The sequence below is a fragment of the Jiella soli genome, assembly GCF_020615385.1.
Taxonomy (GTDB): domain Bacteria; phylum Pseudomonadota; class Alphaproteobacteria; order Rhizobiales; family Rhizobiaceae; genus VKMB-3413.
In genome coordinates, this window is sequence record NZ_JAJAVB010000025.1 from 483405 (window position 1) to 595639 (window position 112235).

Annotated in this window: 107 protein-coding genes (2 of these 107 cut by a window edge); 63 read left to right on the plus strand and 44 right to left on the minus strand. The window is 67.0% G+C overall.

Features of this window, described 5'->3' with window-relative positions; translation table 11 throughout:
* The 3 genes from alaE to LH400_RS16695 all read left to right on the plus strand — a co-directional run.
* On the plus strand, window positions 1-452 hold the 3' portion of the coding sequence (alaE, locus tag LH400_RS16685) for an L-alanine exporter AlaE (RefSeq protein WP_229153985.1). 1 nt of this gene lie to the left of the window's left edge; only the last 452 of its 453 coding nucleotides appear in the window; its start codon straddles the left edge of the window (only 2 of its three bases are visible, at window positions 1-2); its stop codon occupies window positions 450-452.
* A gap of 109 nt (window positions 453-561) precedes the next feature.
* A complete protein-coding gene (serA, locus tag LH400_RS16690; RefSeq protein WP_229153987.1) occupies window positions 562-2169 on the plus strand; it encodes a phosphoglycerate dehydrogenase in 1608 nt (535 codons plus the stop codon).
* Window positions 2170-2356: 187 nt separating this feature from the next.
* On the plus strand, window positions 2357-3793 hold the full coding sequence (locus tag LH400_RS16695; protein WP_229153989.1) for a diguanylate cyclase domain-containing protein: 1437 nt from the start codon (window positions 2357-2359) through the stop codon (window positions 3791-3793).
* Between the two features lie 238 nt (window positions 3794-4031).
* Here LH400_RS16695 and ppsR read toward each other — a convergent pair whose 3' ends face one another.
* Window positions 4032-5456, minus strand: a complete 1425-nt coding sequence (gene ppsR, locus LH400_RS16700) for a transcriptional regulator PpsR (RefSeq protein WP_229153991.1) — start codon at window positions 5454-5456, stop codon at window positions 4032-4034.
* A gap of 42 nt (window positions 5457-5498) precedes the next feature.
* Window positions 5499-6395 carry a cobalamin B12-binding domain-containing protein gene (locus tag LH400_RS16705; protein ID WP_229153992.1) on the minus strand — a complete coding sequence of 299 codons (897 nt, stop codon included), beginning with the start codon at window positions 6393-6395 and terminating at the stop codon, window positions 5499-5501.
* Window positions 6396-6603: 208 nt separating this feature from the next.
* On the opposite strand from LH400_RS16705, the gene bchF reads away from it, so the two are divergent.
* From bchF to puhE, 13 genes are all read left to right on the plus strand, one after another.
* Complete coding sequence (gene bchF / locus LH400_RS16710; protein WP_229153993.1) at window positions 6604-7170, plus strand: 2-vinyl bacteriochlorophyllide hydratase; 567 nt, start codon at window positions 6604-6606, stop codon at window positions 7168-7170.
* A gap of 20 nt (window positions 7171-7190) precedes the next feature.
* Window positions 7191-8459, plus strand: a complete 1269-nt coding sequence (locus tag LH400_RS16715) for a ferredoxin:protochlorophyllide reductase (ATP-dependent) subunit N (protein WP_229154427.1) — start codon at window positions 7191-7193, stop codon at window positions 8457-8459.
* A 13-nt stretch (window positions 8460-8472) separates the two neighbouring features.
* Complete coding sequence (gene bchB / locus LH400_RS16720) at window positions 8473-10083, plus strand: ferredoxin:protochlorophyllide reductase (ATP-dependent) subunit B (protein WP_229153994.1); 1611 nt, start codon at window positions 8473-8475, stop codon at window positions 10081-10083.
* Window positions 10058-13816, plus strand: coding sequence for a magnesium chelatase subunit H (locus LH400_RS16725; protein WP_229153995.1), 3759 nt, complete (start codon window positions 10058-10060; stop codon window positions 13814-13816). The genes bchB and LH400_RS16725 overlap by 26 nt, the downstream gene beginning before the upstream one ends.
* Window positions 13813-14724, plus strand: coding sequence for a ferredoxin:protochlorophyllide reductase (ATP-dependent) iron-sulfur ATP-binding protein (gene bchL, locus LH400_RS16730; protein ID WP_229153996.1), 912 nt, complete (start codon window positions 13813-13815; stop codon window positions 14722-14724). Before LH400_RS16725 ends, bchL begins: the two co-directional genes overlap by 4 nt.
* A 7-nt stretch (window positions 14725-14731) precedes the next feature.
* Window positions 14732-15436, plus strand: coding sequence for a magnesium protoporphyrin IX methyltransferase (gene bchM, locus LH400_RS16735; RefSeq protein ID WP_229153997.1), 705 nt, complete (start codon window positions 14732-14734; stop codon window positions 15434-15436).
* Window positions 15433-16866, plus strand: coding sequence for a BCD family MFS transporter (locus LH400_RS16740; protein WP_229153999.1), 1434 nt, complete (start codon window positions 15433-15435; stop codon window positions 16864-16866). The genes bchM and LH400_RS16740 overlap by 4 nt, the downstream gene beginning before the upstream one ends.
* 24 nt (window positions 16867-16890) lie before the next feature.
* Window positions 16891-17676 (plus strand): photosynthetic reaction center subunit H, encoded by a 786-nt coding sequence (gene puhA / locus LH400_RS16745; RefSeq protein ID WP_229154001.1) that lies wholly within the window; start codon window positions 16891-16893, stop codon window positions 17674-17676.
* A complete protein-coding gene (gene puhB / locus LH400_RS16750; protein WP_229154003.1) occupies window positions 17673-18338 on the plus strand; it encodes a photosynthetic complex putative assembly protein PuhB in 666 nt (221 codons plus the stop codon). The genes puhA and puhB overlap by 4 nt, the downstream gene beginning before the upstream one ends.
* Before the next feature lie 28 nt (window positions 18339-18366).
* A complete protein-coding gene (gene puhC / locus LH400_RS16755) occupies window positions 18367-18867 on the plus strand; it encodes a photosynthetic complex assembly protein PuhC (protein ID WP_229154005.1) in 501 nt (166 codons plus the stop codon).
* A complete protein-coding gene (locus LH400_RS16760; RefSeq protein WP_229154007.1) occupies window positions 18864-19166 on the plus strand; it encodes a hypothetical protein in 303 nt (100 codons plus the stop codon). Before puhC ends, LH400_RS16760 begins: the two co-directional genes overlap by 4 nt.
* Window positions 19163-20254, plus strand: coding sequence for a magnesium-protoporphyrin IX monomethyl ester (oxidative) cyclase (acsF, locus tag LH400_RS16765; protein WP_229154009.1), 1092 nt, complete (start codon window positions 19163-19165; stop codon window positions 20252-20254). Before LH400_RS16760 ends, acsF begins: the two co-directional genes overlap by 4 nt.
* A 189-nt stretch (window positions 20255-20443) precedes the next feature.
* A complete protein-coding gene (gene puhE / locus LH400_RS16770) occupies window positions 20444-22357 on the plus strand; it encodes a putative photosynthetic complex assembly protein PuhE (protein ID WP_229154011.1) in 1914 nt (637 codons plus the stop codon).
* 27 nt (window positions 22358-22384) lie between these two features.
* Here puhE and LH400_RS16775 read toward each other — a convergent pair whose 3' ends face one another.
* The 12 genes from LH400_RS16775 to LH400_RS16830 form a co-directional block, all read right to left on the minus strand.
* A complete protein-coding gene (locus LH400_RS16775) occupies window positions 22385-23761 on the minus strand; it encodes a TrkH family potassium uptake protein (RefSeq protein ID WP_229154428.1) in 1377 nt (458 codons plus the stop codon).
* Window positions 23762-24083: 322 nt separating this feature from the next.
* Complete coding sequence (pufC, locus tag LH400_RS16780; protein WP_229154013.1) at window positions 24084-25781, minus strand: photosynthetic reaction center cytochrome PufC; 1698 nt, start codon at window positions 25779-25781, stop codon at window positions 24084-24086.
* Entirely contained in the window at window positions 25778-26758 is a 981-nt protein-coding gene (gene pufM / locus LH400_RS16785; protein WP_229154015.1) for a photosynthetic reaction center subunit M, read from the minus strand. Before pufM ends, pufC begins: the two co-directional genes overlap by 4 nt.
* A gap of 13 nt (window positions 26759-26771) precedes the next feature.
* Window positions 26772-27611 (minus strand): photosynthetic reaction center subunit L, encoded by an 840-nt coding sequence (pufL, locus tag LH400_RS16790; RefSeq protein WP_229154017.1) that lies wholly within the window; start codon window positions 27609-27611, stop codon window positions 26772-26774.
* Window positions 27612-27695: 84 nt separating this feature from the next.
* The gene (gene pufA / locus LH400_RS16795; protein WP_229154020.1) at window positions 27696-27884 is read right to left on the minus strand and encodes a light-harvesting antenna LH1, alpha subunit; all 189 of its coding nucleotides are present in this window, start codon (window positions 27882-27884) and stop codon (window positions 27696-27698) included.
* A 10-nt stretch (window positions 27885-27894) separates the two neighbouring features.
* A complete protein-coding gene (pufB, locus tag LH400_RS16800; RefSeq protein ID WP_229154021.1) occupies window positions 27895-28122 on the minus strand; it encodes a light-harvesting antenna LH1, beta subunit in 228 nt (75 codons plus the stop codon).
* A gap of 91 nt (window positions 28123-28213) precedes the next feature.
* A complete protein-coding gene (locus tag LH400_RS16805) occupies window positions 28214-28441 on the minus strand; it encodes a hypothetical protein (RefSeq protein WP_229154023.1) in 228 nt (75 codons plus the stop codon).
* Between the two features lie 79 nt (window positions 28442-28520).
* Window positions 28521-29972 (minus strand): chlorophyllide a reductase subunit Z, encoded by a 1452-nt coding sequence (gene bchZ, locus LH400_RS16810; protein ID WP_229154025.1) that lies wholly within the window; start codon window positions 29970-29972, stop codon window positions 28521-28523.
* Window positions 29972-31543 carry a chlorophyllide a reductase subunit Y gene (gene bchY, locus LH400_RS16815; RefSeq protein ID WP_229154027.1) on the minus strand — a complete coding sequence of 524 codons (1572 nt, stop codon included), beginning with the start codon at window positions 31541-31543 and terminating at the stop codon, window positions 29972-29974. The genes bchZ and bchY overlap by 1 nt, the downstream gene beginning before the upstream one ends.
* 10 nt (window positions 31544-31553) lie before the next feature.
* The gene (locus LH400_RS16820; protein WP_229154029.1) at window positions 31554-32573 is read right to left on the minus strand and encodes a chlorophyllide a reductase iron protein subunit X; all 1020 of its coding nucleotides are present in this window, start codon (window positions 32571-32573) and stop codon (window positions 31554-31556) included.
* A 2-nt stretch (window positions 32574-32575) separates the two neighbouring features.
* Entirely contained in the window at window positions 32576-33511 is a 936-nt protein-coding gene (gene bchC / locus LH400_RS16825; protein WP_229154030.1) for a chlorophyll synthesis pathway protein BchC, read from the minus strand.
* Between the two features lie 51 nt (window positions 33512-33562).
* Window positions 33563-34819: an acetylserotonin O-methyltransferase gene (locus tag LH400_RS16830; RefSeq protein WP_229154031.1), complete on the minus strand. Its 1257-nt coding sequence runs from the start codon at window positions 34817-34819 to the stop codon at window positions 33563-33565.
* Window positions 34820-34899: 80 nt separating this feature from the next.
* Between LH400_RS16830 and crtD the strand changes: the two genes are divergently transcribed.
* The 3 genes from crtD to LH400_RS16845 all read left to right on the plus strand — a co-directional run bounded on the left by crtD (window position 34900) and on the right by LH400_RS16845 (window position 38007).
* Window positions 34900-36492, plus strand: coding sequence for a 1-hydroxycarotenoid 3,4-desaturase CrtD (crtD, locus tag LH400_RS16835; RefSeq protein WP_229154032.1), 1593 nt, complete (start codon window positions 34900-34902; stop codon window positions 36490-36492).
* Window positions 36456-37325, plus strand: coding sequence for a carotenoid 1,2-hydratase (locus LH400_RS16840; protein WP_229154033.1), 870 nt, complete (start codon window positions 36456-36458; stop codon window positions 37323-37325). Before crtD ends, LH400_RS16840 begins: the two co-directional genes overlap by 37 nt.
* Window positions 37326-37503: 178 nt before the next feature.
* Window positions 37504-38007, plus strand: coding sequence for a DUF3429 domain-containing protein (locus LH400_RS16845; RefSeq protein ID WP_229154034.1), 504 nt, complete (start codon window positions 37504-37506; stop codon window positions 38005-38007).
* A 4-nt stretch (window positions 38008-38011) separates the two neighbouring features.
* Here LH400_RS16845 and LH400_RS16850 read toward each other — a convergent pair whose 3' ends face one another.
* Entirely contained in the window at window positions 38012-38509 is a 498-nt protein-coding gene (locus LH400_RS16850; protein ID WP_229154035.1) for a lysozyme inhibitor LprI family protein, read from the minus strand.
* Window positions 38510-38585: 76 nt separating this feature from the next.
* Here LH400_RS16850 and LH400_RS16855 point away from each other — a divergent pair, with 76 nt between their 5' ends.
* Complete coding sequence (locus LH400_RS16855) at window positions 38586-39077, plus strand: TspO/MBR family protein (RefSeq protein WP_229154037.1); 492 nt, start codon at window positions 38586-38588, stop codon at window positions 39075-39077.
* Here LH400_RS16855 and bchO read toward each other — a convergent pair.
* Genes bchO through bchI form a run of 3 tightly spaced genes read right to left on the minus strand, consistent with a single transcriptional unit; the run spans window position 39016 to window position 42799 of the window.
* The gene (gene bchO, locus LH400_RS16860; protein ID WP_229154039.1) at window positions 39016-39948 is read right to left on the minus strand and encodes an alpha/beta fold hydrolase BchO; all 933 of its coding nucleotides are present in this window, start codon (window positions 39946-39948) and stop codon (window positions 39016-39018) included. The genes LH400_RS16855 and bchO overlap by 62 nt on opposite strands.
* Window positions 39945-41777, minus strand: coding sequence for a magnesium chelatase subunit D (locus LH400_RS16865; RefSeq protein ID WP_229154042.1), 1833 nt, complete (start codon window positions 41775-41777; stop codon window positions 39945-39947). The genes bchO and LH400_RS16865 overlap by 4 nt, the downstream gene beginning before the upstream one ends.
* Entirely contained in the window at window positions 41774-42799 is a 1026-nt protein-coding gene (gene bchI, locus LH400_RS16870) for a magnesium chelatase ATPase subunit I (protein WP_229154044.1), read from the minus strand. The genes LH400_RS16865 and bchI overlap by 4 nt, the downstream gene beginning before the upstream one ends.
* A gap of 148 nt (window positions 42800-42947) precedes the next feature.
* On the opposite strand from bchI, the gene LH400_RS16875 reads away from it, so the two are divergent.
* Together LH400_RS16875 and cysQ are read left to right on the plus strand one after the other, a co-directional pair.
* The gene (locus LH400_RS16875; protein ID WP_229154046.1) at window positions 42948-43709 is read left to right on the plus strand and encodes an SDR family NAD(P)-dependent oxidoreductase; all 762 of its coding nucleotides are present in this window, start codon (window positions 42948-42950) and stop codon (window positions 43707-43709) included.
* 34 nt (window positions 43710-43743) lie between these two features.
* The gene (cysQ, locus tag LH400_RS16880; protein ID WP_255617680.1) at window positions 43744-44538 is read left to right on the plus strand and encodes a 3'(2'),5'-bisphosphate nucleotidase CysQ; all 795 of its coding nucleotides are present in this window, start codon (window positions 43744-43746) and stop codon (window positions 44536-44538) included.
* Between the two features lie 24 nt (window positions 44539-44562).
* On the opposite strand, the gene LH400_RS16885 is transcribed toward cysQ, so the two are convergent.
* Entirely contained in the window at window positions 44563-45030 is a 468-nt protein-coding gene (locus LH400_RS16885; protein WP_229154047.1) for a MarR family winged helix-turn-helix transcriptional regulator, read from the minus strand.
* Between the two features lie 74 nt (window positions 45031-45104).
* Here LH400_RS16885 and LH400_RS16890 point away from each other — a divergent pair, with 74 nt between their 5' ends.
* From LH400_RS16890 to LH400_RS16960, 15 genes are all read left to right on the plus strand, one after another.
* Window positions 45105-46214 carry an efflux RND transporter periplasmic adaptor subunit gene (locus LH400_RS16890; protein WP_229154049.1) on the plus strand — a complete coding sequence of 370 codons (1110 nt, stop codon included), beginning with the start codon at window positions 45105-45107 and terminating at the stop codon, window positions 46212-46214.
* A complete protein-coding gene (locus LH400_RS16895; protein ID WP_229154050.1) occupies window positions 46214-47308 on the plus strand; it encodes an efflux RND transporter periplasmic adaptor subunit in 1095 nt (364 codons plus the stop codon). The genes LH400_RS16890 and LH400_RS16895 overlap by 1 nt, the downstream gene beginning before the upstream one ends.
* Window positions 47305-50397, plus strand: coding sequence for an efflux RND transporter permease subunit (locus LH400_RS16900; protein ID WP_229154053.1), 3093 nt, complete (start codon window positions 47305-47307; stop codon window positions 50395-50397). Before LH400_RS16895 ends, LH400_RS16900 begins: the two co-directional genes overlap by 4 nt.
* 309 nt (window positions 50398-50706) lie before the next feature.
* On the plus strand, window positions 50707-51669 hold the full coding sequence (gene ytfQ / locus LH400_RS16905; protein ID WP_229154054.1) for a galactofuranose ABC transporter, galactofuranose-binding protein YtfQ: 963 nt from the start codon (window positions 50707-50709) through the stop codon (window positions 51667-51669).
* Between the two features lie 111 nt (window positions 51670-51780).
* The gene (ytfR, locus tag LH400_RS16910; protein ID WP_229154055.1) at window positions 51781-53301 is read left to right on the plus strand and encodes a galactofuranose ABC transporter, ATP-binding protein YtfR; all 1521 of its coding nucleotides are present in this window, start codon (window positions 51781-51783) and stop codon (window positions 53299-53301) included.
* Entirely contained in the window at window positions 53298-54329 is a 1032-nt protein-coding gene (locus LH400_RS16915) for an ABC transporter permease (RefSeq protein ID WP_229154056.1), read from the plus strand. Before ytfR ends, LH400_RS16915 begins: the two co-directional genes overlap by 4 nt.
* Window positions 54326-55312, plus strand: coding sequence for a galactofuranose ABC transporter, permease protein YjfF (gene yjfF, locus LH400_RS16920; RefSeq protein WP_255617688.1), 987 nt, complete (start codon window positions 54326-54328; stop codon window positions 55310-55312). The genes LH400_RS16915 and yjfF overlap by 4 nt, the downstream gene beginning before the upstream one ends.
* Window positions 55309-56055 (plus strand): FadR/GntR family transcriptional regulator, encoded by a 747-nt coding sequence (locus tag LH400_RS16925; RefSeq protein WP_229154057.1) that lies wholly within the window; start codon window positions 55309-55311, stop codon window positions 56053-56055. The genes yjfF and LH400_RS16925 overlap by 4 nt, the downstream gene beginning before the upstream one ends.
* A gap of 200 nt (window positions 56056-56255) precedes the next feature.
* Window positions 56256-57323 (plus strand): multiple monosaccharide ABC transporter substrate-binding protein, encoded by a 1068-nt coding sequence (gene chvE / locus LH400_RS16930; RefSeq protein WP_304502368.1) that lies wholly within the window; start codon window positions 56256-56258, stop codon window positions 57321-57323.
* 255 nt (window positions 57324-57578) lie between these two features.
* The gene (mmsA, locus tag LH400_RS16935) at window positions 57579-59111 is read left to right on the plus strand and encodes a multiple monosaccharide ABC transporter ATP-binding protein (RefSeq protein ID WP_229154058.1); all 1533 of its coding nucleotides are present in this window, start codon (window positions 57579-57581) and stop codon (window positions 59109-59111) included.
* A gap of 10 nt (window positions 59112-59121) precedes the next feature.
* Window positions 59122-60330 carry a multiple monosaccharide ABC transporter permease gene (gene mmsB, locus LH400_RS16940; protein WP_370638405.1) on the plus strand — a complete coding sequence of 403 codons (1209 nt, stop codon included), beginning with the start codon at window positions 59122-59124 and terminating at the stop codon, window positions 60328-60330.
* A 73-nt stretch (window positions 60331-60403) separates the two neighbouring features.
* On the plus strand, window positions 60404-61360 hold the full coding sequence (locus LH400_RS16945) for a Gfo/Idh/MocA family protein (protein ID WP_229154060.1): 957 nt from the start codon (window positions 60404-60406) through the stop codon (window positions 61358-61360).
* Window positions 61357-62277: a 2-dehydro-3-deoxygalactonokinase gene (locus LH400_RS16950; RefSeq protein ID WP_229154062.1), complete on the plus strand. Its 921-nt coding sequence runs from the start codon at window positions 61357-61359 to the stop codon at window positions 62275-62277. The genes LH400_RS16945 and LH400_RS16950 overlap by 4 nt, the downstream gene beginning before the upstream one ends.
* Entirely contained in the window at window positions 62274-62915 is a 642-nt protein-coding gene (locus tag LH400_RS16955) for a 2-dehydro-3-deoxy-6-phosphogalactonate aldolase (protein ID WP_229154064.1), read from the plus strand. Before LH400_RS16950 ends, LH400_RS16955 begins: the two co-directional genes overlap by 4 nt.
* 93 nt (window positions 62916-63008) lie before the next feature.
* The gene (locus tag LH400_RS16960) at window positions 63009-63893 is read left to right on the plus strand and encodes a dienelactone hydrolase family protein (RefSeq protein WP_229154066.1); all 885 of its coding nucleotides are present in this window, start codon (window positions 63009-63011) and stop codon (window positions 63891-63893) included.
* Window positions 63894-63962: 69 nt separating this feature from the next.
* Here LH400_RS16960 and LH400_RS16965 read toward each other — a convergent pair whose 3' ends face one another.
* Window positions 63963-64820, minus strand: a complete 858-nt coding sequence (locus LH400_RS16965; protein WP_229154068.1) for a D-amino-acid transaminase — start codon at window positions 64818-64820, stop codon at window positions 63963-63965.
* A gap of 215 nt (window positions 64821-65035) precedes the next feature.
* Here LH400_RS16965 and LH400_RS16970 point away from each other — a divergent pair, with 215 nt between their 5' ends.
* The 3 genes from LH400_RS16970 (at window position 65036) to LH400_RS16980 (ending at window position 66851) form a co-directional block, all read left to right on the plus strand.
* Window positions 65036-65491 (plus strand): hypothetical protein, encoded by a 456-nt coding sequence (locus tag LH400_RS16970; protein ID WP_229154070.1) that lies wholly within the window; start codon window positions 65036-65038, stop codon window positions 65489-65491.
* A 207-nt stretch (window positions 65492-65698) separates the two neighbouring features.
* A complete protein-coding gene (locus LH400_RS16975; RefSeq protein ID WP_370638406.1) occupies window positions 65699-66523 on the plus strand; it encodes an urease accessory protein UreD in 825 nt (274 codons plus the stop codon).
* A 25-nt stretch (window positions 66524-66548) separates the two neighbouring features.
* A complete protein-coding gene (locus LH400_RS16980) occupies window positions 66549-66851 on the plus strand; it encodes an urease subunit gamma (protein ID WP_229154072.1) in 303 nt (100 codons plus the stop codon).
* Window positions 66852-67013: 162 nt separating this feature from the next.
* On the opposite strand, the gene LH400_RS16985 is transcribed toward LH400_RS16980, so the two are convergent.
* The gene (locus tag LH400_RS16985) at window positions 67014-67388 is read right to left on the minus strand and encodes a hypothetical protein (RefSeq protein ID WP_229154074.1); all 375 of its coding nucleotides are present in this window, start codon (window positions 67386-67388) and stop codon (window positions 67014-67016) included.
* Between the two features lie 268 nt (window positions 67389-67656).
* Here LH400_RS16985 and LH400_RS16990 point away from each other — a divergent pair, with 268 nt between their 5' ends.
* From LH400_RS16990 to LH400_RS16995, 3 genes are read left to right on the plus strand one after another with little or no spacing between them, the layout of a single operon-like run.
* Window positions 67657-68244, plus strand: a complete 588-nt coding sequence (locus tag LH400_RS16990; protein WP_229154076.1) for a HupE/UreJ family protein — start codon at window positions 67657-67659, stop codon at window positions 68242-68244.
* Window positions 68245-68278: 34 nt separating this feature from the next.
* Entirely contained in the window at window positions 68279-68401 is a 123-nt protein-coding gene (locus tag LH400_RS26070; protein ID WP_255617698.1) for a hypothetical protein, read from the plus strand.
* Window positions 68398-68703 (plus strand): urease subunit beta, encoded by a 306-nt coding sequence (locus LH400_RS16995; RefSeq protein ID WP_229154079.1) that lies wholly within the window; start codon window positions 68398-68400, stop codon window positions 68701-68703. Before LH400_RS26070 ends, LH400_RS16995 begins: the two co-directional genes overlap by 4 nt.
* Window positions 68704-68882: 179 nt before the next feature.
* Here the strand turns inward: LH400_RS16995 and LH400_RS17000 are convergent, their stop codons facing one another.
* The 6 genes from LH400_RS17000 to LH400_RS17025 form a co-directional block, all read right to left on the minus strand.
* Window positions 68883-70943: an NAD(+) synthase gene (locus LH400_RS17000; RefSeq protein ID WP_229154081.1), complete on the minus strand. Its 2061-nt coding sequence runs from the start codon at window positions 70941-70943 to the stop codon at window positions 68883-68885.
* Between the two features lie 120 nt (window positions 70944-71063).
* Window positions 71064-72095, minus strand: coding sequence for a sensor domain-containing diguanylate cyclase (locus LH400_RS17005; protein WP_229154083.1), 1032 nt, complete (start codon window positions 72093-72095; stop codon window positions 71064-71066).
* 162 nt (window positions 72096-72257) lie between these two features.
* Complete coding sequence (locus LH400_RS17010; protein ID WP_229154085.1) at window positions 72258-73826, minus strand: SpoVR family protein; 1569 nt, start codon at window positions 73824-73826, stop codon at window positions 72258-72260.
* The gene (locus tag LH400_RS17015) at window positions 73826-75130 is read right to left on the minus strand and encodes a YeaH/YhbH family protein (protein ID WP_229154086.1); all 1305 of its coding nucleotides are present in this window, start codon (window positions 75128-75130) and stop codon (window positions 73826-73828) included. Before LH400_RS17015 ends, LH400_RS17010 begins: the two co-directional genes overlap by 1 nt.
* An 18-nt stretch (window positions 75131-75148) precedes the next feature.
* On the minus strand, window positions 75149-77089 hold the full coding sequence (locus tag LH400_RS17020) for a PrkA family serine protein kinase (protein WP_370638407.1): 1941 nt from the start codon (window positions 77087-77089) through the stop codon (window positions 75149-75151).
* 437 nt (window positions 77090-77526) lie between these two features.
* The gene (locus tag LH400_RS17025; protein WP_229154087.1) at window positions 77527-78243 is read right to left on the minus strand and encodes an NAD-dependent deacylase; all 717 of its coding nucleotides are present in this window, start codon (window positions 78241-78243) and stop codon (window positions 77527-77529) included.
* Between the two features lie 149 nt (window positions 78244-78392).
* Here LH400_RS17025 and LH400_RS17030 point away from each other — a divergent pair, with 149 nt between their 5' ends.
* Complete coding sequence (locus LH400_RS17030) at window positions 78393-79634, plus strand: COG3904 family protein (protein ID WP_229154088.1); 1242 nt, start codon at window positions 78393-78395, stop codon at window positions 79632-79634.
* Here the strand turns inward: LH400_RS17030 and tldD are convergent.
* Together tldD and LH400_RS17040 are read right to left on the minus strand one after the other, a co-directional pair.
* Window positions 79631-81049, minus strand: coding sequence for a metalloprotease TldD (tldD, locus tag LH400_RS17035; RefSeq protein ID WP_229154089.1), 1419 nt, complete (start codon window positions 81047-81049; stop codon window positions 79631-79633). The two genes, LH400_RS17030 and tldD, sit on opposite strands and share 4 nt — an antisense overlap.
* Before the next feature lie 95 nt (window positions 81050-81144).
* The gene (locus LH400_RS17040; protein WP_229154090.1) at window positions 81145-81669 is read right to left on the minus strand and encodes an invasion associated locus B family protein; all 525 of its coding nucleotides are present in this window, start codon (window positions 81667-81669) and stop codon (window positions 81145-81147) included.
* Between the two features lie 365 nt (window positions 81670-82034).
* On the opposite strand from LH400_RS17040, the gene coxB reads away from it, so the two are divergent.
* The 13 genes from coxB to LH400_RS17105 all read left to right on the plus strand — a co-directional run bounded on the left by coxB (window position 82035) and on the right by LH400_RS17105 (window position 93302).
* Window positions 82035-82967: a cytochrome c oxidase subunit II gene (coxB, locus tag LH400_RS17045; protein WP_229154091.1), complete on the plus strand. Its 933-nt coding sequence runs from the start codon at window positions 82035-82037 to the stop codon at window positions 82965-82967.
* Between the two features lie 24 nt (window positions 82968-82991).
* Window positions 82992-84593, plus strand: coding sequence for a cytochrome c oxidase subunit I (gene ctaD / locus LH400_RS17050; RefSeq protein WP_229154092.1), 1602 nt, complete (start codon window positions 82992-82994; stop codon window positions 84591-84593).
* 178 nt (window positions 84594-84771) lie between these two features.
* Window positions 84772-85692 carry a heme o synthase gene (locus tag LH400_RS17055; protein ID WP_229154093.1) on the plus strand — a complete coding sequence of 307 codons (921 nt, stop codon included), beginning with the start codon at window positions 84772-84774 and terminating at the stop codon, window positions 85690-85692.
* A gap of 1 nt (window position 85693) precedes the next feature.
* Window positions 85694-85828, plus strand: coding sequence for a cytochrome c oxidase system small membrane protein (locus tag LH400_RS17060; protein ID WP_229154094.1), 135 nt, complete (start codon window positions 85694-85696; stop codon window positions 85826-85828).
* Window positions 85825-86454: a cytochrome c oxidase assembly protein gene (locus LH400_RS17065; RefSeq protein ID WP_229154095.1), complete on the plus strand. Its 630-nt coding sequence runs from the start codon at window positions 85825-85827 to the stop codon at window positions 86452-86454. The genes LH400_RS17060 and LH400_RS17065 overlap by 4 nt, the downstream gene beginning before the upstream one ends.
* 116 nt (window positions 86455-86570) lie before the next feature.
* On the plus strand, window positions 86571-87449 hold the full coding sequence (locus tag LH400_RS17070; RefSeq protein WP_229154096.1) for a cytochrome c oxidase subunit 3: 879 nt from the start codon (window positions 86571-86573) through the stop codon (window positions 87447-87449).
* 94 nt (window positions 87450-87543) lie between these two features.
* Window positions 87544-87930, plus strand: a complete 387-nt coding sequence (locus LH400_RS17075; RefSeq protein ID WP_229154097.1) for a DUF983 domain-containing protein — start codon at window positions 87544-87546, stop codon at window positions 87928-87930.
* A gap of 103 nt (window positions 87931-88033) precedes the next feature.
* Entirely contained in the window at window positions 88034-88741 is a 708-nt protein-coding gene (locus tag LH400_RS17080) for an SURF1 family protein (protein WP_229154098.1), read from the plus strand.
* Window positions 88742-88816: 75 nt separating this feature from the next.
* Window positions 88817-89821, plus strand: coding sequence for a 4-hydroxy-3-methylbut-2-enyl diphosphate reductase (gene ispH / locus LH400_RS17085; RefSeq protein ID WP_229154099.1), 1005 nt, complete (start codon window positions 88817-88819; stop codon window positions 89819-89821).
* Between the two features lie 5 nt (window positions 89822-89826).
* A complete protein-coding gene (locus LH400_RS17090; protein WP_229154437.1) occupies window positions 89827-90819 on the plus strand; it encodes a homoserine kinase in 993 nt (330 codons plus the stop codon).
* Entirely contained in the window at window positions 90816-91271 is a 456-nt protein-coding gene (gene rnhA / locus LH400_RS17095; RefSeq protein WP_229154101.1) for a ribonuclease HI, read from the plus strand. The genes LH400_RS17090 and rnhA overlap by 4 nt, the downstream gene beginning before the upstream one ends.
* A gap of 240 nt (window positions 91272-91511) precedes the next feature.
* A complete protein-coding gene (locus LH400_RS17100) occupies window positions 91512-91958 on the plus strand; it encodes a hypothetical protein (RefSeq protein WP_229154103.1) in 447 nt (148 codons plus the stop codon).
* A 306-nt stretch (window positions 91959-92264) separates the two neighbouring features.
* The gene (locus LH400_RS17105; RefSeq protein WP_229154105.1) at window positions 92265-93302 is read left to right on the plus strand and encodes a M42 family metallopeptidase; all 1038 of its coding nucleotides are present in this window, start codon (window positions 92265-92267) and stop codon (window positions 93300-93302) included.
* Between the two features lie 182 nt (window positions 93303-93484).
* Here LH400_RS17105 and LH400_RS17110 read toward each other — a convergent pair whose 3' ends face one another.
* Window positions 93485-93970 carry a peroxiredoxin gene (locus LH400_RS17110; protein WP_229154107.1) on the minus strand — a complete coding sequence of 162 codons (486 nt, stop codon included), beginning with the start codon at window positions 93968-93970 and terminating at the stop codon, window positions 93485-93487.
* A 99-nt stretch (window positions 93971-94069) separates the two neighbouring features.
* Window positions 94070-94882 (minus strand): protein-disulfide reductase DsbD domain-containing protein, encoded by an 813-nt coding sequence (locus LH400_RS17115; RefSeq protein WP_229154108.1) that lies wholly within the window; start codon window positions 94880-94882, stop codon window positions 94070-94072.
* A gap of 234 nt (window positions 94883-95116) precedes the next feature.
* Here LH400_RS17115 and LH400_RS17120 point away from each other — a divergent pair, with 234 nt between their 5' ends.
* Window positions 95117-95725 carry a YqgE/AlgH family protein gene (locus LH400_RS17120; RefSeq protein WP_229154109.1) on the plus strand — a complete coding sequence of 203 codons (609 nt, stop codon included), beginning with the start codon at window positions 95117-95119 and terminating at the stop codon, window positions 95723-95725.
* Between the two features lie 115 nt (window positions 95726-95840).
* Here the strand turns inward: LH400_RS17120 and LH400_RS17125 are convergent, their stop codons facing one another.
* From LH400_RS17125 to thrC, 4 genes are read right to left on the minus strand one after another with little or no spacing between them, the layout of a single operon-like run.
* Complete coding sequence (locus tag LH400_RS17125) at window positions 95841-98735, minus strand: EAL domain-containing protein (protein ID WP_229154110.1); 2895 nt, start codon at window positions 98733-98735, stop codon at window positions 95841-95843.
* 49 nt (window positions 98736-98784) lie between these two features.
* A complete protein-coding gene (locus LH400_RS17130) occupies window positions 98785-99411 on the minus strand; it encodes a GNAT family N-acetyltransferase (RefSeq protein ID WP_229154111.1) in 627 nt (208 codons plus the stop codon).
* A gap of 9 nt (window positions 99412-99420) precedes the next feature.
* The gene (locus LH400_RS17135; RefSeq protein WP_229154112.1) at window positions 99421-100731 is read right to left on the minus strand and encodes a M16 family metallopeptidase; all 1311 of its coding nucleotides are present in this window, start codon (window positions 100729-100731) and stop codon (window positions 99421-99423) included.
* On the minus strand, window positions 100728-102137 hold the full coding sequence (thrC, locus tag LH400_RS17140) for a threonine synthase (RefSeq protein WP_229154113.1): 1410 nt from the start codon (window positions 102135-102137) through the stop codon (window positions 100728-100730). Before thrC ends, LH400_RS17135 begins: the two co-directional genes overlap by 4 nt.
* A 129-nt stretch (window positions 102138-102266) precedes the next feature.
* On the opposite strand from thrC, the gene LH400_RS17145 reads away from it, so the two are divergent.
* On the plus strand, window positions 102267-102821 hold the full coding sequence (locus LH400_RS17145) for a hypothetical protein (protein WP_229154115.1): 555 nt from the start codon (window positions 102267-102269) through the stop codon (window positions 102819-102821).
* A 68-nt stretch (window positions 102822-102889) separates the two neighbouring features.
* On the opposite strand, the gene LH400_RS17150 is transcribed toward LH400_RS17145, so the two are convergent.
* Complete coding sequence (locus LH400_RS17150; protein WP_229154439.1) at window positions 102890-103552, minus strand: glutathione S-transferase family protein; 663 nt, start codon at window positions 103550-103552, stop codon at window positions 102890-102892.
* Between the two features lie 282 nt (window positions 103553-103834).
* On the opposite strand from LH400_RS17150, the gene LH400_RS17155 reads away from it, so the two are divergent.
* Complete coding sequence (locus LH400_RS17155) at window positions 103835-104455, plus strand: OmpW/AlkL family protein (protein WP_370638424.1); 621 nt, start codon at window positions 103835-103837, stop codon at window positions 104453-104455.
* Between the two features lie 46 nt (window positions 104456-104501).
* Here LH400_RS17155 and LH400_RS17160 read toward each other — a convergent pair whose 3' ends face one another.
* The 3 genes from LH400_RS17160 to LH400_RS17170 form a co-directional block, all read right to left on the minus strand.
* The gene (locus LH400_RS17160) at window positions 104502-104723 is read right to left on the minus strand and encodes a BrnA antitoxin family protein (protein WP_229154119.1); all 222 of its coding nucleotides are present in this window, start codon (window positions 104721-104723) and stop codon (window positions 104502-104504) included.
* Between the two features lie 92 nt (window positions 104724-104815).
* Window positions 104816-105103 carry a DUF2218 domain-containing protein gene (locus LH400_RS17165; RefSeq protein WP_229154121.1) on the minus strand — a complete coding sequence of 96 codons (288 nt, stop codon included), beginning with the start codon at window positions 105101-105103 and terminating at the stop codon, window positions 104816-104818.
* 68 nt (window positions 105104-105171) lie between these two features.
* Window positions 105172-105639 (minus strand): hypothetical protein, encoded by a 468-nt coding sequence (locus LH400_RS17170; protein WP_229154124.1) that lies wholly within the window; start codon window positions 105637-105639, stop codon window positions 105172-105174.
* A gap of 121 nt (window positions 105640-105760) precedes the next feature.
* On the opposite strand from LH400_RS17170, the gene LH400_RS17175 reads away from it, so the two are divergent.
* Window positions 105761-106462 (plus strand): DUF1223 domain-containing protein, encoded by a 702-nt coding sequence (locus LH400_RS17175; protein ID WP_229154126.1) that lies wholly within the window; start codon window positions 105761-105763, stop codon window positions 106460-106462.
* A 38-nt stretch (window positions 106463-106500) separates the two neighbouring features.
* Here LH400_RS17175 and rlmN read toward each other — a convergent pair whose 3' ends face one another.
* From rlmN to thpR, 4 genes are all read right to left on the minus strand, one after another.
* On the minus strand, window positions 106501-107679 hold the full coding sequence (gene rlmN / locus LH400_RS17180) for a dual-specificity RNA methyltransferase RlmN (protein WP_491014614.1): 1179 nt from the start codon (window positions 107677-107679) through the stop codon (window positions 106501-106503).
* A 303-nt stretch (window positions 107680-107982) separates the two neighbouring features.
* Window positions 107983-108489, minus strand: coding sequence for an invasion associated locus B family protein (locus LH400_RS17185; RefSeq protein WP_229154130.1), 507 nt, complete (start codon window positions 108487-108489; stop codon window positions 107983-107985).
* A gap of 374 nt (window positions 108490-108863) precedes the next feature.
* The gene (locus LH400_RS17190; protein WP_229154132.1) at window positions 108864-109244 is read right to left on the minus strand and encodes a YkvA family protein; all 381 of its coding nucleotides are present in this window, start codon (window positions 109242-109244) and stop codon (window positions 108864-108866) included.
* A 154-nt stretch (window positions 109245-109398) separates the two neighbouring features.
* Window positions 109399-110010 carry an RNA 2',3'-cyclic phosphodiesterase gene (thpR, locus tag LH400_RS17195; protein WP_229154133.1) on the minus strand — a complete coding sequence of 204 codons (612 nt, stop codon included), beginning with the start codon at window positions 110008-110010 and terminating at the stop codon, window positions 109399-109401.
* A gap of 185 nt (window positions 110011-110195) precedes the next feature.
* Here thpR and LH400_RS17200 point away from each other — a divergent pair, with 185 nt between their 5' ends.
* On the plus strand, window positions 110196-110885 hold the full coding sequence (locus LH400_RS17200; RefSeq protein ID WP_229154134.1) for a GNAT family N-acetyltransferase: 690 nt from the start codon (window positions 110196-110198) through the stop codon (window positions 110883-110885).
* Here LH400_RS17200 and LH400_RS17205 read toward each other — a convergent pair.
* Window positions 110872-111528, minus strand: coding sequence for an arylesterase (locus LH400_RS17205; RefSeq protein ID WP_370638408.1), 657 nt, complete (start codon window positions 111526-111528; stop codon window positions 110872-110874). The two genes, LH400_RS17200 and LH400_RS17205, sit on opposite strands and share 14 nt — an antisense overlap.
* A 113-nt stretch (window positions 111529-111641) precedes the next feature.
* On the opposite strand from LH400_RS17205, the gene LH400_RS17210 reads away from it, so the two are divergent.
* A protein-coding gene (locus LH400_RS17210) for an ABC transporter ATP-binding protein (RefSeq protein ID WP_229154136.1) crosses the window boundary here: on the plus strand, window positions 111642-112235 show its 5' portion. It continues 162 nt past the right edge of the window; only the first 594 of its 756 coding nucleotides appear in the window; the start codon lies at window positions 111642-111644; its stop codon lies beyond the right edge, outside the window.

The window sequence follows — 112235 nt, forward strand, 5'->3', positions numbered from 1 at the left end:
TGCCGCTTTCGGATCGAACCAAGAGCTTCATCGCGGACACGCTCTCCCTGGTCGTGTTCTTCACGATCGCCAGCGGGCTCAACGAGCGCTTCATTGCGGGCATGACCTGGGACGAGGTCCTTGTGTCCCGCTCGATCGGCGCTCCGCTGATGGTCCTGACGGCGAGGCCCTACGGCTTGTGGCGGGACTGGTTCATGAAGCGGACCGACCCGTCCGGCAAGTGGAGCCGGCTGGCGATGGACAGCCTCGCGCTGCTCATCTTCCAGCTGCCGATCTACGTCGCGATCATCGTCGCCGGCGGGGCGGACGGCTTCGCCATCCTCAAGGGCGCGGCAGGCTTCGCGGCTCTGCTCTTCGTCCTCGGCCGGCCCTACGGCGTCTTTCTCGAACTCGTCCGTGGCTTCTTCGGCCTGAAGGGCCAGGGCCAGAAACCGATGTCCGTCGGCGGCTGAAGACGGACCTTTTCGCGGGGACGCCGATCGCGACCCCGCCCTCATTCCAGATCTCTTCACTTCGACGCCGGACGACCATCCTCCGGTGCAGTCACAAGGAACCGCATCCATGGCACCCCGCGTACTCGTATCCGACAAGCTTTCCCCGACCGCCGTGCAGATCTTCACCGACCGCGGCGTCGAGGTCGACTACATGCCCGATGTCGGCAAGGACAAGGACCAGCTCGCCGAGATCATCGGCCAATATGACGGCCTCGCCATCCGCTCCGCGACCAAGGCGACGGAAAAGCTGATCGAGGCGGCGACCAATCTGAAGGTCATCGGCCGCGCCGGTATCGGCGTCGACAATGTCGACATTCCGGCAGCTTCGAGGAAGGGCATCATCGTGATGAACACGCCCTTCGGCAATTCGATCACCACGGCCGAACACGCCATTGCGCTGATGTTCGCCGTCGCCCGCCAGTTGCCCGCTGCCGACGCCTCGACGCAGGCCGGCAAGTGGGAGAAGAATCGCTTCATGGGCGTCGAGATCACCGGCAAGACGCTCGGCGTCATCGGTTGCGGCAATATCGGCTCGATCGTCGCGTCGCGCGGTGTCGGCCTGAAGATGCGCGTCGTCGCTTTCGATCCGTTTCTGTCGGCCGAGCGCGCCGCACAGCTCGGCATCGAGAAGGTCGAGCTCGACGACCTCTTCAAGCGCGCCGATTTCATCACCCTGCACACGCCGATGACCGACAAGACCAAGGGCATCATCAACGCGGCGGCGATCGCCAAGATGAAGGACGGCGTGCGCATCATCAATTGCGCCCGCGGCGGCCTCGTCGTCGAGGCGGATCTTGCCGCCGCGATCAAGTCCGGCAAGGTCGCCGGGGCCGGCGTCGACGTCTTCGAGACGGAGCCGGCGACCGACTCGCCGCTGTTCGGCCTCGACAATGTCGTCTGCACCCCGCATCTCGGCGCCTCGACCTCGGAAGCCCAGGAGAACGTCGCCCTGCAGGTTGCCGAGCAGATGGCCGACTATCTCATCCGAGGCGCGGTGACCAACGCGATCAACATGCCGTCCATCACCGCCGAGGAAGCGCCGATCCTGACGCCTTTCGTCAAGCTCGCCGAGTGCCTCGGCGCCTTTGTCGGTCAGGTGACGGATGAGGCGATCAAGTCGGTCGAAATCGTCTATGACGGTACTGTCTCGACGATGAACACCAGGGCGCTGACGAGTGCCGCGCTCTCCGGCCTAATGAAGAGCCAGGTCTCGGACGTCAACATGGTGTCCGCCCCGGTGATGGCGAAGGAACGCGGCATCCAGGTCACCGAATCGCGCCGGGACCAGTCCGGCGTCTTCGAGACCTACATCAAGCTGACCATCACCACGGAGAAGCAGACCCGTTCGGTCGCAGGCACGGTCTTCTCCGACGGCAAGCCGCGCTTCATCCAGATCAAGGGCATCAATCTCGACGCCGAAGTCGGCCGCTACATGGTCTATACGACCAACAATGACGCGCCCGGCATCATCGGCCTGCTCGGCACGACCTTCGGACAGGCGGGCGTCAACATCGCCAACTTCCAGCTCGGCCGGAACCGTCCGGGCGGCGACGCTATCGCGCTCCTCTACGTCGATTCCCCGGTGCCGGAGGACGTGCTCGATAAGGTCCGCGCGCACAAGGAGATCGCCAGCGCCAAGCCGCTGGTGTTCGACGTGGCGGAAGTCTCGGCTTGAGATAAGGGCTGTAGCCGGCGGCTGCCGTCACCCAGGCGGCGCGTCGGCCGTCCGACCTTCGACAGAACCTCGCCGCCCCGGCATCCGTCGCGGCGGCGAGAGCGCTCTTAACCTATTGTTCATCCCGATTATGGTCTTGAAACAAGAGGTTGCGAACTTTTAAGCGTCGGCCTGCCACAAGACGGGCATGCCGAACCGCTCCTATCTTCCTGATCCTGGCCGCTGGATGGCCGTCGCCGTGCCCTCCGGCCTCGCGATCCTGTTGATCGGCGCCCTTGCCTGTCTGCTTCTGGGGATGTCGGTGCGGGAGGCGAATGATCTCGTCATCCAGCGGGATCGGCACCTGGCGGCATCGATCCTCCAGCAGGCCATCCGGCGCATCGCCCGTGACCAGGAGAGCGTGACCGACTGGGACGAGGCCGTCCTGCATCTTCATGAGGCCTTCGACCCAGATTGGATCGACGACAATATCGGCCTCTGGATGAACATGTATTTCGGGCACGAGCGGATCGTGGTTCTCGACCCGAAGGACCGGCCGATCTATGCCTCGATCGGAACAAGCCGCACCGATCCGGAAGTCTTCGCCGACATCGCGCCGATCGCGCGTCCGATGGTCGCCGATGTGCGCGAGGCGCTTGCCAGCGGAAACTGGCGCAGTGCGGATCCCGCCATTCGAAGTCCCGGTGCGAACGACATCGTGGTGGTCGACGGCCATCCGGCGATGCTCAGCGTCAAGCCGATCGTTCCATCCACGCAGAAGATCCGGCAGGCCCCTGAGAACGCCTACGTTCATCTGGCGGTCCACTATCTCGACGGCGCCTTCCTCAAGGAGCTGCAGCAGACCTATCAGTTCGAGGGCGCCCGGTTCTCGTGGCGCAACCAACCGCAGGACGACGAGCTGTCCTTTGCGCTGCGCAACACCGCCGGGCACGCGATCGGATATCTGATATGGCGGGTGCATCTGCCCGGGGAGGTTCTGGCCGGGCGCATGGTGCCGGCGCTGCTCGCCACCTTGTGCGCGATCCTCGTGATCGTCGCTGTTCTCGTCGCGAGCCTGCGCAAAGGCGCCCGCGCTCTGCGGGCGAGCGAGGCCCTGGCCCGCCACCGCGCGTTCCACGACGTTCTGACGGAACTGCCGAACCGCGCCTTGTTCAACGAGAGGCTGGCGGCCGCCTGCAGAGCGGGGGCCCGCGACACCAGCCTGCTTCTGCTCGACCTCGACCGGTTCAAGCAGGTGAACGACACGCTCGGCCATCCGGCGGGCGACGCGTTGATTCGCGTCGTCGGAGCAAGGCTGTGCCGTGTGGCGCCGGACGGGGCGACCGTGGCACGGCTCGGCGGCGACGAGTTCGCGATCCTTCTGCCTCGCGCGCGACAGGACGATGCCGTCCGACTGTGCCAGGCGATCATCGAAGCGATCGAAGCGCCGGTCTTGATCGACGGCACAGCGGCCGAGGTCGGCGTCAGCATCGGCGTCGCTTCGATGCAGGAAGCAGGCACCCCGGAAGCCGTGATACGGCGTGCCGACCGGGCGCTCTACCGGGCCAAGCGCTCGGGCGGCGGCGTCTCGGTTGCCGATGGCGAAGACGGCGTCCCGGACCTCGCGCATGCGATCGCGGCCTGACTGCACAGGCGCCTCGGCGTCCTCTCTCGCTGGCATGGCAGGGAGTCGCGTCGATCGCCACACGCCAGCGTCCGCCAGATCATTGAATGGAAGGTAACGAGCCACCGGTGGCGCCATGCGCGCCGACGGCATTGTCTTGCCGGGACGAGGGCGATCAGCGGCAGCTTTTGCGCGCAGCGGACGGGTTCCGCGCGATCCATGGGGCGCAGAGCGGCCCGCTGAACGGGCGCGGCGGACGCTATGCCGGGCTGTCGTCCTGGCCGGGGTCGCCGATATTGTAGCGGCGGAGCTTGGAATAGAGGCTCTGCCGGCTGAGACCGAGCATCTCGGCCGCCGACGCGCGATTGTTGCGGGTCAGTTCCAGCGCCGCCTCGATGCACAATTGCTCGATGATGTCGGCGGTTTCCCGGACGATCTCGCGCAGCGGGACGCGGCCGACGAGGCCGGTCATGTCGTTGGCCGAGCGGAAGGGCTCGCTGGGCCCTGGATGGACGGTCAGCCGCGCCGAGCGCCGGATCGAGAAGCCATAGAAGCGCTTCTCGTTCTGATCGAGCGCGGATCCGGAGACGTCGACCTCGGTCGTGCCGCCATATTGGGTATTGAGGACGGTGGAGAAGTTGCGCACGAAGCCGTCGGAATCGATGGCCGTCTTCAAGACGCCGAGCTCCACCCCGCGCCGGCCGATCATCTCGGCGAGCGAGCGGCCGACGGCCTGGTTGCGTGTCGCGATCTCGGTCAGGTCGAGGAAGCTCTCGTTCACCGCAGTTATGGTGAAGTCCGGATCGACCACCACCATCGCGTCCGGCGATTCGTGGCCGGCACGCCCGATGAGGTCCGCGGCGTTGGCGGCCAAGCCGTTGCCGGCGCCGGTGAGGAAGCGGACCGACATGCGGCCGGCTCCGTGCTGGCGGTAGAAGCGGACGGAGACCGGCACCGGTCCGTCGCCGTCGGAAAGCATCAGCTCTCCGCTTTCGGCCTCTCCCGACTTGCGTGCGGCCGTGAACAGGGCATCGATGTCGCGCAGATCCGACACGGCGACCAGCGCAGCGGCGCTCTGGCCGACGACGCGGCGCCCGTCGATCTCGAACAGGGCACGCGCCGCCGTGTTCGCCTCGACCACCTTGCGGCTGCCGGCATCGACGATGACGATCGGCTCCGACGCGGTGTCGAACAGGACCCGGTACTGAGCCTCGGCATTGCGAAGCCGGGCGTAGTCGGTCTCCAGCGCCAGCTGGGTCTCGACCAGTTTCTGCTGCAGGACGGCCATCGTCCTGAGGTCGCGGCCGAGGGCGAGGCGTGACCCGTCCTTGGACAGCGAGAGGACGGAATAGCTGATCGGCAGGTCAGGCCCGTCCGGCATTGGATGGTTGATCTCGCGGCGGGCAGGGGCATCTTCGCCGGACCGCTCCGTGAGCAGGCGCTGCACCTTCTGGCGACTCTCCACGGTGACGATATCGACGAATTTCTCGCCGATCCACCGCTTCTGGGCATCGTCGAAGAGATCCGGCTCGCGAATGGCGACGTCGATCACCGTGCCGGTCTTGTCGAGCAGCAGCGCGACATCCGTCGACGCTGTGACCATGGTGGCAACGAGTGCCGCCTCCAGGTTGGCGAAGGAACGGCCCGGATCGGAAAAGGATCGGCCGGCACTGGGATGGTTCATTCCGATGACACCCGCTCTCTCAGGCCTCGCTCCCTTCAGGCCTCACCGCTTCGCGCGAGAAATCCGCCTCCCGTGCGGGCAAAGGAGATCAGCGCTCGCCACTGCCGCACGAGCATTGGTCTCGATCAAATCGGCTCCGTAGCCATCTAATGGCATTTCGCCCTCTGCGAAAGCCCATCCGCCGAGAAAGATGCGCATTTCGGACGACATGGTTGCGGAACGCAGAGCCTCGACCTGATCGCCGAGAGCAGGCAGGAAGCGCTCGCTGCCGACGCTGAGGCCGACGGCGTCAAAGGGGCGGCGATCGACCTGTGCGCACAGATCGTCCAGGGTGGCGGTGATCTCGACGGCGACGCTCCAGCCGGCCTTGAGAAACAGTTCCGCCAGCACGAACAGGCCGAAGGTGTGCTGCTCGCCGGGAACCGCTGCCAGAAGCAGGCTCCGCTCGCCGTAGCCGGACGCGCTTTCGTGGTCGCGCAGCATGCCAAGTGCCCTCAGCATCTGCTGCAGCCGCGCCGACTTCGCCGTCACTTCGACGAAGCTCATCCGGTCGTCGGACCACAGCTCGCCGATGTGGCGGATCGCGGGTGCCATGATCTCGAGCAGGATCGTCTCGAGGTTCATGCCACTGTCACGCAACTGCAGGAGGTGGTCCCACTGCGAGTCCCGACTCTCCGACAGAACCAGCCCGAGAAAACGATCCGCCTCGTTGTTCCGCTGGAATTGGGGGAGGCGGTTCTTCAGGGCCGGCCCCGGGTCGACGTCGCCGCAATGAGCGGCGTAGAGCCGAGGAATGACCTGCGCGACGATGGTCTCCGAGAGGCATCGCTCCCAACGGCCGCCATCCGATTTGTCAATATTTCTGGACATGTCGACAGCCGGAGACGGTGATGGGTGCATCCTCCGCGTCGACCGTTCCGCTTGCATTGTTCCTGCCATCGGTCTGGTCCTCCGGCCCCCCGGCCTTGTCGGGATGAGGCGCGTTTCCGCCCTTCCGGGGAAACTGCGACGGCGTGCCGAGCGCTGTCCATAGACTGTCTCCCAATTTTAGATCGATTGCAATCCGGTTGGACGAGCATGCCTGTAAATATGGATGGACGTCAATTTGACTTGACACTTCCACACCCATGGCCGCAGACTTCCGTCCATGGCTTCCAGAGCATCGAAACCTTCGGGAAATGACGGCGCGGCCCCGGCCGCGCCCGGGATTGGCCGGCCTCGGCTCTATACCGCGGAGGAGCGCCGCCGCCGCGACGCCACGCCTTGGACGCTCGTGCAGGGTGTGCTCGCGCCGGTCCAGTTCGTCGTGTTCCTGGTCAGCGTCGGTCTCATCCTGCGCTATTTCGCAACCGGTGCGGGCTACGATGCCGCAGTCCTGTCGGTCGTCGCCAAGACCTTCGTCCTCTACGCGATCATGATCACCGGCTCGATTTGGGAGAAGGCGGTTTTCGGCCGCTGGCTCTTCGCGCCGGCCTTCTTCTGGGAAGACGTCGTCTCGATCGGCGTCCTCGCGCTGCATACCGTCTATCTCGTCATGTTGTTCCGGGGGATCGGCACGGTCGGCGAGCAGTTCGCCGTCGCGCTCGCCGGCTATGGCGCCTATGCGGTCAACGCGGCGCAGTTCCTGCTGAAGCTGCGCGCGGCGCGGCTGGAAGCGGCCGACCGGCCTCGAACGCTGTCGATGTCCGACGTCGCCGCGCAGGTCGCGTCATGAGCGCGCCCTCGGCCAACACCATGACTGTCGCGCCGGCTGCCGGCTGCACGGACCGGGCCGTCCTGCGCGAGCGCGGCCAGCGGGAAGTGTTCTGCGGGCTCACCGGCATCGTCTGGCTCCACAGGAAGATCCAGGACGCCTTCTTCCTCGTCGTCGGATCGAGAACCTGCGCGCATCTGATGCAGTCGGCCGCCGGGGTCATGATCTTCGCCGAGCCGCGCTTTGCGACCGCCGTGATGGAGGAGCGCGACCTTGCCGGCCTCGCCGACGCCAACGAGGAGCTGGACCGGGCCGTCGCGCGCCTCGTCGAGCGGCGTCCCGACATCAAGATGCTGTTCCTGGTCGGCTCCTGCCCGTCCGAAGTGATCAAGCTCGACCTCTCGCGCGCCGCCGCGCGGCTTTCCGAGCGCTACCGGCCCGATGTGCGGGTCCTCAACTATTCGGGTTCGGGAATCGAGACGACCTTCACCCAGGGCGAGGACCGCTGCCTCGCCTCCCTCGTTCCCGAACTGCCGGAGGCGCCGGCCGACGCGCCGGAGCTGCTCGTGGTCGGGACGCTGGCGGACGTGGTGGAAGACCAGTTCGCGCGGCTCTTCTCCGCAATGGGCCTCGAGGGTGTCCGCTTCCTGCCGCCGCGCAAGGCGCGCGACCTGCCGCCCGTCGGCCCCTCCGCCCGCTATCTTCTCGCCCAGCCATTCCTGGGGGAGACCGCGCGGGCGCTCGAAGAGCGCGGCGCGGGACGCATTGCTGCGCCGTTCCCGCTCGGCGCCGAGGGCACGACCCTGTGGCTGCAGGCCGCAGCGGACGCGTTCGGCATCGACCCGATGCGCTTCCGCGCCGCGACGGCCGCCGCGGAGGCTCGCGCGAAGCGCGCGCTGGAGACGCACCGGGCGGCGCTTTGCGGCAAGAGCCTCTTCTTCTTTCCCGACTCCCAGCTCGAGATCCCTCTGGCGCGGATGCTGTCGCGCGAGCTCGGCATGCAGCCGACCGAGGTCGGCACGCCCTATCTGCATCGCCAGCATCTCGCCGACGAGCTCGCGCTCCTGCCGGATGACGTCCGGCTCTCCGAAGGCCAGGACGTCGACCGGCAGCTCGACCGGGCGCGGGCGATCCGGCCGGACATCTCGGTCTGCGGGCTCGGTCTGGCCAATCCGCTGGAGGCCGAGGGGCTGGCGACCAAATGGTCGATCGAGCTCCTGTTCACCCCGATCCAGGGCTATGAGCAGGCCGGCGACCTCGCCGCCCTCTTCGCCCGTCCGCTCGCCCGCCAGACGCGGCTCAGGGTCTGAAGGGGAGGGCGCCATGCAGCTGACCGTCTGGACCTATGAGGGACCGCCGCATGTCGGGGCCATGCGCGTCGCGACTGCGATGGAAGGCGTCCACTACGTCCTCCACGCGCCGCAGGGCGACACCTATGCGGATCTCCTCTTCACCATGATCGAGCGGCGCGACAAGCGCCCGCCGGTGACCTACACGACCTTCGAGGCCCGCGATCTCGGCACGGACACGGCCGCGCTGTTCCAGCGGACGCTCAAGGACGCCCATGACCGCTTTCGTCCGCAGGCGATGCTGGTCGGGGCCTCCTGCACGGCCGAGCTGATCCAGGACGATCCTGCCGGCCTCGCCAAGGCCGCGAACCTGCCCGTGCCGGTGATCCCGCTGGAACTGCCCTCCTATCAGCGCAAGGAGAATTGGGGCGCGGCGGAGACGTTCTACCAGATCGTCCGAACGCTGGCGGGAGCGGTCAAGGAGCGCCCTGGCGACGAACCTGCGACGCGTCGGTCCGGCGCCCGCCCCACCTGCAACATCCTCGGCCCCACGGCCCTCGGCTTTCGCCATCGCGACGACGTCGCCGAGATCACCAGGCTGCTCGGCGAGATCGGTGTCGACGTAAATGTCGTGGCACCGCTCGGCGCCTCGCCTGCCGACATCGCCCGCCTCGGCGCGGCGGACTTCAACGTCGTCCTCTATCCCGAGATCGCCGGGGTCGCGGCGAAATGGCTGAAGCGGACCTTCGGCCAGGCGTTCACCACGGTCGTTCCGATCGGCCATGGCGCGACGCGGGACTTCGTGGCCGAGGTCCGCCGTCTCGCGGGCCTGCCGGAGGCCGAGGTGGCGGTCGCCGCGAAGCCCGCCTCGAACCTGCCCTGGTTCTCGCGCTCGGTCGATTCCAACTACCTCACCGGCAAGCGGGTCTTCGTCTTCGGCGACGCCACCCATGCGCTCGCAGCGGCACGCGTGGCGACCGAGGAGTTCGGCTTCACGCTCGTCGGGCTCGGCACATATTCGCGCGAATTTGCCCGCGACATTCGCGCCGCCGCCGAGGGCTATGGCGTCGAGCCGCTGATTTCCGACGATTATCTCGACATCGAACAGGCGATCGTCGCCGCCCAGCCCGAACTCGTGCTCGGCACGCAGATGGAGCGCCACATCGCCAAGCGGCTGGGCATCGCCTGCGCCGTCATCTCGGCTCCTGTCCACGTGCAGGACTATCCGGCACGATACTCGCCGCAAATGGGCTTCGAGGGCGCCAACGTCCTCTGGGACACATGGGTGCGTCCGCTGGTGATGGGCCTCGAGGAACATCTCCTCGGCATGTTCCGCGACGATTTCGAGTTTCACGACGAGGCCAAGCCCTCGCATCTGGGATCCGGCGCACGGATCGCGGCCGAGCCGCATGCAGACACCGCCATGGCGGCCGCGATGGCCGCCAAGGGCGCCCCGGCGGATGCCGGCGATGCCGAGCTGATCAGCCTCGGCTGGCTGAGCGAGGCCGAGGCCGAGCTGAAAAAGATTCCCTTCTTCGTGCGCGGCAAGGCCCGCCGCAACACCGAGAAATTCGCCGCCGAGCGGGGTCTTTCGGAGATCACCGTGGAGACGCTCTATGATGCAAAAGCCCATTACGGCCGGTGATCGCGCCGGGTCGGGCGCGCGGGGATCGGTTCCGGTCCGTGTCGTGCTGATCAGTCTCGACGGCCACATGGCCGGAGCGGTGGCATCCGCCCGCACGCGGCTGCGGCAGGAGATCCCGGGGCTCGAGGTCGTTCTCCACGCGGCAACCGACTGGGAGCGCGAGCCCGAAGCGCTCGCCGTCTGCCTCGACGACATCGCGCGCGGCGACATCGTCTTCGCCAACATGCTGTTCATGGAGAACCACATCCAGCCTGTGCTGCCGGCGCTGCAGGCCCGGCGCGACCATTGCGACGCCATGGTCGGGGCGATGTCGGCGGGCGAGGTGATCAAGCTCACCCGGCTCGGCGGCTTCGAGATGGCGGCCGAGGCGAAGGGGGTGATGGCGCTTCTGAAGCGCCTTCGCGGCGGTCCGAAGTCCTCTGGCCGCCCCGCGACGGGGTCCGGCGCCAGGCAGATGGCGATGCTAAGGCGCCTGCCGAAGATCCTGCGCTTCATCCCGGGAACCGCGCAGGACGTCAGGGCCTATTTCCTGACGCTGCAATACTGGCTGGCGGGCTCGGACGAGAACGTCGCCAACATGATCCGCTTCCTCGTCCAGCGCTATGCGGCCGGGCCCCGCGCCGAGGCGGTGGCGCGGCTGGTCAAGACGCAGGAGCCGGTCGTCTATCCCGATGTCGGCCTCTACCATCCGCGGCTGCCGGACCGGATCGCGACACGCGTCGAGACCCTCCCGAACCGCAAGGGCGGCGCTGCCGGGACGGTCGGCCTCCTTGTCATGCGCTCCTATGTGCTCTCCGGCGACACCGGCCATTATGACGGGGTGATCGCGGCGATGGAGGCGAAAGGGCTGAAGGTGATCCCGGCCTTCGCCTCGGGCCTCGACTCGCGCCCGGCCATCGACGCCTTCTTCCGCCGCGACGGAAAGCCGGTGGTCGACGCGCTCGTCTCGCTCACCGGCTTCTCGCTGGTCGGCGGCCCGGCCTACAACGATTCCCGCGCCGCCGAGACCGCCCTTGCCGAGCTCGACGTGCCCTTCCTCTCCGCCCATGCGGTGGAATTCCAGTCGCTCGGCGAATGGGCCGCCTCCTCCGCCGGGCTGACGCCGGTCGAGGCGACGATGATGGTCGCGATCCCCGAGATCGACGGTGCCACCGGACCGACGCTCTTCGGCGGGCGCACCGCGCTGCCGCGCGGCGACGGCCATCGCGAGATGACCGCCGATCTGGAGCGCGCCGGGATGCTGGCGCGCCGGGTGGAAAAGCTGATCGCACTACGCCGCCGGCCGAAGGCCGAGCGCGCCATCGCCCTGACGATCTTCAACTTCCCGCCGAACGCCGGTGCCGTCGGCACGGCGGCACATCTCTCCGTCTTCGCCTCGCTCTTCAACACGCTGAAGGCGCTGAAGGCGGACGGCTATGCGATCGATCTGCCGGCGAGCGTCGACGCGTTGCGGGCGGCCCTCCTCGAAGGCAATGCCGCGCGCCACGGCGCACAGGCCAATGTGCATGCCAGGATTTCGGCCGACGATCACGTGCGCCGCGAGCCGCATCTCGCCGAGATAGAGGCGCAATGGGGCCCGGCGCCGGGCCGGCAGCAATCCGACGGCTCGTCGATCTTCGTTCTTGGGGCCAAGTTCGGCAACGCCTTCGTCGGCATCCAGCCCGCCTTCGGCTACGAGGGCGACCCGATGCGGCTCCTGTTCGAGAAGGGCTTTGCGCCGACGCATGCCTTCTCGGCCTATTACCGCTGGCTGCGCGAGGATTTCGGCGCCGATGCGGTCCTCCATTTCGGCACCCATGGGGCGCTCGAATTCATGCCGGGCAAGCAGGTAGGCCTGTCCGGCGCCTGCTGGCCGGACCGGCTGATCCAGGACCTGCCGAACGTCTATCTCTACGCCGCCAACAATCCCTCCGAGGGCACCATCGCCAAGCGCCGAGCCGCGGCGGTCCTCGTGTCCTACCTGACCCCGCCGGTCGCCCATGCCGGGCTCTATCGCGGTCTCGCCGATCTCAAGGCCACGATCGAGCGCTGGCGGGCCAGTGCGCCGGAGGCCTTTGCCGAAAGGCGCGACCTGGAAGCCACCATCGCGGCCCAGGCGGCGGCACTCGACCTCTGCGAGATGCCGGAGGAGGGGACGAAGGCCGCAATCGACGTGCCGGCGCTTCACCATGCGGTGCTCGAGGTCGAGACGACGCTGATCCCGCACGGCCTCCATGTCGTCGGCCAGCCGGTGTCCGACGCCGAGCGCGCCGATCTCGTCGCCGCGGCGGCCGAGGTCTCGCTCGGCGCGGTGCCGGCGGAGGGCGCGATCGCGGCGCTGGTCGGCGGAGACCGCGGCGCCGCGCTTTCGGCAAAGGACACCGATCCGGCTGCCGACGATCCCGCTCAGCACGAAAAGATCGCGGCGCTGGTCAAGCTGGAAGAGGACCTCCGGCAGGACTTCGAACTGCCGGCCCTGCTGCGCGCTCTCGACGGCCGCTTCATCCGGCCGGTCGCCGGCGGCGACCTCCTGCGCAACCCCGAGATCGTGCCGACCGGGCGCAACGTCCACGGCTTCGATCCCTTCCGCATTCCGAGCGCCTTCGCGGTCAAGGATGGATGGTGTCAGGCCGAGCGCATGCTGGCGCGCCATGCGGCCGGCGGCCATGGCCTGCCGGAGAGCGTTGCGCTGGTCCTGTGGGGCACGGACAATCTCAAGAGCGAAGGCGGCCCGCTCGCCCAGGCGCTGGCCCTGATCGGCGCGGCGCCGCGTTTCGACGGCTTCGGCCGGCTCTGCGGCGCCGATCTCCTGACGCTCGACAGCCTCGGCCGGCCGCGCATCGACGTGCTCATCACCCTGTCCGGCATCTTCCGCGACCTGTTGCCGCTTCAGTCGAGGCTGCTCGCCGAAGCCGCCTTCCTCGCGGCCTCGGCCGAGGAGCCGGAGGAGCAGAATTTCGTCCGCAAGCACGCGCTCGCCTATGCGGCGGAGACCGGCTGCGACCTCGAAACGGCGGCGCTGCGCGTCTTCTCCAACGCCGACGGCGCCTATGGCTCCAACGTCAACATGCTGGTCGATTCCGGCGCATGGGAGGCCGAGGGCGAACTCGCCGCCGCCTATACCCGCCGGAAGTGCTTCGCTGTCGACCGCAAGGGCCGGACCGCCGAGCAGGCTGCGCTTCTGAAGGCGAGCTTCGCCAAGGTCGAGATGACCTATCAGAACCTCGAATCCGTCGAGCTCGGCGTCACCACGATCGACCATTATTTCGACACGCTCGGCGGGATCAGCCGGGCCGCCTCGGAGGCGCGGGGTGAGAAGGTGCCCGTCTATATCGGCGACCAGACGCGCGGCGAGGGAAAGGTGCGCACGCTGGAAGAGCAGGTCGCGCTCGAAACCCGCACCCGCATGCTCAATCCGAAATGGATCGAGGCGATGCTCGCCCATGGCTATGAGGGCGTGCGCCAGATCGAGAGCCACGTGACCAACACGCTCGGCTGGTCGGCGACCACCGGCCAGGTCAGCCCCTGGGTCTACAAGCGCCTCGCCGAGACCTTCGTGCTCGATCCCGAAATGCGCGAGCGCCTCGCCAGCCTCAATCCCACCGCTTCCGCCCGCATGGCCGACCGGCTGATCGAGGCCGAGGAACGCCACTACTGGAAGTCGGACGCGGCCGATCTCGAAGCGCTGCGCGAAGCCGGCGCCGATCTCGAAGACCGCCTCGAAGGCGTGAAGACCATGGAGGCCGCCGCATGAGCGCGCTCAAGACGACACTACCGCTGCCGGGAACCGTCTATCGCCGCGAGGATGGCGAGGGCTCGGTGCAGGTGAAGATGAATTCTGGACCGAAGATCGAGGGCGCCATGGTCTTCGCCGTCTACGGCAAGGGCGGCATCGGCAAGTCGACGACGTCGTCGAACCTGTCGGTCGCCTTCTCCAAGCTCGGCAAGCGCGTCCTGCAGATCGGCTGCGACCCCAAGCACGATTCCACCTTCACGCTCACCAAGCGGCTGCAGCCGACGGTGATCGACGTCCTGGAGACCGTCGACTTCCACGCCGAGGAGCTGCAGCCGGAGGACTTCGTCTTCGAGGGCTACAACGGCGTCATGTGCGTCGAGGCGGGCGGCCCGCCGGCCGGCACCGGCTGCGGCGGCTATGTCGTCGGCCAGACGGTGAAGCTCCTGAAGGAGCATCATCTCCTGGAGGATACCGACGTCGTCATCTTCGACGTCCTCGGCGACGTCGTCTGCGGCGGCTTTGCCGCGCCGCTCCAGCATGCCGACCGCGCCCTGGTCGTTACCGCCAACGACTTCGATTCGATTTTCGCGATGAACCGCATCGTCGCCGCGATCCAGGCCAAGGCGAAGAACTACGACGTGCGCCTCGGCGGCGTCATCGCCAACCGCTCGGCCGGCACCGACGAGATCGACCGGTTCAACGCCGCCACGGGCCTCACGCGGGTGGCGCATTTCCCCGATCTCGACGCCATCCGCAAGAGCCGGCTGAAGAAGGCGACCCTGTTCGAGATGGGCGACTCGCCGGAGGTCAAAGCCGTGCAGGACGAATATCTGCAGCTGGCGGCCAAGCTTTATGCCGGCGTCGCGCCAATGGACGGCAAGTCCATGAAGGACCGCGACATCTTCGATTTCCTCGGCTTCGAGTGATCAGGCCATGAGCGAGATCCTTCCCTACGAGATCCGGCGCGGCGAGATCGAGACCTATTTCGACCGCACGGCCTCCGACGCCTGGAAGCGGCTCACCTCCGACGCGCCGCTCGGCCGTATCCGGGCGAGTGTCCGGGCGGGCCGCGAGGCGATGCGGGACTTCCTGCTCTCGCTCCTGCCGCAGGACCTCACCGGGCTTTGCGTCCTCGATGCCGGTTGCGGCACCGGGGCGCTTTCGATCGCGATGGCGAAGCGTGGTGCCAGGGTCGTTGCCATCGACCTGTCGCAGACCCTCGTCGCGCATGGTCGCGAACTCGCCGCCGCCGCCGGTCTTTCGGACGCGATCCGCTTTGCGAGCGGCGACATGCTGGCGGGCGGCCACGGTCGCTTCGACCATGTGGTGCTGATGGATTCCCTCATCCATTACGAGCCCAACGACGCCATGGCCGCGCTGGCGAGCCTTTCCGCCCGCACGACCCGCTCGATCCTCTTCACCGTCGCGCCGAAGACGCCAATGCTCCAGATGATGCACAGGACCGGCCGGCTGTTTCCTCGCGGCGACCGGGCCCCGGCCATCGTGCCGGTGGCGACCGGCCGCTTGCGCGAGCGTCTGGAGGCGCATCCAGGCCTTGCCGGCTGGGAGGTCGGAGCGGAGCGCCGCATCGCCAGCGTCTTCTACAAGTCCCACGGCATGGAGTTCGTCCGCTCATGAGCGCGATCGGCCGCAAGATCGTCACCTTCGATCTCCTCGCCCGGACCTTCGTTCCCTTCGCCGATGCGGCGACCGCGGAACTGCCGCTCGGCCGGCTGTTCCGCCTCTCGCTGTTCCAGATCTCGGTCGGCATCACGCTGGTGCTGCTCGGCGGGACGCTGAACCGCGTGATGGCGGTGGAACTCGGAATCCCGGTCTCGGTCATCGCGGTCGCGATGGCGCTGCCGCTCGTCGCAGCGCCGGCGCGCGCGCTGATCGGCTTCAAGTCGGACACGCACCGGTCCTATCTCGGCTGGCGCCGCGTTCCCTTCATGTGGTTCGGCTCGCTGATCCAGTTCGGCGGCCTGGCGGTGATGCCGTTCTCGCTGCTTCTCCTGGCCGAGGCCCGGCCCGGGACCATGGTCTATGGCGAAGCCGGCATGACGCTCGCCTTCCTGATGGTGGGCTTCGGTCTGCACACGACGCAGACGGCGGGGCTCGCCCTGGCGACGGACCTCGCCCCGGAGGAAAAGCGTCCCCGCGTCGTCGCCATGCTCTACACCATGCTCCTCGTCGGCATGGTGGGCGGGGCGATCGTCATCGGACGGCTGCTCCAGGATTTCTCGACGCTGCGGCTGATCCAGGTGCTGCAGGGTTCGGCGCTGGTGACGATAGCGCTCACCGGCATCTCCATGTGGAAGCAGGAGCCGCGCCGCCGCGACATCGCCCCCTCGGGCGCAGCGCGTCAGACCTTCGGCGAGGCCTTCGCGATCTTCCGCAGGCAGCCCGGCCTCACCCGGCTGCTCGCGGTGCTCGCCGTGGGAACCGCCGCCTTCGGCATGCAGGACGTCCTTCTCGAGCCCTATGGCGGGGCCGTGCTGCATATGGGCGTCGGATCGACGACGCTGCTGACCGCGCTGTTCGCCGCCGGCAGCCTTCTCGGCTACGTCCTGTCGGCCCGGCTTCTGGGGCGTGGCGGCAATCCGCATGTCGTCGCCGCACTCGGTCTGATGCTGGGCGTTCCAGGCTTCCTGGCGGTGCTCCTGTCGTCGCCCTTCGCCTCCATCGCCGTGTTCTGCCTCGGCACGGCGATGATCGGGCTCGGCAGCGGCCTCTTCGCCGTCTCCATGCTGATCTCGGCGATGGGCCTCGTCACCGAAGGGCGCGGCGGCATGGCGCTCGGCGCCTGGAGCGCCGTCCAGGCGATGGCGCTCGGCATCGCCGTCGCCTGCGGCGGTTTCATCCGCGACGGCGTCGGCGTGCTGGTCGATGCCGCTTGGCTTGGCCCGGCCTTCGCCACGCCCGCGGCCGGCTATTGCGTCGTCTATGCGACGGAGATCGGCCTCGTCTTCGCGGCGCTCGCGGTCCTCGGGCCGCTCGTCAAACCGCAACGCATCCAGCCGCGGCCGGCGCCCGCCCGACGCTTCGGCATCGCTGACCTTCCCAACTGAGATCGAGAATAGGGAGCGACTTTCATGCCTGGATACAGCTTTACCGAGCAGCTCGACATTCCGCTGCTGCTCGTCATGTTGTTCTTCCTGTTCTTTCTCGGCCTGGTCTATCACCTGCGCCAGGAGGACAAGCGGGAAGGCTATCCGCTCGAGAGCGATCGCACCGACCGCTCGGGCGGCCGGGTTCCGGTGGTCGGCTTCCCGCCGCTGCCCTCGCCCAAGGTGTTCCGCCTGATGCATGGCGGGCAGACGGTGGTGCCGCGTCCCCATCGCGACCGCGAACTCAATGCCTTTCCGGCCTACGAATTCCCCGGCGCGCCTCTGATGCCGGCCGGCGACCCGCTGCTCGATGGCATCGGCCCCGCCTCCTACGCCCTGAAGGCGGACACGCCGGACCTCACCGTCGATGGTTCGCTGAAGCTGGTGCCGATGCGGAACCATCCGCACTACTACATCGAGGAGACCGACCCGAACCCGATCGGCATGACGGTGGTCTCCCGCGACGGCCTCGTCGTCGGCACGGTCGCCGACATCTGGATCAACTCGCACGAATACTTCGTCCGCTATCTCGAGGTCGAGACCAATGTCGAAGCCGGCGCCCGGCGCGTGATGGCGCCGGTGGCGTTCGCCAACATCAAGAGCGGGCGCCGCGAGGTCCATTTCTCGTCGCTGACGCGGCCTCAGTTCTCGCGCATTCCGGCACTCGCGAGCGACGACAAGATCACCATGCGCGAGGAAGATCGCATCAATGGCTATTTCGCCGGCGGCGCCTTCTATGACGGCTCGCCCATTCAGGATGCCCTGTCATGACCGAACAGCTCGACGAATTCGACCACATCAAACCCGTCGTCGAGGCGGGCGAACTCCCCGAGGGCGAGCGGATCCTCTGGCAGGCGCAGCCCGATTGGTGGCGACTGGCGCTCTCTGCCTTCCGGCTCAAATACGTGGTGGCGGTGTATCTGACGCTGGCGCTGTGGCGGGTGGGAGCGACCCATCACGACACGGGCTCCTGGGCGGAAGGCTTCGCGCACGCTTCGACCATGCTGCCGGCGCTGGCGGCCGGTACGCTTCTGGCGATGCTCCTGTCGTTCCTGATGGCCCGCTCGACGAGCTTCACCCTCACCGACCGTCGTCTCGTCCTGCGCTTCGGCGTGGCGCTGCCGACGCAGCTGAACATTCCGCTGAAGGACGTCGACCATGCCGCGGTCAGGGTCAATTCCGACGGCAGCGGCGACATCCCGCTGACGCTGCCGAAGAAGGGCCGCCCGTCCTACTTCCAGCTCTGGCCCTTCGCCCGGCCTCTGAAGCTCGTCTCCGCCCAGCCGATGCTGCGCGCCGTGCCGAACGCAGCCGAGGCGGCCAATCTCATCGCCGGGGCGCTCGCCGCCTCGCAAGGCGGACGGCGGGTCACCGTCGCCGAGCAGCGCGTCGCTCCCGCCGGCCTTCGTGCCGGCCGGACGGCGGCAGTCTGACACTGCGGAACAGCACAGGGAGGCGGCCATGAAGAACCTGACGGCAGCCATGAAGAGCGGCGCCTTCAAGATGTATCCGACGCCGGAGCGGCCGATCCCGCGGCCAATCCTCTTCGGCGCCGGCGCGCTGGCGCTGACTGCGCTCGTTGCGATCGGTGCGGGCCGGTTGACCGGGGTGGGCCTGGCGCAAACCCCCGAGGAGGCGACGCTCGCCCATCGCGACATCGCGCTCGTCGAACATGCAGACGGCAGCGTCGCGGTGGTCGATGCGGCGAGCCGCGAGCCGCTGATCTCGATTCCCGCCGGCGGCGGAGCCTTCTCGGTCGAGGTCCTGCGCAATCTCCAGCGCAACCGGCTGCGCAAGGGCGCGCCCGAAAGCGGCGCCTTCCGGGTGGCGCTGAAGGAGGACGGTCGGCTGGTGGTCGAGGATCCGGAGACGCCGCAACAGGTGGAACTGAGAGCCTTCGGGGAACGGCAGGCGAAGGCCTTCGCCGGACTGCTGACGATCGAACAGGAGGATGCGCGATGATCGATTCCCTCTTTGCCAAGCGGGCCGAAGACGTCTGCTGCACCGTCGAGGTGTCGAACACCTTCGAGAGCCTGCACGCCCATGTCCGCTTCGACGGCGGCGTGACGGTCGAGCCCGGCGACGAGGTTCTGGTGCATGGCGCGCCGGTCGCCGTCCCCTATGGCGAGACCGCCTATTTCCGCCGCAAGGCGACGATCCGCCGGGCCGGCTGGCTGGAGCGGACATGGACGCGCCTGACCGGCGATCTCGAATTCATGGAACTTTGCGAATTCTCCTTCTCGGAAAGGGCAACGCTATGAACGCGCACGCCAGGATTGCGCCGGACGCCTCGGACGCACGGGCCGAACCGAACGAAACTACCAAGCTCGCCCAGCAGGACACGCTGCTGACGCCGCGCTTCTACACCACCGACTTCGACAAGCTCGACAAGGTCGACGTCACCGGCGTGCGCCGGGAATGGGACGCGCTGATCGCCGAGATGAAGTCCGATCCCAACAGAGGCCATTTCAAGCGCGACGAGAACTGGGACAAGATCGCGCTCGACGATCTCCCGGAGGGCCTGCGCAAGGAGTTCGTCGACTTCCTCGTCTCGTCGCTGACGGCGGAATTTTCCGGCTGCGTCCTCTACAAGGAGATGAAGCGGCGCGGGACGAACCCCGATATCTGCGAGCTGTTCTCCTATATGAGCCGCGACGAGGCGCGCCATGCCGGCTTCATCAACGACGCGCTGAAGGAGTTCGGGATCGGCGTCAATCTCGGCTTCCTGACCAAGGCGAAGAAATACACCTTCTTCCAGCCGAAATTCATCTTCTACGCGACCTATCTGTCGGAGAAGATCGGCTATGCCCGCTACATCACCATCTTCCGGCATCTCGAACAGCACCCCGAGCGGCGCTTCCATCCGATCTTCAAATGGTTCGAGAAGTGGTGCAATGACGAGTTCCGCCACGGCGAGGCCTTCTCCCTCCTGATGCGGGCGGAGAAGAAGACCCTCGAAGGGCGCAACAAGCTCTGGATCCGCTTCTTCCTGCTCGCGGTCTTCGCCACGATGTATGTGCGCGACCATGCGCGGCCGGAATTCCACAAGGCGCTGGGCCTCGAACCGTCGGACTATGGATTCAAGGTCTTCCGGATCACCTCGAAGATCTCCAGACAGGTCTTCCCGGTGATGCTCGATCTCGACGATCCGCGCTTCAAGGCCGGGCTCGACCGTCTCCTGAAGATCAGCCGCGATATCGACGCTGGGGCCCGCCAGGGCGGTGTGTCCGGCAAGCTCAAGGTTTGGCGCGGCAAGGCGGCCGCGGCGCTGGCCTTCGCCAGGCTCTACACCCTGCCGGTGATCGAGAACGAGATCCCCGAGGAGAGCAGGCTGGTGCCGGTCTGGTGAGGACGAACCGTCATCGTTCCGCCGGCCAGTGGCCATCGCTCGCGTCGCAGGACCAGGGTCGGCGGAATCCTCGAATGTCGTCATCCCGGGTCATGCCCGGGATGACGAGCCTTTCGATGCCGCGATCAAGCGCGAAAGTCACAGGCTGACCCCGATGCCGCATGCCATGCCCACCATAGGAAAACGGCCATGACCGAATATCTCTATCCGGCGCTCTTCGCCCTCTTCGTGTGGTGGGTCTCGACCGTCGCCATCATCTATCTCGACGGCCTGAAGCGCTGGACGTTCAAATACTCGATGATCGGGGCGACGGTGATCTTCGCGATCGCGCTGATCGGCCTCTACACCTCGGCCCGCGACGCCTCGGTGACCGGGGCCTATCTCGCCTTCACCTTCGGCCTCCTCGCCTGGGGCTGGCAGGAGATGAGCTTCTACATGGGCTATGTCACCGGCCCGAGAAAGCAGCCCTGTCCGGAAGACTGCAAGGGGCTGAAGCATTTCGGCCATGCCGTCCAGACCAGCCTCTACCATGAGCTCGCCATCATCGCGGCGGCCGCCGTCGTCGTCTGGCTGACCTGGGGGGCGCCGAACCAGATCGGCATGTGGACCTTCATGGTGCTGTGGTGGATGCATCAGAGCGCCAAGCTCAACGTCTTCTTCGGCGTCCGGAATCTCAACGAGGAGTTCCTGCCCGAGCATCTGGAATTCCTGAAGGGCTTCCTGAACAAGAAGTCGATGAACCTCCTCTTCCCGTTCTCGGTGACGATCTCGACGGTGATCACCGCGCTCCTGGTCGTGGCCGCGATGTCGGCCGACGCCTCGATGTTCGAGCGCGCCGGCTACACCTTCCTCGCCGTCCTGATGGCGCTCGCCATACTCGAGCACTGGATGCTGGTCCTGCCGATGCCGGCCGGCGCGATCTGGTCGCCGGCGCTGAAGTCGAGGGAGGACCGCCAGCCCTTCGAGGCGGAGATCGTCGTCGGTTTCCTCGGGGCCGGCAAGACGACGACGCTGCGCCGGATGCTGGCCGAGGCCGATCCGGAGGTGAAGACCGTCGTCCTCGTCAACGATTTCGGCGAACTCGGCATCGACGGCTCGCTGCTCGAAGGGCAGGGCGCCGACGTGGTCGAGCTATCCAATGGCTGCATCTGCTGCTCGCTGCGCAAGGACCTGTCGGCGCAGCTGCGCGAGGTCGTCGCCAAGATGAAGCCGCAGCGCGTCCTGATCGAGCCCTCCGGCGTCGCCGACGTCGCCTCGCTGCTCCGCGTCCTGCACGAGCCGGAGATCCGGAGCCTTACCAAGGCGCTGAGGCTCTACACCGTCGTCGACGCCGGCGCGTTCCTCAAGGACTTCGCCCGCCTGCCGGACTATTTCCGGATGCAGGCCAGGCTCGCCCCGGTCTTCATCCTCAACAAGACCGACCTCGTCACGCGCGGAGAGATCGAGACGATCCGTGAGACGCTGACGTCGCTGAATCCCTCGGCCACGATCATGACCGCGCGCTACGGGGCCGTCGACGGCGTGATCGACCCCGCGACGGCGCTGGCAAGATGGAGCGAGGCGGAGGACGAGACGGACGATTTCGCCGCGCCGGCCAAGATCCGGCCCGCGCATCGCCACGAAGAGACGCATGCCCATGCGGGGCACGGGGATCATCACGAGGATCACGGCCATGACCACGGTCAAGATCATGACCACGGCCACGGCCACGGGCATGGTCATTCCCATCGTCACCCGGAACCCGGCCTCGGTCTCCAGTCCTGGAGCCGGCCTCTCGACCGGATCGTCTCCGGCGACGAGCTGCGGGCGATCCTCGATCGTGTCGTGGCGGGCGAGGCCGGCGACGTCGACCGGATGAAGGGAATCGCGAAGACGAAGGACGGCTGGCTGCGCTTCGACGTCGCCGGCGGCCGCGCCTCGGTCGCCGCCCATGTCCCGCAGGCTGCCGAGCGCCCGCGTGCGCTGGCGATCGGCGGCGATCTCGATCTTGCCTTCCTCGACCTGGCCTTTTCGGTGATCGAAAAGGGCGAGGGCATGCGCGAACCTGGCGTTCGCGGTGCCGATCTCATGGCGCCCGCCGCCAACATTCTTCCCGCCGAGTAGGGCCGGCGGCGGGGCGGGATCCCGCCCTCACAGCGCCAGCGCGTTGTCGTCGTCCTCGACGGCTTCCCTGCTGGGGAAGCTTGTCGCAAGCGCAAAGGTGAGGGCGCCGACGCGGCCCGCCGCCATCAGCACGATGACGATCAGCTTGCTGTGCGTCGTCAGCTCGGGGGTGAGACCGAGGCTCAGGCCGACCGTGCTCAGCGCAGACACCGCCTCGAACACCACAGGCTCGAAATCCGCTCCCGGCTGGACGAGGAAGAGAAGAACCAGCCCCGCCCCCAGGACCGCGAGATAGCTGGTCAGGGTCGCGGTCGCGATCTGCAACTGGGCGACCGGCATCTCCTGGCCGAAGAAGCGCACGCGCCCGCGTGCCCTCTGCACCGAGCGGACGAGGGCCACGAGCGCGGTGAACGAGGTCACCTTGATGCCGCCGCCGGTGCTGGCCGGTGCGGCGCCCACCACCATCAGGAAGATCAGCACCGTCATCGTGGCGCGCGACAGGCCGCTCGCGGGAAAGGTGTCGAACCCGCTCGTCGATGTCGCGGCCATGGTCTGGAAGAAGGCCGCCATCAGGCGTTCGGCCGGCTGCAGGGTGGCGAGACCTGGATCGGTGGCGAAAAGGAACAGCGTTCCGACGGCGAGAAGCGCAAGGCTGACGCGCACGATCACCTGGCTCGCGAAGCCCGCCTTGCTCTGGCTTCCGGTCAGCCGGCGCACCACGTCGACGACGACGATGAAGCCGAGGGCGCCGAGAATGCAGAGGATCGACAGGACCGAGTTGACGCCGAAATCGCCGCGGAAGGCCTCGAAACTATCAGCGTTGAGACTGAGGCCGGCCGTGCAGAAGGCCGAGATCGCGTGGAAGATCGCACTCCAGCCGGGCTCCTCGACGCCGGCGGCCGAAAACATCGGATACAGTGCCAACGCTCCGACCGTCTCGCAGCAGAGCGTGAACAGGACGACCGACTGGATGAAGAGCTTGGGCTCGATCGTGTCCGGCAGGGAGAACGCCGTGCGCGCGCCCTCGGAGCGGGTCTTGCCGAGGCCGTGATGCAGCGCGAGCACGGCGAAGGAACTGACGGTCATATAGCCGATCCCGCCGAGCTGCATCGACAGCGCGATCACGATCTGGCCGAACACCGTGTAGGAATCCGAGACGCCGATCGTCATCAGGCCGGTGGTCGACACGGCCGAGACCGCGGTGAAGAGATCGTCGACGGCGCCGACGGCGGTGCGATGCGCAAACGGCAGCGACAGCAGGATCCAGGCGACGGTCATGTAGAGGACGTAGCCCGCCAGGAGCAGGCGCGCCGACCTGCCGGAGCGGCGCGGCACCTGCGCCGTCTGCGTGCGCCAGGGCAGGAGAAAGCGAAGGCCTCGCAGCTTCTTCACCAGCCGGATCATGACGCGCAAGACCTGAGTTTCGGCCGCCCGCGCCTCAGCGGTGAGGTCCAATGGCACATGATGGTGGTCCCCGTCCGCCGTTCCTCGGCTCCCTCTGAGCCTTCGCCTCCGCCCTCCGCTTCAGACGGCAGCATAGCGTGCCATGCGCTGCAAGAGGAGCGGCAGACGCGGCAAGACGAAGGATCTGAGGGCCGTTGCCGGCCGTCGGCGCAGTGCCGAGTGGCGGTCGGGCGCTCGATCGCGAACCTCACGTCTTGCTGCGCAGGGAAACGGGCGGCCGTCATGCGACGCCCGCCCGTCTATCTTCCCGAGCGCAATGCCGTCAGTCGAAGCGCGTCGTCGTGCCCTGGGCCGGTCCCTTGTTCGGCGCGGCCACCCCGTTCGCCGACTCGGCGGGCGCCGTCTCACCGCTTTGGCCCGGTGTCTGCGACGGCGGAGGGGTCGGTGACGTCTCCTGCTCTTCGGGCGACTTCTTGCCGGGTGTCTCGTCGGCCGGCAGCGGGTTGCTCGGCGGCTGGCCGGTGCCGGGGGCGTTGTTGGTCCCCTCCTGGCCGGAGGGGAGCATTGGGCTTCCGGGCGCCATCTGGTCCGGCGTGGAGTTCATCGGCGCATCGGTCCCGGTCGGCTCGGTCGAGCCGGGGGCCGTGTTCTGGTCCTGCGGGACGGGTGTCACGGTACCGCCGAGCGTCTCGTCGCCGACCGGTTGGCCCGGCTGCGTCTGCGACTTGTAGTCGGCGCCGCCCTGACCGGCCTGGCCGCCGGCTTCCGGCGTGGTGACGGCGCCGGTGTCCGCGCCACCGCCGGTCTGGCCGCCTTCACTCGATCCGGCCGGAGCGACGGATTCGCCGATCGCTTCCTCCGACACGGCCGCCGGGGTGGGCGCCGGCTGGGCGGCGTCCTGGTCGGGTCCGGTGACCGCGACGGGGATGGCCTGGCCGAGCAGGATCGCCTGCTTGGGAGCCGGATCAGGCGCCTTGCCGTCCTCGGTGAGGCCGACGAGGTAGTGGTCGAGCAGACGGTAGCCTCCGAGCGGCTTGTTGTTGCCCTCGTGGCAGGTGCCGCAGGCGATCTTGGCGGGGTCGCCCTGCGGGCCCTTGCGGCTGGCCGGGAAGACGGAGGCCAGCGGCTCAATGTAGTTCGAGTTGAGATCGCGGGACATGCGGATGCCCCAATAGGCGATCCAGCGGTAGGGGGTGGACTGCGACCAGTCCCGGAAGGCCCGCGAATTGTGGCAGTAGGTGCAGTTGACGCCCATGGACTGCGCCATCTGCATCATGAACAGGTAGAGGTCTTCCGCGTCCTGCTCCTTGGCGACCTCGGCCTTGCCGAAGCGGCTCACCAGCGGGTCGGTCGACTGGATCTGCGCACTCTTGTGCTCTTCGAGAAGGAACTCGTTGTAGGGCACGTCCGGGAAGAACTGGCGGATGGTCTTCGCCTCGATATGCCACGGGCGCGGCTTGCCGAGGAACTGGTCGCCGGATGGCCTTTCCTGCCGGTACCAGGTCCAGGGCGGCACGTTCTGGCCACGGTGGCAGGTGTAGCAGGTGACGCCGGACGGGGCGACGTGCTCGGGCCATTTGCTGTTGATGTAGCGGACCATCTCCAGCATCCGCCGCGCCACCTTCTTGGTGTAGAGGCTGTCATCGGCAAAGCCCTGCTCGGATGTCAGATCGTGGCAGTATTCGCAGCCCTGCTTCGGCGACACCCACTCCGTCATCGCCAGCATCAGCCGGGTGAATTCGGCGTCGGTGAGGTCGGTCAGCACCTGGACGTTCTGATAGACCTCCGTCGCCTTCGGGCTGCCTTCGTTGTCGGCAGGATCGAGCGGTTTGGGCTTGGCCGAGTATGGCAGCACCCGATCCGGATCCTTGAACTGGACCATTTCGATCGCCGCCGGGCCGGTTTCGATCGACTCGATCGGCGGTAGCACCCAGGGCGGAACCGTGACGCCGACGCAAACCGCTGCGAAAGCCAGGATACCGACGACGATGGGGGCGGATCTCAGCCTGGCCGGTCTCATTGAACCACACTCCGCACGGCTTCATCGGGAATCGGGAAGGACGGATAGACGGAGGGGTAGCTCGGCGCGATGCCGTGCTTGACGCCCCAAAGGTACCAGTTGTCGACGACGGTGCCGGTCAGGAGCACGCCGATGGCGCCCGTGAACGTGGTCAGCACCGCGAACCACCAGGCCCAGCGATGGATCGATTCGAAGGTGGCGTTGAAGCCCATGGTCCAGCGCCAGAAGAGGGCGCCGCGCTCGGCGGCCGTGCCGCGGTCGACGATCTCTTCCGCTTCACGCTCGCCGCCGAAGCGGGAGACGGCGAGAATCGTCGCGCCATGCATGGCGAACAGCATGGTCGAGCCATAGAGGAAGACGATCGAGAGCATGTGGAACGGGTTGTAGTACCAGTTGCCGTAGAGCACCGAGACCGACGCCGTCCAGTTCAGATGGGTGATGATGCCGAAGGGCACGGCCTCGGACCACGATCCCATCAGGATCGGCCGGAACAGGCCGAGCGAGAGATAGAGGAAGATCGCCGAGGCGAAGGCCCAGGAGGTGTGCGTGCCCATGCCGAGCGCGCGGGCCCTGGTATAGCTTCTGACCCACCACAGGAGGATCGACGTCGTCAGGAAGAAGCCGGCGAGGATCCACCAGCCGCCGTCGCCGAGCGGGACGAGCGGATTCAGCCCGTATTTCGCCGGCGGCGGGTCGAGCGAGAGGAAGACGATGTTTCGCACGAAGGCATAGGGGTCCCAATCGACCGAGGCCCACATGTTGAGTCCGATGATCTCGATGGCGATGAAGCCGAAGGCGAGCGAGGCCGCGCCCGACCAGCCGAGATAGAGGGGGCCCAGCTGCGGGTCGCCGATCTTGCCCAGCCAGTAGGAGAAGCTCTTGGCCTGGATGCGCGGCTCGCTGTCGCGGAGCGGAACACCCGGATCGAACGGACCGCGGATCTGGATGCGGTTGTAGATGCTGGAATAGGAGCCCATCTCCCCGTCCCCCTCAGTACGAGATGTTGCCGATGGCCGCGGGCGTCTTCAGGTAGAAGTCGAAGAAGTAGGGCCAGCCGCCGTCCCAGAAGGGACCGGAAATGATGATGCAGACCGCGCTCCAGAAGCCGGCGTTCAGCGCGAAGAACAGGCCGAGCCGGTGGATGCCGTAGGGTCCGATGGAGTAGCAGATGAAGTCGCGGAAATAGGCGTTCTCGTGCTCGCCATACTTGACCACCTCGTCCTTGCCGGGATTGACCGCGCCGAGGATCACGCCGGCATGCAGGCCGAGAAACATCGTGGTGGTGAAGAAGAAGGTCACCGCCAGCATGTGCGCCGGATTATAGTGGAAGTGCAGGAACTGGTAGCCGACGTTCGACACCCAGTCGAGATGGCTCATAATGCCGTAGGGAAATCCGTGTCCCCAGGCACCGAGCAGAAGCGGGCGGATCACGACGAGCGAGACATAGGCCAGAATCGCGAAGGAATAGGCGATCGGCACGTGCCAGCCGATGCCGAGCTTGCGGCAGATCTCGATCTCGCGCAGCGCCCAGGAGATGAAGGCTCCGACCGCGCAGCAGGTGATGATCTGCCAGAGCCCGCCTTCGTTGAGCGGGGCGAGGCCGAGCCCGTATTTGATCGAGGGCGGGTTGACCGAGAAGGCGAAGATGTTGGTCTCGTTGCCCTGGCTGATGTCGTAGAAGACCAGCAGGGCTCCCAGCGCCGCGAAGAAGATCGCGGTGACGCCGAAGAAACCGACATAGAAGGGTCCGACCCAGAAGTCGAAGAGGTCGCCACCAACCAGCGTACCGCCGCGGACCCTGTATTTTCGCTCGAACGACAGCATCGCCATGGCGCGACCCTTCCACGTGGGTTGAAGAGAATGCGGGGCGGCGAAGACGTTGGCGCCGCCGCCCCGGTGCTTAAGGCGACGTCCTCAGGACAAGAGGACGCCAGTCTCGAGCTGGCCCGTCTGCACGGCGGCCGGCGGCACCGGATTGGCCAGCCAGTTGAAGCGCGCGGTCGACAGGAGGATGAAGTGGATCAGCAGCGCCAGCACCAGAAGGAAGGTGAACAGCCCGATCAGGGCCCGCCGCGGATCGAAAAGCAGCCAGGTTCTCCACATGGGTTCGCTCCTAGCTCAGCATGGTGAGGAGGGGATGCAGCACCTCGAGGCTCGACACGTTCACGTCGGGCGTCTGCAGCCAGGGCCGCCAGATCCAGACGAGAATGTGAGCAACGACGGCGATGCCGGTGAAGACGGCGAAGGAGGTGACGAAGAGTCCGTTGAACTCCTGCGCCTCCCGCTCCGTCAGGCCGGATAGCGTTCCTGCTTCTCGGCCGGTTACGGTGGTTTCTGCCATGTTCCTTTCTCCTTGGTTCTACTGCCTTCGTTTGGAGGCCCGATGCCGATGCGCCGGGTCCGCCGCTGTCGAAGCCTTAAATTCCCGAGCGCTATCGCATGAAGGCGTAGGGGAGGACCGAATGCGCCGCCGCTCGGGCGTCGCTGAAGACCGCGAAATAGCTGCCGGGCTCGACGGCGATCGGCCGCAAGCGCGCCGGAACGAAGCGCGAGATCAGCGCCACGGCCAGGAACAGCGGGAAGGAGAGCGCGTAGATGATCCGGTATTCCTGACGCTCGGAGCGGAACAGAGCGCTGCCTTCATGATGGACGAGGCTCATCGGATGGTCTCCTTCGGACGCTGATGGGAAAATTCACCGCGCCGCCGCGCGGCGCGAGGGCGGAGCGAGGCGAGGCGGGTCATGCCGGCGCCTTTTCGGCCAGGCGGGCCGCAGAAAGGTGGTGGGGTTCGACCGATGCGGCGCGAGCGCCCCGGGCGGCCGTTTCCGCCGCGTCCCGCATCCGCCGCGCGGCGGAGATGCGTACGAGAACGGGTTCGCGCGCGATCGCGGCTTCCAGCGCGGTCGTCGCTTCCGCGGACCAGGGGAGTTCGGCATGCCGGCGGGCCGGGGTCGGATCGACGGCATCCATGTCCGTGCCGAGCGGCAGGATGTGGAAGAGCGTGTCGAACAGCGCGTTGCAGACTTCCTGGACGAGATAGGTGGCGCCGGAATAGCCCATGAAGGGCGTGCCGGTGTGGCGCCGGATCGCCGCGCCCGGGAAGGAGGCGGGAATGAAGGTCCCGCGCCCGCCGGCCTCGGCCAGGTACATGCGCTCGTTGTAGCTGCCGAAGAGGACGAGCGGCGGCGTCTCCTTCACCATCCGCCGGACTTCGTCGTTCAGCGTCTTCTTGCCGGCGAGCCGCGGCACGGCGAAGCGGCAGGGCAGGCCCATCTCGTCCTCGAGGAAGTGGCGGACGCCGCGCTCATAGGTCTCGTTGGCGACGATGGCGAAGCTCGCCGTGCCGAAGAAGTCCTGCGTGACCGAGCGCCAGAGATCCCAGAGCGGCTTGATCGTGGTGTGCTTCTCGCGGGTGATGAAGGGCTCGGGATCGAGCCCGAGCATCTCGCCGAGCGTGCGCAGGAAGGCGGTGGTCGAGTGGAGCCCGATCGGCGCCTGCAGATAGGGGCGCTCCAGCGCCTCGCAGAGCTGGCGGCCATATTCGCGGTAGAGGCAGACATTGGCGTCGGCGGTCACCAGCTTGGGAATGTCGCGCAGGTGGCTGCCCAGCGGGAAGACGAGATTGACCTCGGCGCCGATGCCCTCGATCAGCCGGCGGATCTCATGGAGGTCCGACGGCATGTTGAACATGCCATAGGCCGGGCCGATGATGTTGACCCTCGGCTTCTCGCCGTCCTTGCGTTCGCGCGGGGCGGGGATCTTGCCCTTCTTCGGGCCGAACTCGGTCAGGAGCCATTTCAGCGCGCGGTCGGCGCACTGCCACTGGTCCTCGTCGATGGTGCGCGGCAGGAAGCGCTTGAGATTGGTGCCCTCCGGCGTCACGCCGCCGCCGATCATCTCGGCGATCGAGCCGGTGACGACCACCGACGGCTCGCTCGGATCGAGCGTCGCATGCGCCCGCTTCATCGCGCCCTCGGTGCCGGTCTGGCCGAGATTGTCCTCGGACAGGCCGGTGACGACGATCGGCAGTTCGTGCGGCGGGAGCGCGTCGGTGTAGTGGAGGACCGAGGTGACCGGCAGGTTCTCGCAGCCGACCGGACCGTCGACGACGACCTGAAGGCCCTTCACCGCGGTGAAGACGTAGACGGCGCCCCAGTAGCCGCCGGCGCGATCGTGATCGAGGACGAGCATCAGACGTCCCCCATCCCGGCGTCGTAGGTGGACGCCTTCTTGCCGTTGATCGCGACGTCGGCGCGCAGCTTCGGCTTCTTCGGGGCGGGCGGAACGTCCTCCCAGATGCCGCTGGTGTGACCCGTGCCGACGCCGTCGAAGAAGGCCAGCATTTCGTCGAAGCGCGGCTTGGAGGAGATCGCCCCGTTGACGACCTCGGCCAGCGAGCCGGCGCCGGCGGGTCCCATCAGCGGACGCGCCGAGATCAGATTGGTGAAGTAGAGCGCCGGCGTGCCGGACTGCTTGGCCTTCTGGACGACCGGTGTCGTGCCGATCGCGAGATCGGGTTTGAACTCCTCGAAGGCGGCGAGATCGTCTTCCAACGAGGCCCGGAACTTCACCTGAACCCCGCGCGCGGCGAGCCATTCGCGGTCGGGATCCGACCACTTCGTGCGCGGGCAGGCGGTGCCGACATAGCGAAGATCCGCGCCGCTTTCGACGAGAAGACGGGCCACCAGAAGCTCCGAGCCCTCATAGCCCGACAGCGTGATCCGCCCTTTGATCGGGGAGCCGGCCAGCGCGCCACGGACCCCCGGCAGGATGGCATTCTGGGTGGCCGCGATCGTCGCCGCCGGAACGTCTGCCGCGTCGCCGACCGCCTTGAGCCAGTCCGCCGTGCCATCGACGCCGACCGGGGCGGAGCCGACGACCGGCCGACCGGCCGCCTCGAACTCGCGGATCGAGGCCGTGTAGAAGGGGTGGATCGCGGCGGCGACCGTGCAGTCGAGCGCGGCATAGAGTTCGCGCCATTCGCGGGTCGGCACGACCGGTCCGGCGGCGAGGCCCATCGGCTCAAGCAGCCGGCCGATGACCATCGGATCGGCGGGGAACATCTCGCCGAGAAGCGCCACCGACGGCCTGTCCGTGCGCGGTTGGCGCGGCGCGGCGACCGGCCCCTCTTCGGCTTCGCCGCGGGCATAGGCGAGCATTGCGCCGGCGAGGATGTCCTTCGCCTCGGCATGGGTCGGCACGCCGAAACCGGGAACGTCGATGCCGATGATGCGGACGCCGTCGATCGCCTTGGGAAGGAGGCGAAGCGGGACGCCGGAGGCCGTCGGCACGCAGAGATTGGTGACGACGATGGCGTCGTAGAGCTTCGGGTCGGCGAGATCGTGGACCGCCTCGCGGATGTCCTCGAACAGCTTGCCCGTGACCAGCGTCTCGGAATTGAACGGGACGTAGCCGACGGTGCGGCGGGCGCCATAGAAATGCGAGGTGAAGGTCAGGCCGTAGACGCAGCAGGCCGAGCCCGACAGAACCGTCGCCGTGCGCCGCATCCTCAGGCCGACCCGCAGCGACCCGAAGGCCGGGCACATCGATTGCGGCTGGTCGTGCGGGCCGACGGGGTAGTCCTTGGCATAGCGGCCGAGCGTTTCGCTGGCGCCGGCCTTTTCGGCCGCCGCGCGCATCTCGGCCTTGCCGGCATGACACGACGCGTCGCCATCCTGCGGCGTGGCCGGCGTGGCCGGCGTGGCGGCCGGGGCGCTGCCGCTGCCGTCGTCGCGTCTGAGGTCGGTGTCGGAGAAATCCATCAGGCCGTCCTCACGCGTTGTCGTAGACGACTTCGAGGGACGCACGCTTGGCGACCGGCTTGCCGCGCATGTCCTCCTGGCTCGCAGGAAGCAGGGTGTAGTCGCGGCCGGTCTCCTCGCTGGAGAACAGGCCGAGCAGGCCGTCCTGGGTGAGCGGGGTCGGATGGCGCGGCGGGGCCTCGGCGACGTTCAGCGCCAGTTCCTCGAACAGGGGCGCCCAGCGCCCGCCGGGCTGGCCGACGATCTGGTAGTTCGCGCTCTTCTTGCGGATGTCCTCGTCTGCCGGGATCGCCGAGAGGATCGGGATGCCGACGGACTTCGCGAAGGCCGCGGCCTCGCCGGTGCCGTCGTCCTTGTTCACCACCATGCCGGCGACGCCGACATTGCCGCCGAGCTTGCGGAAATATTCCACCGCCGAGCAGACATTGTTGGCGACGTAGAGCGATTGGAGATCGTTGGACCCGACTACGATGACCTTCTGGCACATGTCGCGGGCGATCGGCAGGCCGAAGCCGCCGCAGACGACGTCGCCCAGGAAGTCGAGCAGGACGTAGTCGAAGCCCCATTCGTGGAAGCCGAGCTTTTCGAGGAGCTCGAAGCCGTGGATGATGCCGCGCCCGCCGCAGCCGCGGCCGACTTCCGGCCCGCCGAGCTCCATGGCGAAGACGCCGTCGCGCTTGAAGCAGACGTCGGAGATGTCGACTTCCTCGCCGGCGGCCTTCTTGGCCGAGGACGTCTGGATGATGGTCGGGCAGGCCTTGCCGCCGAAGAGCAGCGAGGTGGTGTCGGACTTCGGGTCGCAGCCGATCAGGAGGACGCGCTTGCCCTGGCTCGCCATCATGTAGGAGAGGTTGGCCAGCGTGAACGACTTGCCGATGCCGCCCTTGCCGTAGATCGCGATGATCTGGGTTTCCTTGGTGACCGGGGCGGTCGACACCGCATCGGGCTCGCGGGTCGCCTCCTCGCGCAGAAGCGCGACCATCTCGGCAGTGGAGCCCGTCGCGTCGCGCGTCTTCTTCAGAGCGGTCATTCTCAGGCTCTCCAATCCAGGATCATTTTCAGGCAGTCGGCGTCTTCGAACGCCGTGCGGTAGGCTGCATCGGCGGCGCCAGGGCGGCCGCGATGGGTAGCGATGCCGGACAGCGACAGCCGGCCTGTCTCGGCGAGGCGGATGACGGCGGCCATGTCCTCCGGGCGCCATTCCGCTGCGATCCTGATCTGCGCTTCGCGCATGAAGGCCGGCGGGAAGGCGAAGGCGACCGGCTGCTTGTAGAAGCCGGCCAGAACGATCTCGCCGCGCCGGGCAAGGCGCGGCATCAGCTGGTCGAGGATCGCGGAATCGCCGGAGACATCGAGGGCAGAGGCGTAGTCGCGGCGCTCGTCCTCGGCCGGATCGACCACGGCATAATTGTCCGCGCCGCCGCGCCGCGCAGCTTGGGTCTCCCAGACGGTGGGACGGCCGCCGAGTGCGACAGTGATGCGCGCCACGAGGCGGCCGAGTGCTCCGTGGCCGATCACGAGTTCGGGCAGGGCGCTGCCGATGCCGATCGCATGATGGGCCGTGGCGGCGAGCGCCAGGAGCACCGCATCCTCGTCCGTGATGCAGTCCGGCAGCGGAGCCAGGCGGTCGGCCGTGACCAGAAGGTCGGAGGCCGAGGCGCCGAACAGGCCGCGGGCTTCCGAGAAGCCCGAGGAGCCGGGGACGAAGACGCGCGAACCGGCCGCGATCCGGCCGGTGTCATCTGCCACCGCGACGCGTCCGACTGCCTCGTAGCCGGGAACCAGCGGATAGCCGAGGCCGGGGAACGGCGGCATCTCGCCGGTCCACAACAGGCGCTCGGTGCCGGTCGAGATGCCGGAGACGTTGATCGAAACGATCGCCTCGTTCGCCTTCCGCTCGTTCAGGGCGATCTGCGCGACGACGAGATCCCGCGGCTGGCTGAACTGGATTGCTTGGCAATGCGGCACGAGGATTCTCCGGGATGCAGAAGTGTAAAGTTAACTGGACAGACATTACTGTCAAGAAAATGATACGCTGCGGCGCGGTATTTCGCCGAGCACGATGCGGGCGGCGACTGGCAGCGAGGTCGGGATTTCCCTGACGCGAGAAAGACCCGCGGCATTCATCAGCCGGCCGATTTCTTCCGGCGTGCGGGCGCGTCCGCGGCCCATGGCGAGCAGGTAGAAGCCGAAATAGGCGTCCGCGACGGGGGCGGAGTGCTGGTTTCCTGCCATCGGCTCGGCGATCATCACCACGCCGCCGGGCGCGAGTCCGTCGCGAATCTTGCGCAGGAGGCGGATCGCCGCGTCGTCGTCGTGGTCGTGGATGATTCGGACCAGGCTGACGAAGTCGCAGTCCTGCGGAAACGGGTCCTCGAAGAAGTCGCCGGAATGGACGCTCACGCGCCGGCCGAAGCGGCTGTCGGCGAGGCGCTTGCGGGCGATCCCGGCGACCGGCGGAAGGTCGAACAGATGCAGTTCGATCTGGGGATGGCGTTCGGCGACCTTCGTCAGGAACCGGCCGTCGCCCCCGCCGACGTCGAGCATCTTCCGCGCCCAGGAAAAGTCGTAGGAGGCGATCACCTCGTCGGCGACGAAGTCCTGGCTCGTCGACATGAGGTCGGTATAGGCGGCGACGTCGAAATCCGTGTTCTCGGCCGGGGCCTCGCCTTCCTGCCCCGGCTTTCGGCCCGCAGCATAGGGCCACAGACGTGACAGCGCGGTGTCCTTGGTCTCGCCCTTCAGCAGCGCGACGGGATCGCGCAGGTCGTCGTAGAGGACGCCGTGGTGGCGGATCATCGCCTGGACGCCGGGATTTGCCATCAGCGCGGCGCCGAGCGGGCCGAGGCCATAGAGCGGCTCGTTCCCGTCGTCGTCGATCTCGACCAGATCAAGCGCCGCCGAAGCCCGCAGGAGCCGGCGCGAGGCCTCTTCCGGCAGTCCGATCGCGAAGGAGACTTCCGACAGGCTGCGCGGCCGCTCGGCGAGCCGGTCGAACAATCGGAGTTCCACGCCCGCACTGAGGATCTGCGAGTAGACGAAGCCCGCCGTCAGATCGAACAGGCGCCGCGAGGAGCGCCGGGCGAAGGGCCGGGTCAGCCAGCTGCGCGCGGCGCGTAGCTGGAAGCTGCGGTCGGCCAGGCGCCGGTTGCGGGCCATCCGCCAATCCTGCCGCCAGGGCCGGAAATAGCGACGGATGGCGCGCATCGGATCGGCCCAGCCGGAGGATGCGGACGGGTCTGCGGGTTCTGTCTTGCTATCCGACATCGTCGACATGGGCGTCAAACCTCTTGGACGGATGCATATGTCAAAACAAGTGGACATCTCCGGCGGCGCCGTGTCAATCTCTCCTGACGATGACTGAGAAAAGATCGATCCGCGTCGCGATCGTCGGCGCCGGCATTGCCGGCTTGGCGGCCGCCGCACGTCTCTCGGCGGAAGGCGCCGACGTGACCGTTCTGGAGGCTTCCGACGGCCCCGGCGGGAAGCTGAGCACGGCCGTCGTCGCGGGCCGGACGATCGATGTCGGGCCGACCGTCCTGACCATGCGCGACGTCTTCGACGAGGTCTTCGCCGCGGCCGGAGAGAGGCTCGACGACCATTTGACGCTCGTCCGCTCGCCGACGATCGCGCGCCACGTCTTTGCGGACGGGGGGAAGCTCGACCTCTTCGCCGATGCCGCGCGGTCCGAGGCCGCGATCCGCGAATTTGCCGGCGAACGCTCGGCGCGCGAGTTTGCCGCCTTCAGCCGGCGGGCGCGGGACGTCCACGAGACGCTGTCGCCGATCTTCATGCGCGCGCCCCGCCCTGCGGGCCCGCTGGGGTTGGTCGCCCGGGCGGGCGCGGGCGGGCTGCCGGCGATCCTGAGGATCGGCGCGCAAACGACGCTGTGGAGAGCCCTCGCGGCGGAGTTCTCCGATCCCCGGCTCGCCCAGCTCTTCGCCCGCTACGCGACCTATAACGGCTCCTCGCCCTTCCTCGCGCCGGCGACGCTGATGCTGATCGCCGAAGTCGAGCGCGCCGGCGTTTGGCTGGTCGAGGGCGGCATGCACGCACTGGCGGCAGCGCTGGCGGGGCTCGCCGAGCGCCGTGGCGCAAGGTTCCGCTACGGCGCGGCGGTGGAAGTGGCGGAGACCATCTCGGGCCGCGCGAGCGGCGTGCGGCTCGCCTCCGGCGAGCGCATTCCAGCGGATGTCGTCCTTGCCAATTGCGACGCCGGAGCGATCGCCGCCGGTCTCTTCGGGCGCGAGGCGCAAGGCTCGGTCGATCCGCCGCTGAAGACCGACGAACGCTCGCTCTCGGCACTGACCCTCGCGCTCGTCGCCAGGACCTCGGGCCTGCCGCTCCTCAGGCACAACGTCTTCTTCTCCGCAGACTATCGCGGCGAGTTCGACGACATCCTGTCGCGCCGCCGGCTGCCGGAGGACCCCACGGTCTATGTCTGCGCCGGCGACCGCGACGGCGAAGGCCGTCTGTCGGACGAGGCCCGCGCCGCCGGCACCGAGCGGCTGTTTCTCATCGTCAATGCGCCGGCCGACGGCGACATCCGGACATTTCGGGCAGAGGAGGTGGAGCGATGCGTGACGGCGGCCTTTTCCAGGCTGGAGGCCTCGGGCTTGCAGGTGGCGTGGCGGGACGCGCCGATGGTCCGTTCGACGCCCTCAGATTTCGCGAGACGGTTTCCGGGGACGGGCGGAGCGCTCTACGGGCGGGCCTCGCATGGGTCGACGGCTTCGTTCCGGCGGCCGGGCGCGCGAACCCGGATGCCGGGGCTCTATCTGTGCGGCGGCAGCGCTCATCCGGGAGCCGGCCTGCCGATGGCGGCCCTGTCGGGCAAGATCGCCTCGGACGCTATTCTTTCGGACCGCGCTTCGACCAGCAGGTCCCTCCGGGCGGCTATGCCTGGTGGTATGTGGACGCGCTTTCGGCCGACGGAACCTTCGGGCTGACGCTGATCGGCTTCGTCGGCAGCGTGTTCTCGCCCTATTACCGCTTCGCCGGCCGCCGGGAGCCGGAGGACCACGTCGCCCTCAACGTCGCCTTCTACGGGCCGCGCGCCAAGCGCTGGACGATGACCGAGCGGCGGCGCCGGGATCTGCATCGCGACGCCGGAACGCTCGCCGTCGGTCCGAGCGCCATGCATTGGGACGGCTCCGGCCTGACCGTCGAGATCGACGAGGTGAGCCCGCTTCTGCCCTATCGCGTCAAGGGCCGGGTGCGGCTCTATCCGGAAGCGATCGTCAACCATCCCGTGGTGCTAGACCGGCAGGCGCGGCACTGCTGGTGGCCGATCGCGCCGTGCGCGCGCGTCGAGGTGGAGCTGGACAAGCCCGCGCTCTCCTGGTCGGGCAGCGGCTATTTCGACTTCAACACCGGCGAAGTCCCGCTGGAGGAGAGCTTTTCGAACTGGAACTGGTGCCGCGCCAGCCTGCCCGACGACACCGCCGTCCTCTACGATCTCGTCGACCGGGACGGGCAGGCCTGTTCGCTGGCGATCCGCTTCGACCCGAAGACGGGCGTCAGCGACTTTTCGCCGCCGCCGGCCGCGAGCTTGCCCTCGACCTTCTGGCGCATGCGCCGCTCCACCCGCGCCGAGGCGCCGAGCGAGGCGCGGGTCGTGGAGACGCTGGAGGATTCGCCCTTCTACGCCCGATCCGTCGTCGCCACACGCCTCCTCGGCCGCGAGGTGACGGCGATCCACGAAAGCCTCGACCTCGACCGCTTCGCCCGGCCGGTGGTCCAGGCCATGCTGCCCTTCCGGATGCCGAGACGGTTCGTCTGAGCAGCAGAGGAGGGTAAGCAAGCAATTGCGGGTCGCGGACGATCAGCCGCGTAACGATGGCGTCGTGCCTAGCGAACAATGTCGCAAGCCCCTTGACCGAAGCGGCGTGCCGGCGATCTCCCCGATGGCCCGGCTGCCGGATGGTGGTCACCGCTGGCCGCAACGAAGGAGACATCGCTTGAGCCGCACCCGCGACAGCCGCCACATCTCGGTTGACGAGCCGGCGAGGACGCCGCCGGCCAGCATCTTCTTCGCCTATATCGCGATGGCCCCGCTCGCCGCCGGGGCGATCTTCCTCTGGTTCGCGCCCGATGCCCAGGCCTTCCTGGTTCTGAACCTCGTCCTGTTCTGGGGCGCCTCGATCCTGACCTTCCTCGCCGGCGTCCGGCGCGGCGTCAGCTTCCGCACGCCCTCGGGGCCGACGATCGCCCAGCTCGCCATGATGCTGTGGCTCTTCGTCCTTGGCTTCGTGGCGCTGGTCGCGACGGTCTGGGGATTTCCTCTTCTGGCGACGCTGATCGAACTTTCCGGCTATGTCAGCCTTGCGGTCCTCGATCCTATTGCGGCCAAGAAGGGGGAGACGCCTCTGTTCTTCGAGCGGCTGCGCCCGGTGCAGATGGCGATCCCGATCCTGTCGCTGATCGCGATCGCCGTCTTCGTCTGGCAGAGCCCGTTCCTCTAGGCGATCACCTCCGGTCGGGGTCGAGCGCGATCGCCCTGTCCGCGGTGAGGGCGTTCACGCAGGCATAGAATATGTTCGTGCGGATCGTGCCCTCCTTGAAGAACTCGTAGCGCCGGTCGCATTCCGCGTCGCGGAAGGCAATCCAGGCCCGCTGCGCCTTGAGTAGCGCCGCCGCGACGGAGGGCTCGGCCCCGCTCTCGGCCTGCAGCCTTTCATCGACCTCCTTCGCAGCGGTCATGGCGGTTCTGTAGCGCTCGTTGAGGATCGCGTCCCAGGCCTGAAGTTCGCGGTCGAGACAGGCGTCGATGCCCTGCGTGCTCTTGCCGTCGGGCGCGTCCTGGCAGGGGTTGGCGATGACGCCGACACATCCCTGCGGGTCGTCGCCGGCCTTGGAGAGACAGGCCTTCACGGTGGCGGTGTCGGCCTTCACGTCGCCCGTCTCGGCAAGCGCGGGATGGGCAATCAGCGCGACCATCGATAGTGTCAGGACGATATGGCGCATCCGCGTTCGACCTTTCTCCTTGGGATCAGCGCATTCAGGCCATGCGTTCCACCTCCATGCAACGGGAATTTTCGCCATGAGCGCCGCCTCGATCGCCAGCTTCGTCGTCTTCCTCGCCATCGTCTTCGCCGTCGCGATGAGTGGCGCGATCTTCAAGCCGGGGCCCTGGTACCAGGCGCTCGACAAGCCCGGCTGGACGCCGCCCAACTGGGCGTTCCCGGTGGTCTGGTCGGCGCTCTACGTGATGATCGCGGTCGCCGGCTGGCGGGTCTATGAAGAGGCAGGACTCCTGGTCCTCCCGTTTGCGGTCTACGGGCTGCAGCTCGTCCTCAATGCGGCGTGGTCGGCCTTCTTCTTCGGCATGCGCCGCCCCGATCTCGCCTTCGCCGACGTCATCGCCATGGCGCTGGTGATCGCCCTCAATATCGCGCTGTTCTGGCCGATCGACGCCATCGCAGCCCTTCTGCTCGTGCCCTATCTCGCCTGGGCCTGCATCGCCGCCTGCCTCAACTATTCGGTCTGGCGGCGCAATCCGGATGCATTCCGGGCCGCGCGGGTGGCGGGCTGACCAAAGCCGCGAATGCCTGGAGCATCGCCTCGGCCGTCTGCTGCGGCGCCTCCTCATGGGCGAGGTGGCCGAGGCCGGCAAGCGTCACCACCTCGGCCTCGCGCACCATCCTGGCGACCCGGTGCGACACCTCCGGCGGGATCGCGCGATCGCGCGATCCGACGACGAGGGTCAGCGGGACGGCGAGCCGGGGAAGGTCCCGTTTCAGCCCGTCGAGGTCCCAGTTCGCCATCATCGACAATGCGCCCTCGACATGGGCGGGAGAGGCGAGAAGCCGCTCGTAATAGGCGACGCCCTCGGACGGAATCCGGGAGCCGGTGCTCTCCATCAGCCGTGCGACAGCGTTGCCGTGGCGCGCGCGCCAGGAGAAGAAGCGCGGCGCGACCGGGTTGAGGAAGAGAAGTTTCGCAAGCCCCGGAAAGAGATGCGCGGCGACGCCCGGAAACGGCAGCAGTGCGCCGTTCAGGGAGACGATCTGCCGCGGCGCGATCTTTCCATCGAGCGTCATGCGCAGGATGACGGCGGCGCCCGCCGAATGGCCGGCCGCAAACGCCGGCTCGATGCCGAGCCGGTCGAGCGTTTCGGCAAGACAGTCGCGCATGCCGGTGATGGTGCTGCCCCGCCCGCGCGGCCGGCCGGAAAAGCCGTGCGAGGGCAGGTCGATCATGACGACGCGGTAGCTGCCGGCAAGGCGCGGCGCGAGGTCGCGGAAGGAATGGGTCGAGGCGCCGGTGCCGTGCAGGAGCAGGAGCGGCGGTCCCTCTCCGAGGATCTGCACGTGGATGCGCGTTCCCGCCGCCGCGACGAAGCGGCTCGCCTCCGCATGCGGCCAGCTTCGCCTTTCGCGCTCGAAGTCGAGGGGCCGGCTCATCCGGTTGCCGTCCCCCCGCCCGGCCGGCGCTCCCGGCCAGATGGCCGGGCGACCGCGCCGACCGCTTCCGACAGCGCTGCGGAATCGGCCCGGGGCAGGGCCAGATAGGAGGCGCCCATGGCGTCCGCGAGATCGCGGGCCGCCGGCCCCGGGCGCAGCGACAGGTCGATCACCAGCGCGGCGACGCCTGCCGACCGCACCGCGGCGGCCGCTGCCTTCGCGTCGGCCATTGCGGCGGGTCGGCCGGCCGCCCCGTCCCGGCCGATATTGGCCCGCCCATCGGTCAGGAGCGCGATCAGCGGCATTCGGCCGTCCCGGGCCGAGGCCTTGGCGAGGCCGAGCGCGGCCGAGATTCCGCTTGCCAGAGGAGTGCCGCCCCCGGCGGGAAAGGCCGCGAGGCTGCGCTTGGCCCGCGTCAGCGAGCGGGTCTCGGGCAGGAGCACCTCGGCCCGCGTGCCGCGAAAGGCGACGAGCGCCACCCGTTCGCGCCGGATATAGCATTCGGCGAGGATCCGCTCGACGGCGCCCTTGGCCTCGGCGAGGCGGGCGAGCGCCGCCGACCCCGATGCGTCCACGGCGAAGATCGTCGCGGTCTCGGTCTTGCCGCGGATGCGCCGCACGCGGATGTCGGCGGCGCGGATGTCGAGCCTGCCGCTCGCCGCGCCGGGCCGCTCGCTACGCCGGAGCGGCTGCCAGGGCGCCGCGGCCCGCAAGGTCGCCACGAGGTCGAGCCGGTCGCGGCGCGGGTCCCCCTCGCGCACGCCGATCGTGCGGCCCCGCCTTGCCGCTTTCGCCGCGGTTCCGGCCCGCCCGCCGCCCCGTCGCATCGGCGCCGGGCGCATCAGTCCGGCGAGGCGCTCCAGAAGGTCCGGCGGCAGGAATGCCTCCGCCGCCTCCACCGTCATGTCGCCCGGCGTCTCGCCGACGGTGATCTCCGGTTCCTCGTCGTCATTCTCGGCGTCCGGCGGATCGGGTGTTTCGGACGGCGGATCGGCGGCATCGGTCTCGGCCTCCGTCTCCGCTTCGGCCTCGCTCTCCTGCGGAGCGGCCGGAAGCTGCGTGGCGCGCGGCACGAGGACGTGGCGGATCGCGAGGTCGAGATCGTCCTCCTCGACGCTCGTCCGCCCGGCAAGCGCCGCTGCGGCCCGTGCCGCCCGAAGCGCCTGGCCGGGCGCTCTCAGCGACATGATGCCGAGGGCGATCGCCGCCTGGCAGAGGAGCGTGATCGCGTCCTCCGTCGCGGTGACCCGCGACAGCAGGGCGCGGGCCGCCGCCACGCCTGCGGCCCCGGGGCCGGCATCGGCGACCTGTCTCGGATCGGCGCCGTCGAGATCGGCCCAAAGGCCGAGCCGCTCGACCAGTGCCGGCGGCGGGGCCTCGTCCGGCTCCATGCCCTCGTCGAGAGCGAGTACGCCGATCCGGGCCGGCGCTTCCTGCGAGAGCCCCTCGCGCTCCTGCCGGATCAGGCCGGTGTCGAGCGCATGGGCGAGGAGAGCGGCGGTTTCCGGCCGCATGCGCTCCGCCATCGCGGCGACGACGATGCCGCCGTCGCAGGCGGCCAGCAGCCCGCGTTCGGCGATTGGACGCCTTGCGGCGAGCGATGCCGCGATGTCGAGGCCTCCGATCAGCGCGGTCTCGCTTATCGCGGCCGGAATGCGCCGGAAGGGCCGGTCGGCGGGAAGCAGGACGTGAAGGCGAGCGAGCGCGGTGTCGCGGGCGAGGCCGGCCCGAGCCGACAGTCTGAGCCCCAGGCGGGGATCGACGGCAAAAAGTGCTAGGGCCGTCAGCGCGTCCCGGAAGAGGTCGGCGGGTTCGGCGTTGCCGCTCACGCCGCCTCGAGTTCGACGACCGCCCGTTCGACGCGTGAGGTGGATCCCGCCTCGTCGAGCGGATCGCGCCGCAGCCGGTGCGACAGGGCGATCGGCGCCAGCCGGGCGAGATGGGTCCACTCGACGCTGACGTCGCCCTCGAGCGCTGCGAGCGCCCGGGCCGCCCGCATCAGGGTGAGCTCGCCGCGAAGGCCGTCCGTGCCGAGCCGGATCGACAGCTGCGCGGCCTTTTCGAGCGTCGCGTCCGGCACCGCGACATCCGCCAGCCGGTTGCGGGCGCTGAGGATCGCCTCGCGGACGGCGGCGTTCTCCGCTTCGAACGTCGCGGCGAACCCGGCCGGATCGCGCTCGAACGCGTCGCGTCGCTTGACGACGGCGATGCGGGTCGCAAGGTCGATCGGCGTCGTCACCTCGACGGAGAGGCCGAAGCGGTCGAGAAGCTGCGGGCGCAGCTCTCCTTCCTCCGGATTGCCGCTGCCGATCAGGACGAAGCGGGCAGGATGGCGCACGCTGAGGCCCTCCCGCTCGACCACGTTCTCGCCGGACGCCGCAACGTCGAGGAGGAGGTCGACCAGATGGTCCTCCAGGAGATTGATCTCGTCGATATAGAGGAAGCCGCGATGCGCGCGGGCCAGGAGCCCCGGCTCGTAGCGCTTCTCGCCGGCGGCGAGCGCCCGCTCGAGATCGAGCGCGCCGACGATGCGGTCTTCGGTCGCGCCGAGCGGCAGGTCGACCACCGGCACGGCGAGCGCCCGGTCGTCGATCGATTCGCCGCCCGAAAGGCGCGCGCTGCAGGCTTCGCAGGCCTCGTCCGGCCGCGCCGGGTCGCAATGATAGGCGCAGCCCGAGGCCCGCATCTGGGGCAGGACCGCCGCGAGGGCCCTGACGGCGGTGGATTTGCCGGTGCCGCGGTCGCCGAAGACGAGGACGCCGCCGATCGCGGGATCGACGGCGGCGATGGTCAGCGCCAGCTTCATCTGGTCCTGGCCGACGATGGCGGAGAAGGGAAAGGCGATCCTCATAAGCGCAGGCTAGCCGCTTTGCGTCCTCATGCAAAGCTGTGGCGCGGCGCTCGAAACGCGCGGCATCTCGTGCTAGCTCGCCGGACGAGGGTGCGGCGCGGCCGATTTGGGCGATCCAGCCGCCCGGGAGTCGAAGAAAGCGAGTAAGATGCAGTTCGCCAGCTATCCAAGTCTTCGAGGCAGGAGCGTCGTCGTGACCGGTGGCGCGTCGGGGATCGGCGCCGAGATGGTCCGCGCCTTCGCCGAACAGGACGCGAAGGTCGGCTTCGTCGATCTCGACGCCGAGCGCGGCGAGGCGCTGAAGGACGAACTCGGCGGGGCCGGGCGGCGCGTGGCCTTCGAGCCCTGTGACCTGCGCGACATCGCCGACCTGCGCCGGGCCTTCGGGGCACTCGACGCCGCGAACGGCCCGGCGACCGTGCTCGTCAACAATGCCGCGCGCGATGATCGGCACGGCTGGGAGAGCGTGACGCCGGACTATTTCGACGAGCGGATGGCGACCAATCTGAAGCACATGTTCTTCGCCATCCAGGCGGCGGCGCCGGGCATGATCGCGGCCGGCGGCGGGTCGATCGTCAACATGGGCTCGAACTCCTGGTGGGAGGCGGGCGGCGGCATGCCGGCCTATACGACCGCCAAGGCGGCCGTTCATGGCATGACCCGCTCCTTCGCCCGCGATCTCGGGCCGCACCGCATCAGGGTGAACACGGTGGTTCCCGGCTGGATCATGACCGAACGCCAGAAGGAGCTCTGGGTGAGCGAGGCGGCGATCGAGAAGCATCGCGCCCGCCAGTGCCTGCCGGATTTGATCGAGCCCGTGTTCGTGGCGCGGATGGTGCTGTTCCTGGCCTCCGACGATGCGGCGATGTGCACCGCCAACAACTACATGGTCGAAGCCGGCTCGATCTGAGCCGTCCGCCACCGCCCGTCCGCAGGAGAAGTCCTTGATCAAGCTCGCAACCCTCATCGCGATCGCGCTCGAAGGCGGGCGCGAGGTCATGACCGTCTACGGAACGGAGTTTTTGGCGAAGACCAAGGCGGACGCCTCGCCGGTGACCGAGGCCGATCTTCGCTGCGAGCGCGTCATCCTCGACCGGCTGGCGGAGGCGGCGCCCGGGATCCCGGTGGTGGCCGAGGAGGCGGTGGCGGCTGGGCGCGTGCCGGAAAGCGGCGAGACCTTCTTCCTCGTCGATCCGCTCGACGGCACCAAGGAATTCGTCAAGCGCAATGGCGACTTCACGGTCAACATCGCCCTCGTCGAGGCGGGCGTCCCGGTGGCCGGCGTCGTCTATGCGCCGGCAGCCGGCCAGCTGTGGACGGGCTCGCGAGACGAGGGCGCCTTCCGCGCCGACGTCGCGAACCACCTTGCCGGAGACCTCGAGCCGATCAGGACGCGCAAGGCGCCGCCCGCGCTGATCGCCGTCGGCAGCCGCTCGCACGGCTCGGCCGAGACCGCCGAGTGGCTCTCGCGCCTTGCCGTCGAGCACTTCGTCTCGCGCGGCTCCTCGTTGAAGTTCTGCATTCTCGCCAGCGGCGAGGCCGACATCTATCCGCGGCTCGGGCGTACCATGGAGTGGGACACGGCGGCCGGCGACGCGGTGCTGCGAGCGGCGGGCGGCATCGTCACCACGCTTGACGGCGCGCCGCTTTCCTACAACAAGCGCGGCCAGTCCGACGACGCCGACTTCGCCAACCCGCATTTCGTCGCCTATGGCGACCCTCGGCTCGCGCAGCGCTGATCCGATAAGGGCGCTGCGCTTCGGTCAGGCCTCGAAATCGAGAAGGGCGCGGAAGAAGCGCATCACCGCGGCGATCTCGTCGTCGGACAGGGTCGTGCAGGCGGCCTGCAGCCGGTCGCGCAAGTGCTTGTTGTCGTCGAGCACCGGCCCGGCCCGTTCTTCCACCAGATGGATGATGATGCCGCGCCGGTCGGCGGGATTGCGGCGACGCTCGATGAAGCCCTCGCGCTCCAGCCGGTCGAGCAGGGCCGTCGTCGCCCCGGTCGACAGGTTGACGTGCTCGGCGACCGACTTGGCATTTGCCGGCCGTTCACACTCCTTGAGATAGGTAAGGCACATCAGGTCGGTGAGCGCGAGCCCGAACTTTGCCGCCAGTTCCCGGTCCAGCGTGACGGCCGTGCGGATCACCTCCTTGAACAGGCGGCCGAGTTCGCCGTCGGCGCCGGCCTGAGGATATGAGGCTCTTGCAGGTGCCGGCTGGCGGCGGCTCATTGACCGGTCCTTCCTTCTGTTATATCTCGATCATAAAGTAATTTGATCGATAAGCAAACTGGACGGTGCCGTCCATGCCCTTTCGCCTTTCTTCCGAGCGCCCCCGTCGCCTCTTCGTTCCGCTGGCGGTGTGCGTCTGCGGACTGCTTTCGGCCTGCTCGCAGCAGGAGACGCCGCCGGCGCCGCCCGAGCCTGTCGCCTACGTCACCGCCGAGCCGCAGAGCTACGGGCGGACGATCGCCCTGACCGGCGAGATCGTCGCGCGCTACACCTCGACCTACGCCTTCAAGACCAGCGGGCGCGTCACGAAGGTCGCCGTCGATGTCGGCGATCATGTCGAGCCGGGAACGGTCCTCGCCGAGATCGATCCGACCCAGCAGCAGGCAGACGTCGCGGCAGCCAACGCCTCGGTCGATTCCGCCAAGGCGCAGGTGAGCCAGGCGAGCGCCGCCTTCGAGCGTCAGAAGCAGCTTCTCGCCAAGGGATTCACCACGCGCAGCGAATACGATCAGGCCGAGAAGGCGCTGTCGGCTGCGAGCAGCGCTCTGGACACGGCGCAGGCCGATCTGACGACGGCGCGGACCAATCTGTCCGACACCGTCCTGAAGGCCGACGCTTCCGGCGTCATCACCAGCCGCAGCGTCGACGAGGGCCAGATGGTGAGCGCCGCGCAGGCGGCCTTCGGCTTCGCCCGCAGCGGTGCCAAGGATGCGGTCTTCCAGATACAGGAGCAGCTCCTGATCGGCTCGAAGAAGCCGGAATCGATCAAGGTCGCGCTGGTCTCCGACCCGTCAGTCACCGCGATCGGCCATGTGCGGGAGGTCTCGCCGCTGATCGACACCAGCACGGGGACGGTTCAGGTGAAGCTCGGCCTCGACAACCCGCCGGACGAGATGACGCTCGGTTCGGCCGTGGTCGGAAGGGATGTCCGCCAGGCGGCGAAGGACGCGATCTTCCTGCCCTGGAACGCGCTGATGGTGAAGAACGGCAAGCCGGCCGCCTGGGTCGTCGGCCAGGACGGCAAGGCGACGCTGAAGCCGATCGAGGTGGAGGCCTATCAGACGGCCCGGATCCTCGTCAGGGACGGCATCGAACCCGGGGACCGCGTCGTCACCGACGGCTCGCAGCTGGTCCGTCCGGGGCAGGCGGTCGACCTGGTTCCGGCAAAAAGCGAGGCGCGCTGATGGTCAGGCCCCTGCATTTCGTCCCGCTTCTCGCCGCGCTCGCATTTCTGTCGGCCTGCAGCGGCTCCGGAAACGACGAGGCCGGCGCCCCTGAACCGCCGCGCCCGGTGCTGACGAGTGTCGTCGCTCCGACCGATCCGCAGGTGCTCGGCTATTCCGGCACGATCGCGCCGCGCTACGAAAGCGCCCTCGGCTTCCGCTCGCTCGGACGGATCGTCTCGCGCGAGGTCGACGTGGGCGACCGGGTCGAGGCGGACCAGCAGCTCGCCGCGATCGATGCCGAGACGCTCGGCGCCGACGTGCGCTCGGCCAAGGCGCAGCTCGCCAATGCCGAAATCCAGGATCGCACCGCCAAGGCCAGCCTGCAGCGGGCGCAGGCCTTGTTCAACGACAACAAAACCGTCTCGCAGTCCGATCTCGACAGCGCGCGGCAGAGTGCGAGCGCCGCATCCGCCGAACTCGTCAGCGCCAAGGCGCAGCTTGCCAAGGCGGAGAACGCCCTCTCCTATGCCGTGCTGACCGCGCCGTTCGCCGGCGTGATCACCGAACGCGACGCCAATGTCGGCCAGGTCGTGGCAGCCGGCGAGACCGTGATGAAGCTCGCCCGGACCGACCAGCTCGAGGCGGTGGTCGACATTCCGGCCGCCGAGGTGAGCGGGCTTTCGGCCGGTTCGCCCTTTGAAATCGTCCTGCAGATCGCGCCGGCGCTCAAGGTGGCGGGCAAGGTCCGCGAGATCGCGCCGCAGGCCGATGCGTTGACCCGCACCAACCGGGTGCGGATCCTGCTCGACGATCCGTCGGAGGCCTTCCGCATCGGCGCCCTGATCACCGCCATCCCGGCCGAGCGAGCCAAGCAGCCCGTCGTCCTCGTGCCGCAAAGCGCGCTCCTGGAGGAGAACGGCAAGACCTTCGTGTGGACCGTCGATCCCGAGACGAAGACCGTGCACCGCCAGCTGGTCGAGATCCATCGCGACGCGGGCGGGCGTATCATACTCGAATCCGGCGTCGAGACCGGGTCCATCCTGGTGACCGCCGGCGTCCACAGCCTGAAGGAGGGGCAGGCGGTATCACTTCCGGAGGGGCTTTCCTCGTGAGGTCGTTCAACCTTTCCGACTGGGCGCTGCGTCACCGCTCGCTGATCTGGTTCTTCATGCTGGTGGCAGTGATCGCCGGCACGCTGTCCTATCTCAATCTCGGCCGCGAGGAGGATCCGAACTTCACCATCAAGACGATGGTGGTGTCGGCGGCCATGCCCGGCGCGACCGTCAGCGAGATGACGAAGCAGGTCACCGACCGCATCGAGAAGAAGCTGCAGGAGCTCGACAGCCTCGACTACACGCGCTCGATCACCACGCCCGGCCAGACCGTCGTCTTCGTGAACCTTCTGCCGACGACCAAGGCCGGAGCGGTGACCGGCATCTGGACCAAGGTCCGCCACATGATGTCGGACATCCGTTCGAGCTTTCCCTCGGAATTCCAGGGCTTTTCCTTCAACGACGAGTTCGGCGACGTCTACGGCAACATCTATGCCTTCACCTCCGACGGCATCTCGCAGCGCCAGCTGCGCGACTATGTCGAGGACGTTCGCACGCAGCTCCTGCAGCTGAAGGAGGCCGGCAAGGTCGAACTCGTCGGCGCGCAGGACGAGGCGATCTACATGGAGTTCTCGCTGCGCAAGATCGCCGGCCTCGGTCTCGACCAGCAGTCGATCATCAACACGCTGCAGGCGCAGAACGCCATCGCGCCGTCGGGCGTCATCCAGTCAGGGCCAGAGCGCATCATCGTGCGCGTCTCCGGCCAGTACACGTCCGAGAAGAGCCTCGAAGCGGTCAATCTCCGGGTCAACGACCGCTTCTTCAAGCTCAGCGACGTCGCCACCATCACCCGCACCTACCAGAACCCGCCATCCTCGCTCTTCCGCTTCAACGGCCAGCCGGCGATCGGGCTGGCGGTCGGCATGCGCCAGGGTGGCAACATCGTCGACTTCGGCGAGGCGCTGAAGACGGAGATGGAGCGCATTGTCACCGAACTGCCGGTCGGCGTCGGGGTCCATCAGGTTGCGGATCAGTCGGCGGTGGTGGAGGAATCGGTCGGCGGCTTTACCCAGGCGTTGTTCGAGGCGGTCGCGATCGTCCTTGCGGTCAGTTTCGTCAGCCTCGGCTTCCGGGCCGGCTTCGTGGTGACGCTGTCGATCCCGCTGGTGCTCGCCATGACCTTCATCGGTATGGAGTATGCGGGGCTGACGCTGCAGCGCATCTCGCTCGGCGCGTTGATCATCGCGCTTGGCCTGCTCGTCGACGACGCGATGATCGCGATCGAAACCATGGTCTCCAGGCTCGAGATCGGCGAGAGCCGCGAGAAGGCGGCGAGCTTCGCCTGGACCTCGATCGCCTTCCCGATGCTGTCGGGCACGCTGGTGACGGTGGCGGGCTTCCTGCCGATCGGCTTCAACAATTCCAATGCCGGCGAGTACACCTTCTCGCTCTTCGTCGTCATCGCGATGGCGCTGCTCCTGTCCTGGGTCGTGGCCGTCCTCTTCACGCCGCTGATCGGCGTCATGATCCTGCCGAAGTCGATGCACCGGCACGATGCCAGGCCGGGCCTGGCGCGCCGCTCCTTCGAAGGCGTGCTGCGGACGACGATGCGCTTCCGCTGGATCACCATCCTCGTGACCGTCGCCCTCTTCGCCGTCTCGATCTACGGCATGAAGTTCGTCCAGCAGCAGTTCTTCCCGTCCTCGGACCGGCCCGAGCTCGTCGTCGACTTCACGCTGCGCCACAACGCCTCGATCGAGGACACGAAGGCGCAGATGGACAGGCTGGAGACGATCTTCGCCGGCAATGACGACATCGACCACTGGAGCTCCTATGTCGGACGCTCGGCCGAGCGCTTCATCCTCGCCTACGACGTCCAGCCGTCGAATCCGTTCTTCGGCCAGGTGGTGCTGGTCACCAAGGATCTCGAGGCGCGCGAGCGGGTGCGGGCCGCGATCCAGAAGTTCGCGCGCGAAGATCTCGTCGGCACCGACGTCTACGTGAAGAACCTCGAACTCGGTCCGCCGGTGGGGCGTCCGGTGCAGTACCGGCTCGGCGGGCCGGATATCGAAGTCGTGCGCGACAAGGCCCGTGAGCTTTCGGCCATCATGGCCAGCGACGAACGACTCACCTCGATCGTCATGGACTGGAACGAGCCGGCGCGCGTCTTGAAGGTCGAGATCCTGCAGGACAAGGCGCGCCAGCTCGGCATAACCTCGCAGGAGATCGCCTCGCGGCTGAATTCGGTGCTGGACGGCACGACCATCACCAACATCCGGGACGGGATCTATCTTGTGCCGGTCATCGCCCGCGGTGCGAAGTCCGACCGCGATTCGATCGACGCGATCCAGAACCTGCAGCTGACGAATTCCGAGGGGACTGCTATCCCGCTCGCGAGCCTCGTCTCCTTCGGCTACACCTACGAAGATCCGATCATCTATTCGCGCTCGCGCATCCCGACGATCACCATCAGCGGCGCGATCAACGGCCGGGCCCAGCCGGCGACGATCGTCGCGTCGCTGGCGCCGAAGATCGCCGATTTCGAGAAGGCGCTGCCGCCCGGCTACAAGGTCGAGGTCGGCGGTGCGGTGGAATCGAGCCAGGAGAGCCAAGGACCGATCGCCGCGGTCGTGCCGATCATGCTGATCGCCATGCTGACGCTGATCATGATCCAGATGCAGAGCTTCCGCGCGATGCTGGTCGTCCTGTCCGCCGCCCCGCTCGGCCTGATCGGCGTCGTCGCCGCGCTCGTGCCCTCCGGTGCTCCGCTCGGCTTCGTGGCGATCCTCGGCGTGCTGGCGCTTGTCGGCATTCTGATCCGCAACTCGATCATCCTTGTCCACCAGATCGACGTGCTCAGGGAGGAGGGGATGCATCCCTGGCTCGCCGTCTTCCGGGCGAGCGAGATGCGGGCGCGGCCGATCCTTCTGACTGCGGCGGCGGCGAGCTTCGCGCTGATACCGATATCGCGCGAAGTGTTCTGGGGCCCGATGGCCTATGCCATGATGGGCGGCATCATCGCGGGGACGCTGATCACGCTCCTGTTCATCCCGTCGCTCTATCTCGTCGTGTTCCGCATCAAGGCGCCCCGCGAAGGGGAACTGGAAGCCTTGAGCGCCGCCGACGACCCGCAGACCGCGCCGGCCTAACGGGCGGTTGGACTGCAGGCCCAGAGCCTTTCGCGACGAAGCGGAGAGGCAGTAGAGCGCGCGCGCGAGCGCCCAGCACGTCAGACCCACGGGCCGGTTGCGACCAATGGTTCCCCCTGCGGCCGGAGGTTCTGTGATCTCCGGCGCTCCGGCGTCCCCGCTGCCGATCTCCCAGCCGGCGCCGGGCCGGTCCAGCCGGCTGCGAAAATTTGCCGGCGAGGGGATCTGGACAGGCCTGATCATATAGTAATACTAATCCACGCCCGATCGGTGGAGGCCGATCGCAACCGGATCACTGGGAGGAATTTCATGGCAATTCGCAGCATGTTCGCTGCCGCGACGTTCGCGGCTGGCCTCATGGCCTCGTCCGCCTTGGCGGCCGATATGACTGTCGGCTTTTCGCAGATCGGCTCGGAGTCGGGCTGGCGCGCAGCGGAGACGACGCTGACCAAGCAGCAGGCCGAAGAGCGCGGCATCGATCTGAAGTTTGCCGACGCACAGCAGAAACAGGAGAACCAGATCAAGGCGGTCCGCTCCTTCATCGCCCAGGGTGTCGACGCCATCCTGCTCGCTCCGGTCGTCGCGACGGGCTGGGACCAAGTTCTGGGCGAGGCCAAGGACGCCGAAATCCCGGTCGTGCTGCTCGACCGGACGGTCGACGCCCCGGACGATCTTTACCTCACGGCCGTGACCTCCGATCTGGTTCACGAGGGCAATGTTGCGGGCCAGTGGCTCGTCGACGCCGTCGGCGACAAGCAGTGCAACGTTGTCGAGCTGCAGGGAACCACCGGTTCCTCGCCCGCAATCGACCGCAAGAAGGGCTTCGAGGAGGCGATCTCCGGGCATGACAATGTCAAGATCGTCCGTTCGCAGACCGGCGACTTCACCCGCACCAAGGGCAAGGAAGTCATGGAGAGCTTCCTGAAGGCGGAGAACGGCGGCAAGGACATCTGCGCGCTCTACGCCCACAATGACGACATGGCGGTCGGCGCCATCCAGGCAATCAAGGAAGCCGGCCTGAAGCCGGGCTCCGACATCCTCGTCGTCTCGATCGACGCGGTCCCGGACATCTTCCAGGCCATGGCCAATGGCGAGGCGAACGCCACCGTCGAGTTGACCCCGAACATGGCCGGTCCGGCCTTCGATGCGCTGGAGAAGTACAAGGCCGACGGCACCATGCCGCCGAAGTGGATCCAGACGGAGTCGAAGCTCTACACCCAGAAGGACGACCCGATGAAGGTCTACGAGGAGAAGAAGAACCTCGGCTACTAACAGCCTGACGTTCGACGCCGCCATCCGGAACGCTCGGATGGCGGCGGATTTCTTCCGACGATCATCCGGCCGCGTGTCACGACGCAAGTCCGGTCTGGGGAGCCGACGACGATGAGCGACGAGCCGCTGCTCAGCGCCCGCGCGATCACCAAGAGCTTTCTCGGCATGAAGGCGCTCGACCGCGTCGACTTCACGCTTCATGCCGGCGAGGTTCACGCCCTGCTCGGCGAGAACGGTGCCGGCAAGTCGACGCTGATCAAGGTCCTGACCGGCGCCTACCGCCGCGACGGCGGAGAGATCCGCCTGGACGGCCGGCCGATCGATCCCAAGGACGTGACCGATGCCCAGGAACTCGGCATCGGCACCGTCTATCAGGAGGTCAATCTCCTGCCGAACCTGACGGTCGCCGAGAACCTCTTCCTCGGCCGCGAACCCAGGCGCTTCGGTCTCGTCGACGCAAGGGCGATGAACCGGCGCTCCCGCGAGATCCTGCGGGAATACGGCCTCGGCATCGACCCGTCCGCGCTGCTCGCGAGCTTTTCGGTCGCCGTTCGGCAGATCGTCGCCATCGCCAGAGCGGTCGATCTGTCGGGAAAGGTGCTGATCCTGGACGAGCCGACCGCGAGCCTCGACGCCGCCGAGGTGGACACGCTGTTTGAGATCGTGCGGTCGCTGCGCGACCGCGGCCTCGGCATCGTCTTCATCACCCATTTCTTCGACCAGGTGTTCCGGATCGCCGACCGGGTTACCGTCCTGCGCAACGGCCAACTCGTCGGCACCCGGCCGATCGATGCACTGAAGCGCATCGACCTCGTCTCGATGATGCTCGGCCGCGAACTCTCCGAAGAGGAATCGCACCGGGCGCCATCGGCCGAAGGCGAGGGCGGGGCGCCGCTGGTGCGCTTCACGAACTACGGCAAGCGCGGTCATGTCGAGCCCTTCGACCTCACCATCCGCCGCGGCGAGGTGGTCGGCGTCGCCGGTCTCCTCGGCTCGGGCCGGACCGAGACTGCCGAACTCCTCTTCGGGATCGAGCAGCCGGACAGCGGCACGGCCGAGCTGGACGGGGAGAAGCTGACGCTCGCCTCGCCCCGCCAGGCGATCGCGCATGGATTCGGCTTCTGTCCCGAGGACCGCAAGCTGGACGGCATCGTCGACGACCTGTCGGTGCGCGAGAATATCGTCCTGGCGCTGCAGGCACGGCAGGGCTGGGCGAAGCCGCTGCCGCGCGCCGAGCAGGAGGCCATCGCCGACCGCTATATCCAGGCGCTCGACATCCGCACGACCGATCGCGAGAAGCCGGTGAAGTTCCTCTCCGGCGGGAACCAGCAGAAGGTGATCCTCGCCCGCTGGCTGGCCACCAATCCGCGCTTCCTCATTCTCGACGAACCGACGCGGGGCATCGATGTCGGCGCCCATGCCGAGATCATCCGGTTGATCGAGAAGCTATGCGCCGAGGGAATGTCGCTCCTCGTCATTTCCTCCGAGCTCGAGGAACTCGTCGTCTATTCGAACCGCGTCCTGGTCCTGTCGGACCGGCGCCACATCGCCGAACTCTCCGGCGAGGCGGTCACGACGAGCGCCGTCATGAAGGCGATCGCCGCGCACGACCCCGAAGAGGCCGCGGCATGACGCAGCGCCTTCTTCCCGGTCTCGCGCGGCTTGCGCCGCAGCTCGTCGCGCTCGCCGTAATCCTTGCCCTCTGCGCGGCGATCTCGCCCGGCTTCTTCGACGTGTCGGTCCAGAACGGCCGCCTCTACGGCTCGATCATCGACGTCCTCAATCGCGGCGCGCCGGTCGCGCTGCTCGCCATCGGCATGACGCTGGTCATCGCCACCAAGGGCATCGACCTGTCGGTCGGCGCCGTCATGGCGATCACCGGCGCCGTCGCTGCGGCGATGATCACCTCCGGCTACGGCATCGTCCTCACCCTGGCGGGCGCGCTCGGCGTCGGCGTCCTCTGCGGGCTGTGGAACGGGGCGCTCGTCGCCGTCCTCGCGATCCAGCCGATCATCGCGACGCTGATCCTGATGGTCGCGGGGCGCGGCATCGCCCAGTTGATCACCGAAGGCGTCATCCTGACCTTCAACGACCCGACCCTCATCTTCTTCGGGAGCGGCCACATCTTCGGCGTGCCGATGCCGATCCTCCTGTGGATCATGCTCGGCGCCCTGGTCGTGCTGGTCGTCAGGACGAGCGCGCTCGGCATGCTGATCGAGGCGGTGGGCACCAACCGCCGCGCCTCGATGCTGGCCGGCGTCGGCACGACCTTCCTCCTGTTCTCCGTCTATGCCGCCTCCGGCCTCTGCGCGGGCGTCGCCGGGATCATCGCCGCCGCCGACATCCGCGGCGCCGACGCCAACAATGCCGGACTCTGGCTCGAGCTCGACGCGATCCTCGCCGTCGTCATCGGCGGCACGTCGCTTCTCGGCGGGCGCTTTTCCATCATCGGCTCGCTGATCGGGGCGATGATCATCCAGTCGGTCAATACCGGCATCCTCCTGTCTGGCTTCCCGCCGGAGTTCAACCTGATCATCAAGGCGGCGATCATCGTCGTCATCCTGGTGGTGCAGTCGCCGTCGAGCCGCGAGGCGATGGCCTTCTTCACGCGCAAGCGCGAGCCGGCGACCGAACCGCGCAAGGAAAGGGCGGTGTCATGATCGGCTCGCGCTATTTTCCGCTGGCGACGACCTTCGTCATCTTCCTCCTCGCCTACGCGCTCTGCTACCTGCAGTTCCCCAACATGCTGTCGACCCGCGTCGTCGGCAATCTCCTGACCGACAACGCCTTTCTGGGCATCGCCGCGGTCGGGATGACCTTCGTCATCATCTCCGGCGGCATCGACCTGTCGATCGGCTCGGTGATCGCCTTTTCCGGGGTCTTCCTCGCCGTCTCGATGGGCGATTGGGGCGTGCCGCCGGTTCTCGCCTTCGCCCTCCTCCTGGCGATCGCCACCGGCTTCGGCGCGGTGATGGGCGCGATGATCCACTATCTCGCAATGCCCGCCTTCATCGTGACGCTCGCCGGCATGTTCTTCGCCAGGGGCATGGCCTTCCTGATCTCGACGCAGTCGGTGCCGATCTCCCAGCCGATCTACACGGCGATGCAGGGCATCTACTGGAAGATGCCCGGCGGCGGGCGGCTGACCTTCATCGGCATGGTGATGGTCGCGGTCTTCATCGTCGGCATCGTGATCGCCCAGCGCACGCGCTTCGGCCGCTATGTCTACGCACTCGGCGGCAATCGCCAGTCGGCCGAACTGATGGGCGTTCCCGTCGCCAGCACGACGATCGGCATCTACGCCTTGTCGAGCTTCCTCGCGGGGCTCTCCGGCATCGTCTTCTCGCTCTACACCTCGGCCGGCTATTCGCTCGCGGCGGTCGGCGTCGAACTCGATGCGATCGCGGCCGTGGTCATCGGCGGAACGCTTCTGACCGGCGGTTCCGGCTTCGTCGCCGGGACCTTCCTCGGCATCCTCATAATGGGGCTGATCCAGACCTACATCGTCTTCGACGGGACGCTGTCGAGCTGGTGGACGAAGATCGTCATCGGCCTCCTGCTCTTTGCCTTCATCGCCCTGCAGCGCGGTCTCGTCTGGCTGTCGGAACGGCGCGGGGGCGTGCCGCGCGGAGCGGCGGCATGAGCCTCCTGCAGAAGGCCATCGACGGCCCGGCGACGCGCACGAGCCACGCCCATGTGGTCAGCGAGATCGGCCGGGAGATCGTCTCCGGCTGTATGCGGGCGGGCTCGATCCTGCCCGGCGACAAGGAACTCTCCGCCCGTTTCGGCGTCTCCCGCACCGTCCTGCGCGAGGCGATGAAGACGCTTGCGGCCAAGAGCCTGATCGAGCCCAAGGCCCGCGTCGGCACCAGGGTTCTGGAGCCGGTCCGCTGGAACCTCCTCGATGCCGACGTTCTGCGCTGGCGGGTCGAGGCCGGGCTCGACGACGACTTCATCCGCGATCTCGCCACCATGCGCCTCGCCTTCGAGCCGGCGGCGGTGGCGCTGGCGACGGAGCGGGCGACGCCGGAGGACATCGCGCGGCTCCGCGAGATCGCCGAGCGGCTCGGCGATCCCGGCCACAGCCCGATTTCGATCGCCAATGTCGACCTCGAATTTCATCTCGCCATCGCGGACGTCTCCAAGAATCCGTTCATGCGCTCGATCACCAGCCTGATCGAGGCCGCGCTGGCGATCTCGTTCAAGCTTTCCTCGCCCGCCTCCGACGCCGCCTCGCTCGCCGAATGCTCGGCCAATCATTTGGCGATCGTCGACGCCATCGAGGCGCGCGACGAGGCGGCGGCGCGCGCCGCGATGGCCTACGTCATCGACTTCGGCGCGGGGCGGGTGAAGAAGGTCCTCGACCTGGGCGAGCCCGGATCATGACGAAGCCGGTGGTTGAACCCGTGGCAGAACATGGCATTCTCCCGCTCCACGCCTGTTGCGGGAGGGCAGGGGAAGTCGTCGGCCGGTCGATCCGGTCGGCGCGAGAAGGATCACGGCGCGCGAGATGCGCAGTGACCGCAAACTTGGGCGCAACGCGCGCCCGTCTTTCAAGTCAGGGAGGTTTCATGACCAGGGGAATGATGAAGAGGCTCGCCGTCGGCCTCGCCGCGGCAGTGATGGCGCTCTCGGCGCCGCTCGGCGCGAGCGCGCAGGACAAGGGCACGATCGGCATCGCCATGCCGACCAAGTCCTCCGCCCGCTGGATCGCGGACGGCGACAACATGGTGAAGCAATTCAAGGAAGCGGGTTACGACACCAACCTACAATATGCCGAGGACGACATCCCGAACCAGGTGAACCAGGTCGAGAACATGATCACCACCGGCGTCAAGGCGCTGGTGATCGCGGCCATCGACGGCACCACGCTGTCGAACACGCTGGCCAACGCTTCGGCGGCGGGCGTCCCGGTCATCGCCTATGACCGCCTGATCCGCGACACGCCGAATGTCGACTACTACGCGACCTTCGACAATTTCCAGGTCGGTGTCCTGCAGGCGCAGTCGCTGGTCGACGGCCTCAAGCAGCGCTTCCCCGACCAGGACTCATGGAATGTCGAGCTGTTCGGCGGCTCGCCGGACGACAACAACGCCTACTTCTTCTACAATGGCGCGATGAGCGTGCTGCAGCCGCTGATCGATTCCGGCAAGATCAAGATCCCGTCGGGCCAGATGGGCATGGACAAGGTCGGCACGCTGCGCTGGGACGGCTCCGTCGCCCAGGCCCGCATGGACAACCTCCTGTCGGCCAACTACACCGGCGACCAGAAGGTCAACGGCGTCCTCTCGCCCTATGACGGCCTGTCGATCGGCATCATCTCCTCGCTGAAGGGCGTTGGCTACGGCTCGGGCGACCTGGAGATGCCGATCATCACCGGTCAGGATGCCGAGATCCCCTCGGTCAAGGCGATCCTCAGGGGCGACCAGTACTCGACGATCTTCAAGGACACCCGCGAACTCGCCAAGGTGACGGTGCAGATGGTCGATGCGGTCCTCAGTGACGGCAAGCCGGAGATCAACGACACCAAGACCTACGACAACGGCGTCAAGGTCGTGCCGTCCTACCTCCTGAAGCCGGTCCTCGTGACCAAGGACAATTGGGAGAAGGTCCTGGTCGAGTCGGGCTACTACAAGGAAGACCAGATCAAGTAGTCTTGCCGCGCGGCGTGTCTGACGCCGCGCGCCGCTTCCGCGATGCGTCCGCCGGCGGCGGGCGCGTCACCGGAGCATAACGCGCGAAAGTGGAAACCGCTTTCGCGGCAGCATCATGCTCCGACGCAGACATGGCACGGGATGGCGGCTCTGCCGGAGCCGTCCCGTGCTGGCGGCGATCGCCTCGCCGCGACGGCAAACGTCGTCCGCTGCCCGCGAGAACTCGCCAGGCGCGGACGCTTCGGACGGTTCGCGATGACCACCATTCTTGAAATGCGCAACATCACCAAGACCTTCCCCGGGGTGGTGGCGCTCGACGACGTCAGCCTCAAGGTCGAGGAAGGCGAGATCCACGCGCTGGTCGGCGAGAACGGCGCTGGCAAGTCGACCCTGATGAAGGTTCTGTCGGGCGTCTATCCGCACGGCTCCTATGAGGGGATCATCGAGTTCAAGGGCGAGGAGTGCCGCTTTTCGGGCATCTCCGATTCCGAGAAGCGCGGCATCATCATCATCCATCAGGAGCTGGCGCTCGTCCCGCTGCTTTCGATCGCCGAGAACATCTTTCTCGGCAATGAGCGGGCGAATGGCGGCATCATCGACTGGCAGGAGACGTTCACCCGCACCCGCGAACTCCTCGCCAAGGTCGGCCTGAAAGAACCGCCCCAGACCCGCGTCACCGACCTCGGCCTCGGCAAGCAGCAGCTCGTCGAGATCGCCAAGGCGCTGTCGAAGGAGGTGAAGCTCCTGATCCTCGACGAGCCGACCTCGAGCCTCAACGAGACCGATTCCGAGGCGCTGCTGAAGCTGCTCCTGGAGTTCAAGGCGCGCGGCATCTCCTCGATCCTGATCTCCCACAAGCTCAACGAGATCTCCAAGGTCGCCGATACGATCACGGTCCTGCGCGACGGCTCCGCCGTCTCCACCCTCGACGGCACCGGCGAGAACGTCCGGGAAGCCGACATCATCCGCGACATGGTCGGCCGCAGCCTGACCGACCGCTTCCCGCCGCGCGAGCCCAGGATCGGGGAGACGATTTTCGAGGTTTCGCACTGGACGGCGCATCACCCGCAGCATGCCGAGCGGAAGGTCTGCGACGACGTCAGCTTCCACGTGAAGGCCGGCGAGGTCGTCGGCATTGCCGGGCTGATGGGCGCCGGGCGCACCGAACTCGCCATGAGCCTGTTCGGCCGCTCCTACGGCACGAAGATTTCCGGCGAGGTGAAGATGCACGGGCGCCCGGTGGACGTGTCGACCGTCTCGCGGGCGATCTCCGCCGGCATCTGCTACGCCACCGAGGATCGCAAGTCCTACGGCCTGATCCTCGACGAGACGATCCGGCGCAACATTCCGCTCGCCAATCTGGGCGGCATTTCCAACGGCATCGTCGTCGACGACCGCAGGGAACTGGCGGTGGCGCGGCAATATCGCGACCGCATCAGGATCAAGAGCTCCTCGACCGCGCAGGAGGTCGTCAACCTGTCCGGCGGCAACCAGCAGAAGGTCGTGCTCGCCAAATGGCTGTTCGCCGGCCCCGAGGTGCTGATCCTCGACGAGCCGACCAGAGGCATCGATGTCGGCGCCAAGTACGAAATCTATGCGATCATCGCCGAGCTCGCCGCCAGCGGCAAGGCGATTGTCGTGATCTCATCGGAGATGCCCGAACTGCTCGGCATCACCGACCGTGTCTACGTGATGAACGAAGGCCGCTTCGTCGGCGAGATGCCGACGAGCGAAGCCTCCCAGGAGAAGATCATGTCCATGATCATCCGCTCGGGCCACAGGAACTGAGGATAGGACGATGTCCCAAGAGGCCATTCACCAGCCCGGCATGACCAAGTCGGCGACCCGCCCCGCCACCGCCGGCTTCTTCCGCAAGCACATGCGCGAATACGGCATTCTTCTGGCGCTGATCGTCATCATGGCGTTCTTCCAGATCGTCACCAACGGCATTCTCCTGAAGCCGATCAACCTGACCAATCTGATCCTGCAGAACAGCTATGTGATCATCATGGCGCTCGGCATGCTGCTGGTGATCGTCGCGGGCCACATCGACCTGTCTGTCGGCTCCGTCCTCGGCTTCGTCGGCGCGCTCGCCGCGGTGATGATCGTGCAGTGGGACATGAACTACGTCCTCGCCGGCATCATCTGCCTCGCGGTCGGCGCCGTGATCGGCGCGATGCAGGGCTATTGGATCGCCTATTGGAAGATCCCGTCCTTCATCGTCACGCTTGCCGGCATGCTGGTGTTCAAGGGGCTGACGCTCTGGGTGCTCGAGGGTCAGTCGGTCGGCCCGTTTCCGCGCGGCTTCCAGCTGATCTCCTCGGGCTTCCTGCCGGACGTCTTCGCCATCAAGGGCTTCAACCTGTTGTCCATGCTGCTCGGCGTCGCGGTCGCGGGCGTGCTGTTGTTCTTCGCCTTCCGCTCGCGCCTGCGCAACCGCGCCGGCGGGCATGACGACGAGCCGGCGTTGTTCTTCTTCGCGCGCAACTTTATCCTCGCCGGCGCCATCGTCTACATCGCCTGGGCGCTCTCGACCTTCCGGGGCTTTCCGAACGTCCTCGTGGTGATGGCGCTTTTGATCAGCGTCTACACCTTCATCACCATGCGCACGACGATCGGCCGTCGGATCTACGCGCTCGGCGGCAACGAGAAGGCGGCGCGGCTGTCCGGCATCAACACCGAACGGCTTACATTCCTGACCTTTGCCAATATGGGCATGCTCGCCGCTCTCGCCGGCCTCGTCTTCGCCGCCCGTCTCAACACCGCCACCCCGAAGGCCGGTCTCGGCTTCGAACTCGACGTCATCGCGGCGGTGTTCATCGGCGGCGCCTCGATGTCGGGCGGCGTCGGCACGATCCTCGGCGCGGTCATCGGCGCCTTCATCATGGGCGTGATGAACAACGGCATGTCGATCCTCGGCATCGGCATCGACTACCAGCAGGTGATCAAGGGGCTGGTCCTGCTCCTGGCGGTGATCTTCGACGTCTACAACAAGAACCGGGCCTGAGCGTCATGCCGCTGAGCCACAAGCGCGGGCTGCGGACGATCCGCAGCTCTGAACTTCGTGCGGGAGCCACCCGATGAGCCCGATCGCACTCGCCATCGTCGGCGTCGGCAAGATCGCCCGCGACCAGCACCTGCCGGCGATCGCCGCCAACCCGGATTTCCGCCTCGTCGCCGCGGCGAGCCGCAGTGCGAGCGTCGAGGGCGTGCGCAACTTCACCGCCGCCGGCGAGATGCTCGACGCCATGCCGGAGATCGAGGCGGTGGCCCTGTGCATGCCGCCCCAGGCGCGCCACACCATCGCCGCCGACGCGCTGTCGCGGGGCAAGCATGTCATGCTGGAAAAACCCCCCGGCGCGACCTTGTCCGAGGTCGAGCATCTGGCGGGCCTTGCCGCCGCCAACGGCGCCTCGCTGCAGGCCACCTGGCATTCGCGCTATGCTCCGGCGGTGGAGCCGGCCCGCCAGTGGCTGAAGGAACGGCGTATCCGCTCCGTCGCGGTCTCCTGGAAGGAGGATGTGCGCCACTGGCATCCCGGGCAGGACTGGATCTGGGAGCCGGGCGGTCTCGGCGTGTTCGACCCCGGCATCAACGCGCTGTCGATCGTGACCCGCATCCTGCCCTTTCCGGTCTGGCTGACATCGGCCGAACTCTCCTTCCCGGAGAACCGCGCCGCGCCGATCGCCGCCGATCTTGCCTTTGCCGGCCCACACGGCGAAGCCGTGGAAGCGGCGTTCGACTGGCGCCAGACCGGGCCGCAGACCTGGGACATCGGGGTCGAGACCGACGCCGGACGCCTCGTCCTGTCCTCGGGCGGAGCGCGCCTTGCGATCGACGGCGAAATGCGGAGCGAAGCAGCCGAGGCGGAATATCCCGGCCTCTATGTGCGCTTTGCCGAGCTGATTCATCGGCGCGAGAGCGATGTCGACCTGTCGCCGCTGCGCCATGTCGCCGATGCCTTCATGCTCGGCCGGCGCCTTCAGGTCGAGGCCTTCTTCGACGATCCGGCCGCCGGCTCGGCAGGGCCGCGGTGAGCCCGTTCTGCGCGGCGGTGGACTGGGGCACGTCGAGCTTCCGGCTGTTTCTGCTCGATGCGGTCGGGGATGTCCTTGCCGAACGGCGCAGCGGCGAGGGGATGAGCGCCGTGAGGGAGGGCGAGGGCGGCTTTGCGGCGGTGCTCGAGCGCCATCTCGCCGATATCGCGGCGCCTGCCGACTGTCCCGTCGTCTGCTGCGGCATGGTCGGCGCGCGCCAGGGGTGGGTCGAGGCGCCCTATGTGGAGACGCCGGCCTCGGTCGCCGGCATCGCCGCCGCGGCCATGCGCGTGCCGCAACAGGGCCGGCCGGTCTTCATCCTACCCGGCGTTGCCCAACGCCCCGGGGTAGAAGGGCATGGCGGCTTCGACGTGATGCGCGGCGAGGAGACGCAGATCGCGGGGCTTGGGGCCCAGCGTGGTCGCCGTCTCGCCTGCCTGCCGGGCACGCATTCGAAATGGATCGCGGTCGAAGGCGAGACCATCACCGGCTTTGCCACCTTCGTCACCGGCGACCTTTATGCCGCCGCAGCCGGACACACGATCCTCAAGCATTCGATCGGGGAGACGGCGGACGCCTTCGATCGCGAAAGCTTCGCCGCCGCCTTCCGCGCGGCGTTCGAGCGGCCAGGAGAGGCGACGAACCTCATGTTCGAAATCCGGGCGAGGGGGCTGCTCGATCCCGGCCATTCCTTCGAGGCCGGCTCCACCCTGTCGGGGCTCCTCGTCGGGCTCGAACTTGCCGGCGTCAAAAGCCGCTTCGGCGATCTCGGACGGCCGGTTCTTCTCGCGGCGGGCCGGCTGGCGGCGGTCTACGAGGCGGCGTTTGCCGAGGCGGGGCTGCCGTGCGACATCGCGGATGCCGATGCCGCCGTCCGCCGCGGCCTCTTTGCCGCCGCCAAGGAGATATTGCGATGACCAAGACCCGGCGCACGCCCTGGCCGCGGCTGAAGCGGGACCTCGTGGCGATCCTGCGCGGCCTGCCGCCCGAGGACTGCGAGGCGGTGGTCGGCGGCCTGATCGAGGCCGGCTTCGAAGCGATCGAGATACCGCTGAACTCGCCGGAGCCGTTCCGTTCGATCGAGATGGCGGCGCGGCTCGCGCCCCGCGGCGTGCTGATCGGTGCGGGGACCGTGCTGTCGGCCGAAGACACCGACCGGCTGAATCTCGCGGGCGGCCGGCTGCTGGTCAGCCCGAATGTCGATGCGGCGGTGCTGCAGCGCGCGGCATCGCACGGCATGGTGACGATGCCCGGCGTGTTCACCGCCACCGAGGCGCTCGCGGCCGCCGCGAACGGCGCCTCGGCGCTGAAATTCTTCCCGGCGAGCGTGCTCGGTCCTGCCGGCATCAAGGCGATCTCGGCCGTGCTGCCGCCGGAGCTTCCGATCGGCGCGGTGGGCGGGGTCTCCGAGGCGGATTTCCCGGTCTATGCCAAGGTGAATGTCCGCCATTTCGGGCTCGGCTCGTCCCTCTACAGGCCTGGCGATCCGGCAGGCGAGGTCGGCGAGCGGGCGCGGCGCGCGGTCGCCGCTTACGACGCGGCATTTCCCGGCTGAGAAACGAAGGTTGTGTCGCGGCGATTGCAAGCTTGGCTTGAGCAGCCGGGCAGGCTAGCCTTCCTTCGACATCAAGCGAGGATGGACCGGACGATGCAGGAGCGCGACGCGCCGCAGATCACCCAGGCGATGATCGACGCCTATGACGAGTACACTCATCTGACGCTCGATCGCCGCGGCTTCATGCGGAAGCTCACCGCCCTTGCGGGGTCCGCTGCGGCAGCCGCAGCGATCGTGCCGCTGATCGAGGCGTCCTCTGCCAAGGCGGCGATCACCGATCCGCAGGATGAGAGGCTGAGCGCCGTTTGGGCAACGTTTCCCGCCGCCGGAACCGAACTGAAATGCTACGTAGTGAGGCCGGAGGGCCGCGGACGCTTTCCGAGCGTGCTCCTGATCCACGAAAACCGCGGCCTCAACGCGCATATCCAGGACGTCGCGCGGCGCTTGGCGCTCGAGGGCTTCTTCGTTCTCGCGCCCGACTTCCTCTCGTCCAAGGGCGGAACGCCGGCCGACGAGGACGAGGCCCGAAAGCTTATCGGCGATCTCGATCCGCAGCAGACCGTGGCGGAGGCCGTCGCCGCGCGGGACTGGCTCGCCGCCCATCGTCATTCCAACGGCAAGGTCGGCGCGGTGGGCTTTTGCTGGGGCGGCGGCGTCGTCAATCAGCTCGCGGTCGCTGATCCGGACCTCGTCGCGGCAGTCGCCTATTACGGACGCCAGCCGGACCCCGAAGACGTGCCGAAGATCAAGGCGGCGCTGCTCTTGCACTATGCCGGGCTCGACGAGCGGATCAATGCGGGCATTCCCGCCTATCGCAAGGCGCTCGACGCTGCCGGCGTGATCCACGAAATCTTCGTCTATGACGGCGTCAACCACGCTTTCAACAATGACACGTCGAGTGCCCGCTACGACAAGACCGCGGCCGATCTCGCCTGGCAGCGCACGGTGGATTTCCTGAAGAGCCACCTGACGGGCTGACCGAAGACCGGCGCGGCCGTGCGGCGGCACGAAGGGCCCGACCACCTGACGGTCGGTGCGCCCCGGGGGTCAGATCGCCGTGCGCTCGGCTTCCGCGATATAGATCTGGCGGAGCTTGCGCGTGATCGGGCCGGGAGTGCCGTCGCCGACCGGACGACCGTCGATCTCGACCACCGGGGTAACGAAGGCGGAGGCCGACGTTATGAAGGCCTCGCGCGCGGCCTGGGCCTCTTCGAGGCTGAAGGAGCGCAGCTCGACCGGAATGTCGTTCTCCTCGGCGAGCCGCAGCATCGCGGCGCGGGTGATCCCGTGCAGGATGGCGTGCGAGAGGTCGCGCGTCACCAGCGTTCCCTCCGCATTGACGATATGGGCGTTGTTGGACGTGCCCTCGGTCACCACGCCGTCCTCGACGAGCCAGGCATCGTCGGCGCCGCGGCGCTTGGCCTCGGTCTTGGCCATGGACGGGTAGAGCAGCTGCACCGTCTTGATGTCGCGCCGCTGCCAGCGCAGGTCCGGAATGGAGACGATCCTGATGCCGGTCTCGGCCTGCGGCCTGACCCTGAGATTGCTCGTCTGGGTGAACAGCACGAGGCCGGGCGGCGTGTCGTCCGGCGGAAACAGGAAGTCGCGGTCGGCGGCGCCGCGCGTCACCTGCATGTAGACGAGACCCTCGTCGAGATCGTTGCGGGACACGAGCTCGCGATGGATGGCGAGAAGCTCGTCCTCGCTCGCCGGCTTGCGCAGGCCGAGCTCGCTAAGCGAGCGCCGCAGCCGCGCCATATGCGCCTTGAAATCCACCAGCCGGCCGGAGAGGACGCTCGTCACTTCGTAGACCGCATCGGCGAAGAGGAAGCCGCGGTCGAAGACCGACACGCACGCCTCATTCTCCGGCCGGAATGCGCCGTTCACATACACCGTGCGGACCATCTCTGCCTCGCTTGCCCGGACTGCCGCGGCCGGGTCTTCCGGTGCGTCGATCATGGGTGTTGCGGAAATTGCGGGCGAAGACAAGGCCGGAAGCGGCCGGCCGCCCGGAACCTCGGCCGGTGTCTCGCATTTGAACAAGACGTTTTACCGGGATTTCACGCCGCTCGGCCTATCGTGTCGGGGTATCGCAATGCCTGCGCAATGGTCGGTGCAAGATGGTTGGACAATCGTTCGAATCGGTCCTCGACGGGATCGCGGAAAAGGACCAGCAGGCCAGCTGGACGACCGCGTTCGGCCAGACCTCGGCCGGGTTCTGGACAGTCCTTTCCGATATTGGCAGCACTGCCGACGCCGAATCCGGTGGAAGGCCCGATCCGCAAAGCCGTTACGAGGCCGAGGCGGACAAGATTCATACCGCGCCCGCGGCGAGTCTCGCGCAGCTACCGCCAAGCACCGATCCCGAGGCCATCCGGCGGGAGTTGGATCTGGAGCGAGCCCGTTCGGCGAAGGACGTGATGCAGTGCCGGCGTTCCTTTGCCCGCACGAACCACCCCGATCTCGCGCCGCCGCAGTTCCGCGAACAGGCCAATCTGCGCATGCAGATCGCCAACCGGCTGACCGATGAGGCCCTGGCGCAATTCGCGCCTGCCGGCGCCGCGCATCGTCACTGACCTCCGCATCGTTTCGGCGGGCGAAGGTCCGACACTGCGCTTCCTCTCTGCCGGACCCTGCCTCTTCGCTGTGATGGCGGCATGCATGCTGCCGATTGAGCCGGCAAAGGACGGCTGCTACGCCTGTGGCAGTTGGGTGCTGCAGGGATAAGCGATTTTGCCGGAGACGAGCTGCGACATGCCAGATCCGGCCGCACGGTGCCGGCCGTGACGCTTCGCGAGCCGGCCGACCGGCCGGTCCCGATGCAGCGCTCCGCCGGCCGGGTCGAGCTTGCGGTTCGGCCTGTGGCCTCGCGCACGCGGATAGCCCGCCTTCATCAGGCCGGATGCCTGAAACTGCGATTCCCCCGGCCGGCCGGTCCCGAGGCCGAGGCCATTCTGATAAACACTTCCGGGGGCCTGACCGGCGGAGATCGTCTCGATCAGCACTTCGATCTCGCGCCCGGCAGCCGGCTCGCCGTGACGACGCAGGCCTGTGAGCGCGTCTACCGGGCCGCATCCGGCAAGGCCGAGGTGACGAGCCGGGTGCGGCTCGCAGACGATGCGTCCTTCGCTTGGCTTCCGCAGGAGACGATACTCTTCGACGGCGGCGCGGTCCGCCGCAGGCTCGAGGTGGATGCGGCCGCTACGGCAAGGTTCCTGCTCGTCGAAAGCGTCATCCTCGGGCGCGAAATGATGGGTGAGAGTGTCCGGAACGGCGTCTTCCGCGATTCCTGGCGGATCCGAATCGGCGGGCGGCTCGCCTTCGCCGACGAACTGCGCCTGGAAGGCGACGTGTCCGGCCTCGCCCGGGAGGCGGCCGTCCTTGGCGGCAACCGGGCATTCGCGACGATTCTTGCCCATGCGCCGGACCTCGACGGACGTCTCGCCGCCGTGCGGGATCTCGTCGGCGGGGACGGAGGGGCGAGCCGCATCGGCGGGCTGCTCGCCACCCGCCTTGCCGCACCCTCCGGCTTTTTGCTGCGCAAGCGTCTCGTGCCGGTCATCTCGGCACTGGCAAACGGACCGCTGCCGCTTGTATGGTCGCTCTGAGATCGGTGGATTCAGGGATCGTCGCATGCAGCTCACCCCCCGCGAGAAGGACAAGCTCCTCGTCTCCATGGCCGCGGTCGTCGCCCGGCGCAGGCTGGAGCGCGGCGTCAAGCTCAACCATCCGGAGGCGGTCGCGCTGATCACCGACTATGTCGTCGAAGGCGCGCGCGACGGACGCACCGTCGCCGATCTGATGGAAGCCGGCGCCCATGTGGTCAGCCGCGATCAGGTCATGGAGGGGGTCGCGGAGATGATCCACGACGTGCAGGTCGAGGCGACCTTTCCCGACGGTACCAAGCTCGTCACCGTCCACGAACCGATCCGCTGACGTCTGCGCGGCGGATGGCCGGCATCCGCAACGGAGCGCGCGAGGCGTCTGCCGAACCGGTCTCCGAGCCATTTTCGCCAATCGTGCCGCCCGAGCCTCCTGACCGGAGGCGCGCCAGTGCATCGGAGAACGGGCGAGAGGCGGACGACCACCGGCCGCCGGTCAGCGTTGTGCGGTGGCGACGGAGAGCCCTTCACCTTTCTCGGGCGTCTCGTCCAGCGCCGACATCTCGACGCTGCCGGCTTCAACCGCGCCCGCCGTCGCCATTGACCCGCCGATGAATCGATAGCCCTGTTCGACGGCGGAATAATAGGCGGGACCCGTCGCACCGGCCATGGTGACGACGCGGATGAGAAGCGGCTCGGCGGTGCCCGCAGGCACGGCCAAGGAAAGAACAGCCGCCGCGATCACGAGTGATCTGAGCATGTTGAACTCCAACCTGTTGCTGCATTCGGTTCCGATCGTTTGGCGCCGGAACTCGGTTCCTTCCTCAAGGATAGCCTGATCCTGAATTAAGGAATTGGCAATATAATGCACCAGAAGAAGATTCGTTGCGGTTAATGGCCGCCCATGCGGCCATGGAAACTGTCGTCTCGGTTGAGGCCTGCTTAAGTCCCCTGCATTGCGGGAATATTTCGTCAAGCCTCTTGCGAAAGGGCTTCGGATCGGCGGCTTTGTTGACAGCCTGTCGCGCTGCACACATGATCCGAGCCATGCGGAGGCGGCGGACGACGCCCGGCTTCGCATGTATCACCGGGTCGCGACCCAAGCCGGGGCGATCGTCGACCGAAAACAAGGGACATCCATGCTCAAGCGCCTTGCCATCACCGCCGCAACGCTCGCCGCAGCCACTGCGCCGGCCTTCGCCCATATCAACCCGCTGGAGCACGGTTCCTTCCTCGCCGGCGTCTCGCATCCGCTGACCGGGCTCGATCACCTTCTCGTCATGGTCGCCGTCGGCGTCTGGGCCGCGATGATCGGCGGCCGTGCGCTGTGGGTCGTCCCGCTCGCCTTCGTCGGCACGATGAGCGCCGGCTTCGTGCTGGCGCTGTCCGGTGTCCATCTTCCCTTCGTCGAGCCGGCGATCCTGGCCTCGGTCGTGGCGCTGGGGCTCCTCGTCGCGGCCGCCGTCAAGCTGCCGGTTCCGGCCGCCGCCGGCATCGTCGGCGCGTTCGCGCTGTTCCACGGCCATGCGCACGGCACCGAATTCGCCGGCTCGCTTGCCGCGACAGGTGCGGAAGAGTTCGGCCTCGGCTTCGCCCTGTCGACCGCGGCACTGCACGGCACCGGCCTTGCGCTCGGCCTCTTCCTGTCGCGGATCTCGCAGCCGGCCGTGCTCAGGGTCCTCGGCGCCGCTTCGGCCGCTGCCGGCCTCTATCTGATGGCCGGCTGACCGGCCTTCGGGACGATAGGATGAGGGCCGTGGCATGATGGAGTCCGTGCGTGCGCCTCAGCCGGTCGGAGAGATGGATCTCCTGGCGATCGGCCCCATCCTTCTTCTCGTCCTCGTGGCGATCGGCATTCGCAAACTCTGGAGGCACCTGCCGTGATTCCCGGTCAAATCCTGACGCAGGCGGGCGACATCGTCCTCAATGACGGCGCCGAGACGACGGTGCTGGAAGTCTCCAATACAGGCGACCGCCCGGTCCAGGTCGGCAGCCATTATCATTTCGCCGAGACCAACCCCGCGCTCGCCTTCGACCGTGAGGCCGCACGCGGCAGGCGGCTCGACATCGCGGCGGGAACCGCCGTGCGCTTCGAGCCCGGCCAGACCCGGGAGGTGACGCTCGTCCCGCTCTCCGGCGCCCGCAAGGTCTACGGCTTCAACGCCAAGGTCATGGGCGCGTTGTGAGGCGATGGCCGGCCGGTTTCAGTGCCCTCTGACGCGCGAGGCACTGCGTAGAATATGCTGAACCACCTCCACCTCCACCTCTTCATCCCGGCTCAAGCCCGGAATGACGAGCGTGAAGGGAGCAGCCTTTCGCCCGCCGCATGTGGTCGAACGACCCGCCGGGTCTCGGCTCGTCCCCCTCACCCCTTCGGCGGATAGGCCCGGTCAAGCTCGGCAATCCAGGCGGCCGCTGTCGCATCCGACGGCATGCGCCAGTCGCCGCGGGGCGACAGCGATCCGCCGGCCGAGACCTTCGGCCCGTTGGGGATCGCCGAGCGCTTGAACTGCGCGGCGAAGAAGCGCTTCAGGAATACCCGCAGCCAGCCGACGATCGTCTCCAGATCGTATTCGTTGCGCGCTTCCGCCGCGAGGCCCGCCGGCCAGCTTCCCGCGCTCCGGTCGCGCCACGCCTGCCAGGCGAGATAGGCGATCTTCGAGGGCGGCATGCCATAGCGCAGCATGTGAAACAGGAAGAAATCGTGCAGCTCGTAGGGACCGATCATGTCCTGCGTGCTCTGGATCTTGCCCTCCGCATCCGCCGGCACGAGCTCGGGCGAGATCTCCGTCTCGAGCACGTCGGCGAGAACCTCGAGCGCCTGAGACTCGAACTGCCGCGAGGCGATCGACCATCGGATCAGATACTGGATCAGCGTCTTCGGCACGCCGCAATTGACCGCGTAGTGGCTCATCTGGTCGCCGACGCCGTAGGTGCACCAGCCGAGGGCCAGTTCCGACAGGTCGCCTGTGCCGACGACGAAGCCGCGGCGCTGGTTGGCGAGGCGGAACAGGTAGTCGGTGCGCAGCCCGGCCTGAACGTTCTCGAAGGTCACGTCGTATTGCGGCTCCCCTTGCGAGAAGGGGTGATCCATGTCGGCGAGCATCTGCCGCGCCGCCGGGCGGATGTCGATCTCGTCCGCGGAGATGCCGAACGCCTCCATCAGGCGCCAGGCGTTTGCCTTCGTCGTCCCGCCGGTGGCAAAGCCCGGCATGGTGAAGCCGAGGATGTTCTTTCGGGGCAGGCCGAGTCGGTCGCAGGCCTTGGCCGCGACGATCAGCGCATGGGTGGAATCGAGGCCGCCGGAAATGCCGATGACGAGATTGGCGCCCGGCGTCGCCTCTATCCGCCGCTTCAGCCCCGCGACCTGGATCTCGAAGCTCTCGTAGCAGTCCTGGTCGCGGGTCTTCGGGTCGTCCGGCACATAGGGGAAGCGCCGCAGCGGGCGCAGGAGGTCACTCGGGGGAGGGGTGACGCGGAGGGGTTCGAACGTCACCGTGCGAAATGCGCGCTCGGGATGTCCGGCGAAGGTGGCGGCGTCGTTGAAGGTCGGGGTGCGCTGACGCTCCTGACGGATGCGCATGACGTCGACATCGGCGCAGACGAGCTGCGGCTTGTCGTGGAATCGCTCGGACAGGGCGAGCAGGTCGCCCAGCTCGTGGATCGAGCCCTGGCCGTCCCAGGCGAGGTCGGTGGTCGATTCGCCGGAACCGGCGGCCGAGTAGACATAGGCCCCGAAGCAGCGCATCGCCTGCGAGGCACACAGCAGCTCGCGATCGGCCGCCTTGCCGACGGTGATGTTGGAGGCCGAGATGTTGCACAGGATCGTCGCCCCGGCGAGCGCGCCCGCGACCGAGGGAGGGGTCGGCCCCCACACGTCCTCGCAGATCTCGACATGGAAGCTGAAGGCGTCGTTCGCCGCGCCGCCACCGGCGCCGCCGGCGCGAAACAGGAGGTCCGGCCCGAACGGGACCTCGCTGCCGCCAGCCGGGATCGAGAGCCCCGCCAGGCCCTGGCCCGAAGCGAACCAGCGCTTTTCGTAGAACTCGCGGTAGTTCGGCAGGAACATCTTGGGGACCGCGCCAAGGATTTCGCCGCGATGCAAGACGATCGCGCAGTTGTAGACCCGGCCATTGCGGCGCAGCGGCGCCCCGACGACAAAGACGCAGCCGATGTCCGCCGTCTCGCTGCGGAGTTCCGCCAACGCCCCGTCCACGGCGTCGAGCAGCGCTTCCTGAAGATGCAGATCGTCGATCGCATAGCCGGAGACGCAGAGTTCGGGAAAGATCGCGAGATCGCACCGGCTCTGCTCGGCCTGATCCAGAAGCTCCAGTATGGAACGCGTATTCGCGGCGGGATCGGCGATCGTGCAGCGCGGCGTACAGGTCGCGACGCGAACGAAGCCGGCGGTCTTGTTGTCCATCATTTTTCGCCTCCGCTGTCGTGACTGTTCTTGGTGTCATCGGCGGCCGTGGCAAGGGGCTGCCACCAAGCGGGCATCGTTCGTCGCGGAAAACCTCGTAGCTGAGAAGCTGGTCCGCCCGGCTCAGGCGAGTGCGATGTCGTCCGCGAAGGCGCAGCCGAAACGGCCCCGTGCCTTGACGGTGTAGAGCGCACGGTCGGCGCGTTCGAGGCCGGTCTCCGGCCCTTCGCCGGGGCGCAGCCGCGATATGCCGAGGCTCGCCGTCACCCGGTAGAGGTCGCGTCCGTCGCAGATCGGTTCGGCCAGCACGTCGAGGAGATGGATGGCGACGTCCTCGACGGTGCCGCACGCCGCGCTTCCGCCCAGCAAGACCGCGAATTCGTCTCCGCCGAGCCTGGCCGCGAATCCGTGGCCATCCATCCCCAGCGCCAGCCGCCGGCTGATCTCCCGAAGGACCTGATCGCCGCCGGCATGGCCATGGGCGTCGTTCACAGCCTTGAAGCCGTCGAGGTCGATCAGAAGCAGCCAGTGGCTGGCCGAGGCCCGCCTGATGTAGCGCTGGAGTCCCAGGCGATTGGGCAGACCCGTCAGGCTGTCGTGGTGCGCGAGATGATCGTAGCGCTGTCTGGCGCGATGCGCCTCCTCTTCCGCCGCCTTGCGCAGGGCAAGTTCTACCTCGAGTTCGCCGCTGCGCAGCCGGAGTTCCAGCGCATCGCCGGCAATCGCCGCGAGGATTTCCAGCGACTCGCGATCCTGCGGCCCGAACTCGCGCGGTTCGACATCGACGACGGCGATCGTCCCCAGGACATCCCCTCCCGGCGAGGCGATGGGCACGCCGGCATAGGCGCGCAGCCCGCCCCGCGTGACGTGCGGGTCGTCGCGGAAGCGGGCGTCGCTGGTAAGATCCCCGACCAGAAGCGGCGCGCCGCTGTTGACCACGACATTGCAGAAGGCGTCCTCGCGCGGAGCCTTGACGGTATCGGTTCCGCGTCTGGCGATGACCCAGCGGTCGGACTCGTCGAAGAACGACACGACCGAGATCGGCGTCCCGATAAGGCGCGCCGCGAGACCCGCCAGGCGATCGAGCGCCGGCTCCGGCTGCGAGCCGCAGATGTCGTAGCGTTCCAGAACGTGAGTTCGCTGCGTCTCGGGCATGGCTCGTTGGCGGTCATGACGTTACGGACACCATGGCGCAAAGATCATAAGGAATGATTGTCACTGCACGGCATGAGTGCAGAGGACAGAGCCGCGCACTGCCGGAGTGTCGCCCGCAAGCCGGAGCGGCGGAAACGGGCGCGCCCGCCGCGACCGGCGCCGCTACTGGAAAAGGTTGATCGGCGCGGCGTCGTGGGTGGCGTAGGTCGCGGCGTCGTCCGCTTCGACGAGCCGGACGTCATAGCCCCAGAGATTGGCGAGATGCTGCAGCACCTTGCCGGCATCGGCCTTGTCGAGCGTCACGCCGTCGACCACCTGGTGGCGCAGGAGCAGACGGCGGTCCCCGGCGAGATTGACGTCGACAACCTGGATGTCGGCATCCTGGCGCGAGACGTCGAACTGGCGGGAGAGGGCCTGGCGCACGGCGCGGTAGCCGTTTTCGTTGTGGATCGAGGCGACGAGAAGGTCCGGCTCATCCTCGTCGTCGACGAGCTGGAACATGCGGTGCTTGCGGATGAGGGCCGGCGAGAGGAACTGCAGGATGAAGCTCTCGTCCCGATAGTTCGCCCAGCCATCCTTGAGAACGCCATAGGGATCGCCGCAGCCGGCGAAATCGGGAAAGAAGGCGCGGTCTTCCGCGGTGGGGCTGGTCGCGATGCGCTCGATGTCCTGCGTCATCGCGAAACCGAGCGAATAGGGATTGATGCCGCTGTAGCGCCGGTCGTCGAAGTCCGGCTGCATGATCACGCTGGTATGCGAGTGCAGGAACTCCATGAAGGCGCCGTCGGGGATCCGGCCCGCTTCGTGCAGGCGGCTCATCATCTTATAGTGGACGAAGCAGGCGCAGCCTTCGTTCATCACCTTGGTCTGGCGCTGCGGATAGAAGTACTGGGCGATCTGACGCACGATCCTCAGCACCTCGCGCTGCCAGGGCGCGAGCCGCGGCGCGGTCTTTTCCAGGAAGTAGAGAAGGTTCTCCTCGGGCAGGCCGAGCATGGCGCGGCGGCGCTCCTCGTCGGGCTTCTTGCGAGCCCGGCCCGTGGTCTTGGGCAGCGTGCGCCAGAGGACGTTGAAGGTCTTCTCGGCGTGCTCGCCGCGCTCCTTCTGGCGCCGCTGCTCGGAGATGAGGTCCGGCGCATGCTTGCCGGGATAGCGGTGGATGCCGTGGCTCATCAGCGCGTGCGCGGCGTCGAGCAGCCGCTCCACCGCATCGGCCCCGTAGCGCTCCTCACAGTCGGCGATGTAGGTCTTGGCGAAGGCGAGATAGTCGAGAATGCTGGAGGCGTCGGTCCACTGCTTGAAGGCGTAGTTGTTCTTGAAGAAGTGGTTGTGGCCGAAGGCGGCGTGGGCCAGCACCAGGGTCTGCATCATGGCCGAATTTTCTTCCATGATGTAGACGAGGCAGGGATCGGAATTGATGACGATCTCGTAGGCGAGGCCCTGCCAGCCCTTGCGGTAGAGCGTTTCGTTGCGCACGAAATGCTTGCCGAAGGACCAGTGCTTGTAGAACATCGGCATGCCCGTCGAGGCATAGGCGTCGAGCATCTGCTCGGAGGTGATCACCTCGATCTGGTTGCGGTAGATGTCGAGGCCGAGTTCGTCCTCGGCGATCCGTTCCAGCGCCTCGTAGACGCGCGAGAGCGTGCCGAAATCCCATTCGCGGCTCTCGAAGAGGAGGGGTTTGGCGGCGCCGCCACCACGCTTGACGCTCTTCCTGCCAGCGACCGACATCAGTCCGCTCTCTCTTTCTCGGTCTTCTTCTCGAACAGTTCGCGAAAGACCGGGTAGATGTCGCGGCGGCTGTTGACCTTGCGCATGGCCATCGGAAGGTCGGGCCGCAGCATCTCCTTGTAGGCCCGCCAAAGCGCGGTCTCCTGGCGCGGGAAGACGCCGTCCTCGTGATCCGGGTCGCCGCGGCCGACCTGGAGATAGGCGTAGTACTGCGACACCGGCAGGATCGTCTCGCGCAGGAGCGCGATCGTGCGGGCATTGTCGGAGGACAGATTGTCGCCGTCGGACGCCTGGGCGGCGTAGATGTTCCACTGGTCCGCGGGGAAGCGGTCGGCGACGATCTTCGCCATCTCCTCCAATGCCGAGGAGATCACCGTGCCTCCGCTCTCGCGGGAGTGGAAGAAGGTGTCCTCGTCGACCTCCTTGGCCTCGTGGGTGTGGCGGATGAACACGATCTCGACCCGCCGGTAGCGCCGGGTGAGGAACAGATAGAGCAGCGAGAAGAACCGCTTGGCGAGGTCCTTCATGTGCTCGTCCATCGAGCTCGACACATCCATCAGGCAGAACATGGCGGCCCGCGCGATCGGCTCGGGCGTCACCTCGATGCGCCGGAAGCGGAGATCGACCGGGTCGATGAAGGGCACCGTCCGCGTCCGCCTCTCCTGGCGTTCCAGTTCCGAACGCAGCGCCGCGATGCGCTGCGGCTCGGCCCCGTCGGCCTCGGCTTCCTGAAGCTCGCGGCGCAGTTTCGCGATCTCCTGGGGCGAGGGGCGGCGCAGCGCGATCCGCCGCGACAGGCTCTTCCTCAGCGTGCGGGAGACCGAGAGGCTCGCCGGTGGTCCCGATGTGCGGAAGCCGGCAGGATGACGCTTCTCCAGCGCATCGCCCATGACTTGGCGCTTGGCGAGGTTGGGCAGTTCGAGATCTTCCAGGAACAGGTCGAGGAACTCGTCGCGCGACAGGACGAAGCGGAACTGGTCCTCGCCCTCGCCGTCGGCGCTGCCTTCCGACCCTGCGCCGCCGCCCTTCTTCGGGCGGGGGAGGCGGTCCCCGCTCACGAACTCCTTGTTGCCGGGCAGGACATGCTCGCGCAGGCCCCCGTCGCGTCCGGCATGGAAGCTCGGCTCGTGGACGCCGTCGGCCGGGATCGAGACGGCGCCGCCCTCGTCGATCTCGCGGATCCGCCTGGCGCCGGACGCTTCGCGAACCGCCTGGCGCACCAGCGAGCGGGCCCGGCGGATGAACCGCTGGCGGTTTGCGAGGCTCTTGCCGCCTGGATCGAGGCGGCGATCAATGATGTGCATGACTGATCAACAGGCTCGTCAGCTTGCCTGCCTCACACGCATATACCACTCCACCAGCCGGCGAACCTGCCGCAGCGTGAACCCGCGCGCGACCATCCGCTCGACGAACTCGTTGTGCTTCTTCTCGGTCTCCCCGTCCTTTTTCGATCCGAAGCTGATCACCGGCAACAGATCCTCGACCTGGCTGAACATGCGCTTCTCGACGACGTCGCGGATCTTCTCGTAGCTCGTCCAAGATGGGTTCCGTCCGTGGTTGGCTGCCCGTGACCTGAGAGAGAATTTCACGACCTCGTTGCGGAAGTCCTTGGGATTGGCGATGCCTGCCGGCTTCTCGATCTTCGACAGTTCCTGGTTCAACAATTCGCGATCGAACAGTTGTCCGGTGTCCGGATCTTTATAGTCCTGATCCTCGATCCACGCATCAGCATAAGCGACGTAGCGGTCGAAGAGGTTCTGGCCGTAGTCGTGATAGGATTCCAGATAGGCCTTCTGGATCTCGTTGCCGATGAACTCCGCGTAACGCGGCGCGAGCTCGGCCTTGATGAACTCCAGATAGTCGCTCTCGACATCGTCGGGGAACTGCTCGCGGCGCACCGCCTGTTCGAGGACGTACATCAGGTGCACCGGGTCGGCGGCGACCTCCTCGGTGTCGTGATTGTAGGTCGCCGACAGCGCCTTGAAGGCGAATCTCGTCGAGATGCCGTTCATGCCCTCGTCGACGCCGGCCGCGTCCCGGTATTCCTGCATGGTGCGGGCCTTGGGGTCGATCTCGCGCAGGCTCTCGCCATTGTATACCCGCATCTTGGCCGGCAGCGAGGAGTTCTCGTGCGGCTTCAGGCGCGACAGGACGGCGAAGCGGGCCAGCATCTCCAGCGTGTCCGGCGCGCGCGGCGCCGCCGACAGCTCGGAATTCTGGACCAGCTTGTCGTAGATCTTGGTCTCCTCGTCGACGCGCAGGCAGTAGGGCACCTTGATGACGTAGATGCGGTCGATGAAGGCCTCGTTGTTCTTGTTGTTCTTGAACGAGCGCCACTCGGCCTCGTTGGAATGGGCCATGATCATGCCGGTGAAGGGAAGCGCCCCGATATTCTCCGAGCCGACATAGGAGCCTTCCTGCGTCGCCGTCAGCAGCGGATGCAGCATCTTGATCGGCGCCTTGAACATCTCGACGAATTCGAGGACGCCCTGGTTCGCCCGGTTGAGGCCGCCGGAATAGGAATAGGCGTCGGGATCGTTCTGCTCGAACATTTCGAGCCGCCGGATGTCGACCTTGCCGACCAGCGAGGAAATGTCCTGATTGTTCTCGTCGCCGGGCTCGGTCTTGGAGATGCCGATCTGGCGCAGGCGCGAGGGCATCAGCTTGGCGACCTTGAACTTCGAGATGTCGCCGCCGAACTCGTCCAGCCGCTTGACGCACCAGGGGCTCATCAGCCCGGTGAGGCGCCGGCGGGGAATGCCATATTCGCCGGAGATCATCTCGCCCATGGTCTCCGGATCGAAGAGCACGAGCGGACTCTCGAAGACCGGGCTCAGTTCGTCTCCCGCCTTCAGGACGTAAATCGGCTGCTCTTCCATCAGCGCCTTGATGCGCTCGGCGAGCGAGGATTTGCCGCCGCCGACCGGGCCGAGGAGATAGAGGATCTGCTTGCGCTCCTCGAGCCCCTGCGCCGCCTGCCGGAAGAAGGCGACAATCCGCTCGATCGTCTCTTCCATGCCGTAGAATTCGGAGAAGGCGGGGTAAGTGCGGATCGTCCTGTTCTGGAAGATCCGGCCGAGCCGGGAATCCTGCGAGGTGTCAACAAGCTGGGGTTCGCCGATCGCCGCCAGGAGCCGCTCATGCGGTCCGGCATACATCAGCGGATCGGTGCGGCAGGCGTCCAGATAGTCCGAAACCGACATGACGGTCTCGCGCCGCGCCTCGTACGTCTTCGCATAGTAGTCGAATAACGCGCTCAACACTCACCTCCGTTCGCCATGCCGGGGTGGGCCCTTCCGGGTCCGATGCCCCAGCCGCCTATGTTGTCAGTGTGGGCAATGCAGCGACCTGACGCAAGTCAAATCATTGATAATTATCATTAAATTACGCGTCGCTGACGATCGGACGCTTGCTTTCCCGCGCGGACTGGTGGATCATCTCGCCCGCGCGAATCAGGGCCTAGCGGCCTCCTGCTGCAATGCAAAAGAAGAGTCTCATCGGCATCGCGGCAAATCAAGTCGCCGAACCGACACGCCTCCTCAATCTCCTGGTGCCGGCACGATCGGCCACCCATTCCCTTTCTTGCAGATCGGTGGTCAGCCTCGGTGGCAACCGAAGCGATTTTGCGGCGCCGGCCCGGCTCGTTAGCCACGTCCGGAAAAAGAGTGGAAAGGGCAGGGAAGCGCGCGTCAGCGCCCGGCTATCGCGCGCCGCGCAGCAGCGCCTCGACAAAGGCGGGGACGAGGTCGCTGGCGAGCCCGTGCCGCGCCTCGTCGAAGAGGAGTGTTCCCTCCGAAGGCTCGAGATTGAGCTCGATCGTGCGGATGCCGGCCGCCCGGGCTTCGGCCACGAACCCGGCGGCCGGATAGACGGCGCCGCTGGTGCCGATCGACAAGAACAGGTCTGCGGCGAGAAGACGCTCCTCGATGACATCCATGTGATAGGGCATTTCGCCGAACCAGACGACGTCGGGTCGGACTTGGCCCGAGGTCGCGCAGGCGGCGCAGGTCGAGCTGATTGCAAGATCGCCGGCGAAGGGTGACCGATCGCCGCAGGCGCCGCAGAGCGCCTTGGTCAGTTCGCCATGCATATGGATGACCGACCGTGAACCGGCCCGCTCATGCAGATCGTCGATGTTCTGGGTTACGATCGTGACTGCGCCGGGATGATCGCGCTGCAGCCGGGCCAAGGCGAGGTGGGCCGGGTTCGGCTGAACGCCGGCAAGGCCAGCCCTCCGCGCATTGTAGAAGGCGTGGACGGCGGCGGGGTCGCGCGCAAACCCTTCGGGCGTTGCCACGTCCTCCAGACGGACCCTCGACCAGATGCCGCCCTTGTCGCGGAAGGTCTCGACGCCGGACTCGGCCGAGATGCCGGCGCCGGTGAGGATGAAGAGGGAGGCGCTGTCTCGTTTGCTCAAGTCTGAACGTCCGGTCGGTTGCTACAGTTCGGAAGGGAGTATGCAACCTGCGGGCCGGATCGAGAGCACCCACTGCGACTTGCAGTGCGTCGGCTCTACCCACATGATCGCAAATGATTTTGTAGCGAGGAGGAGGTGTATCCTTGCGGATGGCGAAGACGGTCGTCGGCATCGCGTTTGCTGTCTTGGCGCTGCTTGCCGCGGTGACATCTCCGGGGTTGGCGCAGACACACCAGTTCGGCGACTTCCACTGGAACAGCGACAAGCCCGGCATCATCGTTCTGGATGGGCCGATCGGGACCGACGCGGCCTTAGACTTCCGCCGCGCCTTACGCGCATTGCCGGGCCTCAAGGCTGTCAGCTTGAACAGCCCCGGAGGATCCGTGATCATCGCGCTCCTCATCGCCGACGAGGTTCACGAGCGGGGATTGAACACCGAAATTCCGGACGACGCCCTTTGCTATTCCGCGTGTTCCTTCATCTTCTTTTCGGGACAGGAGCGACGCGCGAAGGGAAAGCTTGGTGTTCATCAGTTCGCCTCGGGCAGCGGCGACGTCCTGTCTGTTCAGTCTGCCATCTCCGACCTCCTCGACCTGATGAATCGGGTGGAGGTGCCTGCCCAAGTGCTGACCATCATGTTCCGCACGCCGCCGAGCGCAATGTATGTTTTCAGCCCGGAGGAAGTCGCCCGCCTCGGCATTGATCGCACCGCTTCCGGCCGCCCTCCAGAAAAAGACTCCAGTTATGAAGTTGGAGGTGGGGAAGCGAATGGCCGTGTTTCCGAAGCCGTTGCATACCCGCCGCCATCCCAGGCCGCAAAGCTTTCCAAGCGTGCCGTGTTCTATCAAGAAAAATTTGGGAACTCGCCCGGCACTCAAGAGAGCGGGAATGTGTTCTGGTCGGTGATCGAGACACCTCCGTTTGAAGGCAAGCAGGATGAGGCAGCGATCCGCGCAGTTGTCGAGGTGCCTGATGAGAATTTAAAGTTGACGATGACGATCACGCGGAATGCCGACCCGAGCCTGCCAGCTAGCCACGTCATCGAGCTTCTGTTCGACGTGCCGAGGAATTTCTCCGGCGGCGCGGTATCCAATGTCCAGCGATTGGCACTGAAAGATACAGAACAGGCCCGGGGCGATCCCCTCATCTGCGTCGCCGGCAAGGTCGCCGACAACAGATTTATCATAGCGCTCAACAACCTTGATGAAGCCATTGAGACAAATCTAACCCTCCTCCAAAGCAAGCAATGGATCGACGTTCCTCTTGCCTATTCGTCGGGACGACGAGCGCTGATGTCGTTCGAGAAAGGTGTGCCTGGGAATGCTGTGTTCAAACGGGTTATCGAAAGCTGGAAGAGCAGGCCCCCGGCCCTCACCGTCATGATCCCTTAGCTCGCTTCCGTGCCGCCGACCGTCACCTGGTCCATCCTGAGGTGCGGTTGGCCGACGCCGACGGGCACGCCCTGGCCGTTCTTGCCGCACATGCCGATGCCGGGGTCGAGCGCGACGTCATTGCCGACCATGGAGACGCGGTGCATCGCCTCCGGTCCGTTGCCGATCAGCATGGCGCCCTTCAGCGGCTCGGCCACCTTACCGCCGCGGATCCGGTAGGCCTCGGTGCAGCCGAAGACGAACTTGCCGGAGGTGATGTCGACCTGGCCGCCGCCGAAGGAGACGGCGTAGATCCCGTCCTTCACGGAGGCGATGATCTCCTCGGGCGTGTGGGGGCCTTCGGTCATCATCGTGTTGGTCATGCGCGGCATGGGGATGTGGGCATAGGACTGCCGCCGGCCGTTGCCGGTGGCGGCCATGCCCATCAGCCGGGCGTTCTGCCGGTCCTGCATGTAGCCGACGAGCTTGCCGTCCTCGATCAGGACGGTGCGGCCCGTCGGCGTGCCCTCGTCGTCGATGGTCAGCGAGCCGCGCCGTTCGGCGACGGTGCCGTCATCGACGACAGTGACGCCCTTGGCTGCGACCTGTTGCCCCATCAGCCCGGCGAAGGCGGAGGATTTCTTGCGGTTGTAGTCGCCCTCCAGCCCGTGACCGACCGCCTCGTGCAGCATGACGCCGGGCCAGCCCGAGCCAAGCACGATGTCGAAGGTTCCGGCGGGAGCCGGCACGGCCTCGAGATTGACCCGAGCCTGGCGCAGCGCCTGGTCGGCGATCGCCTGCCAGGCCTCGGTGACCAGGAACTCGCCGAAGCCGCGGCGGCCGCCGGCTCCGAACGAACCGGTCTCCTGCCGGTCGCCCCTGCCGCAGACGACGGAGACGTTGATCCGCACCAGCGGCCGCACGTCCTTCACCAGGCGCCCGTCGGCGCGCAGGATCTCGACGGTCTGCCACTGCGAGCCGAGCGTGGCCGAGACCTGGCGCACATCGTCGCCCTGGCGCCTGAGATAGGCGTCGATCTCCTGCAGGAGCTTCACCTTCTCCTCGAAGCTGGGCGAGGGGATAGGGTTCTCGTCGCCGTAGCGCCTGGCGTTTGTGCCGGCCGGCGGTTCGGCATAGTGGCCCGAATGCCCGGTCTTGACGGCGGTCACAGCGGCCGCGGCGCGCTTCAGCGCCGCCTGCGAGAAGTCTCCGGCATGCGCATAGCCGACCGCCTCGCCGGCGACGGCCCTGAGGCCGAAGCCCTGGTCGGTCGAGAAATTGCCCGACTTCAGCCGGCCATTGTCGAAGACGAGGGACTCCTGCTCGAGATATTCCAGGAACAGTTCGCCGTCGTCGGCGCCGAGAAGCGTTTCGGACAGAACGGCGTCGATCTCGGCGCGGGAAATATCGAAACGCTCGATGAGCGAAAGGGTCATGGCTGCGCGTCCTTCAGAGCGGAAGTCGCCCCTGAGATAAGCGCGCCGCGCGCGCTTGCCAACGGACCGATCGGCCCGAAGAGGACCCGCACGACCTATTGCAGCGCGTCGAAGCCCTCCCGGAAGCCCTTGAGGTCGACGGGAATGCCGATCCCCTGTTCCGGCGTCTGAAAGACGATGAAGGTCGCGGACGTGCCTTCCGACAAGGTCTTCAGGAGCGTGTCCTCCAGGATGACCTCGGCATAGCAGCCGTCGGAGAAGCAGCGCACGAACTGGGCGCGGCCGATATCCTTGCCGTCGACATAGAGCCCGAGGCCGTTCGGCAGGAGGATGCCGAGCGGAGCAAGGATGCGCAGGATCTTCGCCTTCTTGTCCGCCGTCTTGAGCGCGACCACCGAGAGGCCGATCTCCGGCCGGTCCTCGGCGACGACGTTCTGGAGGAGCGCGCACTGCTCTCCGGACGCGCCCGCCGGCTGATCGCAGACGATGGCCCAGGCGCCGTGCTGCGACTTTACGGTGCCGGTCGCCCCGGCCTGCGCCAGCGCGGGCCGCGGCGCGGCGACGGCGATGAAGGTGATCGCGGCAAGAGCCGCAACCAGCGATGTGACGGGTTTCATCATGTCAAGATCCGAATCAGATTGGCCCAGACTGTCCCACAACCATGGCAAAGGATTGGTTACCGCTGCATTCTACAAGCCTGCCCCGGGGCGGTCCCGATACGCGGGCCCGCCCGCCCGCCGACCGTGCCGCGAACCGCCTCCCGAAGCCTTACTAGCTGATTTTGCAGCCGAGCGGGACGCCGCGTCCGCAAATATGTCGCAAGATTGGGAACGATCTAAGATGTTGCGGTCCAGCGGGTTTCGTGGTTTGAAACGGTGGGCTACCGGAGATATTCGGATTTTGATATGTATAGGGAATGCGGCATCGGCCGTCTCCTGAACGATCCGGACGGGGGCGGGGCTCAGCCAAGCGCGACAGGGAGAGAATGCGAGTGAGACGATCGATCTTCGCCGCGGGGGCGCTGCTTCTGAGCGCCGGCGGTGCAGCAGCTCAAGAGGGGAGCACTCCGGCAGGCCAGCCGCATCCATGGCAGATGGGGCTGCAGGAGGCGCTGTCGCCGATCGAGGCACAGATTCATTGGTTCAGCAATTACGTGCTGGCCTTCATCGTGCCGATCACCATTCTGGTTGCGGCCCTGCTCGGCTGGTGCGTCTATCGCTTCCGCGAGAGCCGCAACCGCGAAGCTTCGCGCACAAGTCACAACACGCTGATCGAGGTGGTCTGGACGCTGGCGCCGGTCATCGTCCTGCTGTTCATCGCGGTTCCCTCCTTCCAGCTCCTGACGGCGCAGTACAATCCGCCGAGCGAGCCGGAGCTGACGGTCAAGGCGACCGGTTATCAGTGGTACTGGGGGTACGAGTATCAGCCGTCGAACGATTCGCCGGAGGCTCAGGCCAAGGCGGTCTCCTTCGATTCCTATCCCCTGGCGCAGCTGACTGATTCGCTCGCCGACCAGGATGCGGCCTCCGAAGCCAAGGGCGGCCTCGACTTTTATCCGCGACTGCTGGCGGTCGACAACGAGATGGTCGTGCCGGTCAATACCGTCATCCGCGTCACCACGACGTCGGCCGACGTGATCCACTCCTGGGCGGTGCCCTCGATGGGCGTGAAGGTCGACGCGGTGCCAGGTCGCCTCAACGAATACTGGTTCGAAGCGCTGAAGGAAGGCCTCTTCTACGGCCAGTGCTCCGAGCTCTGCGGCCAGAACCATGCCAACATGCCGATCGCCGTGCGGGTCGTCTCCAAGGAGCAGTTCCAGAAATGGTATGCGGCGGCCGCCGAGGATGTCGGTGAGGCCAACAAGCAGCTGATGGCAGAAGTCGATGGTCGCAAGGCCGTCGAGGTCGCCGGTCGCTGAGAATAGGGACGAGGGGAAGCTGACATGGCCTATGGTGCCACCCACGAAGCCCACGACGATCATAAGCCGCACGGCTGGACGCGCTGGGTCTATTCGACGAATCACAAGGACATCGGGACGCTCTACCTGATCTTCGCGATCTGCGCCGGCGTCTTCGGCGGCGCGCTCTCGGTCGCGATGCGCATGGAACTGCAGGAGCCGGGTCTCCAGATCTTCGGCGATCCGCAGGTCTACAACGTCTTCACCACCGGCCACGGCCTGATCATGATCTTCTTCATGGTCATGCCCGCCCTGATCGGCGGCTTCGCCAACTGGATGGTGCCGATCATGATCGGCGCGCCGGACATGGCGTTCCCGCGGCTCAACAACATCTCCTTCTGGCTGCTGGCCGCGGCCTTCCCGCTGCTGGTCCTGTCGATGTTCGTCGAAGGCGCGCCGGGTGCGAATGGCGCCGGCACCGGCTGGACGATGTATCCGCCACTGTCGACCTCGGGCCATCCGGGGCCTGCCGTCGACCTCGCGATCTTCTCGCTCCATATCGCGGGTGCATCGTCGATCCTCGGCGCGATCAACTTCATCACCACCATCCTGAACATGCGCGCACCCGGCATGACGCTGCACAAGATGCCGCTGTTCGCTTGGTCGGTTCTGGTGACGGCCTTCCTCCTGCTTCTGTCGCTGCCGGTTCTCGCCGGTGCGATCACGATGCTTCTGACCGACCGCAATTTCGGCACGACCTTCTTCTCGCCCTCGGGCGGCGGTGACCCGATCCTGTTCCAGCACCTGTTCTGGTTCTTCGGCCATCCGGAGGTCTACATCCTGATCCTGCCGGCCTTCGGCATCATCAGCCACATCATCTCGACCTTCTCCAAGAAGCCGGTCTTCGGCTATCTCGGCATGGCCTATGCGATGGTGGCCATCGGCGTCGTCGGCTTCGTGGTGTGGGCGCACCACATGTACACGACCGGCATCTCGCTCAACACGCAGCGCTATTTCGTCTTTGCCACCATGGTGATCGCGGTGCCGACCGGCATCAAGATCTTCTCCTGGATCGCGACGATGTGGGGCGGCTCGGTAAGCTACAAGACGCCGATGCTCTGGGCGGTCGGCTTCATCTTCCTGTTCACCGTCGGCGGCGTTACCGGCGTCAAGCTCGCCAATGCCGGCATGGACCGCGTGCTGCACGACACCTACTACGTCGTGGCGCACTTCCACTACGTCCTGTCGCTCGGCGCCGTCTTCGCGATCTTCGCGGCCTGGTACTACTGGTTCCCGAAGATGTCCGGCTACATGTACAACGAGACGATCGGCAAGGTTCACTTCTGGCTGACCTTCGTCGGTGTCAACATCATCTTCTTCCCGCAGCACTTCCTGGGCGCTGCCGGCATGCCGCGCCGCTATGCCGACTATCCGGACGCCTTCGCCGGGTGGAACCTCGTCTCCTCGATCGGGTCGTACATCTCCGGCGTTGCGGTCCTGGTGTTCCTCTATGGCGTCTACGAAGCGTTCTCGAAGAAGCGCGTCGCCGGTGCCAACCCCTGGGGCGAGGGCGCGACGACGCTGGAATGGCAGCTGCCGTCCCCGCCGCCGTACCATCAGTGGGAAGAACTGCCGCGCGTTCGCTGACGTCCGGCAGGACATAATGAGACGAGTGGCGGCGTCCCGGCCAGAGTTCGGTCGGGACGCCGCAGCCAGATAGAGGCCGCAGCAAGTGCGGCGGTCGCCGGCAGCCATGGCGCCGGTCGGACATGACGAAATACGAGGGTTCTCGTTGACGCTTCTCGATGCCACAGACGCCACGCGCATGTCCGCCGTCTCGAACGGCGTGAGCTTGGCCGAGCCGCGCGACTTCCTGGCGCTCTTGAAGCCGCGGGTGATGTCGCTCGTGGTTCTCACGGCGATCACCGGGCTGATGCTCAGCCCCGGACACATCCATCCGACCCTGGCGGCGATCTCCATCCTGGCGATCGCCATCGGCGCGGGCGCCTCCGGAGCGCTCAACATGTGGTACGACGCCGATATCGACGGAGTGATGTCGCGCACCGCCAAGCGCCCGGTTCCCGCCGGCCGCGTCGCGCCGGAAACCGCGCTCGCCTTCGGTCTCGGCCTTGCGCTTCTCGGCGTCTGCCTGCTCGGCCTTGCGGCCAACTGGTTCGCGGCGGCGCTGCTCGCCTTCACCATCTTCTTCTACGCCGTCGTCTACACGATGGGCCTGAAACGCTGGACGCCGCAGAACATCGTCATCGGCGGGGCCGCCGGCGCCTTCCCTCCGATGATCGGCTGGGCCGCGGTCACCGGCAGCGTCTCGATCGAGAGCGTCGTCCTCTTCCTGATCATCTTCCTGTGGACCCCGCCGCATTTCTGGGCGCTGGCGCTGTTCAAGCTCAAGGACTACGACAATGCTGGCGTGCCGATGCTGCCGAATGTCGCCGGCGAGCGCTCGACCAGGATCCAGATCTTCGCCTATTCGCTGTTGCTGGTCCCCGTCGGCGTCGCACCTTGGCTGATGGGCTTTGCCGGTCCGGTCTACGGGATCGCGTCCGTTCTCCTTGGCGCCAATTTCCTTCGCCACGCCTATGCGACACTGCGCATGTCCGACGGCGATCCGAAGATGATCGCGGCCAAGAAGCTGTTCGGCTTCTCGATCCTCTATCTCTTCTCCCTGTTCGCGATCCTGCTCGGCGAGGCGGTTGCCACGCAGCTCGTCCTCGCCTTCGGAGGCTGACATGGACGAGGATCGTGTGCGTCTGACCGAGCCGGAGCAGCGCGCGCGGCGCAACCGCTCGATCGCCATCGCGGTCGTTCTCGTGGCCCTGGTCGTCATTTTCTATTTCGTCTCGATCGCGAAGATGGCCTCATGACGGAGCGGCACGAGAAACCATCCGACGATCGTTCCGCCTCGACGGCGCGCCGGGGCGTGATCATCGCGGTTGCCTGCGCGGCCTTTGCGGTCGGCATGGTCGGTGCGGCCTTCGCCTCCGTTCCGCTCTATCGCATGTTCTGCCAGGTCACCGGCTATGGCGGCACGACACAGAGGGCCGAAGTCGCGAGCGGTGGCGTGAGCGAGAAGAGCGTGACCATTCGGTTCGACGCCAATGTCGCCGCGGGTCTGCCCTGGTCGTTCAGTCCGAACGAGCGTGAAGTGCGGGTGCAACTCGGGGCGACGCACCAGACGAGCTATCGCGTCAAGAATACGACCGATCGCACGCTCACCGGCCAGGCGCTGTTCAACGTGACGCCCGAGGCTGCCGGCGTCTACTTCAACAAGATCGACTGTTTCTGCTTCAACAGCCAGACGCTGAAGCCGGGCGAGGAGGCGGACATGGGCGTCCTCTTCTTCATCGATCCGGCGATGCTGCAGGCGGAGGAACTGAAGGACGCGCCGGCGATCACGCTGTCCTATACGTTCTTCCCGATCGATAATCCGGATCCTGTCGCGGAGGCGCCGGTCGACGGCGCCCGCGCGAAGAAGGGCAGGGAAAGCTGAGCCCCGGCGCCCCGCGCGGTTTCGCGGGGGATGGGGCTGTGAGGAATGCTGGAGTTGGCCCGCGATCTCGTATAGTCGGATCGGCGGGAAGAAGAGGAAGACGAGGGGGAATGGCGATGGCAGATTCGCACGCCAAGCATCACGACTACCACATCATCGATCCGAGCCCGTGGCCGTTCCTCGGCTCGGTCGGCGCCTTCGTGATGATGGTGGGAGCCGTCGCGTATATGCGCGACATGTCCGGCAACCAGTTCCTCATGTTCGGCGTCGATCTCGCGACGCCCTGGATCTTCTTCCTCGGCCTCGCCATCGTCCTCTACACGATGTTCGCCTGGTGGTCGGACACGGTGAAGGAGGGGCAGGAGGGCGCCCATACGCGCGTGGTGTCGCTGTCGCTGCGCTACGGCATGATCATGTTCATCGCCTCCGAGGTGATGTTCTTCGTCGCCTGGTTCTGGGCCTTCTTCGACGCGAGCCTGTTCCCGAACGAGGCCATCCAGGCCTCCCGGACCGAGGTGCTCGGCGGGCAGTGGCCGCCGGTCGGGATCGAGGTTCTCGATCCTCTTCACCTGCCGCTGTTCAACACGATTACGTTGCTTCTGTCCGGCACCACGGTGACCTGGGCCCACCACGCGCTGCTCCACAATGACCGGAAGAGCCTGAAGCTCGGCCTCGCGCTGACCGTGATCCTCGGCGTGATCTTCTCCTACGTCCAGTTCTACGAGTACGCCCACGCGCCCTTCGCCTTCTCCGGGTCGATCTACGGCTCGACCTTCTTCATGGCGACCGGCTTCCACGGCTTCCACGTGATCATCGGGACGATCTTCCTGGCGGTCTGCCTGATCCGGGCCTCGCTCGGCCAGTTCACTCCGGAGAAGCATTTCGGCTTCGAGGCCGCGGCCTGGTACTGGCACTTCGTCGACGTGGTGTGGCTGTTCCTCTTCTTCTGCATCTATGTCTGGGGCGGCTGGGGCGGCCAGATCGCAGCCGGATAAATTCCGCGGGCTGGAACGCGGATCGTCCTGACCAAGTTCACGAAAGGAAGGCGGCGCACGGTGCGCCGCCTTCTTCGATTTTCAGGAGAGCGCGATGAACGAGGACAAGGCGATCTTCGCGCCGGTGGACCCGGCGAAGGCCGGTCTGCGCGGCCGCTGTCCGCGCTGCGGCGAGGGCAAGCTCTTTTCCGGTTATCTCACCACCGCCCCCCGCTGCAGCCATTGCGGGCTCGACTATACCTTCATCGATTCCGGCGACGGGCCGGCGGTCTTCGTCATCCTGATCATCGGCTTCGTCGTCTGTGCGCTGGCGCTCTGGATGGAGGTCTCGCTGAACCCGCCGCTCTGGGTCCATTTCCTCCTCTGGATCCCGCTCATTTTCATCCTGTCCCTGCCGCTGCTGCGGATGCTCAAAGGGCTGATGATCGGTCTGCAATACAAGAACCGCGCGGCCGAAGGCCGCCTGGAGCGCAATGACTGACACCGTCCGCCCGACCGGCCCGGCCCAGGCTGGCGACGCGGCCATACGCCGGATGTCGCGAGGGCGCTTCCTCTTCGCTCTTGGCGCCTGCCTCGCCGGGATCGTGATCCTCCTCGGCCTCGGCACATGGCAGGTCGAGCGTCTCCGGTGGAAGGAGGCGCTGCTCGCGCAGATCGACGCGCGCACGCATGCGGCGCCGGTCGGCGTCGATGTCCTCGCCGCGGAGTTTGCCAAAGGCCGCGACATCGCATACCGGCCTGTGTCGGCCACCGGCCGCTTTCTGAACGAGGGGGAGCGCTATGTGCTGTCGACGTTCGAAGGCAGCGCCGGCTGGAACGTCTACACCCCGCTCCTCTTGCCGGACGATCGCCTGGTCTTCGTCAATCGCGGCTTCGTGCCCTACGAGCTGAGGGACCCGGCGAAGCGGCGCGCGGGCCTGACGACGGGAGAGGTCACCGTGACCGGGCTTGCCCGCGAGGCTCCCGAGGCGAAGCCGGGCTATTTCGTGCCCGACAACGACCTCGCGAAGCACAATTTCTTCTGGCGCGACCTCACCGGCATGGCAGGCGGTCTTTCGCTGGGCAGCGGCGTGAGCATCCTGCCCTTCTTCATCGATGCCGGGCCGGGGCGCGCGCCCGGCGGTTGGCCCGTCGGCGGCACGACGAACGTGACGCTGCCCAACGACCATCTGCAATACGCCGTTACCTGGTATGGCCTCGCCGCGGTACTGATTGTGATGACCGTCCTTCTTGTGCGCCGGCGATTCACGCGCGACGCGTCCGCCGGACCCGCCGACGGCTCCCGCGCTTGACAGGAAGGGGGGCGATCCCTTCATTCGGCCCGTACCGAAACGCCGCCACTTGACCGCTCATTCCGGAGCCCGCTCTTGTCCGCCATCCTCGCAAAGCCTGCGCTGACGATCCGCCTGTGCGAACCGCGCGGCTTCTGCGCTGGCGTCGACCGCGCGATCCAGATCGTCGTCCTCGCGCTGAAGAAATACGGCGCGCCGGTCTATGTCCGCCACGAGATCGTCCACAACCGCTTCGTCGTGGAAGGCCTCCGGCAGATGGGCGCGGTCTTCGTCGAGGAACTCGCCGACGTGCCGGACGACGGTCAGCCGGTGGTCTTCTCCGCCCATGGCGTGCCGAAATCGGTGCCGGCCGAGGCAGAGGCCCGCGAGCTCCTCTATCTCGACGCCACCTGTCCGCTCGTCTCCAAGGTCCACAAGCAGGCGATGCTGCACGTCAAGCGCGGCCGCCATGTCGTCCTGGTCGGCCACAAGGGCCATCCCGAGGTGATCGGCACGATGGGCCAGCTCCCCGAGGGCACGGTCAGCCTGATCGAGAGCGAGGCGGACGTCGCCGCCTTCGCGCCCGCCGATCCGGCGGCGCTCGGCTTCGTCACGCAGACGACGCTCTCGGTCGACGATACCAGCGGGATCGTCGCGGCGCTGCGGGCGAAGTTCCCCGATATGCAGGCGCCGTCCTCCGAGTCGATCTGCTACGCCACGACCAATCGCCAGGAGGCGGTGAAGGCGGCGGCGTCTGGCGCCGACCTCTTCCTGATCGTCGGGGCGCCGAACTCGTCGAACTCCAAGCGCCTTGTCGAGGTCGCAACCCGGGCCGGCGCGCTCCACGGCGCACTCGTCCAGGGCGTCGACGACATCCCCTGGCAGGTTCTGGGCGACGGGGCAGTGGTGGCCGTCTCGGCCGGGGCGTCCGCGCCGGAAGTCTTGACCGAGGCCGTTCTCGACGCCTTCCGCGCGCGCTACGAGGTGCGCGTCGATCTCGTCCAGACCGCCGAGGAGAACGAGAACTTCCCGGTCATGCGCTCGCTCCGGGACACGCCGCTGACCGCAGCGGACATGGCCTTCGTCAACGGCGGGGCTTGACCGACTTGGCCGTCTACACCGATGTCAGCGAACCCCAGCTCGCCACCTTCCTTTCCGGCTACGATCTCGGCACGCTCCTCAGCTACAAGGGGATCGCGGAAGGCGTGGAGAATTCCAACTTCCTGATCCGCACAAGCCAGGGCACCTACATCCTCACGCTCTACGAGAAGCGGGTGAACCGGGGTGATCTGCCCTTCTTCGTCGGCCTGATGGAGCATCTCGCCGAACGCGGCCTGTCCTGCCCGCTTCCCGTCCACGATCGGCAGGGGGAGGCGCTGGGCGAGCTCGCCGGCCGCCCGGCCGCGGTCTTCACCTTTCTCGAAGGCATGTGGACGCGCCGACCCTCGGCCCAGCATTGCCGGGCGGTGGGCCATGCCATGGCACGCATGCACGAGGCATCGGCGGATTTTCGCCTGACGCGGCCGAACGGCCTGGCGCTTTCCGACTGGCGGCCGCTGTTCGAAAGCTGCGGCGGCCGGGCCGACGAAGTCGAGCAGGGGCTCGCCGCGGAGATCGCGGCGGAACTCGATAGTCTCGAGATGAACTGGCCGGCCGACCTTCCGGCGGGCGTCATCCACGCTGACCTCTTTCCCGACAACGTCTTCTTCCTGTCGGGCGAACTCTCCGGGCTGATCGATTTCTACTTCGCCTGCAACGACCTCCTCGCCTATGACCTCGCCATCGCGCTCTGCGCCTGGTGCTTCGAGGCGGATGCGAGCTTCAACGTCACCAAGGCGCGCGCGCTCATCAAGGGCTATGCAAGCGTCAGGCCGCTCGAGCCGGCAGAACTCAGGGCTTTCCCGACGCTCTGCCGGGGTGCCGCCATGCGGTTCCTCCTGACGCGCCTCTATGACTGGCTGACCGTGCCCGACGATTCCTTCGTGACCAAGAAGGACCCGCGGGAATATCTGAAGAAGCTGCGCTTCCACCGCAATGTGGCGGCAGCGGCGGACTACGGTCTCGACATCGCGAAGGTGTCGGCCGGGAGCACGACATGAGCAAGGTCGAGATCTTCACCGACGGGGCCTGTTCGGGCAATCCCGGTCCCGGCGGATGGGGCGCGATCATGCGCTTCAACGGCATTGAGAAGGAGTTGAAGGGCGGTGAGGCCCACACCACCAACAACCGCATGGAACTCCTCGCCGTGATCGAGGCGCTGTCGGCGCTGAACCGACCTTGCGCGATCGACCTCTATTCCGACTCGCAATACATGCGCGACGGCATCACCAAATGGATCAATGGCTGGAAGCGCAACGGCTGGAAGACGGCCGACAGGAAGCCGGTGAAGAATGCCGAACTCTGGCAGCGCTTGGAGGAGGAGAAGGCTCGCCACGACATCACCTTCCACTGGGTGCGCGGCCATGCGGGCCATGAGGAGAACGAGCGGGCGGATGCGCTGGCGCGGGCCGGCATGGAGCCGTTCAAGGGTCGCCGCGCGGCGGCCGAATAGCCGGCCATCAAAAAGATCCTGAAGCTTAGCGTCGCGGCGGGACATCGCGGATCGCGCCGGTTTCCGGTGCTTTTGGGCACTGGCTGACGTGAGGCCAAGCTATCTGGGTCGTCCTCGGGGATTATCAGACACAGCATCTCTCCGCGCCGTGATTTCCTGCGGGAAATCATGGTGATATACTGATCGCGTCGTAAGCGTGCGTTGCGTTCCGTGTAAGACTTTCGCGTCACGGAGGCTGTGATGAAGCACCAAGACCCCCTCGAGATGGTTCGATCCGCCGAGGCGATCCCCCTGCATGACATGTCGGTCGGCGAGCGCATTCACCGCTGGGCCCGGCTGCTCGAAGAACATGACGGCTCGGTCCATGCGCTGGACCGGATCGAATACATGGCTCCCGCCGACCGCCGGGCGGTCCGCGGACCGAAGACGCCGATGGCGGTCGCCTATGCCGATCCCGTGTTGCGGGCTCAGGGCCTGTCCGGCGACACGCTGGGAGAAGCGATGAGCTTCTTCGAGCTTTCGGACAACGACGCCCATCGGATGTTCTGCGACTGCCACTATTCGGGCACCATGACCGGGGCGGGGCTCGCCATGCGGCTGCGTCGCCATGCCGACGTCAAGGCGCGCGGCACGCTCTTTCAGCGGCTGGCGAGAGCCCTGTTCGGACGCCCCGTCGTCGCGGCCTGACCGGCCGGTCGGTTGGAGCGATAGATCGGCGGCGGCAAGCGATGGTGGCGGAAGGATCCGCCACCGTCGCTGGTTGGCGCCGAAAAGGGCCGACCCCGGAGCGCCGGATCGGCAAACCGCGGGTGGCGGCCCAGGGGCCCCGGCGCGGCTTGGCCGGGCGCGAGCCTGCGCGCATCGCCCCAAGATGCGGGCCGACCGTTGGCAAGTTCGCGCCTAGGGCATAAGTCGGTCCGAGAGACTTGGCGGATCCCGGCGTATTCGGCCGACATCCCGTCTCGATCTGCCCACCGACCGAAGGACCTTCCCGTGAACATCGAACTCTTGAAGCGCCTGTGCGAGACTCCGGGCGTACCCGGCCGCGAACATCGCGTGCGCGATCTCATCATCGAAGAGGCGAAGGGGCTCTTCGACGAGATCCGCACCGATACGCTCGGCTCGCTGATCTGCACCCGCAAGGGCAAGGGCGAGAACCCGAAGAAGCTGATGCTGCTCTGCCATATGGACGAGATCGGCTTCCTCGTCTCCCATGTCACCGACAAGGGCTTCATCAATGTCGATCCGGTCGGCGGTTTCGATCCGCGCAACCTGTTCTCGCGCCGCGTTCTCGTCTGCACGGAGACCGGCGACTACAAGGGGGTGATGAACGCCGAGGGCAAGCCGATCCACATCCAGTCGGCCGAAGAGCGCAAGAAGATGCCGGAGCCGAACGAGTTCTTCGTCGATATCGGCCATGGCGAGGCGACGAAGAACCTCGTCCAGGTCGGCGATTACGTCGTGATGAACGAGCCCTTCGAGGAGATGGGCGAGAAGATCGTGTCGAAGGCGCTCGACAACCGCATCGCCTGCTGGCTCGGGCTTGAAGCCGTCCGCAAGCTCACGGAGGAGGGGCACAGCCACGATTGCGAAGTGGTGGTCGCCTTCACCGCGCAGGAGGAGGTCGGTCTCAGGGGCGCCAAGACGGCAGCCTACGGCATCAAGCCGGACATCGGCATCGGCGTCGACACGACGCTGGCCTGCGACACGCCGGGCGTGCCCGACAAGGACCGCACGACGTTGCAGGGCGCCGGCTTCGGCCTCCACATGAAGGATGGCTCCTTCATCGCCGATATCGGCCTGGTGCGCGAGATCGAGGCCCTGGCGAAGGAGCGCGGCATCGCCTACCAGCGCACCATCCTCGCCCGCGGCGGCCAGGACGGCGCGGCCGTGCAGCAGGCGGCGGCGGGCTCGCGGGCCGTCGGCATCGTCGTCGGCACGCGCTACATCCACACCGTCGCCGAGATGATCGACAAGCGCGACCTCGAAGCCGCCCGCGAGATCCTGACGGCGATCATCGCCGCGCATTGACGCTCTGGCGGCCGCGAGCGTCTCGTGGCCGCCATCTCCATCCGCATTTGCCGCGATGAGCGAAACGGCCCGCCGGGCAGACCGAGGACGAAGCGCCGGGAGCCTCGATTGCCCCGGTGCTCGCCCGCGCTTTCGCCGGGCTCTATCGCCTCAGGACGAGCGACTTCCGCCCGCCGTCTCGATCAGAGCTGCTCCAGGATTGCCTCGGCGCTCGACTTGTCGGCCTGGCCCGGGCTCTCCTCGACGTTCAGCGCCTTGACCGTGCCGTCCTCGACGATCATCGAATAGCGCTTGGAGCGCGTGCCGAGCCCGGCGACCGACAGGTCGATGTCGAGGCCGAGCGCCTTTGTGAACTCGCCATTGCCGTCCGACAGGAACAGGATCTTACCGCCGGCCTCGCTCGACTTTTCCCAGGCGTTCATGACGAAGATGTCGTTGACCGCGACTACGGCGATGGTGTCGACGCCCTTGGCCCGGATCTCGTCATTGTGGGTCAGGAAGCCCGGCAGATGGTTCATCGAGCAGGTCGGCGTGAAGGCGCCGGGCACGCCGAACAGGACGACTTTCTTGCCGGAGAAGATGTCGCCGGTCGAAAGGTCCGCCGGTCCGTCCTCCGTCCTTATCTTCAAGGTTGCGTTCGGAATCTTGTCGCCAACGCCGATTGCCATGTCGTCTTCCCCAAGCCGTGCCGCATAGCGGCGTGTCCGCGGCCCGTCCGGCCGCCAAGGGCGGCATTTGGGACGTGACGCCGGCTTGTCCAGCGCCGATCAGGAACCTGGTGCGACGGGCAGACTGTCGGCGGCGATCGACCGGTCGCCGGCGGTGAACACAGCATCGACCGCGCTGGGTGCGCCTTTCTCGCCGCGCGGCCGCTCCAGGATCGGTACGGTGAAGACATAGCTGTCGCCATCATGCACCGGGGCCGCCGGCTCGTCGAAGAACCAGCCCCCCGGCGCACTGACGAAGAGATCCGGGCGGTCTGCCTTGCCTGCGACGTCGACGCGTATTGTCAAAGCGTCTGCTGATGCAGCGGTGATCGCCGGGTCGATTGTCCCGATCTCGCCATTCGCCTTGGGCAGGGCCGAGAAGGCGCTCTCGACCCCGGTCTGCGCGTTTGCATCGTCCGCCGTCAACGTGGCCTGTACGGGAATGCAGATGTCATGGCAGACGCCGAGCATCACCGAAGCGGTGATCGGCCCCAGCGTCTCGCCCTTGCGGGGCGTCAGGGTGAAGGCGGCTGCGAGCGGCGCGTCATAGCCATTGGAGCGGGCAAAGCCTTCGCCGAAGCGATGCGGCGCGGGCAGGCGCAGTTCGGCGTCCTCAAGCCCCTTCGTCGCGGAGAAGTCGATCGTCGGAGGGATGCCCGCTGCGCCGGGATCGATCCAGTAGGTCTTCCAGCCGGGCGCGAGATCGATCATCAGCGCGCCGCGGACGCTGCCATCGGCAGACGGCGCCTCGCGCAGGAGTTCCACCGTTACCTGGTCGGTCACAAGTGAGGACTGCGGCGCTGCGGCGATCGCCGCGGACGCTGAAAGGGCGAGACCAGCGAGCGAGACCGCGGCCGCGAGCAATCTCGTCAAGGCAAGCCAATGCCGGCGCAACTGCGCCCCGGCGCCGCGGCGAACGGAGATCCTATTGTCCGCGAAGAAAAATCTCGGTGTCTGCATAACGATTGATTGTACCTCCGGCCAGGGAAACCCCTCGCGTCCGACACTATCTCCAAGGCGTGGCAATTCTGCGCTGGCATGTTGCGGAAGTCGATGCCACCATGTCGTGAAGTGAATGTTGACGGCATTCCAGACTGCCGAGGAAGTATGGACGTCGATCTCGATCTTGAAGGCGAAGGGGTGGCGCATTCGCTGGAAGGCCACTTCCTGATCGCCATGCCGAACATCTCGGACGAGCCCTTCGCCCGGACCGTCATCTATCTATGCGCGCATTCGCCGAACGGCGCCATGGGTTTCATCATCAACAAGGCGCAGCCGGTGAGCTTCCCGGCGCTGCTCACGCAGATCGGCGTGGTCGAGACCGAGGACGACATCCGCCTGCCCGAAGGCGGGCGCGAAGTCTCGGTCTGCATGGGCGGTCCGGTCGAGAAGGGGCGGGGGTTCGTCCTGCATTCCGACGACTATGATTCCGAATCGACCGTTCCCGTCGCAGAGAAGATCTCGCTGACCCCGACCATCGACATCCTCAAGGCCCTGTCGGAGGGCGTCGGCCCGCGCACCGCGATCATGGCGCTCGGCTATTCCGGCTGGGCTCCGGGGCAGCTCGAAAGCGAGATCGCCGCCAATGGCTGGCTGACCTGCAAGGCCGATCTCGGCATCGTCTTCGACGCCGATCTCGACAACAAATACAGCCGCGCACTCGGCCTTCTCGGGATCGAGCCGGCCTTCCTGGCCGGCGAAGCCGGACACGCCTGAGCGGTCCGCCGGCCAGCAGTCGAACTCGACCCGCCCCAGGCGCTCATGCCCCTCTGCCTGCCGCTTCGCTTGCTGAGCGGCGGATCCTCCGCTGCGTCCTCCGCAAGAACGCCCCTCAGCTGGCGCGCTTCATCCCGTTCATGCGGTCGCTGAGCATGCGGCTGGCGGCCTCGAAAGTGAGCGGCGGCGAGAACATGAAGCTCTGCGCATATTCGCAGTTCAGCTGGCGCAGCTGGACGACGTCGAGATCGCTCTCGACGCCCTCGGCCACGACCTTCAATCCGAGATCGTGCGCCATGGTGACGATCGAGTGGAGGATGATCGGCCGCTGCGGCTGGTTGTTGTTGCGCAGGAAGGACTGGTCGATCTTCAGCGTCTCGAAGGGGAAGCGCATCAGATAGGCGAGCGAGGAATAGCCGGTGCCGAAATCGTCCAGCGACAGGCCGACGCCGAGCTGGCGCAGCCGCGTCAGGAGCTGTGCCGAGCGCTCCGGATTGTCCATGACGAGCGACTCGGTCAGCTCGAGCTTGAGTGTCTCGGGCGGTAGCCGGTAGCGCTCGAGGACCGTCTTCACGTCGGCGATGAGGTCCTGGCGGATGAGCTGGCGGCTGGAGATGTTCACCGACATGAAGAGCGACATGTCGCCGGTCAGGCGTTGCAGATCGCCGAGTCGCTTGGCCGCTTCCTCCAGCGCATACTGGCCGAGCTGGACGATGAGACCGGTGCTCTCGGCGACGGGCACGAATTCGGCCGGGGAAATCGCGCCGCGCTTCGGATGCTCCCAGCGCATCAGCGCCTCGAAGCCGGCGACGGCGCCGCCGTCGAGCCGGACGATCGGCTGGAAGGCGAGTGACAGCTCGCCCCGCTCGAAGGCGCGCCGCAGGTCGGATTCGAGCTGCAGGCGGCCGGAGCCGATGGTCTTGTAGGCCGGGCGGAACGGCTCGATGCGATCGCCACCGAAGCGCTTCGCCTGGTACATGGCGAGTTCGGCTTCCTTCAGAACCTCTTCCGGCACGGCCTGCTCGGCCCAGCCGGACAGGCCGATCGAACCGGTGAGCACGATCTCCCGATTGGCGAGCATGATCGGCGCCTTGATCGCCTCGCGCAGCATTTCGGCGAAGGCCGCGACGGCGCCGACCTCGGTCTCGGAAACGAGGATCAGGCCGAACTGGTCGCTGCCGAGGCGGGCAAGCGAATCCTGCGGCTTCAGGATGCGCTTCAGCCGGCGCCCCACGGTGAGGAGGATGGTGTCGCCGGTGGCGATGCCGAAATCGTCATTGACCTGTTTGAAGCGGTCGAGATCGATCACGAAGATCGTCGGATGCACATCCGGTCGCGTCTCGGCGAGGATGCCGATCGCCTGCATCCGGTCCATGAAGAGCTCGCGGTTGGGAAGCCCGGTGAGCTGGTCGTGCAGTGCGTCATGGAGGAGCCGCTCCTCGGCCTTCTTCAGGTCGGTCACGTCCTTCAGCGTGCCGACGCAGCGCACGACCTCGCCGTCCGAGCCGAGCACCGGTCGGGCCCTCAGCGAGACCCAGTGATAGTGCCCGTCCTCGTCGCGCAGGCGGAATTCCTGCGAAATCCGCCCCCGGCGGTGTTCGAGAATGGTGTCGAGCGTCAGCTTGAAGCGGTCGCGGTCGTCGGGATGGAGGACCGGCAGCCAGTCGCGGGCCGGCCCGTTCATCGAGGCGATCGGCATGCCCGCCAGAGCCTCGCCATCGGCGCCGGCGAAGATCCGGTCGCGCGAGACGTCCCAGTCGAAGACCGCGTCGCCGGTGCCGGCCAGGGCCAGCGAGCGCCGTTCCATGTCGGAGAGGAGCCCCTGCGCGAAGGTGCCGCCGGCAAAGGCGTGCTGCATGACTGTGAAGCCGATCAGGAGCACGATCAGGACGAGGCCGCCGCCGAGCGCCGGCTGGATGATGTCGTTGTCGATGCGTCCGGTGATCGTCATCCAGCCAGCCACCAGCCAGAGGATGATCAGGCACCAGGTCGGAATCAGCATGACGGCGCGGTCGAAGCCGTGGAAGGCGAGGCCGATGATGAGGGCGAGGCCGATGCCGGCCGTGGCGGCGAGCGACAGGCGCGCAATGCCCGATGCTATCACCGGATCGAAGACGGAGAGCGCCCCGAGGCCGGCGAGCAGCAGCAGCCAGAGGACGAGCGAGATCGAGACGGCCCGGTGCCAGCGGTTGAGGTTGAGATAGGCGAACAGGAAGATCGCCAGCGAGAAGGCGAGCGCCGCCTCTGTGCCGGCGCGCCAGATCGGCTCCTGCCCCGGCTGGAGCGGCATCAGCTTCTGCCAGAAGTCGAAGTCGATGCAGATATAGGCGAGCACCGCCCAGGCGAGGGCGGCCGCCGCCGGGAACATCGCCGATCCCTTGACCACGAAGAGGATGGTGAGGAACACCGCGAGCAGGCCGGCGATACCGAGCACGATGCCGCGATACAGGGTGAAGGCGTTGATCGTGTCCTTGTAGGCGTTCGGCTCCCAGAGCCGAAGGTCCGGCAGCTTCGCCGAGGTGAGTTCGGCGACGAAGGTGATCACCGTGCCCGGATCCAGCGTGACCAGGAAGACGTCGGCGTCCGAGCTCGGCTGGCGCTCCAGCGCGAAGCCCTGGCTGGGCGTGATCGAGGCGATCCGCTGCGATCCGAGATCGGGCCACAGAAGGCCGGAGCCGACAAGTCGGAAGTGCGGTGCGACCACCAGCCGGTCGATCTGGTCGTCGCTGTTGTTGGCAAGCGCGAAGACCGCCCAGTTGCCGGAGGCGCGCGGCGACTTCGCCTCGACCTCGATCCGCCGCACGATGCCGTCGGCGCCCGGCACCGTCGCCACCTGAAAATTGTTGCCGCGATTGCGGTAGATGTCCGTCGCCGGCTTCAGGTCGATCGCCGTGTCGTCGCCGGAGATGCTGACCGGCTCCAGCGCCCATGCGGGCGCGGTGAGCGCGGCCAGCCCCAGTACGCCTGCCAGAAGCGACAGGAGGACAAATCGCCCGAACAAAAACCGCATGCTGTCTTGCCAGCCCCACCGACCCGTGAACGTCATCCCGAAGCCGGCCTCAAGCGGCCGGCGCCGCGGCGCGCGCACGCTCGGTAGCCTTGGAACACGACCATTCTTCGGCGGTGAGGGCGTAAAGACAATGATCCTCCCAGCGTCCGGCGATTTTCAGATAGCTTCGCAGAAGTCCCTCTCGGGTGAAACCGCATTTTTCCAGAAGCCTGATCGACCGCGCGTTGGACGGAAGACAGGCCGCTTCGATCCGGTGCAGGCCCTCGAGGTCGAAGACGAACATCTTGATCGTCTCGACCGCCCGGAACATCAGCCCGGCCCCGGCATATCGCTCCCCCATCCAGTAGCCGAGGGTGCAGCACTGGGCCACCCCGCGGCGGATATGGCCGACGGTTATCCCGCCATAAAGCGTCGTCCCGGCTTCGTCGAAAAGGAAGAAGGTGTAGCCGGTTCCCTCCCGGGCCTCCTGGTTGTAGCGCCTGACGCGCTGACGATAGGCCGCCCAGGAGAGTTCGTCCGTCGTCCACATCGGCTCCCAGGGTCTTAGGAATTCGCGGCTGTCGGAGCGAAGGTCATGCCAGAGCGTGTAGTCGGACCGCCGCGGCATGCGCAGGGTGACGCCGTCGCCGGCGAGCGCCGGGATCTGCGGCCGGCTGAAGTGGTCGATGACGCTCATCGTCCCGCATCAGTGCCCGGCGGCCGCTTTGGTCGCGTCCACCGGCGAGCCCCGCAGCCGGTCGGCCATGGCGTCGACGTCCGGCAGTTTGTTGACCGGTCCGATCGCCGCCAGGGTCGGCCTCGAGCCCAGGAAGATCCGCCCCGCCAGATCGGCAAGCCGCGGCGCGGTGATCGCGTCGAGACGTGAGATCAGCTCTTCGTTGGAGATCGTCGAGCCGTTGAACAGCAGCTGGCGGGCCATCTGGCCGGCGCGGGAGGCGGGGCTTTCCTGCGACATCAGGAGATTGGCCCGCATCTGTGCCCGGGCTCTCGTGACCTCGGCCTCGCTGATCCCGTTCGCCGCTTCGATCAGCTCGTCGACGATGACCGGGGCGAGCTCGGCGAGTTCCTCCTCGCCGGTGGCGGCATGGACGCCGAAGATGCCGGTGTCGGAGAAGCTCCAGTGAAAGGCATAGATCGCGTAGCAAAGCCCCCGCCGCTCGCGCACCTCCTGGAACAGGCGCGAGGACATGCCGCCGCCCAGGATCAGCGACAGGACCTGGCTGGCGTAGAAGTCGCGTGCGTAATAGGGCCGGCCCTCGAAGCCGAGCACCATCTGCGCGTCCATCAGGTCGCGGGTCTGGCGGAATTCACCGCCGCGATAGGTGGCCGGCGTGCGCGGCTCGGCCTCGTCCGGCAGGACGGACGGCGCGTCGGCGCCGAACACCGAGCGGATCTGGTCGACGATCGCTTGATGCGAGACCGCGCCGGCCGCTGCGACGACCATCTTGCTCGGCGCGTAGTGGCGGGCGAGATAGCTCCTGAGATCGTCCGGCGTGAAGGACTTCACCGTCTTGCGCGTGCCCAGGATCGGCCGACCGATGATCTGGCCGCGATAAGCGGTTTCCTGGAAGTGGTCGAAGACGATGTCGTCCGGCGTGTCCTCGGCGGCGCCGATCTCCTGCAGGATGACCTGCTGCTCGCGCTCGAGTTCGGCCTCGTCGAAGCGCGAGTCGATCAGGATGTCGCTGAGGATGTCGAGCGCCAGCGGGACGTCGTCCTTGAGGACGCGCGCGTAATAGGAGGTGGACTCGACGCTGGTGGCGGCATTGAGGTCGCCGCCGACATCTTCGATCTCCTCGGCGATCTGGCGGGCCGTGCGCCGGCTCGTCCCCTTGAAGGCCATGTGCTCCAAGAGATGGGCGATGCCGTGCTCGCGGTCCAATTCGTCGCGGGCGCCGGCCTTCACCCAGATGCCGAGCGCCGCGCTTTCCAGCGTCGGCATCGTCTCGGTCGCGATGGTCAGCCCGTTCGACAGGCGCGTGATGTCGACGCTCATGCCTCGGCTCCCTCTGTGACGGCGCGCGAGCGCGCGGCGATGAAGGCCTCGACGGCGTCGAGTTCGCCGGGCAGGCGATCGAACCGTTCCTGCTTCTGCATGAGGTCGGCATGGCTCGGCGGCAGCGCGGGCGAGACGTCCGCGGCGGCCTTGACCGATTCGGGGAATTTCGCCGGATGGGCCGTCGCCAGCGTGATCATGGTCTCTTCCCCGGACAGGCGTTCCGCGACATCGACGCCGACCGCGGTGTGCGGGTCGAGGAGATAGGCGGTCGAGCGAAGCGTGCGCCGGATCGTTGCGGCGGTGGCCGCTTCGTCGGTGGCGCCGGCGGAAAATTCCGCAAGGACCGTCGAAAGCACCTCGTCCGGGAGGGTGAAGCTGCCCGACTGCGACAATTGCTGCATCAGCCGCCGGACGAGATCGGCGTTCCGCCCGCTCGCCTCGAAGATCAGGCGTTCGAAATTGGACGAGACCTGGATGTCCATCGAGGGCGACATCGTCGCGTGGACGCTGCCGGTCTCGTAGCGGCCGGAGGCCAGCGTGCGCGTCAGGATGTCGTTCTGATTGGTGGCGATGATCAGTCGCTCGACGGGAAGGCCCATGCGCTTGGCGGCATAGCCGGCGAAGATGTCGCCGAAATTGCCGGTCGGCACGGTGAAGGAGATCGCACGGTCGGGGGCGCCGAGGCTCGCCGCTGCGGTGAAGTAGTAGACGATCTGGGACATGATCCGGCCCCAGTTGATCGAATTGACGCCGGAAAGCTGCGACCGCTTGCGGAATTTCTGGTCGTTGAACATCGCTTTGACCAGTGCCTGGCAGTCGTCGAACGTGCCGTCGACGGCGACGGCATGGACGTTGTCGGAGCCGGACGTGGTCATCTGGCGCTGCTGGACGGGCGAGACACGGCCGTGCGGGAAGAGAATGAAGAGGTCGGTGCGGTTCGAGCCGGAAAAGGCTGCGATCGCCGCGCCGCCGGTGTCGCCGGAGGTCGCGCCGACGATCGTCGCGCGCTGATCTCGCTCGGAAAGGACATAGTCCATCAGCCGGGCGATCAGCTGCATGGCGACGTCCTTGAAGGCGAGCGTCGGCCCGTGGAACAGTTCGAGCACGAAGTGCCCGGGCCCGAGCTGCACCAGCGGTGCCACCGCCGGATGCGGGAAGGTGGCATAGGCCTCGTCGATCATGCGCCTTAGCGCCGGGGCCGGAATGTCATCGCCCACGAAGGGCGACAGGATCTCGAAGGCGACCTCCGGATAGGGCCGGCCGGCGAATCCGCGGATCGTCTCCGGCGCAATCTGCGGCCAGCTCTGCGGCAGATAGAGACCTCCATCCGTCGCAAGTCCCGCCAAGAGCGCATCGGCGAAACCCAGGAGCGGAGCCTCCCCCCGCGTACTCACATACCTCACGTCGTCTCCACTTCGTGTCGGATCGGCCGGATCGGCCCGGCGCTCCGTCTTGCCATCGGGCCGTTCGGTCGCCTAACCCGTGAAGGGCTGATATAGAACGGCCCGTCACATTAAGGGAAGAACCGACCGATGCATATGGCAAAGGCCCTGAGGGGGGCCCAGAGGGGGGCGGTGATCGCCGCCGCGCTTGGACTGATGTCGGCCTGCACGTCGACCAATCTCAACTCAGATCTCGCCCAGCCGAGCCAGGATCCGGCCAAGCCGGCCTATGCCGAGCAGGCCGTCGGCACGGAGGCGCCCTTCTGCCCGAACATCACCCTGCGCGAAGGAACGGCGATCCTTCAGCGCAAGGTCGGCGAGAAGCTGGACTATCAGGCTTCGATCGCCCAGGCGACCCGCGACTGCCGCATCGTGAACGGACAGTTGCATATCGTCGTCGGCGTGATCGGGCGCGTGATGCCGGGTCTCGGCGCGACGACGCGTGCGGTCGAGTTGCCGATCCGCGTCGCCGTCACCAGCGGAGAATCGGTCGTCTATTCCAATCTCGGCAAGGTCACGGTCCAGATCACCAAGGGCGGCATCGCCCAGTCGTTCAAATATGTGGACGACGGGATCACGATCGCGCAGCCGTCATCGCGTGCTGTCCACATCTTTGCCGGCTTCGACGAAGGGCCGGCGGAGTAGCCATCGCGCCTCGCCCGACGCGGCGTTATCGCCGCGTCGGCGCCGACATGCGGGGCCGCTTGCCTGGCTCACGCATAGGCATAGGGCCCGCCGCGCTTCAGCCCGCGCCGATAGGCCGGGCGGTCGTGAATGCGCTGCAGGAAATCGCGAAGCTTCGGCCGTTGCTCATAGCCAACGCGTTTGGCTGCCGTCTCGACCGGAAAGCTCATCATGATGTCGGCGACGGAGAGTTCGGGTCCGGCAAACCAGCCGCTCGCCCCGATCGAGGCCTCCCAGTGGTCGAGATGGAGCGCGATCTGCGGGCGCACCAGCATCTCGTCGACCTTCTCCATCGCGGCCTTCAGGATCGGCTTGGCGAAAAACGGCGCCCGGTCCGGGATCATGTCGAGAACGAGCATCAGGAAGAGCGGCGGCATGGCCGAGCCCTCGGCATAGTGCAGGAAGTGGCGGGCGGCCCAATAGTCGTCGCTCTCCGGCGGCGGCGTCATCCGGCCGTCCGGGTCGTGGCGTGACAGGATGTATTCGAGGATCGCGCCGGTCTCGGCGATCGTGCGGCCGTCCTCCGTGAGGACCGGCGACTTGCCGAGCGGATGCACCTTCTTCAGCTCCGGCGGCGCCTGCAGGTTCCGGGTCCGCTCGTAGCGGATGATCTCGTAGGGGACCTCCAGCTCTTCCAGAAGCCAGAGCACGCGCTGCGAACGCGAATTGTTGAGATGGTGGATGGTGAGCACCGAGGGGCCGTCCTTCGTCGCCGACAGGCTTTCCAGCAAGATAGACCGGGGAGGCGGGTCCGCAATCGCGCCGGCCCCGGCCGCTGCGGCGCAAATGCAACAGTTGCGGCCTTCCCACTTCGGTCTCGGTCAGTCCGGTGCGGCATTTGATCCAGATCAATCGGACCAGGCGCCGCCGATCCTAAGCCTGCCATGTCAATTCTGGCAGGATGAAGAGTACCGAAAATGAACAAGCTTGGTGTTGCGTTACAGCTCGCGGCAGCGATGGGCGCCGCTCTGGTCATGACGAGCCAGGGCGTGCGCGCGGCGGACTACGAACTGGGCGGCGTCCCGGTCAAGGAGGCGCAGAGCCCCTGGCAGGTGCGGCTGCGCGGTCTCGGCGTCATCACGCGGGACTCCGACCGCGTCGACGGCGTCGCGGGATCCGACCTTTCCTATTCGGACACGGTCATTCCGGAACTGGATATCTCCTACTTCTTCACCGACAACATCGCCGCCGAGTTGATCCTCGGCACGACCTACGCGAATGTCGACGGGGAGGGATCGCTCGCCAGCCTCGGTCAGGTCGGCAAGACGTGGATCCTGCCCCCGACGCTGACGCTGCAGTACCACTTCAATGACTTCGGCGCGTTCAAGCCCTATGTCGGCGCAGGCGTCAACTACACGATCTTCTACAATCAGGATGGGCGCGCCGCCGACGATCTCGACATCGAGAACTCGTTCGGCGCGGCACTCCAGGTCGGCTTCGATTACATGATCGACGACAATTGGGGCTGGAACGTCGACGTGAAGAAGATCTTCCTGAGACCGGACTTCGACGTCACGGTGGGCGGCAACAGGCTGCACGGCAAGGCCGATCTCGATCCCTGGCTGATCGGCACGGGTATCACCTACCGCTTCTGACGCAGTCCGGCCGGTCTCGCGCCCCGGGTTCCGTGCACCCTGAGCGTCAGAGACCGGCCGCGCTGCGCAGCGCGGCGTTGACACGTTCCTGCCAGCCGGGACCGTCCGCCTGGAAATGCTCCAGGACGTCGCGGTCGAGCCGCAGCGAAACCATCTCCTTCGCCCCCGGAACGGCAGCCGCACGGGGCGCGGGTTCTGGGGCTTTGGGCGCGGGCTTCTTGAAGACTGCCTCCGCCGCTGCGCGGGGATCGGTGGGACGTCTGGCCATGACGGGCTTCCTGCGGTGCCGAAGCGCTGGCCTGCGGGCGGGGCACCGGCCCGAACGCAGGTCTTGAATAAGAGGCTGTCGCGGTGGCCGGATCAGACCGGTCGCCAGTCCACCGTAAGGTTTTCGCGGAAGGCGAAGCGCTGGAGATGTTCGGCGACGACCTCCTGCATCCGGGCGAGGTTTGCCTGGTCCTCGACCGCGAGCGTCATGTGGATCTCGCTCTCGGTCGCGGTCAGCGCGAGGGACTGCGCCGCGTCGAAGCGCACGACGCCGTTCCGCGGATCGAATGTCGTCTCGAACTTGTGGCTCCAGTGCTTGCAGAGCTGCTGGAGATAGCGGCTGGCATTGTCTGTGGCGACATGGGCTTCGGCGGATGGCATCGGACTACCTCTTGCGAGCGGCGGGCGGGCGGCCGGAGCGGGTCGGCCCTGGGTTCTCTGGCTTGGCGTCAAGGCGCGGGACGGCCGCTGGATCCTTGTGGCGCTGCCGCTTCTTCAACCCGTCGCCGACGCCAGCCGCCGGCGCCATGCCCGGCAACGATCCAATAGACGAGAGCGAAGGAGATCGAGGCCACGATGATCGCGGTCTGGACGCTCATATGCGGCACGTTCGAGCCATAGGCAACGAACAGGATCGCGACGCCTCCGATCAGCCCGGCGGTGACGTGGAGCAGCACCGAGGGCAGCGCCAGGAACTCGGTCATCACCATGAAGACCAGCCATGGCACGATCGCGACGGCGCCGACCTGCACCGCCTGCGCCGTGAAGACGAAGCCGGCATGCAGCAGGAAGACCGGGTCGGAGAGAGAGGCCGGCGTGAATGCGATGAACGGCCATAGCAGCGCGAAGGCCGCCGTCAGGCAGGCGGCGATGTAGCCGATCGGGATGACGAAGAGAAAACGCAGGACTGTCCCCATCGCGGATCTTCACTCTGTTGCCGATCGACGAGCCCGGGACGCGCCCAGCGCGACTGCCGATGCCGGGTGTAACCTTTCCGGTGCCGGCTGCGAATACCCCGCCGAACCGGAGGATTCGCCGATGCCCAGCAAACTATTCGCTGCCGCGCTGATTTCGAGCCTGTCGCTCGTCTCGGCCGCGGCAATCGCCTCGCCGGCTGCGGCCGGAGCGCGGCATGTCGTGGAGCTTTTTACCAGCCAGGGCTGTTCGTCCTGCCCGCCGGCCGACGCGGTCCTCGCGGGGCTTGCACTCAGGACCGACCTCCTCGCGCTCGGCTTCCATGTCGACTACTGGGACGCGCTTGGCTGGAAGGACACGCTCGGCTCTCCCGCCCATTCGGCCCGCCAGCGCGCCTATGCCGGCGCGCGCGGCGACGGCCAGATCTATACGCCGCAGGCGGTCGTCGACGGCCAGGGCCACACCGTCGGTTCGAATGGCAGGGCGATCGGCCAGATGATGCTGGCCTCTCCGCTGCCGGTCGATCTGGAATTCGCCGGCGACAGCGTCTTGGTGGCCGCCGGAAAGGGCTCGGGCTCGCTCTGGCGCGTCGACTATACCGGCAAAGCCGAAGTGCCGATCGGGCGCGGAGAGAATTCGGGCCGCACCGTCACCTATGTCAACGCCGTCCGCGGCATGACTCTGATCGGCCGCTGGAACGGCAAGGCCGCGAGATATCCTCTCGGCGCCTGCGGCTCGGCGCGAGGTGCCGACGCCTGCGCGGTCATCCTGCAGGCCGGCGACCAGCGCCGGCCGGGAGCGATCCTCGGCGCCGCCACGCGCTGACGGCGCGCGTTCGCCATGGCGCATGACCTGCGGCCGGCTCAACCGGCCGCGAGCTCGCTGATCCGCGACGCTTCCAGCTCGGTGCGCTCCTTCTTGCGCATCCGCTCCGATTCCGATTTCAGCTGCCCGCAGGCGGCGAAGATGTCGCGGCCGCGCGGCGTTCGGATCGGCGAGGCGTAGCCAGCCTGGTTCACATAGTCCGCGAAGCGCTCGATCTGGTCCCAGTCGGAGCATTCGTAGCGGCTGCCGGGCCAGGGATTGAACGGGATCAGATTGATCTTGGCGGGTATCCCGCGAAGGATCCGCACCAGTTCCTTCGCGTCGGCGAGGCTGTCGTTGACGCCCTTCAGCATCACATATTCGAAAGTGATCCGCTTGGCGTTGGACAGGCCCGGATAGGCCCGGCAGGCATCCAGCAGCTCGGCCAGCGGATACTTCCTGTTGATCGGCACCAGCTCGTCGCGCAACTCGTCGCGCACGGCGTGCAGCGAGATCGCCAGCATGACGCCCATCTCCTCGCCGGCCTTGCCGATCATCGGCACGACGCCGGAGGTCGACAGGGTGATCCGGCGCTTGGAGAGCGACAGGCCTTCCCCGTCCGACGCCACGGCGAGCGCTTCCTTCACACTGTCGAAATTGTACAGCGGCTCGCCCATGCCCATCATCACGACATTCGTCACGAGGCGGCCCTCTGACGGCACGATCGCGCCGGCCGGCGTCGCAGCGTCCGGAAAATCACCGAGACGGTCGCGGGCGATCAGGATCTGGCCGACGATCTCATCGGGGGTCAGGTTGCGGACCAGGCGCTGCGTGCCGGTGTGGCAGAAGGTGCAGGTGAGGGTGCAGCCGACCTGGCTCGAAACGCAGAGCGTGCCGCGGCCTTCCTCAGGGATGTAGACGGTCTCGATCTCGACCGGCCGCGCGGCGCCCTTCGCCGGGAAGCGCAGCACCCATTTCCGCGTGCCGTCGACCGAGATCTGCTCGGTGACGATCTCCGGCCGGGCGATCGAATAGGCGTCCGCGAGCTTCTGACGAAGGTCCTTGGCGACATTGGCCATCTGCGAAAAGTCGGAGACGCCGCGCACGTAGAGCCAGTGCCAGAGCTGCTGGGTGCGCATGCGCAGCTGCTTTTCCGGAACGCCCACGGCGGCGAGAGCCGCGCCGAGCCCCTCTCGCGACAGCCCGATCAGCGAGGGCTTCTCCGCACCGGCCTGCACGGACGCAGCATTCGCCGCTGCCTGGCCGGCAAGGGCCGCGGCAGAGGGCGTCGGACGGGAATTGGCGAGATCGATGGAGACGGCCACGGGCTTTCCTCTTCCGAATGCGGCGCTGCCACGCAATGGCGCAAGCCGCCTTTCGGCGAACGGGACAATGTCGAGATTACCCGCAGACATGCCCTTTCATGCCGGCGAGTTCAAGCCGTCGCCGGAATCGGACTCCTCAAATGCGCGAGCGCCGGAGAGGTCGGCGCTCGTCAGATCCGGCCGAAGGTGGCCGGCTCGGCGAAACTGCCAGGCCTGCTACTTGCAGTCCTTGATCGAGTTCAGCGCCGCGGTGACGCCCGACAGCGAATAGGTGTAGCTCGTATTGGTGCCGCGATCGGAAGTCGCGTCCACCTTGAGCTGCCGGCCGGCCTTCAGCGCGGCGACCAGCTGCGGCTCCTCGGCCGCGTTCTCCATCCACGCCGACTCGCCCTTGACGAACATCGTCCAGTTCTTGCCGTCGATGTCCAGCGTGACCTTCGAGCCCTCCTTGAGCTTGTAGCCCATCACCGCCTGCGGCTCATAGGAGACCCCCTGGCCCGGCTTTTGCGAGACCAGGAAAAAGATGTCGCCGTGGTCGACGCCGCTCGGCTTCTTGGTGGTCGGCGTCGACAGAATGTAGCAGACCTTCCCGCCCGAGCCCGCATAGGCATAGGTGCCCCAGGCATTGAACTGGTTCATGCGGGTTGGGGTCTGCGCCGCGCCAGCGGCGCTCGAGAAGATCAGAATGGCCGCCGCAGCCGTCAGGATTTTCGAAAGGTTCATGGTTCCCTGCTCTTCGGTGGTGCCTAAGGTCTGGCTGCCTCCACGCCCGCCGTCGCGCTCGGCGTCGGTCCCGGAAGCGATGATCCTCGGCTACACTAGACCCGGCCCGTTTATCGATGGTTAAGAGTTGGCAAAGATTGCCTCACACCGTCGAACGAACGGGGCGCCGGATCCCGGCGAAACCGGCCGGGAACGTGAGGATCCCGCTATGCCAAGTCACGAATTGTGAAAGAAGGAAGGAATCCGGCGACAGTTTGACGCCTTGCCGAAAGGGCCGGCGCGGGCACAAGGCTCGCGCCAGATTTGGGAATGCTCGCGGGGAGCAAGAGGCGCGTCGACCTGGTAGCCTACGGGCCGATCTTCGCTCCGCGCTGTCAGCGTTGGATCTCGCCGAGTGTGTCCCTCGCCCGGGCGTAGTGCTCCGGCCGGATGTTGTGTCGCACTGCCTGGAAGGCTGCCCAGAGAACGGCGATATCGTCCGTGAAGCCGAGCCCGAACATGATGTCCGGGATGAAATCGATCGGCAGGACGAAATAGGCGAGCGCGGCAAAGAGGATGCCCCGGGTCGAGGCGGGGGTTTCGGAGTCGATCGCGCAATAATAGGAGGCGACCACATCCTCCATGAAAGGAATGTGGCGCAGGGCCCGCCGCACGGTGTCGAAGAAGCCGGAGCGCACGCGCTCTTCGCGCTCCGCCTGTTCCGCCTGCGAGCCCGGTCGCAAGATCTCGCCGATCTTCGCCTTGTCGAACGCCATCGCCATCTCCCGTTTGGTCGCCTTACCGGCTAAATGGCGAGGTCCCGACGAGGCCTCAAGGGGTGCATGCAAACGCCTCGCGGCCGATTAGCGTGGCCACGCCGCGACTTGCCGCTGTTCGCCCCGGCGCCGGAGCGCTTTGCGAGCCCTCCTCTCAGCCGAACTGGCTGGCGAAGCTTGCGATCGGGAGAGGGGCGTCGTCGCGCTCGCGAACGGGGGCGCTCGCCGGGCGCTTGCGCAGCGCGAAGGCCTCTTCCATCAGATAAGGACCGCCGCCGACGGATTCGCGCGAGGAGAACAGCGCAAACCGATCGACACGGAACGGCGGCGTGCCGAAGCCGCCGCGCAGTGCGAGGTAGCGCGCCACCTCATCGGCCTTCGGCTGGCGCAGCCTGGCGACGGTGACATGCGGCACGAATTTGCGCTGGTCGGTGGGCAGCCCAAGCCGCTTGGCCGCACGATCGATATCGGCCTGCAGCGCCGAAAGCTCGGGCGAGGCCTCGACGCCGGCATAGACCGAATGCGGCTTCTTGGAACCGAAGGCGGCGAGGCCCTTGAGGGCGATCTGGAAGCTTCCGCGCTCGATGCGGTCGAGTGCGGCGACGATCTCGTCGGCCAGGCGCGGTTCCACGTCGCCGAAGAAGCGGAGGGTGAGGTGGTAGTTCTCCGGGTCGATCCAGCGCGCCGAGGGCAGCCCGCCGCGCAGGAGCGACAGGGACAGCGAGACGTCCTGTGGGATTTCGAGGGCGGTGAACAGTCGCGGCATCGGATAACCCTCCGTGCGTCGTTGCCTTCCAGAGAAGACTTTCATCAGGAGAGCCATGTTTCAAGGACAGGGCAGCCTTGCGCGGGCCCCGATCGCATTGCCGCGGCCGCAATGCACAACTATTCTATCGGCAGTCGGGAGGCTGGCGGCGGAGTGCGCCGCGATCTGCGCAAGGGGATTGACCCATGTCGTATCTTCCGGCCGAGCCGAACGTCGAAGATCTTGGCCACAGCGCCGCGTCCGTGCCCAAACTTGGAGCGGACGGCAGGCTCGGCACGATCCGGCGGCTTGCGGCAAGCGAATCGACTTTGCTGTTCGGCCATCTCCAGCGCCTCGATCCAGAGACCCGGCGCATGCGCTTCGGAAGTCCGGTCAACGACGCCTTTCTTCAACGCTATGCCGATTTCGCGCTCGGAACGGACACGCTCGTCAAGGGTCTCTTCGTCGACGGCGAGCTGCGGGGGATCGCCGAGCTTCGGTTCCTTACGGGCCGGTCCGACGAGGCCGAAGGCGCCTTTTCGATCGAGCGGAATTTCCAGGGCCGGGGCCTCGGCGGCCGGCTGTTCGGCCGGCTTCTTACTGCGGCGAAGAACCGCGGCATCCGCCGGCTCTACCTCACCTGCCTCCGGGACAACCGCCGCATGCAGGCGATCGCGCGGCACTACGGCGCCGAGCTCAGCTTCGTCGAGGGCGACGCGGTCGCCGAACTGACCGGCCAGCGTCCCGATGCCGCGAGCATTGCCCAGGAATGGGCCGAGGAGAGCGAGGCCTTCGTCTTCGCCATGATCGAGTGGCGCCAGCAGAGCGCGCTCATGCTCTTCGAGCCGCTGCGGCGGCTGGCGGCGAATGCGGGAAGCGTCTTCAGCCGGCTTTGACGGTATCGAGGGTCTTTTCGATCAGCGGCAGGATCTTCTTCACGATCACCGCGACCCCCTCGGGATTGGGGTGCATCGCGTCGGCCTGATTGAGATCCTGCTGCGCCGCGACGCCCTCCAGGAAGAAGGGGTAGAAGGCGACTCCGTATTTCTCCGCAAGCTCCGGAAAAATGGCATCAAAGGTCTTCGCATAATCCGCGCCCATGTTCGGCGGCGCCATCATGCCGGCAAGGATCACCGCCTGCCCGCGGCCGGTCAGCTTGCCCAAAATGGCGTCGAGATTGTCGCGCACGATGCCCGGCGAGACGCCGCGCAGCGCGTCGTTGGCGCCGAGCTCGACGATGACGAGATCGGCATTGGCGGGCACCGACCATTCGAGCCGGGCGAGGCCGCCGGTCGTGGTGTCGCCGGAGACGCCGGCATTCGTCACGGTGACGTCGTAGCCGTTCTGTCGCAGCGCCGCCTGCAGCTGCTCGGGAAAGGCCTCGCCCGGGCCGACGCCATAGCCCTGCGTCAGACTGTCGCCGAAGGCGACGATCTCCAGCCGGTCGTCGGCCGGCGGGGGTCCGGAGGCGGTTCCGCCTGACGCTGTCTGCGCCGCCGCCGCTGCGCAGAAGCCGAGCCATGACAAAAACGTCAGCATTGCCGCGATCTGTTGGAAGCGTTGCATCGCACACCCATATTGCGAAAGCCCGAGCGGGGGCTGTTTCGAGAGACCGAACAGGGCCGGCCGGGCGGATATAGGAGCAGGCGAAGTTGGCGGAAGCGGCGATCCGATTACGAAACGTTCAACTGACCCTCGGCTCCGGTCGCAGCTCGGTGCATGTCCTGAAGGGGATCGACCTCGATGTCGAGATAGGCGAATCCGTCGGCATCGTCGGGCCCTCGGGCTCGGGCAAGTCGACCCTCCTGATGGTGCTGGCCGGCCTCGAACGCGCCGATTCCGGCGAGGTCGAGATCGCGGGGCGGTCGCTAGTCGGCCTCGGCGAAGACGATCTGGCGGCGTTCAGAGGCCAGAACATCGGCATCGTCTTCCAGTCCTTCCACCTCATACCCAACATGACGGCGCTGGAAAACGTCGCCGTTCCGCTCGAACTCGCTGGCACCGGCGATGCCTTCGCCCGGGCCGAGCGCGAGCTTCGCAATGTCGGTCTCGCCGACCGGGTGACGCATTATCCGGGCGAGCTTTCGGGCGGCGAGCAGCAGCGCGTCGCCATGGCGAGGGCGCTCGCCCCGGAGCCGGCAATCCTCATCGCCGACGAGCCGACGGGCAATCTCGATCAGGAGACCGGCCGCCAGGTTGCCGATCTCCTGTTTTCCGAATGCGAGCGGCGCCACATGACCATGGTG

What these genes read in the sequence shown, in the direction of transcription:
- bchF (WP_229153993.1), top strand. Translation starts at nt 6,604, where the DNA reads ATGGCTTCCAGAGCATCGAAACCTTCGGGAAATGACGGCGCGGCCCCG.
- bchB (WP_229153994.1), top strand. Translation starts at nt 8,473, where the DNA reads ATGCAGCTGACCGTCTGGACCTATGAGGGACCGCCGCATGTCGGGGCC.
- LH400_RS16875 (WP_229154046.1), top strand. Translation starts at nt 42,948, where the DNA reads ATGCAGTTCGCCAGCTATCCAAGTCTTCGAGGCAGGAGCGTCGTCGTG.
- coxB (WP_229154091.1), top strand. Translation starts at nt 82,035, where the DNA reads ATGCGAGTGAGACGATCGATCTTCGCCGCGGGGGCGCTGCTTCTGAGC.
- acsF (WP_229154009.1), top strand. Translation starts at nt 19,163, where the DNA reads ATGAACGCGCACGCCAGGATTGCGCCGGACGCCTCGGACGCACGGGCC.
- ytfR (WP_229154055.1), top strand. Translation starts at nt 51,781, where the DNA reads ATGAGCGACGAGCCGCTGCTCAGCGCCCGCGCGATCACCAAGAGCTTT.
- ppsR (WP_229153991.1), bottom strand. Translation starts at nt 5,456, where the DNA reads ATGAACCATCCCAGTGCCGGCCGATCCTTTTCCGATCCGGGCCGTTCC.
- ctaD (WP_229154092.1), top strand. Translation starts at nt 82,992, where the DNA reads ATGGCCTATGGTGCCACCCACGAAGCCCACGACGATCATAAGCCGCAC.
- LH400_RS17135 (WP_229154112.1), bottom strand. Translation starts at nt 100,731, where the DNA reads ATGAGCGTCGACATCACGCGCCTGTCGAACGGGCTGACCATCGCGACC.
- LH400_RS16695 (WP_229153989.1), top strand. Translation starts at nt 2,357, where the DNA reads ATGCCGAACCGCTCCTATCTTCCTGATCCTGGCCGCTGGATGGCCGTC.
- LH400_RS17100 (WP_229154103.1), top strand. Translation starts at nt 91,512, where the DNA reads ATGAAGCACCAAGACCCCCTCGAGATGGTTCGATCCGCCGAGGCGATC.
- LH400_RS16850 (WP_229154035.1), bottom strand. Translation starts at nt 38,509, where the DNA reads ATGCGCCATATCGTCCTGACACTATCGATGGTCGCGCTGATTGCCCAT.
- yjfF (WP_255617688.1), top strand. Translation starts at nt 54,326, where the DNA reads ATGATCGGCTCGCGCTATTTTCCGCTGGCGACGACCTTCGTCATCTTC.
- LH400_RS17175 (WP_229154126.1), top strand. Translation starts at nt 105,761, where the DNA reads ATGCCCAGCAAACTATTCGCTGCCGCGCTGATTTCGAGCCTGTCGCTC.
- LH400_RS17030 (WP_229154088.1), top strand. Translation starts at nt 78,393, where the DNA reads ATGGCGAAGACGGTCGTCGGCATCGCGTTTGCTGTCTTGGCGCTGCTT.
- LH400_RS17055 (WP_229154093.1), top strand. Translation starts at nt 84,772, where the DNA reads ATGTCCGCCGTCTCGAACGGCGTGAGCTTGGCCGAGCCGCGCGACTTC.
- LH400_RS16805 (WP_229154023.1), bottom strand. Translation starts at nt 28,441, where the DNA reads ATGAGCCTCGTCCATCATGAAGGCAGCGCTCTGTTCCGCTCCGAGCGT.
- LH400_RS16960 (WP_229154066.1), top strand. Translation starts at nt 63,009, where the DNA reads ATGCAGGAGCGCGACGCGCCGCAGATCACCCAGGCGATGATCGACGCC.
- puhE (WP_229154011.1), top strand. Translation starts at nt 20,444, where the DNA reads ATGACCGAATATCTCTATCCGGCGCTCTTCGCCCTCTTCGTGTGGTGG.
- LH400_RS17165 (WP_229154121.1), bottom strand. Translation starts at nt 105,103, where the DNA reads ATGCCATCCGCCGAAGCCCATGTCGCCACAGACAATGCCAGCCGCTAT.
- LH400_RS16980 (WP_229154072.1), top strand. Translation starts at nt 66,549, where the DNA reads ATGCAGCTCACCCCCCGCGAGAAGGACAAGCTCCTCGTCTCCATGGCC.
- LH400_RS16725 (WP_229153995.1), top strand. Translation starts at nt 10,058, where the DNA reads ATGCAAAAGCCCATTACGGCCGGTGATCGCGCCGGGTCGGGCGCGCGG.
- LH400_RS16895 (WP_229154050.1), top strand. Translation starts at nt 46,214, where the DNA reads ATGGTCAGGCCCCTGCATTTCGTCCCGCTTCTCGCCGCGCTCGCATTT.
- LH400_RS16925 (WP_229154057.1), top strand. Translation starts at nt 55,309, where the DNA reads ATGAGCCTCCTGCAGAAGGCCATCGACGGCCCGGCGACGCGCACGAGC.
- LH400_RS17015 (WP_229154086.1), bottom strand. Translation starts at nt 75,130, where the DNA reads ATGCACATCATTGATCGCCGCCTCGATCCAGGCGGCAAGAGCCTCGCA.
- bchI (WP_229154044.1), bottom strand. Translation starts at nt 42,799, where the DNA reads ATGAGGATCGCCTTTCCCTTCTCCGCCATCGTCGGCCAGGACCAGATG.
- LH400_RS17070 (WP_229154096.1), top strand. Translation starts at nt 86,571, where the DNA reads ATGGCAGATTCGCACGCCAAGCATCACGACTACCACATCATCGATCCG.
- bchL (WP_229153996.1), top strand. Translation starts at nt 13,813, where the DNA reads ATGAGCGCGCTCAAGACGACACTACCGCTGCCGGGAACCGTCTATCGC.
- LH400_RS17120 (WP_229154109.1), top strand. Translation starts at nt 95,117, where the DNA reads ATGGACGTCGATCTCGATCTTGAAGGCGAAGGGGTGGCGCATTCGCTG.
- LH400_RS16705 (WP_229153992.1), bottom strand. Translation starts at nt 6,395, where the DNA reads ATGGCAGGAACAATGCAAGCGGAACGGTCGACGCGGAGGATGCACCCA.
- pufL (WP_229154017.1), bottom strand. Translation starts at nt 27,611, where the DNA reads ATGGCGATGCTGTCGTTCGAGCGAAAATACAGGGTCCGCGGCGGTACG.
- LH400_RS17205 (WP_370638408.1), bottom strand. Translation starts at nt 111,528, where the DNA reads ATGCTGACGTTTTTGTCATGGCTCGGCTTCTGCGCAGCGGCGGCGGCG.
- LH400_RS17065 (WP_229154095.1), top strand. Translation starts at nt 85,825, where the DNA reads ATGACGGAGCGGCACGAGAAACCATCCGACGATCGTTCCGCCTCGACG.
- LH400_RS17190 (WP_229154132.1), bottom strand. Translation starts at nt 109,244, where the DNA reads ATGGCGTTCGACAAGGCGAAGATCGGCGAGATCTTGCGACCGGGCTCG.
- LH400_RS17000 (WP_229154081.1), bottom strand. Translation starts at nt 70,943, where the DNA reads ATGATGGACAACAAGACCGCCGGCTTCGTTCGCGTCGCGACCTGTACG.
- LH400_RS17075 (WP_229154097.1), top strand. Translation starts at nt 87,544, where the DNA reads ATGAACGAGGACAAGGCGATCTTCGCGCCGGTGGACCCGGCGAAGGCC.
- mmsA (WP_229154058.1), top strand. Translation starts at nt 57,579, where the DNA reads ATGACCACCATTCTTGAAATGCGCAACATCACCAAGACCTTCCCCGGG.
- LH400_RS16885 (WP_229154047.1), bottom strand. Translation starts at nt 45,030, where the DNA reads ATGAGCCGCCGCCAGCCGGCACCTGCAAGAGCCTCATATCCTCAGGCC.
- LH400_RS16820 (WP_229154029.1), bottom strand. Translation starts at nt 32,573, where the DNA reads ATGACCGCTCTGAAGAAGACGCGCGACGCGACGGGCTCCACTGCCGAG.
- LH400_RS17040 (WP_229154090.1), bottom strand. Translation starts at nt 81,669, where the DNA reads ATGATGAAACCCGTCACATCGCTGGTTGCGGCTCTTGCCGCGATCACC.
- pufA (WP_229154020.1), bottom strand. Translation starts at nt 27,884, where the DNA reads ATGTGGAGAACCTGGCTGCTTTTCGATCCGCGGCGGGCCCTGATCGGG.
- bchZ (WP_229154025.1), bottom strand. Translation starts at nt 29,972, where the DNA reads ATGCTCGTCCTCGATCACGATCGCGCCGGCGGCTACTGGGGCGCCGTC.
- LH400_RS17145 (WP_229154115.1), top strand. Translation starts at nt 102,267, where the DNA reads ATGCATATGGCAAAGGCCCTGAGGGGGGCCCAGAGGGGGGCGGTGATC.
- LH400_RS16945 (WP_229154060.1), top strand. Translation starts at nt 60,404, where the DNA reads ATGAGCCCGATCGCACTCGCCATCGTCGGCGTCGGCAAGATCGCCCGC.
- tldD (WP_229154089.1), bottom strand. Translation starts at nt 81,049, where the DNA reads ATGACCCTTTCGCTCATCGAGCGTTTCGATATTTCCCGCGCCGAGATC.
- chvE (WP_304502368.1), top strand. Translation starts at nt 56,256, where the DNA reads ATGAAGAGGCTCGCCGTCGGCCTCGCCGCGGCAGTGATGGCGCTCTCG.
- LH400_RS16990 (WP_229154076.1), top strand. Translation starts at nt 67,657, where the DNA reads ATGCTCAAGCGCCTTGCCATCACCGCCGCAACGCTCGCCGCAGCCACT.
- LH400_RS17010 (WP_229154085.1), bottom strand. Translation starts at nt 73,826, where the DNA reads ATGTCGGTCGCTGGCAGGAAGAGCGTCAAGCGTGGTGGCGGCGCCGCC.
- LH400_RS16775 (WP_229154428.1), bottom strand. Translation starts at nt 23,761, where the DNA reads ATGATCCGGCTGGTGAAGAAGCTGCGAGGCCTTCGCTTTCTCCTGCCC.
- puhB (WP_229154003.1), top strand. Translation starts at nt 17,673, where the DNA reads ATGACCGAACAGCTCGACGAATTCGACCACATCAAACCCGTCGTCGAG.
- LH400_RS17200 (WP_229154134.1), top strand. Translation starts at nt 110,196, where the DNA reads ATGTCGTATCTTCCGGCCGAGCCGAACGTCGAAGATCTTGGCCACAGC.
- bchM (WP_229153997.1), top strand. Translation starts at nt 14,732, where the DNA reads ATGAGCGAGATCCTTCCCTACGAGATCCGGCGCGGCGAGATCGAGACC.
- LH400_RS17130 (WP_229154111.1), bottom strand. Translation starts at nt 99,411, where the DNA reads ATGAGCGTCATCGACCACTTCAGCCGGCCGCAGATCCCGGCGCTCGCC.
- LH400_RS16970 (WP_229154070.1), top strand. Translation starts at nt 65,036, where the DNA reads ATGGTTGGACAATCGTTCGAATCGGTCCTCGACGGGATCGCGGAAAAG.
- LH400_RS16760 (WP_229154007.1), top strand. Translation starts at nt 18,864, where the DNA reads ATGATCGATTCCCTCTTTGCCAAGCGGGCCGAAGACGTCTGCTGCACC.
- pufC (WP_229154013.1), bottom strand. Translation starts at nt 25,781, where the DNA reads ATGAGACCGGCCAGGCTGAGATCCGCCCCCATCGTCGTCGGTATCCTG.
- LH400_RS16890 (WP_229154049.1), top strand. Translation starts at nt 45,105, where the DNA reads ATGCCCTTTCGCCTTTCTTCCGAGCGCCCCCGTCGCCTCTTCGTTCCG.
- LH400_RS16715 (WP_229154427.1), top strand. Translation starts at nt 7,191, where the DNA reads ATGACTGTCGCGCCGGCTGCCGGCTGCACGGACCGGGCCGTCCTGCGC.
- LH400_RS17060 (WP_229154094.1), top strand. Translation starts at nt 85,694, where the DNA reads ATGGACGAGGATCGTGTGCGTCTGACCGAGCCGGAGCAGCGCGCGCGG.
- pufM (WP_229154015.1), bottom strand. Translation starts at nt 26,758, where the DNA reads ATGGGCTCCTATTCCAGCATCTACAACCGCATCCAGATCCGCGGTCCG.
- crtD (WP_229154032.1), top strand. Translation starts at nt 34,900, where the DNA reads ATGACTGAGAAAAGATCGATCCGCGTCGCGATCGTCGGCGCCGGCATT.
- LH400_RS16830 (WP_229154031.1), bottom strand. Translation starts at nt 34,819, where the DNA reads ATGTCGACGATGTCGGATAGCAAGACAGAACCCGCAGACCCGTCCGCA.
- LH400_RS17005 (WP_229154083.1), bottom strand. Translation starts at nt 72,095, where the DNA reads ATGCCCGAGACGCAGCGAACTCACGTTCTGGAACGCTACGACATCTGC.
- LH400_RS17160 (WP_229154119.1), bottom strand. Translation starts at nt 104,723, where the DNA reads ATGGCCAGACGTCCCACCGATCCCCGCGCAGCGGCGGAGGCAGTCTTC.
- bchY (WP_229154027.1), bottom strand. Translation starts at nt 31,543, where the DNA reads ATGGATTTCTCCGACACCGACCTCAGACGCGACGACGGCAGCGGCAGC.
- LH400_RS16740 (WP_229153999.1), top strand. Translation starts at nt 15,433, where the DNA reads ATGAGCGCGATCGGCCGCAAGATCGTCACCTTCGATCTCCTCGCCCGG.
- LH400_RS17185 (WP_229154130.1), bottom strand. Translation starts at nt 108,489, where the DNA reads ATGAACCTTTCGAAAATCCTGACGGCTGCGGCGGCCATTCTGATCTTC.
- LH400_RS26070 (WP_255617698.1), top strand. Translation starts at nt 68,279, where the DNA reads ATGATGGAGTCCGTGCGTGCGCCTCAGCCGGTCGGAGAGATGGATCTC.
- thpR (WP_229154133.1), bottom strand. Translation starts at nt 110,010, where the DNA reads ATGCCGCGACTGTTCACCGCCCTCGAAATCCCACAGGACGTCTCGCTG.
- puhC (WP_229154005.1), top strand. Translation starts at nt 18,367, where the DNA reads ATGAAGAACCTGACGGCAGCCATGAAGAGCGGCGCCTTCAAGATGTAT.
- LH400_RS16915 (WP_229154056.1), top strand. Translation starts at nt 53,298, where the DNA reads ATGACGCAGCGCCTTCTTCCCGGTCTCGCGCGGCTTGCGCCGCAGCTC.
- LH400_RS17125 (WP_229154110.1), bottom strand. Translation starts at nt 98,735, where the DNA reads ATGCGGTTTTTGTTCGGGCGATTTGTCCTCCTGTCGCTTCTGGCAGGC.
- LH400_RS16955 (WP_229154064.1), top strand. Translation starts at nt 62,274, where the DNA reads ATGACCAAGACCCGGCGCACGCCCTGGCCGCGGCTGAAGCGGGACCTC.
- serA (WP_229153987.1), top strand. Translation starts at nt 562, where the DNA reads ATGGCACCCCGCGTACTCGTATCCGACAAGCTTTCCCCGACCGCCGTG.
- bchO (WP_229154039.1), bottom strand. Translation starts at nt 39,948, where the DNA reads ATGAGCCGGCCCCTCGACTTCGAGCGCGAAAGGCGAAGCTGGCCGCAT.
- mmsB (WP_370638405.1), top strand. Translation starts at nt 59,122, where the DNA reads ATGTCCCAAGAGGCCATTCACCAGCCCGGCATGACCAAGTCGGCGACC.
- pufB (WP_229154021.1), bottom strand. Translation starts at nt 28,122, where the DNA reads ATGGCAGAAACCACCGTAACCGGCCGAGAAGCAGGAACGCTATCCGGC.
- LH400_RS17110 (WP_229154107.1), bottom strand. Translation starts at nt 93,970, where the DNA reads ATGGCAATCGGCGTTGGCGACAAGATTCCGAACGCAACCTTGAAGATA.
- rnhA (WP_229154101.1), top strand. Translation starts at nt 90,816, where the DNA reads ATGAGCAAGGTCGAGATCTTCACCGACGGGGCCTGTTCGGGCAATCCC.
- LH400_RS16855 (WP_229154037.1), top strand. Translation starts at nt 38,586, where the DNA reads ATGAGCGCCGCCTCGATCGCCAGCTTCGTCGTCTTCCTCGCCATCGTC.
- LH400_RS16965 (WP_229154068.1), bottom strand. Translation starts at nt 64,820, where the DNA reads ATGGTCCGCACGGTGTATGTGAACGGCGCATTCCGGCCGGAGAATGAG.
- LH400_RS17155 (WP_370638424.1), top strand. Translation starts at nt 103,835, where the DNA reads ATGACGAGCCAGGGCGTGCGCGCGGCGGACTACGAACTGGGCGGCGTC.
- LH400_RS17170 (WP_229154124.1), bottom strand. Translation starts at nt 105,639, where the DNA reads ATGGGGACAGTCCTGCGTTTTCTCTTCGTCATCCCGATCGGCTACATC.
- puhA (WP_229154001.1), top strand. Translation starts at nt 16,891, where the DNA reads ATGCCTGGATACAGCTTTACCGAGCAGCTCGACATTCCGCTGCTGCTC.
- ytfQ (WP_229154054.1), top strand. Translation starts at nt 50,707, where the DNA reads ATGGCAATTCGCAGCATGTTCGCTGCCGCGACGTTCGCGGCTGGCCTC.